Genomic DNA, 114849 nt, shown 5'->3' with positions numbered 1-114849 from the left:
CAGATCTTCGAGGCCTACCGCGACAAGGTCGTGGAAGCCCGCACGCTGGTCGGCAACTGAACCCGGCATGGCTCGCATTGCCCTGAAGGTAGACGTCGACACACTGCGTGGCACGCGTGAAGGCGTGCCCGCGTTGCTGTCGATGCTGACGGCCCAGCAGGCGGAAGCCACGTTCCTGTTCAGCCTCGGCCCGGACCACACGGGCTGGGCGCTGCGCCGTGTGTTCCGGCCCGGTTTCCTGAAAAAGGTATCGCGCACGTCGGTGGTATCGAACTACGGCTTGCGCACGCTGATGTATGGCGTGCTGCTGCCCGGGCCCGATATCGGCCGCAAGGGCGCCGCGGAAATGCGTGCTGCCGCCGCGGCGGGCCATGAATGCGGCATCCATACGTGGGATCACGTGTACTGGCAAGACAACGTCCGCGAGCGCGATGCCGCATGGACGCGCCGCCAGATGCAGCAGTCATTCGAACGCTTCGTCGATATTTTTGGTGCGCCGCCACCGACCCATGGTGCGGCGGGCTGGCAGATGAACAACGAGGCGTTTCGTCAGATCGACGACTGGGGCATGGTCTACGCCTCGGATGGCCGTGGCACGGGACCGTATATTCCAACCGTGGATGGCAAGCCTTGCCGTCACGTGCAGATGCCTACCACGCTACCCACGCTGGACGAACTGATCGGCGTGGACGACCTGACCGAAGACAATGTGCATGAGGCCGTGCTGAAGCTCACTGAAAGCGATGCCGACCACGTCTTCACGCTGCATACCGAACTCGAGGGCGGCAAGCTGGCACCTGTGTTCAAGCGGCTGCTGGCAGGCTGGCGCGCACAGGGACACGACCTTGTGTCGATGGCCACGTACTACCGGCATCTGGACCGCAACGACCTGCCGCAGTTGCCGGTCACCTGGGGCGAAATCCCGGGCCGCAGCGGTGAGTTGATTATCCAGCCGTAGAGTTCCCCGACTGGTTTCGCTCCCCTCTCGCGCCATGCGGGAGAGGGGCTGGGGGAGAGGGCCGGCGCATCGGATACCGCCGCCGTGCCGGAACAAACCGACGGCCTTGCTTGATGTGGTTCCTTGCTGTACCACCCCTCTCCCCCACCCTCTCCCCATGCGGGGCGAGGGAGCCAAGACACTACAGTCTGTTTGCGCTTGGGCGTAGCTTGCGGTGCTGGTGGTCAAACAACCGACAGGCCATCGACGGCTCAAGCAGTCTTACGCGTTAGCCGCAGTCCATTAAACACCACCAGCAAGCTCGCGCCCATATCGGCGAACACGGCCATCCACATGGTGCCCATGCCCATCACGGTCAAGGCCAGGAACACGGCCTTGATGCCTAGGGCCAGCGCGATGTTCTGCTTCAAGATCGATGACGTACGGCGCGACAGCCTCACGAAGGTCGGGATCTTGCGCAGGTCGTCGTCCATCAGCGCCACATCGGCGGTTTCAATCGCAGTATCGGTACCGGCCGCACCCATTGCGAAACCGATATCGGCACGCGCCAATGCCGGCGCATCGTTGATGCCATCACCAACCATGCCAACCTTGCCCGCGTGCGTATGAGCCTGCCCGGTCAGCGCGGCGATGGCGTCTGCCTTGTCCTGCGGCAACTGATTGCCGCGCACTTCATCAATACCCACTGCTGCGCCAATTGCCTGCGCCGTGTGCGGGTTATCGCCCGACAGCATTAGCGTCTTCACGCCCAGCGCATGCAGTTGCTCGATGGCCTGGCGGCTGGTGTCGCGCACCGTATCGGCAACAGCAAACAACGCCAGCGCGCGCGGCGTGTGGCCTGGCTGTTGCGCCATGGCTGCCAGCATCACGATGGTCTTGCCCTGCCGCTCGATGGCCTCCAGCCGCGCTTCGAGCGCCGGCGAGCATGCGCCGAGGTCGTGAATCAGGCGATGGTTACCAAGGCAATAGGTCACCCCATTTATCACGCCGCGCACGCCCTGCCCCGGCAATGCTTCGAAATCCTGCACCTCGGATAGCGTGATGCCTGCGGCCTGGGCGGCCGTAGCCACCGCATGCGAAACCGGATGGTCGGAGCGCGCGGCCAGGCTTGCGGCAATCGCGCGTGCGTCGGGCGCATCGTCAGTCAACAGCGCCATATCGGTCTGCGCGGGCTTGCCGTGCGTCAGCGTGCCGGTCTTGTCCAGAGCCAGCCACGCCAGACGATGGCCCTGCTCCAGATAGACACCGCCCTTGACCAGAATCCCCTTGCGCGCCGCCGCCGCGAGGCCACTGACAATGGTGACCGGTGTCGAGATCACGAGCGCGCACGGGCAGGCGATTACCAGCAGCACCAGCGCCTTGTAGATCCATGCCAGCCACGCACCGCCCATCAGCAGCGGCGGCACCACGGCCACGCCAAGCGCGATCGCAAACACCACCGGTGTATAGATGCGCGCGAACTGGTCCACAAACCGCTGGGTCGGCGCGCGGCTTCCTTGGGCGGCCTCCACGGCGTGGATGATGCGCGACAACGTCGAATCGTTGGCCGGCGTCGTCACCATGTACTCGAGTTCACCCGACTGGTTGATCGATCCTGCGTAAAGCGCGTCGCCCGTGGTCTTGTCGACTGGCACGCTCTCACCGGTAATCGGCGCCTGGTCGAGCGCGGACTGACCGCGCAACACCCGCCCATCAAGCGCAACGCGTTCTCCTGGGCGCAACCGTACCGTGGCACCGACGGCCACACCACGCGCCGCTACCGCCTGCCAGCTTCCGTCCACCTGCAGCACGGTGGCCTGCTCCGGCGCCATCGCCATCAACCCGCGCACCGCATTGCGCGCACGATCCAGCGATGCCGCCTCGATGCGTTCCGCAAGCGCGAACAGCACCATCACCATCGCCGCTTCGGGCCACTGCCCGATCAGCAGTGCGCCGGTGACCGCAATGCTCATCAGCGCATTGATATTCAGGTTGCCGTTGCGCACGGCAATCCAGCCTTTGCGATAGACACCAAGCCCCGCGACCAGTACCGCGGCCAATGCCAGCGCGGCTGGCAGGTAAGGCGTAGCGACCTGGAACCATTCGGCCACTTCCGCGCCGACGGCGGCTACCCCTGCCAATGCCAGCGGCCACCAGGGCTTGGCCGGTTCCGATGCTGCGGCGGTGGCGCCTTCGTCGCTCAGCGGCTCGGCTTTCATGCCGAGCGACGCAATCGCCTTGACCACCGGGTCGAGGGTGTCGAGCGTATGGTGCACGGTCAGCACGCGCTGCATCAGGTTGAAATCGAGCGCCGCGACCCCGGCCATATTGCCGATCCGGTTCCGAATCAAGGTCTCCTCGGTGGGGCAATCCATGGCGTCGATGCGGTAGGCCGCCGCGCGCGTGCCGGCCGGCGCCGCTACCGGCTCGCTGATGGTGACCGTGGACCCGCACACCGAACCGCAGCAACTGGCGGCGTGGTCGTGTGCGTGGTCGTGTGCGTGGTCGTGATGATGGTGGGCATGCTCGTGTTCGTGGCCGTGATCATGCGAATGGTCGTGATCGTGCCCGTGACCGTGCGCCGCCGACGAGGGCGGCATGACGTTCTCTGGGGTGGAGCGAGCCATGACAGATTCCATTTTTGCGTTGTTGCCTGCCATTGAAGACCCTGTAGCCACTTCAGGGTCAAGCGCGGGTGCAATAACCCTGCGCCCATGACAGCAAAGTAATGTCCGACTCGGATGCCCCCGCTATAATCGCTGCCCATGCGCCGCCTGCTGCTCGTCTTCCTGTCGATCTTGCTGCCGCTCCAGTTCGCCTGGGCCGGTGCAGCGGCCTATTGCGCACACGAGACAGCGGACCAGCCGGCCGCCGTGACATCGCACTTCGGTCATCACACGCACGAGCACAAGGCAGAGAGTCATCAAGGCGCCGGCAAGGCGGCCAAACTGCCTGACGCCGACTGCACGGTCTGCCATTTCCCCGGATCGCATGGTGTATTCGCCGAAGTCAGCCTGCCCGGCGACTACCACTACGTGACCTTGCGCTACCAGCCACGCCTGTACGCATTCGGCTCGATACCCTCCCCAGTCCCGGACCGCCCTCAGTGGTCACGTTTCGCCTAGCCGGCGAGACGCAGACCTGCATCCGCATTCGCTGTACCGCTGACCGGTACGGCGGCCGTCTCGCCGATTTTCTCCTGCCTGAACTGGTGAATTTCGATGAGAAGCCTTCTATTGCCGCTGGGGTTCGCGGTCGCATTGCTGAGCCCGATGGCATCCGCCCAGGATGCCGCCTTGCCCACCCAGGAACCGGTCGGTCGCCTGAGCCTTGACGCCGCATTGGCCCTGGCCGCGGCGCAAAACCCCACACTGTCCGCTGCACGGATCGAAGTCGATGCCAGCGAAGGTGGCATCACGCAAGCACGCGTGATACCGAACCCTGAAGTCGCGGTGCTGATGGAAGATACCCGGCAGGCCACGCGCACCACCACGGGCCAGATAAATCTTCCAGTGGAGCTTGGCGGCAAGCGTGGCGCGCGGATTGGCGCGGCGCAGCGCGCCCGCGACGTCGCGCAGGCACAGCTAAGTACCGCGCAGGCCGATTTGCGCGCCAGCGTGATCGGCGCATTCTTCAATGTACTGATCGCCCAGGAGCGCGTGCGGCTGGCGGCCGGGTCGGTCGACATCGCCACCCGCGGAGCGCAAGCCGCGGCACGGCGCGTGGCGGCAGGCAAGATCTCTCCCGTTGAAGAGACCAAGGCCCAGGTCGAACAGGCCAACGCCGAACTGGAACGCGCCGAAGCCAACGCCGCACTGGCGGCCAGCCGCCAGACCCTGGCCACGTTCTGGGGCAACCCGTCGCCGCGCTTTACCGATGCCGACGGCAGCCTCGACGCCCTGCCCGCGCGTCCCGAGGCCGCGCTGTTGCGACAGTCGTTGGACAGTGCACCCGCATTGCAGACCAGTGAGCGCGAACTGGACCGACGCCAGGCCGAAATCAATGTGCAGCGCAGTCGCCAGTACCCGGACGTAACGGTTAGCGTGGGGGCCAAGCGCGACAACGGTGCGCCCGAGCGCGGCACCTTCCCGGTGCTTGGCGTAGCCATTCCTCTGCCGCTGTTCGACCGCAACCAGGGCAATCTCTACACGGCCATTCGCCAGGCAGACAAGGCCGCCGACGAATTGCGCGCCACGCGCCTGCGCCTGGACCACGACCTGCAGCAGGCGTCGAGCCAGCTCACCGTATCGCGCGCCTCCGCATTGACGCTGCGCGAAACCGTACTGCCCGCCGCCGAGCGCGCGTTGCAGGCCGCCACACAGGGCTTCGAGGCCGGCAAGTTCAACTATCTCGACGTGCTGGACGCGCAGCGCACGCTGTTCCAGGCCCGCATCCGCTATCTCGGCGTGGTTGCCGGCAGCTGGCAGGCAGCCACCACGATCGATCGCATTCTTGGCCGCTGAGGCGCCAACGCAAGGAACACCGTCATGACATTGACTCGCAAACAGGGCGTGGCCATTGCCGCCATCGTGATCGCCGGATTGATTGCCGCGCTGGCGCTATTGCTGTCCGGCCGCAGCGACGAGCATGCCCACGAAGGCCACGAGGATGGCGAAGCCAGCCACGCCAGCCCCGCATCATCCGCAGAAGCCGGACACGCCAATGAACCCGCAGGCCTGATTGCGCTGACGCCGGAACAGATCCGCAATGCCAATCTCGTCATCGCCACCGCCGGTCCGGGCAAGATCCGCAGCGCGGTGGAATTTCCCGGCGAGATCAAGTTCAACGAGGATCGCACCGCGCATGTGGTGCCACGGGTGGCGGGTGTTGCCGAAGCGGTGGTCGCCAACCTGGGCCAGCGCGTGAAGAAAGGCGACCTGCTGGCCGTCTTTGCCAGTACACAACTGTCCGACCAACGCAGTGAACTGCTGGCCGCGCAGCGCCGACTGGAACTGGCGCGCACAACCTACGCACGCGAGAAAAAGCTGTGGGAAGACAAGGTATCCGCGGAGCAGGACTTCCTGGCTGCGCGTACCGCGTTGCAGGAAGCCGAAATCTCCGAGCAGAATGCCCGCCAGAAGCTGACCGCGATTGGCGCCACCACGTCGGCACGTGCGATCAACCAGTTCGAGTTGCGCGCGCCGTTTGACGGCATCGTGGTCGAGAAGCACCTGGCCCTGGGTGAAGCGGTGGCGGCGGAGACCGCGGTGTTCACCATCTCGGACCTGACCACGGTGTGGGCCGAGTTCGTGATCGCGCCGAAGGACCTCGGGCATGTCAGGCTTGGTGAGGCCGTGCGTGTGGCCTCCGCCGCGTTCGATGGCAAGGCGGACGGCAAGATTTCCTACGTGGGTGCCCTGCTTGGCCAGCAGACACGTACCGCCACCGCACGCGTGACATTGTCCAATCCCGAGATGGCCTGGCGTCCAGGCCTGTTTGTCACGGTCAGCGTGTCCACGGGCGAAACCGATGCCGCAGTGGTGATCGACAGCGAAGCCCTGCAAACCGATAGCGACCGCCCGCAGGTGTACGTGGAGGTGCCCGGCGGTTTCGCCGCCCGTGCCGTCAAGACCGGCCGCACCGACGGCAAGCGCATCGAGATCGTCGACGGACTGGCGCCCGGTACGCGCTACGTGGCCGGCAACAGCTTCGTGCTGAAGGCCGAACAGGGCAAGGCCAGCGCCGAGCACGCGCATTGATCGGGGGCCACCATGTTTGAACGCATCCTCCGGTTCTCGATTGCCCAGCGCTGGCTGGTCATGCTGGCCGTACTGGCCATGGCCGCACTCGGCCTCTACAACTATCACCGCTTGCCAATCGATGCGGTGCCCGACATCACCAACGTCCAGGTGCAGATCAATACCGCCGCGCCTGGATACTCGCCGCTCGAAGCCGAACAGCGCGTGACCTACCCGCTGGAAACCGCGATGTCGGGATTACCGGGGCTGGAACAGACGCGCTCGCTGTCGCGCTATGGCCTGTCGCAGATCACCGTGATTTTCAAGGACGGCACCGACATCTACTTTGCGCGGCAACTGGTCAACCAGCGCATGCAGGAGGCGCGCGAACACCTGCCGCCCGGTATCGCGCCACAAATGGGGCCGATTTCGACTGGCCTGGGCGAAATCTACCTGTGGACCGTGGAGGCCGAACCCGACGCGCGCAAGCCGGACGGATCGGCCTACACGGCCACCGACCTGCGCGAGATCCAGGACTGGATCATCAAGCCGCAGTTGCGCACGGTGCCCGGCGTTACCGAAATCAACTCGATCGGGGGCTTTGCCAAGGAATACCTGGTAGCGCCGAACTCGGAGAAGCTGGCCTCGTACGGCCTGTCGCTGCAAGACGTGGTGCAGGCGCTGGAACGCAACAACAGCAATGTGGGCGCCGGGTATATCGAACGGCGTGGCGAACAGTATCTGGTGCGCGCACCGGGACAGGTGAAATCGATCGACGATATTCGCGAAGTCATCGTCGGCACCGCGCAAGGCCAGCCGATCCGCATCCGCGATCTTGCGGAAGTGGGACTGGGTCGCGAACTGCGCACCGGCGCCGCCACCGATAATGGCCGCGAGGTCGTGCTCGGCACCGTATTCATGCTGATTGGCGAGAATAGCCGCGCGGTCTCGCGCGCGGTGGATCTCCGCATGGCCTCCATCAACAAATCGCTGCCCGCCGGGGTCAAGGCCGTAACGGTCTACGATCGCACGACGCTGGTGGACAAGGCCATTGCCACGGTCAAGAAGAACCTGCTCGAAGGCGCGGTGCTGGTCATCGCCGTGCTGTTCCTGTTCCTCGGTAACCTGCGCGCCGCGTTGATCACCGCCATGGTGATACCGCTGTCGATGCTGTTTACGTTCTCGGGCATGGTGACCTACCGGATCAGCGCGAACCTGATGAGTCTGGGTGCGCTGGATTTCGGCATCATCGTCGACGGCGCGGTGGTCATTGTTGAAAACTGCGTGCGCCGCCTGGCCCACGCACGCGAGCGGCTCGGACGGCCGCTCACGCGCGAGGAACGGTTCGAGGAAGTGTTCGCCGCTGCCACCGAGGCACGTCGTCCGCTGGTGTTCGGCCAGTTGATCATCATGATCGTCTATGTGCCGATCTTTGCGCTGACCGGCGTCGAAGGCAAGATGTTCCACCCGATGGCAATGACGGTGGTGGTGGCCTTGCTTGGCGCGCTGCTGCTGTCGGTCACGTTCGTACCGGCAGCGGTGGCGTTGTTTATCGGGAACCGCGTGGACGAGAAGGAAAACCGCGTGATGGCCTGGGCCAGGCGCTGGTATGAGCCGGTGTTGAAGCGAGCGCTTGGCAATACCCCGGTGGTCCTGACCGCGGCAACCGTCGCGGTACTGCTCAGCGGTCTCCTGGCGACACGCCTGGGCAGTGAATTCATTCCGAACCTCAATGAAGGCGATTTCTCGGTGCAGGCATTGCGCATACCGGGCACCAGCCTGACGCAGTCCGTGGCCATGCAGCAGCAGATCGAAACGCGGCTCAAGGCGAAGTTTCCCGAGATCGAGCGGGTATTCGCGCGCACCGGTACCGCGGAAATTGCCTCGGACCCGATGCCACCCAATGCGTCGGATGCCTACATCATGCTCAAGCCACGGGATCAGTGGCCCGACCCGTCACGCACGCGCGAATCGTTGCGCGCGGCAATGCAGGCCGAACTGGAGACCATCCCCGGCAACCGCTACGAGTTCTCGCAACCGATCCAGCTACGCTTCAACGAACTGATTTCAGGCGTGCGCAGTGACGTCGCGGTGAAGCTGTTCGGCGATGACAACGCCGTGCTCGATGCCACGGCGCAGAAGATCGCCCAGGTATTGCAATCGGTGTCGGGCGCCACGGAGGTCAAGGTGGAGCAAACCACCGGCCTGCCTGTGCTGACCGTTGATGTCGACCGCTCGCGCGCGGCACGCTACGGCTTGAACATGGTCGACGTGCAGGATACCGTGGCCATTGCCATCGGCGGTCGTGACTCGGGCGTGTTCTACCAGGGTGACCGCCGCTTCAATATCGGCGTGCGCCTGCCTGAGGGGGTGCGTACCGATGTGGAGGCATTGCGCCGCCTGCCGATTCCATTACCGAAGGGCTCCAACTCCGGCTCCGGTGCCATCGGCACCAGTTATATCCCGCTCGGCGAGATTGCCACGCTTGATATCGCCCCCGGCCCGAACCAGATCTCGCGCGAGAACGGCAAGCGCCGCATCGTCATCAGCGCCAATGTGCGCGGCCGCGACGTGGGTAGTTTCGTACCGGACGCGATGGCGGCCATCGACTCGCGCGTAACCATTCCGAGCGGCTACTGGATTGCCTGGGGCGGTACGTTCGAACAGCTGCAATCGGCCACCGAACGGCTGCGGATCGTGGTGCCGGTGGCGCTGCTGCTGGTGTTAGTGTTGTTGTTCGTGATGTTCGGCAATCTGCGCGATGGCCTGCTGGTATTTACCGGAATTCCGTTCGCGTTGACCGGCGGCGTGCTGGCACTCTGGCTGCGCGGCATTCCGCTGTCGATTTCGGCTGCGGTCGGGTTTATCGCGCTGTCGGGTGTTGCGGTGCTCAATGGGCTGGTGATGCTGTCATTCATCCGCAGCCTGCGAGAAGAAGGACGTTCGCTCGACGAAGCGGTATTCGATGGCGCACTGACACGGTTGCGGCCGGTGCTGATGACGGCGCTGGTGGCTTCGCTGGGCTTTGTGCCGATGGCAATTGCCACTGGCACCGGGGCCGAAGTCCAACGTCCGCTGGCCACCGTGGTGATCGGCGGGATACTGTCGTCGACCGCGCTGACGCTGCTGGTGCTGCCGGTGTTGTACCGGTTGGCGCATGGCCGACGTGCTGGCACGGCTTGAAAGGCTTGCCCTCACCCCCAGCCCCTCTCCCGCATCGCGGGAGAGGGGAGCAAACACCCGCTATGCGCCAGCCTTGTCGGCGGAGCTATCAGGAAACTCCAGCTCGAACCGCGTCTGGTCTTCCACGCTGACCACCGACACGCTGCCGCCGTGCAAGCGCATGATGGTGTCGACGATGGCCAGTCCCAGACCCGTGGAGCCAGCCGAATTACGTCGTGACGGATCTGCGCGGTAGAAACGTCCGAACAGGTGCGGCAGGGCTTCGGCGGCGATTGCGGGACCGCCATTGACGATGCTGATGGCGGTATGCGTCGAATGGTTGCGCGATACCGCCATACAGACCGCGCTGCCCGGCGGCGCATGGCGTAGTGCGTTGTCGAGCAGATTGATGATCGCGCGCCGCAGCAAGGTCTGGTCGGCCATCACGGTCGCATGGCCGGTCACCGATACCACGAGGTTGCGGTCCGCCGCCACGGCCTCGAAATACTCGGCCACCTTGTCCAGTTCCGCGCGGGCATCGAGCGGCCGCGCACCAAGTGCCACCTGCGCATTGTCCGCACGCGCCAGGAACAGCATGTTCTCGATCATGCGCGATAACCGCTCGTACTCCTCCAGGTTCGATTCGAGCAGTGCTTCATACTCTGCCGGCGTACGGCGCTGTGCCAGCGTTACCTGGGTCTGCCCAACGAGGTTGCTGATCGGCGTACGGAAATCATGCGCGAGATCGGCGGAAAACTGCGACAAGCGCGTAAAGCTGTCCTGCAGCCGCGCCAGCATGCCATTCAACGCCCCGGCCAGATCGCGCAATTCCTCGGGCGCCCCGCCAACGTCGAGCCGCGTGGCCAGCCGGCTGGTGGTCACCGCCGCCGCGTCGCTGGCCATGCGTCGCAACATGCGCAGGCCGCGCCGCGCCAGCAGGAAGCCCAGCCCGGCCGCCACAATCGCGCCGCACAGCACCGCACCCAGCAGCTCGCTGCGATACTCGCGCATCAGTGCCACGCGGTATCCGGCATCGCTAAGCACAATGATTTCCACCGTGCGGCCCGTATCGCCAATCTGCCCTTGTGCCGCCATGCCGCGCGACGGCACGCCGTTGCGCGGATGCCAGGTTTGCAACTGGGATTTGTCAGGCGCAGTGCCTGCCGGCAGCACGCGCAGCGGCGGCAGCGGTTCGTTGTGCGGGTTCAGTGAAATCAGCGGATCGCCCGAGGGCGTGCGCACCACGAGGATCAGGCCCTCGTGACCCATCGCGATATCGGCAAAGCGGTGCGTATCGGTACGAATCTCGGTTTCGTCGGCCACCTCGCGCAGCAGGTGCCGCACCAGCAGCACCTCGCCGACGAGCTCGCTTTCGTCGCGCGACTGCAACTGGCTGCCGAGTGCGCTCGCCAGATAGGTCGCCACCCCGACCAGGATTGCGGCCGTGGTCAGCCCGTACGCTAGCGCGAGCCGCGTAGTCAACGACGATGGCATCCACGCGTCGAGCGCCCGGCGTGCGCGTAGCAGATGTCTCAGCGCTCGCCGCTCAGGCTTCATCGGATTCGTCGAGCACGTAGCCCATGCCACGCCGGGTGTGGATCAGCTTGTTCGGGAATGGGTCGTCGACCTTGGCACGCAGCCGGCGGATGGATACGTCCACGACATTGGTGTTGCTGTCGAAGTTCATGTCCCACACCTGCGACGCAATCAGCGAGCGCGACAGTACTTCGCCACGCCGCCGCGCCAACAGTTGCAGCAGCGCGAATTCCTTCGAGGTCAGGTCGATCTTCTGGCCGGCACGCGTGACGCGGCGGCGGATCGTGTCGATTTGCAGGTCCGACACTTCCATGAACTCGCTTTCGCGCAACGGCCCGCGGCGCAGGATCGTGCGGATGCGCGCAACCAGCTCGGCGAATGCGAACGGCTTGACCATATAGTCGTCCGCGCCCAGTTCCAGCCCCTTGAGGCGGTCTGACAGTTCGTCGCGCGCGGTCAGGCATAGCACCGGGGTGTCCTTGTCACGCCGCAGGTCTCGCAGCACCTGCCAGCCGTCGATGCCCGGCAGCATCACGTCCAGCACGATCAGGTCGTAGTGCTGTTCCAGCGCGTGGGCCAGCCCGTCCACGCCATCGCGCGCCAGGTCGGCCACGAAGCCGGACTCGGTCAAACCCTTCAGCAGGTAGTCGCCCGCTTTCGGTTCATCTTCGACAATCAGGATGCGCATGGTCATTCACTTCACACGCCTGGCATCGGGCCAGTTCGCGTTTCCGGTTTATTGCAGAACCCAGACACTATCCGAGGTTCGCCGCATTTGGGCGAACATTGCACGAATGTCATCTTGACCTTGCGGTTTGCCACAGGCAAACCCAGTACAATGCCGGCTGCTCCGAATCCGGCAACCTGCCGGTCCAGGTCCACCCGCGGTTCGACTTGAGTTCGACCCAAATCCAACTTAAGTTCGCCCGAGGTCCAGATGAAACGCCTGTTCGCCAGCTTCCTGTTGTGTCTTGCAATGCTTGCGCTGCCTGTGCCGCGCGCGGCAGCGGTCACGATGGCTTGCAGCGTAACGCAGGCAGTCGGATTGTCGATGCCCGAACGCCATGCCGCCATCAAGGCCGAGGCGGAAGCCGAGCTTGGCCGCGTCGACCACACGCGTTGCCAGGGGCGCGCGAATGGCGCGGGCGATGACATGCCAGTGTGGCACGATTTGCAGCCCGGCTGCGATACCCCCAATCATTCCAACGGTCATCAGCGTCGCCCTGCCGGTAGCACGTGCAACGCCTGTGCCGCGTGCGCGGCCAATGCGCTGGTCGCTTATTCGACGCGATAGAAATCGATGGATTGTCCGGCGTTGACAGCACGCTGGAGCCAGTCAGGATACTCGCCGGTACCGTCCCACGTTTGCCCCATGGCATTGCGGTAGATCACGCGCGGCGCGGCGGGAATCGCCGGCGCTGCGGGTGCGACGGAAGCTGCAGGCGCGTGGGCGGCATCGTTCAACGACAGCTCGCCTTGGCCATCTTCATCGTGTTCGGCAAAGCAGCCTGCTTCGACAAGATGGTCGAACGTCAGGCCATGGAGATCCATCTGCTCGCGGATCCATGCCACCGCGGCTTGTTTGGCTGCTACAGACTCGGACATGACTTATCGTGCGCGCCCGCCACCGTGTCGGGCGGGCTGGGGAAAAGGATTCGGGGGATTTGGCCCGGGCAGGAAAACCGGCAGGCCAGACCGGGATTCTACAGGGTGTTGGCCCTTCTATTGCGAAAACCGGCGGAATACATTGTCCAGCGGCGGATGTTCCTGCAGCGCAAAGCGCATGTGGCAAGACGTCCGGATCGTCGGGATCGAATGACAGCAATGTCATTGATGGGTCATGTTGGCGTGGGCGCCGCGTGAATAGACTTCGGTTCAAGGTCGCACGACGACCGGTACTAACGGCCCAACTGCCTCCAACCTCGAACCGCAAGGAGTCCAACATGCTCAAGAAAGCCCTGCTCTACACCGCACTGACCGCAACGCTGGCTGGCGCCGCTGGCCTGGCCAACGCTGCCCCGCGCAATCCTGACCCGTTCACTGACGGCGCACGCGTCACCAGTCGCGATGGCTATGTCGATCGCATCGGCACGCGCGACGTCTACTCGGACGGCGCTCGCGTTGGCACCCGCGATGTCTTCACCGACGGCGCACGCGACGTGCGTAGCGCGCGCGATCCGTTCAGCGACGGCGCCTGATTCGCACACTGACCCCATGCGCGGCGGCGCGCTAGCTTGACGTTGCCGCCAGACTCATGAACTGCGCCGCGGGCACCGGCTTGCCGAGCAGGTAGCCCTGCAGCGCATCACAACCCAGACTTGCCAGGAACGACTGCTGCGCAGCCGTTTCCACCCCTTCCGCCACCACCTGCAGATTCAGCGTGCGACCCAGCGCCACGATGGCGGACACAATCGCGGCATCTTCCGAATCTTCCGCCAGATCGCGCACAAAACCGCGATCGATCTTGAGTTCGCTGGCCGGAATACGCTTCAGGTGCAGCAGGCTCGAATAGCCGGTACCAAAGTCGTCGATCGCAATACGTACGCCCATTGCATCGAGACGCGTCATGATGTCCAGCGTTTCCTCGACATCGCGCATTGCCGTGCTCTCGGTAATTTCGAGTGTCAGGCATGCGGCCGGAACCCCATGCTCGTGCAATGCCGTTTCCACCGATTCAATCATGCCCGTATCGCAGAACTGCAATGCCGACAGGTTGACCGCCATCGACCAGCCGGTGTTTCCGAAGGCATGCCATGTGGCAAGCTGACGGCAGGCTTCGTTCAGGACCCATTTGCCGATCGGCACGATGGCGCCGGTTTTTTCGGCCAGCGTGATGAACTGGTCTGGCATCAGCAGACCTTGCACCGGATGGTTCCAGCGCAGCAGCGCCTCGGCACCGACCAGCCGGTTGTCCGATGCCGCGAACTTTGGCTGGTAATGCAGTTGCAGTTGATCGTTGCGCAACGCGCCGCGCAGGTCCTGGATCAAGGTTTGCTGGGCGCGCGCCTTATGGTTCATCGAGCTTTCGAAGAAGCAGTAGGCGTTGCGGCCGGCGCCCTTGGCATGATACATCGCGGCGTCGGCATTGGTCATCAGCGCGTCCTGGTCGGCACCGTCCGCCGGAAACAGCGCGATGCCGATACTGCCCGAGACATTGAGCACGTGCCCTGCCACGTGCACGGTTTCGCGCAGCGCTTCGATCAGCTTTTCCGCCACCACGCCGGCATCGGCAGGTTCATCGACCCGTACCAGCACCACAAACTCGTCGCCGCCTACCCGCGAGATGGTGTCCTCGGAACGCGTCGACATGCGCAGCCGGCTGGCAATTTCCACCAGCAGGCTGTCGCCGACCTGATGCCCATACGTGTCATTGACGGCCTTGAATCCGTCCAGGTCGACAAACAGCACGGCAAACGTGCCATGTTGTCGCGTTGCGGACCGGATCGCCTGCTGGAAGCGATCTTCCAGCAGCACGCGATTGGGCAGGTGCGTAAGCTTGTCGTGCAGGGCCAGGAATTCGAGCTCCTGGTTGGCCACGCCCAACGCATCGGCCAGCACGGCAGTTCGCATTTCCAGGCGCATGTCGAGCACCGACGTGATCAGCGCCATTGCCAGTACACAGACGGTGATGACCAGGATCGGCAAGGCCAGCGCATGGCTATCCAATCCGTCGCGCACCGCGCCGCAAACACTTCCCAACGGAAATCGCGCCGCGGCCATGCCCGTGTAGTGCATCGCCGCGATGGCTCCGCCCATGACCAGCGCGGCACCGAAACGCAACTGATGCACGCGCGGCATGTTCCGCCGCAGCCTGAAGGCGATCCAGAGCGCCGCACCCGACGCGACCACCGCAATCACGATCGACAGCAGGAACAGCCACGGGTCATAGTCGATGCCCGGCTGCATGCGTAGCGCGGCCATCCCGGTGTAGTGCATGCTGGCCACCGCGGCACCCAGCACCAGCGCCCCCAGCACCAGCCGCCTGCCCGGCAGGTAGTCCTGGCTGACCAGATGCAGGGCAAACGCCGAGGCCAGCACGGCAATCAGCAGCGAGAACCCCGTAATGGGCAGGTCGTAACCAAGCGGAATCGGCAGGCTGAACGCCAGCATGCCGACAAAATGCATCGACCAGATGCCCAGGCCCATGGCGATGGCCCCGCCGGCCAGCCACATCCTTGCGTAGCGGCCGCGTTCGGCAGTGGAGATGCGCCCGGCAAGGTCCAGCGCCGTATAGGACGCCAGCACCGCAACAAGCACGGAAAACAGGACGAGGGACGCGTCGTAACTCGGGGAGATCATGGGAGCGCGTGACGGGGCAGTGGCTTTCTGGACCCGCGATTCTGGTGGCAGTCGGAGGCCGGGCGTGAATTTCCCGCTATCCGTAAGGGTTATCGGCGGTTTCATCCCAGACTAAAGCGGGATTGTGCAACAAGTGCATTGCTGCCGCACGGACATCGTCCGACAAACTCCTACATTGCAATCAGCGCCCGCCCGAGAGGCCACGAGCGCGCTCACACCTATGCTTGAGGCGTGATGAACGAATGACGTTGGAATAAACGACGTTGCACGGAGAACCGCATCATGTGGAAACGACTCGCAGGCGCGCTCGCAGTGGGCGCATGTTGGTGGGCTATCTCGGGTTGCACGGCAACCGGTGCGGTCGCCGGCGGTGTAGTCGGCCACGAGGTCACCAACGGTAGCACGGCCGGCACGGTCGGCGGAGCCGTAGTCGGTGGCGTGATTGGCCACGAGCTAGGCAAGTAATATCGATTTCCGCGGCCTGAACGGCGGGCAGGGTCGTTCAAGTTTGCGCGGCATGGACTCTTTGATGGGAAGGACATGCCGCCGCGCGCCGCGCCATGCGCCTCAGCCATTTATCTGGCTGAAGCACATGGCGCGGTAGCGGGAAACCTGCAATGAGGAAGCCCCGGAGAGTTCCGGGGCTTTTTCTTTTTCTGGTTTTGCTTTTTGGTTTTTGCTTTTTTGCTTTTTGGCTCCCCTCTCCCGCACGGCGGGAGAGGGGTTGGGGGAGAGGGCAACGAGGTTCAAATTGCCGATATCGCATCTTGATATGCTGGCCCTCTCCCCCGCCCCTCTCCCATTGCATGGGAGAGGGGAGCAAACCCTGAGTCATTCAATACGACTTCGGCAACCCCAGTACCCGCTCCGCGATATGGCACATGATCAGTTGCGCGCTGACCGGGGCGATGCGCGGAATGTACGACTCGCGCAGGTAGCGCTCCACGTGATACTCGCGCGCATAGCCCATGCCGCCCAGCGTCAGCACTGCCGTCTGGCACGCCTGGTGCGCGGCCTCGGCGGCGAGGTATTTGGCCGCATTGGCCTCGGCGCCGCAAGGCTTGCCGTTGTCATATAGCCAGGCCGCCTTCCAGACCATCATGTCAGCTGCTTCCAGCGCCATCCACGCTTGTGCCAGTGGATGCTGGATACCCTGGTTTTGTCCAATCGGTCGCCCGAACACGGTGCGCTCGCGCGCGTAGCGCGTGGCGGCCTCCAGCGCGGCGCGTCCCAGGCCCACGGCTTCGGCGGCAATCAGGATCCGCTCCGGATTCAGCCCATGCAGGATATATTCGAACCCCCTGCCCTCCTCGCCGATGCGATCCTCGGCGGGTACCATCAGCCCGTCGATAAACAGCATGTTCGAATCGACCGCGCCGCGACCCATCTTGTCGATCTCGCGCACTTCGATGTGGTTGCGGTCGAGCGTGGTATAGAACAGGCTCAAACCCTGCGTGGGCTTGGCTACGGCATCGAGCGGCGTAGTGCGTGCCAGCAGCAGCATGCGCGTAGCCACTTGTGCGGTGGAGATCCAGATCTTGCGGCCATCCACGCGATAGGCGCTGCCATCGGCGGTGCGCACGGCCTGCGTCTTCAGATGGGTGGTGTCCAGGCCGGCATCGGGCTCGGTTACCGCAAAGCAGGCCTTCTCGTGGCCTGCGATCAACGGCGGCAGCGCCGCGGCCTGCTGGACCGGCGTGCCAAACACCACCACCGGATTCAAGCCGAATACGTTCATGTGGATCGCCGATGCACCGGAGAATCCGGCCCCCGACGCCGACACGGTCTGCATGATCAGCGCGGCCTCGGTGATCCCCAGCCCAGCTCCGCCGAACTGCTCCGGCATGGCAATGCCAAGCCATCCGGCACCGGCCATTGCCTGATGGAACGCTTCGGGAAACCGGTGCTCGCGATCGAGTTCGGCCCAGTAGTCGGGACCAAAGTCCGCGCAAAGCTGCGTGACCGCATCGACTATCGCGTTTTGCTCGGGTGTTCTTTCAAAGTTCATCTGAACAGTCCTTATTCCGGCTGAATCCCGGCATCCTTGACGAGCCTGTTCCACTTGACCAGTTCGGTACCGACAAAGCCCGCAAACTGTTGCGGCGTCTGGCCGAATGCCTCGAAGCCAAGCGCCTCGAATTTTGGTGCCACGTCCTTGCTGGCGGCGATCTTCGACAACTCGCGATTCAGGCGCTCCACAATCGGCTGGGGCGTTCTGGCGGGCGCGAACACGCCGTTCCATGACGTGATGTCGAATCCCTTGAGCTCGGGCGTATCGGCAAGCGGCGGCAGGTCTGGCAACAGGCGGCTACGCTGCGCGGTGGTCACGGCCAGTGCGCGCATCTTGCCGGCCTTGACATTGGCGATGCCGGCGGCCACGTCGACAAACATCATCGGCACCTGCCCCGCGATGACATCGGTCATGGCCGGGGGCGTGCTCTTATACGGCACGTGCAGCAGATCGATATTCGCCATGCGGCCCAGCGTGGCACCCGACACGATGCCTGTACTGTTGCCGCTGGCATAAGACATCCCCGGATGGGCCTTGGCGTAGGCAATCAGCTCGCCCACGCTCTTCACCGGCAGCTTCGGATTGATGACCAGCATGAACGGCAGGTTGCCCATGCGCGCGACCGGCGTGAAATCCTTGATCGGGTCATAGGGCAACTTCTTCATCAGCGACGGATTGGCCGAATGCGTGGTGTTCGTGGTCATGAACAACGTGTAGCCGTCGGGCGCGGCCTGCGCCACGAGTTCGGCGGCGATGGCGCCGTTGGCACCGGGACGATTGTCGACCACCACGTTCTGGCCCAGCGCATCGCCAAGTTCCTTGGCTGTGATGCGCGCCACGGCATCGGTACCGCTACCCGCCGCGAACGGCACGACCAGGCGGATCGGCCGGCTCGGGTAATTGTCGGCCGCCAGCGCGCCGAACGGCAGCGCCGCGGCAGGCAACGCCAGAATGGCGACGGCAAGCGTGCGCCGCACACGAAAATTCGGCATGGTGGTCTCCTCTGCTTTTATATGGACGGCCGCGCGGCCGGAAGCACTGCTCAGGCCGGGCGGATCACGCGATCCGGCGATTCCTCATACGGCGGGGCATAGATCACGAGCAGCTTGACGGGCTCATCGCTGATGACCGTGAAGACATGCATGGCATCGGCCGGAAAAAAGCAGCAGTCGCCCGGGCCGAGCTCCTGCGCATGGCCATTGACTTCGGCCCGCGCCCGGCCTTCCAGCACATAGCAAACCTGTTCGATCCCGGGATGCGCATGCGGGAGCGCGCCCTTGCCGCGCTCGATGGTGCCGTGGATGACTTCGAGCTGTGTGGCGCCAACGTTCTCGCGACCAATGATGCGGCGGTTCAGTGTGCCAACGTGGTTGGCCGGGTGATATCCGGCCACGTCTTCAGTGCGCACGAAATAGGCAGACGCCGCCTTGGCGGCGGCAGAGGATGCTGTCATGGGTGGGCTGTCTCCAACATTCGGCGTCCGCTCGATTCGGCGGCGCGCTGTTTTCATGTTTGTGAAACAGATTTTATGCCCATGAAAAATTGAGTCAACTAGGGGTTGCTACGGATAGAGCATCGGGAGTCTACGGTGGGTGCCGCACGCGTCAATACTGGCCACGCAGGTCGTACCTGCCGCGCACGAAACTGCACACCCGGCCGGACGTTTCGGCAATAACGTCGAGCGCCCTGGAGAAGCTGGCCTGCCGGTACACCGCGGAATACACCAGGGCGGGCGGCATGGGGTCGGTACGCACGATCCGCAGCAAGCCGGCATCGATGTCCGGCGTGAAGTAGTCAACGGCCAATTGGCTGATGCCAAGGCCCTCGATGGTCAGTTCGCGCAGCACGGTCAGGCTGTTGGTCGCGAATACCTTCTTGAACCGAAAGCCATGTTCATGGCGCCACGCGTCATAAAAGGCATTCTTTGCCGAGCCTGCCGACTGTTCGAGCACCGGATAGTCGGCCAGTTCTTCCGGTTTCAGCGGACGGTCCGGCAACTCGAGCTTGGGGCTTGCCATCCAGAAATCGTCGACCCGGCCCACTTCCACGCACTTGTACTCGGCACCCCAGTAGGTGCCAGGCAGGACTGCGAGGTCGATGGTATTGGCCTCCAGCGCACTGAACAGGTTCATGCCCGCATCCACCACGGGTTCGATCTGTAATGCCGGATGGTGTGACTTGAGTTCACGCAGCAGCTTTGTCAGCCACGTCAGCGCGACAAGCTCGGTAACGCCGATGCGGAAGGTGCCCTTGACCTCGTCATTCAAGCCTATTTCGCTGGCGATACGCTGCTTGAGACCCATGGCCTCCTCGGCGATCGGCAGTAATCGTGCACCAGCCTGGGTTGGAATCAGCCCCTTTGGCATGCGATGCACCAATTGCACGCCAAGCGCCTGCTCCAGTTCGATCACGCGCTTCGATACCGCCGACTGCGTCGTACACAACTTTGCCGCCGCAAGCGTGAATGATGCGTGCGATACGCTGAAATAGAAGGCTTCCAGCTGCTTGAAAGTTATGTTCACCAGTTTGTCCCACGAGTACCAGCCATTGGACGGTGGAGCAAAACTCGCACCACCCCGCAGCATGATACGAAAAAAAGGAATGGATGTGCCCGCCGATTACTCGTTTGTGGCATGCGATTTACGGCTCGATACTTGGCACATCGCTTCACCAGCCACAGGGAATCATGCTGACGCTATCCAACCGCCTCAACCGTATCAAACCGTCCCCCAGCTCCATGGCGGGACAGCGCGTGAGGGAGCTTCGCGCTGCCGGGCGCGATGTCATCGGCTTGACGGCGGGAGAACCGGACTTTGCCACGCCCATGCACATCCGCGAGGCCGCATGGCAAGCCATGAACGCGGGCAAGATCGGGTACACCGACGTTGGCGGCACGCCCGAATTGCGCGAGGCAGTGGCCCGCAAGTTTGCCCGCGAGAACCAGTTGCAGTACAAGCCTGGCGAGATCATCGTCAGCACCGGTGCCAAGCAGGTGATCTTCAACGCGATGCTCTGCACGGTGCAGGCCGGCGACGAGGTCATCGTCCCGGCCCCGTACTGGGTTTCGTATCCGGACATCACGTTGCTGGCAGGCGCCACGCCGGTGATGGTGGCTTGCACGCCGGATAACGGATTCAAGCTGAGCCCCGAGGACCTGGAGCGCGCCATCACGCCGCGCACACGCTGGCTTGTCCTGAACTCGCCCAACAACCCCAGCGGCGCCGCGTACTCCCGCGATGAACTGGTGGCACTTGCCGATGTGCTGGAGCGCCACCCGCATGTCTGGATCATGACCGACGACATCTATGAACATCTGATGTATGACGGCACCGAATTCTGCTCGATCGCCCAGGCCGCTCCGCAGCTTGCCGACCGGACCCTGACGATCAATGGCGTATCGAAGGCCTATGCCATGACAGGCTGGCGGATTGGCTACGCGGGTGGTCCGGCCGCGCTGATCAAGGCCATGGTAAAGCTTCAATCGCAGAGCACATCGGGTGCCAATGCCGTGGCACAGGCGGCGGCCCTGGCGGCCCTCGAAGGGCCGCAGGACTTCATTGCCCAGAACCGCCAGATCTACCGCGAGCGCCGCGACTTCATGGTCAATGCGCTGAACCGGATCCACGGCATCGACTGCAGCCCGCCACCCGGTGCGTTCTACCTGTTTGCCTCGTGCAGCGGGCTCTTTGGCGCGCGTACGCCCGATGGGCGCGAGATCCGCAACAGCGATGACTGGACCAGCTGGGCCCTGGAGTCGGCCAACATCGCCCTGCTCCCCGGTTCCGCCTATGGTGTCGACACCCATTTCCGGCTGTCCTTCGCCACCAGCATGGAAGTGCTGGCCGAAGGCGCCCGCCGCATCGCGGCCGCAGCCGATGCACTGAGCAGATAAGCCGCACTTACATCCGAGAGATCACCAAAGATCCCCGCAGCCCACCAGCGCACGCCTCCTCTTTCGCCACTACCACGCTCCCCCAATATCATGCGTAGACTGCCAAAGCGTTCGTTTTCCTCGCGCATTCCCGTGCTTCTGGCCGCAGGACTGTTCCTGGCCACAGGTCAAGCCGCCGTCGCCCAGGATACCTATCCGAACCGGCCCGTCCGGATCCTGGTGGGCTTTTCACCGGGCGGCTCCAATGACATCGTGGCCCGGCTGATTGCTCCCAAGCTGGCCGAGACACTGGGCAAGCAAGTGCTGATCGACAACCGGCCCGGCGCCGGCGGCAATATTGCCGCCGATACCATGCTGAAGGCTCCGGCCGATGGTCATACCTTGATGATCTGCACCACTGGCATGCTGTCCATCCAGCCGTATCTGCAGAAGATGAGCTATGACCCGCAGACGGACATCATCCCGGTCTCGCTGATCGCCAACACCCCTTACGTAGCCTTGGTCAATGCGTCGCTGCCGATCCACGACGTCAAGGAACTGATTGCCTACGCCAAGGCCAATCCGGGCAAGCTCAACTATGCCTCGTCCGGCAATGGCACGGCAGGTCACCTGGCCGGCGAGATGCTCAAGCTGCGCACCGGGATCGACATCGTGCACGTCCCTTACAAGGGCACCGGACAGGCCATGGCCGACCTGCTCGGCGGCCAGGTGTCCCTGATCTTCGACCAGCCAATCAGTTCGATGCAGTACGCCAAGTCCGGCAAGCTGCGCGTACTCGGCGTTGCCGCCACGCGCCGGCTGGACGGACTTCCGGACGTGCCGACCTTTGCCGAAGCGGGCGTTACCGCCTTCGATCCGGTCGCATGGACCGGGCTTTGCGCGGCCAAGGGAACCCCAGCCCCGATCATCGCGCGCCTGCAGAAAGAAGTGCAGCAGGTGCTGCGCCAGCCTGAGATCGCTCAGCGCCTGAAGCAGGACGGCATGGAAGTGGTCGGCAGCACGCCCGAGAAATTCCGCGAATTCCTGGTGACCGACAAGCGCAAATGGTCGGAGGTCATCAAGGCCGCCAACGTGACCATGAACTAAGGGCGACGAGCATGACAGACAAGCATGGCCAGCGCGCCATTCATCACGCCATCGAGCGCGTACCTTCCGAACTGGTTGAGCGGGCGGCACAGTTTCCATCGTCGATCCTGGCCGACGTTGGCGGCCGCCGAGGCGGCATGCATGGGCGCATTGCCGCAATGGACCCTCGCAGCCGTTTCTGTGGCCCGGCAATTACCGTCGAGGTTCGCCCCGGCGACAACCTGATGATCCACGCGGCGATGGCGATCGCGCAGCCCGGCGACGTTATCGTGGTCGATGGCAAGGCGGACCAGTCCTGCGCGCTGATGGGGGCGATCATGGCCAACCAGTGCAAGGCCATCGGCGTTGCCGCGGCCGTGCTGGACGCTGCCGCCCGGGATCTCGACGAAATCCGTGAACTCGGCTTTCCGATGTATTCCGTGGGCACCAATCCGAACGGCCCGACCAAGCTGGTACCGGGACGCGTCAATCATCCGATCCAATGCGGTGGCGTAGCCGTGCAACCGGGCGACCTGATCGTTGGTGATGCCGATGGCGTGGTAGTCATTGAACGCGACAAGGTTGCCGCCGTACTGGACCAGGCAGCCGAGAAAGTTGCAGCGGAACGCGCGCGAATCAGCAATATCCAGTCCGGCACCGCACTCAGGCCCTCGTGGCTGGAATCGGCACTGGTGTCGGCCGGTGTCATTGCCGAGGGAGAGGCGTTGTAACGTTGGTGTTGGTGTTCTCCCCTCTCCCGCATGGCGGGAGAGGGGAGCAGGCTTCTACTTCAGATCGAACCGGTCAAGGTTCATTACCTTGGTCCATGCGGCAACGAAGTCATTGACGAACTTCTCGCCAGCATCGGCGCTGGCATAGACCTCGCTCATCGCTCGCAGTTGGGCATGCGAGCCGAAGATCAGGTCCACGCGGGTGCCGGTCCACTTGCGCTTGCCGCTCTTGCGATCAACGCCCTCGAACGTATCGCGTGCCTCCGATAGCGGCTTCCACTCCGTTGCCATATCGAGCAGATTGGTAAAGAAGTCGTTGCTCAACGTTCCGGGCCGATCGGTGAACACGCCGTGTTTCTCCGATCCGGCATGGACATCGAGCACTCGCAAGCCACCGATCAACACCGTCATTTCAGGCACGCTCAACGTCAGCAGTTGTGCCTTGTCGATCAGCAGATGCTCGGACGCGATCCGGTACTTCCCCTTGAGGAAGTTACGGAATGCATCGGCAACCGGTTCGAGTGCGCCCACCGATTCCACATCGGTCTGTGCCTGCGACGCGTCCATGCGGCCCGGCGAGAATGGCACGGTGACGCGATGCCCTGCCTTCTCGGCGGCCTGTTCGACCGCAGCATTACCGCCAAGCACGATCAGATCGGCCAGCGAGATCTTCTTGCCGCCAGACTGCCCGCCGTTGAACTCGGCCTGGATGCCTTCCAGCGTCTTCAGCACCTTGCCCAGCCGGTCCGGCTCATTGGCGGCCCAGTCCTTCTGCGGCGCCAGGCGAATGCGCGCGCCATTGGCGCCACCTCGCTTGTCGGATCCGCGGAACGTAGAAGCCGACGCCCAGGCCGTGAACACCAGATCCGGCCCAGACAGGCCCGAGGCCAGCACCTTCTGCTTGAGCCCTGCAATGTCCTGATCACCCACCAGCGGATGATCGACAGCCGGAATCGGATCTTGCCAGATCAGTTCCTCGGCCGGGACTTCCGGGCCCAGATAGCGGGCACGCGGACCCATGTCGCGGTGCGTAAGCTTGAACCATGCACGCGCAAACGCATCGGCAAACTGGTCGGGATTCTGCAGGAAGCGCCGCGAGATTTTCTCGAACGCGGGGTCCATCTTCAGCGTCAGGTCGGTGGTCAGCATGGTCGGCCGTTGCTTCTTCGACGGGTCGAACGCATGCGGGATGGTTTCACCAGCGCCCTTGGCCACCCACTGGTTGGCGCCTGCCGGGCTCTTGGTCAGTTCGTACTCAAAACCAAACAGGTTTTCGAAGTATCCCATGCCCCACTTCGTCGGCGTGGAGGTCCAGGTGACTTCCAGCCCGCTGGTAATGGCGTCCGCGCCCTTGCCCGAACCAAACTTGCTGCTCCAGCCCAGGCCCTGAAGCTCCATATCGGCGCCCTCGGGTTCGGCTCCCACATTGTCGGCCGGGCCGGCGCCGTGGGTCTTGCCAAACGTGTGCCCGCCGGCGATCAGTGCGACGGTCTCTTCGTCGTCCATCGCCATGCGTCCGAAGGTGTCGCGAATGTCCTGCGCCGAGGCCAACGGATCAGGGTTGCCGTCAGGACCTTCCGGATTCACATAGATCAGGCCCATCTGCACTGCGGCAAGCGGATTTTCCAGGTTCCGGCCGCCATCGGTGCGGCTGGCTTCGGAGCCGTGGATCTCCTGGTCGGCCACGATAGTGCCTTCATCGTCGTACTGGCCGGCAGCGCCCTTGCCATAGCGGACATCCCCGCCCAGCCAGGTTTTTTCATTACCCCAGTAGACATCGTGGTCCGGTTCCCATGTATCCTCGCGCCCGCCCCCGAATCCGAACGTCTTGAAGCCCATGGTTTCCAGGGCGACGTTGCCGGTCAGGATCATCAGGTCGCCCCACGAGATGCTCTGCCCGTACTTCTGCTTGATCGGCCACAGCAGGCGGCGCGCCTTGTCCAGGCTGACGTTGTCGGGCCAACTGTTGAGCGGTGCAAAGCGCTGCTGGCCGCGCCCACCACCTCCGCGCCCGTCGCCAATCCGATAGGTACCGGCGCTATGCCAGGCCATGCGGATGAACAACCCGCCATAGTGGCCAAAGTCAGCCGGCCACCATTCCTGCGAATCGGTCATCAACGCGGCAAGATCCTTTTTCAATCCCGCATAATCGAGGCGTTTGAAGGCCTCCGCATAGTTGAATTCCTGGTCCAGCGGATTGCTCTTGCTGGAGTGCTGACTGAGCAGGTCCAGCCGTAGCTGCTTGGGCCACCAGTCACGATTCGTTGTGCCACCGCCCGCGACGTGCACGAACGGGCATTTTGCTTCGTTTGACATGCGTGCTCTCCTTTGAGGGGACATACCCAACACTCATGCTGCATGGCGTCAACCTTCGCCATCTCGTCAATGCGCACCGCCGGTCTGCTGCCTGGCTTGTAATGCCTCAATGCGCGCATCGTCGCGTCCAATATAGGCGAGCGCAACCGGCACACGACGCAATTCTTCCAATGCCACCCATAGGCGAACGCTATGAGCGTCAAGGGCGTGATTTCGTGCGACTGCCCTTCGTAGACGGCAACGTTGACCGAGTTCTAAGGCTCCTGCCTTGAACGAATTACGGATGGCGTTCGGCCAGCGTCTCCAGCATGTCGGCCGGGGGCACGAAGAACAGGCAACCGGTTACCGCCGTGCTGTAGTCCAGCAACCTGTCGTAGTTACCCGGCGGCCGCCCGACAAACATGTTTTCCAGCATCTGCTCGATCGGTTCTGGCGAGCGCGCGTAGCCGATGAAAAAGGTGCCGAATTCGCCCATGCCCGGACGCCCGAACGGCATGTTGTGGCGCAAGATCTTGACCTCCTGCCCGTCCTTGACAATCGTCGTCAGCGCGCTATGGGCGGAGGTTGGCTTGACCTCGTCATCGAGCTCGATATCGGACAGCTTCTTGCGCCCGATAATCTTCTCCTGCGTCTCCACTGGCAGTTCATTCCAGGCCGCCAGATCGTGCAGGTACTTCTGCACCAGCACATAGCTGCCCCCTTCGAACTCGGCATCCTCGGCACCAACGATCGTTGCATGAACCGCCTTGCGGCCAGTCGGGTTCTCGGTACCGTCGACAAAGCCCACCATGCTGCGCAGGTCGAAGTAGCGGAAGCCATGTACTTCATCCAACACCGACACCGCATCGCCAAGCCGGCCCATCAGTTGCGCCGCCAGTTCGAAACACAGATCCATCTGTTCCGCGCGGATATGCAATAGCAGATCCCCGGGCGTGGACACCGCAGTACGCGCACCCGACCCAAACTCGCGGAACACATGCAGTGAAGCCGGCCGCGGCGCGCCGAACAACCTGTCCCAGGCTTCGGCACCAAAGCCGCACACGCACGACAGCGTCGCCGACGGAAACCGTTGCCCGACCGAGCGAACCAGCCCGGCGATGTCCGCACACCACGCGCGCACGGTGTCGGCATTGCCATCGCCAGGCTTGATCGTGGCAACGATAAAAATCGCGCTGCGGGTGATGGGGCTGCATACCGCCTGGGGTTCGGGCGGCTCGGTTGGTTGGGTTGCGTCGGCTTGCGTGGCGGATGTGGGATCGGGCTTTGTCATCGTTATTCTCCGAGGGGCGGGGATCAGGGCGTAAGTATGCGCGCTGGTAGACGGCAGGTGGGGATCGTGCCTTAGGAATTGCACAAAGGATTGCAGTGGGGCACGCCACGTCCGTATTGGAGATTTGCTTGTTGCATGCAAAGCCATTTTTTGCGGTGGTCGGACGACCGTGGCACCATTGCGGCTCTGTTCCGCAACCAACCGCATTCGACGCCCCCTCCGATGGACCTTGCCCTGCTGATCCTGCCCATGTTCGCCATCGTCCTGGCTGGCTGGGGACTCGCCGCGACAGGCATCCTGTCTCAACGCGTTGGCGAAGGACTGTCCGAGTATGTGTTTGCGGTAGCCGTGCCCGCGCTGATCATCCAAACGCTGGCGCAGCCCAATGACGGTACGGCAATCCACGTTGGCTACTGGATCGCCTACTTTGGTGGCTGTGCGCTGGTGTGGGGACTGCTGAGCATGCTGATGCAGCGCCGGGCGCGCAGCGATGGCCGCACCGCCGTGATTGGCGGTTTTGCCGCCAGCCAGTCGAATACGGTGTTCTTTGGCGTACCGATCATCCTGGCGGTCTATGGCGACGCCGGCAAGGTGCCGCTGTTCCTGCTGCTGGCCGTGCACCTGCCAATCATGATGACGGCGGCGACCGTGTTGATCGAGCGTGGCGATGGCGGTTCCATCGGCACCCGGTTGCTGGAAGTTGGCAAACGGCTGCTGCGCAATCCGATCATCCTGGCGCTGTTCCTGGGCGGCGTGCTGCGGATATCGCACGTTACGCTCGGCGGCGTGACGGCGACGCTGGTCAAGGCATTTGGCGATACCGCTTCCACCTGCGCGCTGTTCTCGCTGGGCGTATCGATGCACCAGTACAAGCTGCGCGACGGACTGGGTGCCGCGGCAGCCATCACCGTGGGGAAGCTGCTGTTGCATCCGCTGTTCGTATGGCTGATTGCGTTCCACGTGTTCGACATGCCGGCCGCATACGCCGGCGTAGCCACGCTGTTCGCGGCCATGCCAGTCGGCATCAACTCGTATCTGCTGGCGTTGCGCTACCGTTCGGGCGAAGCCGCGGTCTCGTCGGCGGTGGTGCTGTCCACGATTGTTTCGATCGTGACCATCGCGGGATGGATCAAGTGGCTGAGCATGGCCTGATACATTCGGTGCGTTCGGTACGTTCGGTACGTTTGGAACGCCCGGATGTAGAATGCCGGGCTTATTTCCATATACGGGGCCGCAGCATGAGAATGGACGCATTCGCCTTTGGCACGACCGACTGGGCGCAGGTCGAGCGCACCGAGCACCAGGGCGAAACCGGCGTGGCCTACTGGCATACGCAATTCTTTGGTGAAGGCGAGCGCCGCATCAGGGTGCGGATGGTGGAGTACTCGGCGGGCTATCTGGCCGACCACTGGTGCAAGAAGGGCCACGTGCTGTTCTGCCTCGAAGGCGAACTGGAGACCACGCTGGAAGACGGCAGGACGTTCGTGCTGCGGCCCGGCATGAGCTACCAGGTAGGCGACGATGCCGAAGCGCACCAGTCGCGCACCGTATCGGGCGCAAAACTGTTTATCGTCGACTGAAGCCGGAATCCAACATGCAAGACTCGGACATTACCGCCATCGCCAACGCATTCGCGCTGGTCAGTGAATTTGGCGAAGGCCAGAATCCACGCTACAAGGTGGCCAGCGAGGCGGAAGCACTGCAACTGGCCACGCATCGCCACTACAAGGGCGGCTTGTATCGGCGGATTTTTGAATCGAAGCACAGCGAGAGCGGCGAGATCCTGACCGTCTACGTTCATATCTGGCCGCATGACACCTCGCCATGGGCTCGGCCGGCCGAGATGTTCCACGGCCGGCTCGAGGATGAACGCGTTCGCTTCGCCCCGCTGTAGCACGACGACCGGCCGCTAGCCGCCGGTTATACGGCCATCGGCACCTGAAACGACGAGACCGACGCGCGCAGCAGATCGGCCTGTTCCTCCAGCGCCTTGGCGGCGGCAGCGGCCTCTTCCACCAGCGCCGCATTCTGCTGCGTCATCTGGTCCATCTGCGTAACCGCCTTGCCGACCTGGTCGATGCCAGCGCTCTGCTCGCGCGATGCGGTGCTGATCTCGCCCATGATCGACGTTACGCGGCCTACGGCCTGCACGAGGTCCTGCATGGTCGTGCCCGCCTTGTCGACCTGCTGGGTGCCGGCCTCCACCTGACTCACGGTGTCGTTGATCAGCTGCACGATTTCCTTGGCCGCCGCTGCGGACCGCTGCGCCAGTTCACGGACCTCGCCCGCCACCACCGCAAAGCCACGCCCCTGCTCGCCGGCGCGCGCCGCTTCCACTGCGGCGTTGAGCGCCAGGATATTGGTCTGGAACGCAATGCCTTCGATCACCGCAGTGATTTCCCCGATCTTGCGCGAGGCCTGCTGGATGCCGCCCATGGTCGAAATCACGTCGCGCATATCGTCGCCACCGCGCGATGCGGTTTGCGATGCCGCGCTGGCCAGTTGATTGGCCTGGTGTGCATTCTCGGCATTCTGGCGCACGATTGCCGTCAGTTGCTCCATGCTGGCCGCGGTTTGCTCCAGCGCGCTGGCCTGCTGCTCGGTACGCTGCGACAGGTCAAGGTTGCCCGCCGCAATCTGGCGCGTGGCCGTGGCAATTGCGTCACTGCCACCGCGCATGGTCTGGATGGCATCGATCAGGCCGGACTGCATCTGTTGCAGCCCTTGCGTGAGGTCCCCCATCTCGTCCTGGCTCGACACGCGGATGCGCTCGGTCAGGTCGCCTTGCGAAATCTTGCCGAAACTGTCCAGCATGCGCAGCAAGGGTTCGGAAATGGCCCGGCGCAGACCCACCGCGCAGGCCAGCGCGCCGATGATGCCAACCGCAATGGCGCCAATCACCAGCCAGAGAAAACGTTGCGAGCGCGCCGTGGCGTTGTCGTACAGGCCCTGCGCCTGGTCGCTTTGCATATGTTCGAGCGCCGTCACCGCCGCGGTCAGCTCCACGAACAGCGGCGGAATGCGCGTCATCACCTGCTGGTCGATGACGGCGGCGTCATGGGCGCGCAATGCCGTCACCAACGGCTCGACGCCTTCCTTGAAGAATTTGCCGCGCAGCGCTTCGACCTTCTCGGTCAGCTGTTTCTCCTCGGCGGATTTCGGCAGCGCCTGGTAGGCGTTCCATGCCTTCTCGGATTTTTCTCGATAGGCCAGCGCCTTGTCGATCGTGGTCGGCACGTCGGCGGCATCGGGATGGAACACCGCACGGTCCAGCGTGGTGCGCACCACGGCGGCGTTGAGCTGCGACGCCGCCACCATGCGGGTGGACGCGAGCTGGTTGGTGTAGATCTCCTTGATGTCGGCTATGGACGCGCGCATTCCTGCTACGCCGATGACGCCGATTGCGGTCAGCAGTACGGCCAGCACGGTCAAGGCTGCATTGAGGCGAAAACGAATCGAAAGTTTGCTGAGCATGGTGTGTACAGATGGGTCGAAGCTGCGCGCACTAACGGTTTGCGCTGGCTGGCCTTGAGGCTCTTACCCTCATGTAGACATATGTAGACAATTGCGAAGCATCGGAAGCGTCCGAGACGTAACATTGCAAACAATCCGTCCGGATGGTATCTTCCTGCGCCATGAGTGAAGCCCACCGCCGCCCCAAACAACCGCAACTGATTCGCGATCGCCTGATCGCGGCCACCATCGACCTGCTGGTCGAAGAAGGCATCGGTGCCGTCACGCTCAATGCCGTGGCGGCGCGCGCCGGGGTTTCCAAGGGCGGACTGCAGCACCATTTCTCAAGCAAGCAGGAACTGCTCGAAGCACTGTCAAACCAGGTGCTCCAGCATTTCATGAGCCAGGTGGCCACATTGGCTGCGGCCGACAGCGAAGCGCATGGCCGCAATACGCGTGCGTATCTGCGCACGTCGGCCGATGGCTTTGTCGAAGTCGGCGAACGCGAGCTATGGAAGGCCGCGATGATGCTGGTGATGGCCCGCCCGGAATTCCGTACGCCTTACCAGGAATGGGAAGCGGCATCGCTCCATCAGGACACGGCGCAGTGCGACGACGCCACGCGCCTGTTGCTATGCCGGCTGGCCGCCGACGGCCTGTGGCTGGCCGACCTGCTTGGCCATCGCACGATTGACCCCGCACAACGCACGGCACTGGTACATCAGCTCGAAGAGATGACCCACCGTCGCCCAGTACAAGACGCATGACCTCACAAGACTTTACGGCATCGGATCTCGATGCCGCCCTGACCCGCGGACGCGACGCGCTGCTGGATCTGCAGCACCCCGACGGCCACTGGTGTTTCGAACTCGAATCCGACGCCACGATCACGGCCGAATACATCCTGATGATGCATTTCGTCGACGAGATCGACACCGCGTTGCAAGCCCGCATGGCCCGCTATCTACGTGCGCTGCAGCGGCTCGACGGGCACGGCGCATGGGACCTGTACTTCGACGGCGACGTCGATATCTCATGCAGCGTCAAGGCGTACTTTGCGCTGAAGGCTGCCGGCGACTCGCCCGATGCACCGCATATGGTGAGGGCCCGCGAAGTCATCCTGCAACACGGCGGCGCCGCGAAAACCAATGTGTTTACGCGCATCCTGCTGGCCACGTTCGGCGAAGTACCCTGGCGTGCCACGCCGTTCATGCCCGTGGAATTCGTGCTGTTCCCGCGTTGGTTTCCGATCCATATGGACAAGGTTGCCTATTGGGCCCGCACGACCATGGTGCCGCTACTGGTGCTGTGTTCGATGCGCGCGCGCGCCAGGAATCCGCTCGGCATCCATGTGCAGGAACTGTTCGTTACGCCACCGGAACTCGAAACCGGATATTTCCCGCGCAAGCCCGGCTTGCAGGGCCTGTTCCTGAAACTCGATCGCGTGGTTCGCCATGCGGAGCCGCTGATTCCGCGGGCGCTGCGCCGCAAGGCCATCGAGCGCGCGGTGAAGTGGAGCGAGGAACGGATGAACGGCGAGGACGGCTTCGGCGGCATCTTCCCGCCGATGGTCTACAGCTACGAGATGATGGTGCTGCTTGGCTATGCCAAGGACCATCCGCTGCGCCGCGACTGCATGGATGCGCTGAAGAAACTGGTCGTGCATCGCGACGACGGTATCTCGTATTGCCAGCCTTGCCTGTCGCCGGTATGGGATACCGCCTGGAGCCTGATGGCGCTGGAACAGGCACCGGCCGGCGAACGTTCGGCAGACGCCATCGCGCGTGCCTATGACTGGCTGGCCGAACGCCAGGTGCTGGACCAGTCCGGCGACTGGGAACACAACGCGGCACCGCGCACCAAGCCTGGCGGCTGGGCGTTCCAGTACGCCAATCCGTACTACCCCGATATCGACGATACCGCCGTGGTGGCGGCCATGTTGCACGCGCGTGGCAAACGCAATAACGAAGCCGCACGCTTCAAGCCGCACGTCGATCGCGCGCTCGACTGGTCGATCGGCCTGCAATCGAAGAATGGCGGCTTCGGTGCGTTCGATGCCAACTGCGACCGTAGCTATCTCAATGCGATTCCATTCGCCGATCACGGCGCCCTGCTCGACCCACCGACCGAAGATGTCTCGGGCCGTGTGCTGCTGGCGCTGGGCGTCACCAATCGCGCGCAGGACGCCACGATTCGCGAGCGTTGCATTACCTATCTGCGCGACACGCAACAACGCGATGGCAGTTGGTGGGGCCGCTGGGGCACCAACTATATCTATGGCACATGGAGCGTGCTGGCCGGGCTCGCGCTGGCCGGCGTCGACCGCGGCCAGCCAATGGTGCGCAAGGCCATCGGCTGGCTGCGCGGCAAGCAACATGCCGATGGTGGCTGGGGCGAAACCAATGACAGCTACCTGCGGCCGGAACTGGCCGGCACGCACGTCGCGGGCAGTACCGGCGAGCACACCGCCTGGGCACTACTGGGACAAATGGCACTTGGCGAAGCCGGCTCGGCATCGGTGCGGCGTGGCATTGGCTACCTGATCGAGGCGCAGGGCGCGGACGGTTTCTGGACGCATCCGTTCCACAACGCGCCGGGCTTTCCGCGCATCTTCCATTTGAAGTATCACGGCTACACGGCGTATTTTCCGTTGTGGGCGCTGGGTCGCTACCAGCGCCTGACTGGTAACCGTCAGGCCGAAGCGGTCAAGCTGGACCATATGCCCGAGCAGGTGCGCGAACCGGCTTGATAGCGCGCATGGCGGACGGTACCTCATTGGGCGACCGTCCGCGCTTCCCCGATGCCGCGTCAGGCCGGCACCTGCGTCCCCGCCCCTCCCTGCTCCCTGGCAAGCTCCCGCTTCGATGCCGCCACATGGCTGGCGAACACCGGCCGTAGTACCGTGAACGCCAGGAATGCGGCAATCAGGTCCATGGTCGCCACGGTGTAGAGCACGGTGGACCACGTGCCGGTGGCCTCCATCATCAGGTTGCCGATTGGCACGAACAGCGCGCCAATCCCCTTGGCCGTGTAGAGCACGCCGTAGATCTTGCCGATGTGCTTGGTCCCGAATGCATCGCCGGATAGCGCCGAGAACAGTGAATAGACCTCGCCCCAGGCCAGGAACACCACACCTGACAGGATCAGGAACGCGTACGGATTACTGCCGAAGTAACCCAGCGCGATGATGCCGATCCCTTCCAGCGAAAAGGCGATCACCATGGTTTTCTCTCGGCCGATGTGGTCCGAGATCCAGCCGAACAGCGGACGCGAGATACCGTTCATGACGCGGTCGAGCATCAGGGCCAGCGGCAAGGCAGCCATGGTGAAGAAGTACAGGTCGACCTTGAACTCCTTGACGCCGAGGTCCTTGGCGATCACGCCAAGCTGCGCCACCGCCATCATGCCACCAGTGACCACCAGCACGAACATGACCAGCATCAGCCAGAACAGCTTCGTGCTCAGGGCTTCCTTGAGCGTGTAGTCACGCGTCGACTGGTAGATCTTGCTAGATGCCCGAACCTCACTACGTTGCGGCGCGCGCAGGAACCACGCCGCGATAAAGGCCAGCGAGCCCTGCAGGATGCCGAAGAACAGGAACGTGCTCTGGAAGCCCGACGACTCGATCATGGCCGCGATAGGCAGGATCGTGGCCGCCGAACCGGCACCGTAGCCGCCCGCCGTCAGGCCAACCGCAAGGCCACGCCGATCCGGGAACCACTTGATCGCGTTGTTGATGCAGGTAGCGTAGATCGAACCCACACCCAGCCCGCCCACGGCCGCGCCAACGTAGAAACCCATCAGCGTGGTGGCCTGTGAATTGATTACCCAGGCAAAGCCGATAAACAGTGCGCCGAACGCCACCATCAGCCGCGGACCGAATTTGTCGATGAAGTAACCCTCGATGGGAGCCAGCCAGGTCTGCACCAGCACGAAAATCGTAAATGCGATCTGGATATTGGCCCGCGACCAGCCGTAGGTCTCCTCGATTTCCGGCACAAAAAGGGTCCACGCATATTGGATATTCGCGGTGGCGATCATACAGACCACGCCAACCAGCAACTGGATCCAGCGCTTGCTGTCGGAAACCTGCGGATTAGGGCGCAGCGCCCCGGTAGGTGCATGTGTCATTGCGCGCTCCCTGGAAACGAATGATCTGCATTTTTGGCGGATAGGATTCGGAAAACCGGCGCCCCGCATCCGGCCCGGAATAAGGTCATGAGCATTTGCGTGTCTCCTGTGTCTTCGTTGTTATTGGTTTTACTTCGTGGATTTGGGGAAGAAAATCCATGCGCGGGACCGCCATTGCTCACAGGGAGTTGGTACCGAATGCGCGCTTAAATCCTTGTCCAGAAAGACATTCCAGACAATGGATTGGAACCGGTCATGCGCTGTTCATCTGAAACCTCCGCCACATTGAATGCCATAGAATGAATTACAGATTTGTAATGTTCGCTGTAATCTTCGCGTAATCGCAGATGCGAATGGATACAAGGTATGTGATATACCAGCTTAGTCAAGATAAAGCGGTGGCAGGGTTTTCACCATGACCCGGGAGTGACTGATTACCAGTGCGGATAAAAGAAATACGATTAACAAAACACCAGAATCAATGATTAATAAACGGGCAAAAAAAAGCCCGCAGGCTAGCACAGGCGGGCGGAGGCGTGGAGCGTGACACCAGTTCGCAACACGTGGGACTATTTATAGGAGAAAGTTTTGCGTCACAAAGCCGACTTTAGGGTTTTCTCTATGATTTTTAACATTACAATTTTGTCAGAATTAAAATATCGAGGAGATAATGACCAAAAGCCGCCGCCATCGAGAACACAACCCACAGAGAGTCGTATAAGGCACATGTAGCCATAACCTACTTTGTCGTTAATGTCTGTGTTGCCAGCACAACGTACTTTCCGAGGTACAGAGGCCGGGTTGTTTGACAGTCACCTTCAGTTTCTGTTACTAATAATGATTATCATTTAGATGCGACGCATCAGATTACTGCATGGCTAGCCGGGAACCGCTCACGGGACAGCTTGTAGTCAACCGATGACGGGCTAGACCATGAGTACGCCAGGCTCCCTTTTTCCATCGACCATCGAGTCGCTCTACTGCGATCACCATTCGTGGCTCAAGGGCTGGCTGCACCGGCGGCTAGGCAGCGCCGAGCAGGCCGCGGATCTTGCGCACGACACGTTCGTGCGGCTGCTCCATAGCGAACGTGTCCCGGCCCGCCTCGATGAACCGCGCGCCTACCTGACCACGGTTGCCAGAAACCTGATGTCAAACCATTGGCGTCGCGAGCAACTCGAAAAGGCGTACCTCGATGCGCTCGCCCATGCGCCACGCGAGGTCGAACTATCGCCGGAAGACCGCGCGATCATGCTCGAGACACTGCTCGAACTCGATCAGTTGCTCGATGGCCTGCCCGCGCTTGTACGGCGCGCGTTCCTGCTCTCACAGCTTGACGGCCACACGCATGCGCAAGTGGCCGAAGCACTGGGGATCTCGGTCCCGACGGTCAAGCGATACGTCGTCAAGGGCCTGCGGCAGTGCTACTTTGCCGATCTGTCTTTCGTGGGATGAGCGCTGGCGTGCCAACTTCTTCCTGGTACCGCGCCACGGCCGATGCCGCGACCATTCCCACGGCCGTTGCGGAGCGCGCGCTCGAATGGCTGGTGGACCTGCAAGCCGACGAGGTGCCCGCTGAACTCACGCAGGCATGGCAGCGCTGGCGCGCCGAGCATCCCGATCATGAGCGCGCGTGGCAACGGATTGAGTCAGTACAAGGTCGCCTGCTACCGCTGGCCTCTCCCGTTGCCGCCGATATCGCACGCGCCGCACTCACATCGCACGATTCCAGACCGCGCCGTCACGCCATCAAGACCATTGCAACACTGGCCTTTGCCAGCGGGCTGACCTGGGCAGCGCGCGAATACACGCCATGGCGCCAATGGCAGGCGGATTACCGCACAGCCGTTGGTGAGCGGCGCACCGTGATGCTTGCCGACGGCACCCAACTGATGCTGAACACCGACAGCGCCGTCGATATCGCGTTCGGTACCGCCGAAAGACGCGTGAAACTGCTGGCCGGCGAAATCCTCCTGACGACCGCGAAGGATCCGCAACCGGCGCCGCGCCCGTTCCTGGTCGAGACCGCACATGGCACGGCACGGGCGCTGGGCACGAGATATTCGATGCGCCAGCAGGATGGTGATACCGAGGTCTGCGTCTATCAGGGCGCCGTTGAGATCCGGCCGCGCGAGCATCCCGATCGCGCGCGCGTGTTGCCGGCCGGGACCTGCACACGCTACACCGCACGCGACAGCGACATCCCGGGGCCAGCCGAAGCCAGCCGCATCGCCTGGGCGGAAGGCTTTATCGTGGCGCGCAGCATGCGGCTCGACGACTTTATCGGGGAGCTACGCCGCTACAGCCGCGCTACCCTGTCGTACGACCCGGCGATTGCCGGCACCCGGGTATCGGGTTCATTTCCGCTGGACGACCTGGGCAAGGTCCTGCAGACGCTGAGCTCCACGCTGAACCTGCAAAGGGAGACCGTCACCCGGCTCTGGGGCCATGATGAAATCCGGCTACTGCCCGCCCGCCGGCCCTGATCCCCTGCCCCTGTTCAAGAAAATATTTCGAAGGTTGATCCGTTTTTGCAGTTCGCGGGTCAAGGAGGACAAGCACTTCATCTCTCCTCCATTCGAAAGGTCTGTTTCATGGGTCCGGTCCAGGCGCGCAATCGCCAGTCATATCCTGTTCTTCGCCACAAGCTGCTGACATCGTTGATCAGCCGCATCGCTTTTGGCGCTGCGATCGCCGCTCCCGCGCTGGCGGCACCCGCGCTTGCCCACGCCCAGATAGCGACGGCGCGCACCTACGATATTCCCGCTGGCACGCTGGAAGACACATTGAGCCGCTTCGGCCGCGAGGCCGGCATCATGCTGTCGTTCAAGCCCGAAATTGCGACTGGCAAGCAGAGCAAGGGCCTGCACGGCAACTACACGCCGCGCGCCGGGCTCGACACGCTGCTGGCCAGTACCGGGCTGGAAGTGGCACAGCAGTCGAATGGCAGCTACCTGATCAACGGCCCGCTCAGTTCCGGCTCGGCGGATGGCGCAACCATGCTGCCTGCCGTGACCGTGACAGCGGCGGCGGCCAATGACCTGCCCGCACCCTATGCGGGCGGCCAGGTGGCGCGCGGCGGCAGCCTGGGCGTGCTGGGCACGTCCAATGTCATGGACCAGCCGTTCAGCACCACCAACTACACGGCCGAAATGCTCGAGAACACCCAGGCCAGGACACTGGCCGACGTGGTGATCAATGACGCGTCGGTGCGCACGCTAACGTCGCGCGGCGGCTTTGGCGAGGACTTCCAGATCCGCGGCTACACGGTGTCGAGCAGCGACGTGGGTCTCAATGGCCTGTACGGCATGACGTCGTCCAGCCGTATGCCAGCCGCGATCATGGAACGCGTGGAGGTGCTCAAGGGTCCGGGTACGCTGATGTATGGCATCGGCCCCAGCGGCAGCATTGGCGGTGCCATCAACGTGGTCACCAAGCGTGCCGAAGACGAACCGCTGACCCGCCTGACCACCACCTACGAGAGCAAGTCGCTGTTCGGCGTGCAGGCCGACGTTGGCCGTCGCTTTGGCGAAAACAAGGAATGGGGCGTGCGCGTCAACGGCGTGTTCCGCGGCGGCGACACCGCGCTGGACGACGGCAGCCAGAAACAGGGCGTGGGCGCGCTGGCACTGGACTACCGCGGCAAGAAGCTGCGCTGGTCGCTGGACACCTACACGCAGCATGAAGGCACCGACAACTTCCGTCCGCAGATCGGCTTCCAGGCTGGCGTGACATCGATCCCCGATGCACCTTCAGGGCATCGCAACTTCTACCCCGGCACAGAGCTCTGGCTGCATGACACCGCCGTGATGTCGCGTCTCGAATACGACATCCTGCCGAACCTCACGGTCTATGCGGCTGGCGGTTATCGGGAAGGGTCGGCCTACCAGAGCTTCCCTTACGGACCAGCCGACGCACAAGGCAACTTCAGCGTCACGAACTCGTATTACGACTCGTACAGCAAGACCTGGACCGCCGACGTCGGTGCGCGCACGTCATTCAGCACGTTCGGCGTGGGCCATATGGTCACGGCCAGCTTTGCGCGACTGGAGCAGGAAACTGGCAGCGCTTATGTACTGTCGTCCGCCGGCGCGGTTTCATCGAGCATCTACAATCCTGTACCGATCCCACCGGTGATTGGCACCCGCATCGATCCGGCCAAGGCCTCCGATACGGCGCTGACAAGCTTTACGCTGACCGATACGCTGTCCATGTTCAGCGACCGCCTGCTGCTGACCGGCGGCTTCCGTCATCAACGGGTGGCGCTGGACAACTTCAGCACCACCACCGGCGCCATGATGGCAAGCTACGACGAAAGCGCGATTTCGCCGTTGGCCGGCATCGTGGTCAAGCCCATCAAGAACGTCTCGCTGTACGGCAATTTCACATCGGGCCTGTCGCGTGGCGGCGTGGCGCCGACCACCGCCGCCAACGCGGGCCAGGTCTTCGCGCCATACAAGTCCAACCAGTATGAAGCTGGCGTCAAGGTTGACTGGGGCACGATCTCGACCACGGTATCGGCGTTCCAGCTTGAGCGTCCGAGCGCCATCACCGATCCGGCCACCAATGTCTACAGCTTCGACGGCGAACAACGCAACCGCGGCATCGAACTGTCGGCATACGGTGAAGTGGTGCGCGGCCTGCGCCTGATGGCCAGCGCCACCTTCTACGATGCCAAGCTGACCAATACCGCTGGTGGCGTCAACGACGGCAACCGGGCCAACGGCGTGCCCAACAATGCTTTCAACCTGGGCGCGGACTGGGATGTGCCCGGGTTGGCGGGCCTGAGCCTGAACGGCCGCATCATCCATACCTCATCGGTGTATTTCAATGCCGCGAACACGCTGAGCATGCCGAGCTGGACCCGCTATGACATTGGCGCCCGCTATCGCACCAAGGTAATGGGCAAGCCGGTGGTCTTGCGCGCCAATATCGAGAACCTTTTCAACTCGAACTACTGGCTCGTGAGCGGCACCTACGCAACCGTTGCGGCGCCACGCACGCTGTTCCTGTCCGCCCAGTTCGATTTCTGAGCGCCAGGCCTGGCAACGATACAAAGGGCTGCTTTCCTGGCAGCCCTTTTTGCATGGTCAGTGACCAGCCTGCACCGTGTGCACGGCATCGAGGATGACCTTCGCCACATCGGCGGGCCGCGATTGCTGTGGCACGTGACTGGTCGGCAGCGTGGTGACCTTGGCGCCGATTTTCTTTGCCATGGCCCGTTCCAGGTCCGGTGGAATCATCCGGTCGTTCGCGCTGACGATAAACCACGACGGACGGCTGGCCCATGCCGCCACGGTGGTCTTCTCGCCAAATGCCTTGGCCTGGATCGGTCCCTGGGTCGCGGCCATGACGCGCGTCTGCGCCGCAGGCAGGTCCTGTGCAAAATCACTCGCCACCGCCGCCGCCGGCAACGACAGGTAACCTTCGGCATCGGCAACCAGCTTCCCGATGCCCGGTGCCGGCGGAAATTCCTTGCCGGTCTCTTCGGTCGACTTGCCAGCATCAGTCGCGAACGCCGCCACATAGACCAGCGCGGAGACCTTGTCATTCGCGCCAGCTTCGGTGATGACCGTACCGCCCCACGAATGCCCCACCAGCACCACCTTGCCTGGCTGGTTGTTGATGGCGCGGCGCGTGGCGGCCACGTCGTCACCCAGTGAGTTCAGCCCGTTCTGCACCGCCTGCACTTTCACACCCCTGGCCTGCAGCAAGGGAATGACCTTGGCCCAGTCCGAGCCATCCGCAAACGCGCCGTGCACGATTACCACCGACGGCGCTTGCGTGTCCGCGGCAGTTGCCGCCGTGGTGGCCACCAGGCCCATTGCGGCCACGGCGAAAGAGATCAGTGTTCGATTCAACATGTGGATCCTTCAGGAAGATACGCCGAGGCGTCATGGGACGTATTGGACGACAGCGGCGTATCCCTTCCGTATCACCGCATGCAAGCTTGCGTGTACCGATGTATCGGCGCCCGGGCCGGATACAGAGCGGTACAAATCCTGCCCGGGCCGTGCCCCGGCAGGCTCCGTGATACAGTGCCGCGCGATACCATCTCCCACACGATTACCAGTTCCGCACCCGCCAAGCCCATGCCAGAGCGCCCCGAGCCTACCGCCGCCAAGCCCGCCGCGATGAACGTCAAGACCGCCTTGCGCGTGATCGAGATCATCGAGACCTTTGCACGCGAACGCCGCGCGCTGTCGCTATCGGAACTGGCGCGCCTGCTGGCAGTGCCTGCATCGAGCTGCCTGGCACTGATCCGCACGCTGACATCGTTGGGCTATCTGTATGAAACGGCGCGCCGGCAGGGCTATTACCCTACCGGGCGGCTGCTGGCGATGGCGCAGCAAATCGCCCGGCACGACCCGGTGCTCGATCGTGTGCACGACACCATGAGCGAACTGCGCGATGCCACCGGAGAAACCGTGGTGATCGGCAAGCTTTACGAAGGGACCGCGGTGGTGTATCTCGACGTGCTCGAATCCCCGCATGCGATCCGTTATATCGCCACGGCCGGCGAACGTCGCGAGCTTCATGCCAACTCGATCGGCAAGGCGCTGCTGGCGGCAATGGACGACACGGAACGCGCCGCGCTGCTGCCGCAGTTGGCATTCCAGGCCTTTACGCCGCGCACGCTGACCTCGCCGGCCACGCTCGAAGCCGACCTGCGCCAGGCGCGCGAGCGCGGTGCGTATGTCAACCTGAGTGAATCGATGCCTGATGTGGGTGCGCTCGCATGGCCGGTACGGCTGTCGGGCGAGTGCTATGCGATCTCGATTGCAGGACCGGTGTACCGGATCGAACCGCATCTGGAAGGATATGCCGCCATGTTGCGCGCGGCCTGCGCATCGCTGGAAAAGACCTGAGTTCCTAGTCCACGGTCTCGCGTGCATGGAGACGCCACCCCATGGCATCCGGCAGTTCGATTTCGTCGACCGGCACCGATGCGGCCAGCGCCAGCACCGCGCCCTTGCGGCGCCAGGTCAGGCCGTTGGCGCGGTCCAGCGTCGCTGGCACGGCTTCCACGACCTGCCCCATCATGGTCTGGAACAGACTCCCGCCGTGGCATTTGATCCACGCTTCCTTGAGCGTCCAGAGCTGGAAGAACGCCACCATGCGCGCTTCTTCACGTGCTTCTTCGAGTTGGCCGTCGCGTTCATCTTCGCGCCGGTCACTGCCCGGCAGCAACGCCGGCAACGCGGCCCGTTCGGCTTCGGTGGTGGTCGCTTCGATCAGCGTGTCCAGATGCTTGCGCGGTTGCAGTTCCTCGATATCGACGCCGACCGGCATGTCCGATACCGCGCAAGCCAGATGATCGCCCGAGTGGGCAATCGAAACGAATACGGGCAAACCGACCACGCCACTGGTATGCGTAGCCAGTGGCGGTGCATCCTCTGCGGCCGACAGCGCCCATTCGGAGGCATCGCCGCCAAATGTCACGGCCAGCAGGCGGCGTGCGAGCCAGCGGCCCGCCGCGAACTGCTCGGCGCGCTGCTGCGCCCGCATGGTCGACAGGCGCGCCAGTTCATCCGCCGACATCCAGCGACTGACTGGGGGTGCCATGGCCGCGAAGGCCATGACGGATCCGGTACGCAGGGCAAGCGGCATGACAGCGATCCCTTTGCTAGGCCGACCGGTTCAGCGCGCTCGCCGGGCGCGCATCAGTTTGCCACCTTGGCGTAGGTGCCCTTCAGCGCCACGCCCACCACGACGGCGCCGGCGTGGCACTCGTACTCGCTGGCGCTGGCGTTGGTGTCCTTCTTGTAGTAGCTGACCATATCGACCACGGCATTGACGCCCAGCGACTTGGCCTTGTCCTGGAATGCCAGCAGCGCCGACAGCGCGGCCCAGCGGCACGCTTCCTCATCGCTCTTGCCCACGCCGTTGGTCTTCTTGTTCGACACGTCGCTGTCCTTCTTCTCGAGCACCTTGGGGGTGCGCGCGCCGGACAGGTAGAACTTCACGGAGCCGTCGAGCTTTTCCTTGGCCTCGGGCATGTCCAGTACATCCTGGAACGGCAGCATGTACTTGGTATCACGCGCGGCGGCCGGGGCAGACAGGAGCGTGGCGGCGCAAGCAACGGCGAGCAGCGGGAGAGCGGCGAATTTCATTGACCTTCCTTATTTTGGTTGTTGAACAGGCAAGAAACGCTAGAAGCTGGGAAACAGCAACTTCAGTGGGTCCAGCGACGGAATACCAGCGAGGTATTGATGCCGCCGAACGCAAAATTGTTACTCATCACATACTCGGTGTCGAGCCTGCGCCCTTCGCCGATGATGTAGTCAAGCGACGCACAGCGCGGATCCGGGTCCACCAGGTTCACGGTGGGCGCGAACCAGCCATCGCGCATCATCTCGATCGTCATCCAGGCCTCCAGCGCACCGCACGCCCCGAGCGTATGGCCCAGGTAGCTCTTGAGCGAACTGATTGGCACATTGGGCCCCAGCACCGCATGCGTGGCGTGCGACTCTGCAATATCGCCATGATCGGTCGCCGTGCCATGCGCATTGACGTAGCCAATCGCGCTGGCCTCAAGATTGGCATCCTCGAGCGCCAGGCGCATTGCCACGGCCATGGTCTCGGCCTGGGGCTGCGTCACGTGCGCGCCATCGCTGTTGGTACCGTAGCCGACAATCTCGGCCAGGATGCGCGCACCACGCGCCTGCGCATGTTCGAGCTCCTCGAGCACCAGCGTACCTGCGCCCTCGCCCAGCACCAGCCCGTCGCGGTTCGCATCGAACGGCCGCGGCGTGGTTTCCGGTGCGTCATTGCGCGTGCTGGTGGCGAACAGGGTGTCGAACACCGCGGCCTCGGTCGCATCGAGCTCTTCACCGCCGCCCGCCAGCATCGCAACCTGCTTGCCGGCGCGAATCGTCTCGAACGCATAGCCAATGCCGTGGCTGCCCGACGTGCATGCGCTCGACGTCGTCAGGATGCGCCCCGTGATGCCAAAGAACACGCCGATATTCACGGCCGTGGTGTGGGGCATCATGCGGATATACGTGGTGGCGCTGATGTCCTCGGTCGAACGCTCGCTCATCATGCGCCCGAAGTCCTGTATCGCCGACGGCGTGCCCGTGGAAGACCCGTAGGCAATGCCCATGCGCCCACCCGTGACCAGCGGGCTGCCGGCCAGTCCGGCATCGGCCAGCGCGGCTTCGCTGGCCAGCACGGCCATCAGCGACACGCGCCCCATCGACCGCGTCAGCTTGCGCGTGTAGTGTGGCGGCAGCGTGAACGGCGGCACTGGTGCGCCCAGGCGGGTATTGAGCCCCCTGATATCGTCCCATTCCGGCATATGCACGACCGCATTGCGGCCGCTGGCCAGGCGCTCGCGCACTGTAGCCCAGTCATTGCCCAGGGCGCTGACCGCGCCCGCGCCGGTTACGACAACCCGCTTCATCCGAACATCCCCCCGTTCACCGAAATTACCTGCCGTGTAATGTAACCGGCATCCGGCGACAACAGGAAGGCCACTGTGGCAGCTACCTCATCCGGGGTACCCATGCGGCGCGCCGGAATCATCTTCAGCGCCTCTTCACGCACGTGTTCCTCGATCATTTCGGTATCGATCAGGCCGGGCGCCACGCAATTGACCGTGATCTGACGCTTGGCCAGTTCGATCGCCAGCGCCTTGGTGGCCCCGATGATGCCGGCCTTTGCCGCGCTGTAGTTGGTCTGGCCGCGGTTGCCCACCAGCCCCGACACCGATGACAGCGTCACGATGCGCCCCGGCTGGCGCCGTTGCACCATCGGCATGACCAGCGGATTCAGCACGTTGTAGAACGCATCGAGATTGGTATGCACCACCTCGTCCCATTCTTCGCCGCTCATGGCCGGAAACGCCGCGTCTCGTGCCAGGCCAGCGTTGCAGACCACGCCGTAGTAGCAGCCATGCTCCTCGACGTCGGCCAGCAGCACGCGCGATGCCACTTCGCGCTGCGCGATGTCGAATGCCAGCACACGTGCATTGCGGCCAAACGCGCGTACGGCGTCGGCTACCGATTCGGCTTCCTCGCGGCGCGCGCGGCAATGCACCACCACGTCGTAGCCGTCGCGCGCCAGGCGCAATGCAATGGCGCGGCCAATGCCGCGCGAGGACCCCGTGACGAGCACGGTCTTGTTCGTCATGCCTGCTGCCCCTGGAGAAACGCCTGCGCATCGGCAGGCTGGAATACGGAAACATTGGCGCGCGCAACGTCGCGCCCATCCAGTGCCAGCGTGCAGGCAAACATGCCCAGACCGTTGTCACCGGTCAGTTCCACCTGCACGGAAATCGTCAGTTCGCTGCCGGCCGGAAACGCCGCCACGTCACAGCTATAGCGGCGCGAGCCCAGCAGGAAGCCAATGCCCGGCGCGCGCCCCGCGGCGCGTTCGCGCACGCCCGCCCATGCCGCGATGGTCTGGGCCATGTACTCGATACCCACCCACCCCGGCATGCCGGCTTCGTCGACAAACAGTTGCGTGGCCCGCACGGTGGCTCGCGCCACGCACATCGTGTCATCGGCCTGCAGCAGTTCGTCGATCAGCCGCATCGCGCCAGCGTGCGGCACCACCTCGGCCACCGGTGGCAGCGCAGGTCGATGATTCGATAACGGTTCGGACGTATTCATCTTTAGCCCTCGCCCAGCACCAGCACGCTGTTGCTGCCGCCGAATGCAAAGGAATTGCTCATCACATGCCGCACCGGGCGGCCCAGCGACTCGTCGGCGCCCACCACATGCAGCGCAGGCAGCGATGGATCGGCAGCGCCATCCCACCAGTGCGCCGGCAGGCGGCCGTGCGGATTGTCGGTAAGCGTCAGGTACATCAGCGCGGCCTCCACCGCGCCAGCCGCGCCGAGCGTATGGCCGGTCTGGGGCTTGGTGGAACTTACTGGCACATCGACGCCAAGCAGATCGGCTACCGCGCGCGACTCCATCGCATCGTTCTGTTCCGTGGCCGTGCCGTGCAGGTTCAGGTAGTCGATGTCGCCGGCCCGCAGGCCGGCGCGCGTGAGCGCCTGCTGCATCGCGGTACGCGCCCCCGCACCGCCAGGGTCGGGCGCCGACATATGGTGCGCATCCGACGTCTCGCCCCATCCGGCCAGCCGCACCGGCCCGGCTTCGCGCGACATCAGGAACAGTGCCGCACCTTCACCAAGATTGATGCCGTGCCGATGCGCGGACAGCGGATTGCAACGCACCGCGCTGACCGATTCGAGCGAGCGGAATCCGGCGATCGTAAACGCGCACAGCGTGTCGACGCCTCCCGCGATGGCAACATCGACAATTCCCTGCTCGATCAGGCGCGCCGCGGCGGCAAGCGATTTCGCGCTGGACGAGCATGCCGTGGAAATCGTATATGCCGGGCCAGCCACGCCCAGTGCCAGCGCCAGGTATTGCGCCGGCGAACCCAGTTCCTGCTGGCCATAGTGGAAAGCGGCCGGCCATGCGCCGGTGCTGGCGCGCTCGCGCACGGCAACCTCTCCGTCACTGATACCCGAGGTACTGGTGCCAAGCACGATGGCCACGCGCTGCGGACCCACGCGCGCAATCGCGGCCTCCACTGCCGGACGCAGCGCGGCCAGGGTCCGGTCCAGCAGCGCGTTGTTGCGGCTGACTAACCCCGGTGCAACGCCCGCGGGCAGATCGGTGGCGGCAATTGGCTCGCGCACCGTGCCCAGATGCAATGGCATGCCCGGGGTGTAACGGTCGGTGGTTTCGCCACCGCTCGGACCATCGGTACGCCACAGTGCGGCACGCACGGCATCGCCGCCGCTGCCGAGCGCGCAGATCACGTTCATCGCGTTCATGTAGATCGTCATCGCGCCTCCCCTTGCCCCTGCAGTGTGCGAATCGTTAGCCGGTAGCCGTCGCGGCGTTGCACGAATACCGTCGTCCGCGCATCCGGGTAGCGGATCTCCGCCACCACCTCGTCGCCGGCCAGTAGCTGGCGCATGCCGGACGAGGCATCCACGCGCCACCCCGCCGGCAGCGCCGCCTGGATGGCCGCAACCGGCCACAACGACAACTGCAGATCACTGAGGATACGCTCGGGCAGCAGCTCCGGGGGTGCCCACGGCGCACGCGTCACGCGCAGATCCTTGCCGTCCCAGTCCAGACGCGCCAGAACCTGCCCGCCCGCCACCGCGGCCAGCCGCGTGTGCGCGGCATCTGCCTCCAGCAACGCCAGCATGTCGCGCGTCTGCTCGCCTTGGGGCGACGGATATTGCACCGTGATCTGCTGCTGCAGGTTCAGCGTCTTGCCCAGCGATGCCGGCGGCAGCCGCAGCAGTGGCGCGGCAGTTGGCGCGGCAACGGCGGACGGTGTGTTGCCTGCAGGCGGCACAACCGATGCACACCCGCCCAGTACCGTCAGCGATACCAGGCAAGCGGCCAGGGAAGATCGAAAACTCAAACCGTGCAAAGCTGCTCCAGGACACTGAGACGCCGTTTCGATTCGGCCACGAATGGATTCTTGCGATCCCACGCGTAGCCAGCCAGGATTGCCGAGATCATCTGGCGGATTTCGGGTGTCGCGTCGGGATGGAAGATCACCTTCTGGAATCGGCCCTCGTACCAGGCCTCGACGAACGTGCGGAAACAGTCGACGCCAGCCTTGAGCGGTTTGGCGTAGTCGGCGTCCCAGTCCACCGTTTCACCGGCCAGCTGGCGCGCCACGCATGCGGTTGCCAGGCTGGCCGACTTGAACGCAATGGTCACGCCCGACGAGAACACCGGATCGAGGAATTCGCCGGCATTGCCCAGCAGCGCGTAACCACTGCCCCACAGCGAGCTGACATTCGCCGAGTAGCCGACGATCTGGCGCGCCGGGGTGTCCCAGTTCGCGTCCTTGAGCACGCTGGCCAGGTGCGGTTCTTCACTGACCAACTGCTTGAGCTTGGCCATCTCGTCGCCGGGATAGCGGTCCAGGAAGGACTTCTCGGCCACCACACCCTGCGAGCAACGTCCATTGGAAAACGGGATGGTCCAGTACCAGACATCGACATGCTCGGGATGCACGCTGATCAGGATCTTGTTGCGATCGAAGCTGCCGACAGGAATGTGGTCTTCCACGTGCGTGAAGATTGCCGAGCGCACCGGGAAATTCGACGGCGATTCCAGCTTCAGCAGGCGCGGCAGGATACGGCCAAAGCCGGAGGCATCGAGCAGGAACTTCGGCTGCACCGCGTAGGCGTTGCCGTCCGGATCGCGCACGGTTACCACCGGCTGTGCGCCACTGACGTCCACGGCTTCCACCACATGGCGGAAGCGCACTTCGGCGCCCTGCTTCGCGGCCTCGCGAATCAGCACGTCGTCGAAGTGGGCGCGCTGCACCTGATAGGTCGTGCCCCAGCCTGGCGAGAACTTGTCGCGGAAGTCGAACTCGGTATGGCGGCCGCCACGCGAGAACGCCGCGCCATTCTTGTACTGGAAGCCTGCCTCGACCACGGCCTGCAGCATGCCGGCCTCTTCGATGTACTCCATGCTCTGCGGCAGCAGGCTCTCGCCGATCGAGAAACGCGGAAACGTCTCCTTCTCGATCACGAGCACCTCGATGCCGCGCTTGCGCAGCAGGCCTGCCGCCACCGAGCCCGCCGGGCCGGCGCCCACGATCAGTACATCAACCTGTTCCGTCTTCATCTGGATCAACCCTGTTTCATATTGTTATTCGATAGCTGGGGCAGCCGGCCTGAACCATGGCGAAAGCACCCAGACCGCACCCACACCGGAAAGCATGGTCATGCCAAACGCATGCAGCGCCGGCGTCGACGACAGTGCCAGCAGGCCGAACGCCAGCAAGGTGCTGGCCGCGCCGAGCACGATTGCCGTCCATGACACGCCGTCGCCAGGATGCTCGAGCAGGAAGATGCCGTAGTCCACTCCCACCCCCAGCAGCAAGGCCAGCGCCAGCACCGAGAACAGCTGCAACGGTACGTGCAGCCAGCCCAGCACCGCCACGCTGAATGCCGCCGCCAGCAGCGTCGGCACCAGCGCACGCCATCCGGCACGCCCGTAGCGCCAACCCAGCAACAACGCCACGCCCGCCGCGCCGGCCAGCAGCAACCAACTCATCAGCACCCGATAGTGGTGCAGCAACCCGGACAGATCGGCAATGCGATCGACCCATTCCGCGCCTTGTACCTGATTGACGGCCTCGGCAATGCCCGGCATGACGGCCGGCTTGTCGAGCCCGCGCAGCAGCATCACGCTGGCGTAGCCACTGCCTTCGCGGTCGAGCCACAGATGGCGCAGCGTGCCCGACACCGGGTGCGCAAGCCATGCCGACAACGCCAGCACCGCACTGCCATCGGAAGCATCCGGCGCGGCAATGGTGCCGCCCAGCGCCTTGGCCACCCGTTGGCGCACGGCAACTTCCTGGCGGTCGGCCAGCGCCGCATCGGCACGCTGACGCGCGGCCGATGGCACCCAATCGGAGACGGCCACGAAGCCTTGCAGATCGCCGCGTTGCATCGCGTCGGCCAACCGGGCCTTGACGGCTTCCTCGTTGGCCAGCACCGCGTCAGGCGTAGCGCCGCGCACCAGTACGAACTGCGCGGGGCTCGGCGTGCCCAGCAGGCGTCCGGCCGTGCGTTGGGCCTCGATCAATGCCGGCGGTGAACTCTGCAATTGCCGCACATCATCGACGATATTCACCTGCCAGACACCGGGCACGATGAACAGCGCGAGCGCGGCCAATGCCAGCCAGGTGTTTCGGTCATTGCGCACACGCGGCCAACGCGACAGGCTATCGGCGAGCCAGGTCGACAACCGGGTCTGGCGCAGCGTGCCGCGATCAAGCAGCGGGAACCAGAACACCACGGTCAGGAACGCCGCCACCAGTCCCACCGCAGAGAACAATGCCATCTGACGCAGCCCCGGGAACGGCGCGATGCCAAGCGCCAGGTACGCCACCACACTGGTCAGCAGCGCCAGCGCCATGCCCGGCAGCAGGAAGCGCATCACCGAAGGCGGTGTCGCACGTGCCATCGCCTGGCGCGTGACAAAGTAATGAATGCCGAAATCTTCGGCCACGCCCACCAGGCTGGCGCCGAACACCAGCGTGATCAGATGGACCTTGTCAAACACGATGGCCGTGGCGGAGATCGCCGCGGCCGTGCCTACCAGCAGTGACAGTCCTACCAGCACGATGGGCCGCAACGAGCGGAACGCCAGCCACACCAGCAGCAATACTGCCGCCAGCGAGCCCCAGCCAATCACGTTCATCTCCCAGTTGGCCTGTGCGGCCGCGGCTTCGGCATGCAGTGGAATGCCGGCGGCGATCACCCGCACGCTGGCATCACCTTGCTTTGCCGCCGCCTCGGCTGCCTTGAGCAGGTCACCATATTCGGTATTGCCGCTGACCGAGAAGGCGGGCCTGGTGATCTGGTATGACAACAGCACCCATTCCTTGCCATCGCCCGACAGCGTGGCCAGTCCGTCGCGCTCATGCACACGCGTGACCGCTGCACGCGACAGCCACCAGTCTTGCCACAAGCCGAGCGGATCGGCGGCCCAATCCGTCAGGCGCGGGCCGGTCGACAGCTGGTAGAGACGCGTCAGCGCCTGCTGCGCGAGTGCATCGGGATTGGCGTCCTGCAACTGCCGGCGCTGGGCATCCGTCAGCAAGCGGTCGCGCCATGGCCGGTAGAACGCCAGCGCGGCGTCGAAGTCGAATGCATCGATCTTGTCGACCGGCTTGAGCAGATCGGCCTGACGCGCCGTGGTCGCACCAAAGCGTTGCGCCGCCGCGCGCGTGCGCGCCCAGTCGTCGCTGCCCACCAGCACCACCACCTCTTTTGCCACCCCATCGGCCAGGCGCCGCAGCACACGGTCGGCGGTAGCGGTACGCTCGCTGGTCGGCAACAGCGCCATGACATCGGTGTCAAGCCGCGATGCGCGCCAGAACTGGAACTGGTGCACTACCAGCGCCAGCACCAGCACCAGCCAGCCAATGGCCAGCCAGCGTTCCAGCCGTGAGAGTCCGCTGCGCATCGCAACGCCGCCTGCCATATCACTCAAAGCGCTGCTCCTCGGCCGCGCTGAGCTTGTCTGCCGCTGACGGGTCGATCATGCGCACCACGGTGCTGTCGCCACTGCCCTCTTCCAGCCGTACGTTACGCACGAAGCGGTCGCCGGCCAGTTCGATTCGGGTGAAGACGCGCCGCATACCCGCGTCGAGCGGCGTCAGCACAAGCGTCCAGCCAGCCTTGCCGACCAGCTTGCCCTTTACATCGAAACGCGCCTGCAGACTGCGCAGATCGCCACGCAGCACGGCAATCATCGACTCGCCCACCACACGCATCGCTGGCTGGCTGTCTGCCTGCATCTGCTGCTGCACCTTGCCATCCGCACCGCGCATCACCAGTTTCTCGGGCGTCACCAGCAGGCTCGACGGAAACGGGTCACGCGTGTTCCATACCACGCCACGTCCGCGCGCCAGTACGAAATCGCCGCGCGACACCAGCGGATTGCTGAAGCCCGCCAGCTTGCGGGTCTGTTCGAACTGCCCGTGAATCACCGGTGCATCGACCAGCCGCGCCGCCACGCCACCAAGCAGGTCTTCCGCATGTACCGGCACGGTCCCAAGCAATGCCAGCGCCATGCCACCAGCGGCCAGGTGCCGCAGCATGTGCCGGCGCTTCAAGGTTGTACTCCCAGTTTCTCGAACAGGATCGGCGGGCTCACGTAGAGCATTTCCTGCGTCTTCATGTCCACGGCCACCTGGATCGAATAGCCCTTGGTCAGACGCTGGCCCGACGCCGCATCGCGGATCTCGTACTCGATCTTGAGCCGGTTCTCCCATTCGGTAATGCTGGCGTGGACCTCGACCGCCTGCCCGTAGACCAGCGGCCGCACGTACTTCACGCGCAGGTCCACGACGGGCCATGCAAAGCCCGAGTCGCGCATCTGCGGGTAGTCGTAGTCGATCTTCTGCAGCAACGCACAGCGCGCCACCTCGAAATAGCGAATGTAGTTGCCGTGCCAGACCACGTTCATGGGATCGAGGTCGTGAAAGGCCGGCGTCAGTGTGATGGCGTGATGAATGACTTGGGACATGGCGGTTCAATGGGGCCGGGGAACGCCGCCACTACGGCTGGCGTGCGTCCTGGCGGCCGGTACGTACCGGCTCGTCGGCCCAGAATTCATAGAAGTTGAACCAGTCGAACGGCGACTGCACGACCAGCGCCTGCAGCCATGCGGCATACGAGGTGGCCAGCGCGGTCAGCGCCGCTTCGCGGTTAGCCCGTGGGAGCGATACTTCGCGCGCAAGTTCCGTAAAACGAAGCAGATGGCCGTTGCCATGCCGCACACAACCCATCGCATACAGCGGACAGCGCATCAATGACGCCAGCACATAGGGCCCCACCGGGAAGCGCGCCGGCGCGCCCATGAATGGCACCCGCACCGCGCGTCCGCCATGCGCGGGCGCGCGGTCGCCGGCAATCGCCACGAACTCGCCAGCCTGTACCTTGCTGGTCAGTTCGAGCGCCGTGGCGGGGGAAATATCGTCAACCTGGTACAGCTGCACCCCCGATTTCGGGTCGATACGCGACAGGATCCGGTTGAAGCGCTCCGCGTGCGCGGTGTGCACCAGCACGGTCAGGCGCATGCCGTTGCGCTGGTTGGCCAGCACGCGGCACAGTTCCAGGCAACCCATATGCGCGGTCATGATGATGCCGCCCTGCCCGCGCGCGATCTGTTCCAGCAATACCTCGTTGCCTTCGCGGATGACATTGCCAAAGCGGTAGCGGCCGCCGATGGCCAGCAGCTTGTCCAGCAGCGTATCTGCGAACGAAAACAGGTGCCGCAGCGAGTGGCGCCACGTGGGGCGTGTGCCTATGGTGCCGGCGGTCTGCTCGACGCGGGTCAGGAAGTCCAGCGACGAGCGCCGTGCCAGCGGATGGGTCAGCCAGTACCAGGTCACCACCGGATACACGACCAGGCGGAACAGCGCGCGGCCAAACAGGCGATACAGGAAGTACAGGCACCATACGCCCCAGACGCAGGTGACCTCGCCGATGGCGCTCCAGTGGCGCGATGGCACCGGGCGCGCGGCGCTGGCCGGATTCGGGCTGGCCGGATTCATGCTGCCACCTTGCGCCACAACAGGCGCGGCATGCGTATCACCATGCCAAAGAACAGCCGGGTATGCATGCGCGAGATCAGCACGTTGTCGCGCCAGGCCTGGAAGTGCGACACCCCGTCGGACGGATACGTAACACGCGTAGGCACGTTGACGATGCGCACGCCGCGCCAGACCAGATGCACCAGCACCTCGGTATCGAACTCCATGCGCCGGCCCAGGCGTTGCTCGCGCATCAGCCGGGTGACCGCCGCGAGCGGATAGACGCGCAGCCCGCACATCGAATCGCGGATCTGGAACGAGAGCGTGTTGATCCATACCCACACATGCGTCAGGTAGCGCGCATAGAGCCGATGGCGCGGCACCGATTCATCGTAGACCGGATGGCCGCAGATCATCGCCGCGGGATCGGCCTGTGCCAGCTTCACAAATTGCGGAATGCAATCGGCATCGTGCTGGCCATCGGCATCGATCTGCAAGGCGTGCGTATATCCAAGTTCAGCCGCCGCGGAAAACCCGGCCATGATCGCGCCGCCCTTGCCCTGGTTCTGCGGCAAGCGCACCAGCTGGATTCGCTCGGGATGGGCGCTGGCGATGTCGCGCAGCACCTGCTCGCAGGCGGGGCTGCTGCCATCGTCGACCAGCAGGCACGGCAACGGATGCTTGAGGATGGCCTCGACCATGGCGCCAATCGCGCCTTCGTGGTCGTAGACCGGCACCAGTACGACGGGTCGGAACGCGGCACTCATGGGGTTGGAGATTCGGGATGAAAAACGATCTTGCCGCTGGCGTGCGGACCCGCCTCGGACGTAAGGCGGAAGCCCAGCACACATGCGTCGGGCTGCCAGGTCAGCGCCATCCGCACCTTGGTGCCAGGGCGGATCACCGACTGGAACTTGAGCGTATCGAGTCGCGCGAAGCGGTCGCGCGGCGGTACGCCGAGCTTTTGCGGCGCCAGCGCCATGACCCAGTCCACCTGCGCCACGCCGGGTACGATCGGCGTACCCGGAAAATGCCCGTCGAATACCGCGAGGTCGTCGGCCACATCGAGTTCGGCCGTGGCCGAGGCGTGGTCGCCTTCGAGCCACTGCACGGGCGGTAGCGTACGGCGGAACACGTCGCGCAGCATGCTTTCGGTAGTCTTGCCCTGCGCGTTGCAAGGCAGTGCCTGCAGACAGGCCCAGCGGCGCGGCAGCGCCACCGCATCGACAGCCTCGGCCAGATGCCTGCGCAACGCGCTGGTTACCGCACCACGGCCACTGGCATCGAACAACGCCTGCCCGGCTTCGCTCAACACGACTGCCGCAGCCACGCGCATGCCCACATCGAGCTCGATCAACACCACGCGTGCCTCGCGCACCAGGCCGGACGTGCCAAGGCGCTGCTCGATCTGCGTCAGCGAAATGCGCTTTTCCTCGATCTTGACGATGCGGTCGGCACGTCCGGCCAGCACAAAGCTGTCTGCCCCGGCGGGCAGCGCACGGTCGGCGCAAACGTACCAGTCATCGTCAGCCAGGTGCGGCGAGCGCACCGCGAGGTAACCGTCCTGCAGACGCCACGCGATACCGGGCATTGCGGTCCAGCGATCGGCCTGCACCGCGCGCTGGCGCCAGGCGATGCCACCGGTCTCGGAACTGCCGAATACCTCGATTGGCGAGCGGCCCATGCAACGCAGCGCGTCGGCCGCTGCCTCGGGCGGCAACGGGCCGCCGGATGAGAACACGGCCTGCAGCACCTGCTGCGAAGCGGACCAGTCCAGCGCACCAGGAATGCGCTTCAGGTGCGCCGGGCTGCTGACCAGCACTGCCGGGCGGCCATCGGACTGGCATGCGGCCACCAGTTCCTCATGAAACGCGAGCCGCGTGGCCGGCATCGGCCGCGACGCGGCCAGCGGCCAGAGTACGGTGAACAGCAGGCCGTAGATATGCTGGTGCGACACGGTGCACAGCACGCGCACATCGGAGGGAAAACGGTGGCCGAAAGCCTGCTGCAGCGTATGCACCTCGGCATCGAGCTGCGCCAGACGCTTGTCGATGGCGGTCGGCTCCCCGGTCGAGCCCGAGGTAAACAACGTGACCCATGTATCGTGCGTCGCCAGTGCGGGCCATGCCGACGCATCGGCGACACCCTCACGGTCGTCGACCGGCATCAATCCGTCAGGAAACTCGCCGGCCATGCCATCGCTCTGCGCGCGCAGCGCAGCCAACGTTTCGGCACGGATATCGCCGGGCAGCAACACTTGCTTGCCCGCATACCACGCGCCAAACAGCGCGGCAGCGAATTCGGCGGGATCGTCGAGATAGAGCGCCCAGCGCCGGCCCGATGCCGCCGACAGCGCGCGGCGCCAGGCCGCGGCGCGTGCCACGAAATGTTTCGCATCGATGGTCGACTGGCCACCGCCTGATACCACGGGGCGCACATCACCGCTTGCAGCGCGCACCGCCAGCGCCGCCATCACTCCACCCACGCCGGTCCACACCGGCATTTGTTCAGCCATGACCATTCTCCGCGCGCCGCGCCATCACGCGCTGACGCACCAGCCATTCCCCGGCAAACATTGCACCAATCAGGCCATAAGCAATGGCCCCGTTATAGATTGCCCAGATCCGGTCGCTCGCCACGAAAGCGGTGACCGCCGCAATCGTGCCGTTGCAAACAAAGAAGACGCACCACGCCTGCGTGACGCGACGCGTGTAGGCCACCCCACTCGGCGGCAGATCCGGCTCACGCAGCCTGGCGAGCCGCTCCACCAGCGTGGGCGGATGGCGCAGGGTCCAGCCAAACACGCCGAGCATGGCCAGGTTGACCAGCACCGGGTACAGCTTCAACGGCAGCGCATGGCCCGAAGCCATCACCACGATGGCCAGGCCCGCGGCCAGCAGCGCCATCGCGCGCCAACCCGCCTGCCGGCTGGTGCCCGCGCGCAGCAGCGCGAGCGCCACCAGCGCCAGCGCCATCACGCGCGGCGAGAAATGCTGCAACCCGAGGTAGATCACTACCGGGTAGGACAGTGTCAGCAGTCCCAGCCCCCATTTGCGCCAGGCCATGCGCGCGTCAGGCGGTCGCTGGCGAATCGATCAGCAATGCCAGCGCCTGCACCACGTCCTGCACGGTGCGCACGGACTTGAACTGCTCGGGCTTGAGCGGTTTGTTCAGCATCGGCTTGAGCTTGACCAGCAGGTCCACCGCATCGATGCTGTCGATGTCGAGGTCGTCGTAAAGTCGTGCCTCGGGTGTAATGCGCGCAGGGTCGATCTCGAAGGTTTCCTCGAGAACCGCGGCCACGCGCGCGAAAATTTCGTCGTGAGTCATGTTCTGGCTCCGTGTCTTGCGATTCGTACGATCAGCCCTATCAGGCCGGGGCCTGGCCACGTTGCGATTCCACGAACGCCGCCAGCGCCGAGACGCTGGCAAAACGTGAGCGGATCGCTTCCTTGTCGCCGTTCATGGTGATGCCATAGCGCTTCTGCAGCGCGAGGCCCAGTTCCAGCGCATCGATCGAATCGAGGCCAAGACCTTCGATGAACAGCGGCGCAGTCGGGTCGATATCATCGGCGGCCACGTCCTCAAGGGACAGCGACGAGATGATCAGTTCCTTGATTTCTTGCTCAAGCGCCTTCACGGCGGATCTCCCTGGAGAAAAACTCGGATAGTGAATGGGTCAGCTGACGCACGGCCATCGCATCCTCGGTGCCCTGTGGCACCCATTGCGCCACGGCAACGTCGGGATGGACGTCGATCACGAAGCGCGGCCGGCGCACCGGCACGTGGTACCACTTCTCGCCCTTGGTCAGCGTGGACGGCTCGCACCGGATGACAACCGGCGTCAGCGCAAAGCCACCGCGCACGGCCACGTTGGCGGCACCGCGCTGCAACTGCAGCGGCATGCCCGGGCGTGTGCGGGTGCCTTCCGGAAAAATGATCAGGTTGTTGCCGGCGCGCAGCGACGCGATGCAATCGTCGACCATCGCCGCGCCGCTGTCGTTGCGTACCCAGCCGGTAGCCAGCACCGGGCCGCGTGTGAACGGATTGCGCGTCAGCGCCGACTTGACCACGCAGTCCGCCCGCCGTGCCAGCGACATCAGGAACACCACGTCGATCAGCGACGGATGATTGGCCACGATCAGCAGGCCATCACGACGCAGCCGTTCCGGATGGCGTACCTCGTAGCGGATCACGCCCACCGCATGCATCAGCCACACAAACAGTCGGAACGCGTGATGGATGACACCGCGACACACGCGCTGGCGCGTATCGGTCGACCACGGCAGCAGCGATAGTAGTGGAAAAACAAGCACACGCAGCAACAGTCCGCCAATACCGAAACTGGAGAAACAGAAGCCGGTAGCGCAGACACGCCACGCGCGGTCGATTCGTTCAACCATGGCGCTGCCACCTCCAGATGGCACGCTCGCCGCGATGGATCAACTCGGCCTCGTCGGTCAGCATGAAGCGCAGCACGTCCAGGCCATGCGGCAGTATCGGGTGTGCGGTGCCGGGGTCGGATGCGGAACGTGGCGCGGAGATGTCGAGTTGCCAGACCGGCTCGCCCGCTCGCGGGCGGCCCATGCGCCAGGCCCAGCCGAACAGGCAGCCAGGTTCGTCGGCAAACTCCGCATAGGCTTCTGGCAGCGGCGCGTCGTAGCACACCAGCAGCACTTCCTCGGCGCCATCGCCAAGCAGCGCACAGGCTTCGATTACGGCGGTTTCCACGGTGTCGGGACCGGCCGCAACCGCCTGCAGGTTCGACGCATCGCCGCGGTCGATCGTAAACATGGCGCCGATGGCGTTGTGCACGGACAGGCCAAACGCGGTCGGCGACAGCGGTTCGCCGGCGGCCAGTTCACTCAGCATTTCAAACGCGCGGCGGGTATCACCGTGGCGCGACGCAAATACCGCCGGTGATTGGATCGTGGTGTCCGCCGGTTTCACGTCATAGGCCGGATGCAGCGCTGCCCGTCCGATCGCATTGACGCGTCGGCGCAACATTGGAGCCATGGCGGTCAGCGCGGGCAAGTCAGTGCCGTCAGGCAACCAGGGGGCCCGACTCCAGGCCTGCCATGCCGCAGGCGTATGCAATGCCGGCGCCGAGGCCGCCCATGCGCGAATTCCGAATTCAATTGCCATGCCGTGCGCGTAGGGTCGATTGTGAGCCCGGAACCCGCGTCAACCCCCGGCCGCAGCCGACAGCCATGGTGCACGCCAAGCGCGCACCGCCCGCGTGACCCCGGGGATATTTCCGCATTTTTCCCTGAAATTAATATCGAAATCAGCGGATTTCGACGACCTTATTGTTAATGCCCGCCGGCTCGCCGTGCCGCATTCTCGATTGTGCTGGCATCGACGGGCGGTGGATTTACGGGCATCGCCGTATGCTGGCGCTTGCCCCGTAACAGGTTTCGGTTTGGCCAACACCATCGAATACCCCACCAAAGATGGGCATACGACGGCACAGCGAACTTCGACCCCGCATTTTTGTCAGGGGCGAATTCTCGCATAAAGGGCACCCGGCAGGCTATGCGCAACAGTAACGGACCTACGCAAATGTAACGGGGCGGGAGCGGCCATTCCGCCACACCCGCCCCTTCGGTCCAACTTGCCGGAATGCGTCCAGCTTAGCGCGCCGGCAGGATCGTCCCCGTCACGTCACCAAAGCCAACGCGGTAACCATCGCCCTGGCACCAGCCCGACATGGTCACGGTATCGCCATCCTCCAGGAAGCCACGTTTGACGCCATCCGCCAACGCCACAGGCTCCGCGCCGTTGCGGGTGGTTTCCAGCAGGCTTCCGCACGAATCTGCGGTGGTGCCGCTGATCGTGCCAGAACCCATCAGGTCGCCGATCCGTACATTGCAACCGGATACCGTGTGGTGCGCCAGCTGTTGCGCCATGGTCCAGTACATCGCCTTGAAGTTGGTGCGACAAACCGTGGTGGGCGCCGCCGCACCTTTGGGCTGCAGCGCGATCTCGAGCGCGATGTCATACGCGTTGCGACCCTGCTGCTGCAGATACGACAATGGCTCGGGCGACTGCGCCGGGTTGTCGCGGCGGAACGGTTCCAGCGCGTCCATGGTAACCACCCACGGCGAGATCGACGTACCGAACGACTTGCTGTTGAACGGCCCCAGCGGCACATATTCCCATTGCTGGATATCGCGCGCGCTCCAGTCATTGAGAATCACCAGCCCAAACATGTGCGCCTGCGCATCGGCAGTGCTGACCGGCTCGCCCAGGTTCGACGGCTTGCCGACGATAAAGCCCATCTCGAGTTCATAGTCCAGCTTGCGGCAGGCCGTAAAGGTCGGGCGCGCCTCGTTCGGCAGCTTGATCTGGCCATTCGGACGATGCAGCGCCGTGCCGCTGACCACCACGGAACTGGCGCGGCCGTTATAACCGATCGGGATTTCCAGCCAGTTCGGCAGCAACGCATTTTCCGGGTCACGGAACATGCGGCCCACGTTGGTGGCATGCTCGCGCGACGAATAGAAGTCCGTATACCCGGGGATCTCCACCGGCAGGTGCAGCGTTGCGGCGGACATCGGCACCAAGGCTTTGGCTCGAAGCGCCGCGTTACCCGACAGCGTCTGGTCTTCGGCAGACAGCAGCGTGCCGAGCCGCGCACGAGTTTCCGTCCACACGGGCTTGCCCAGTGCGATGAAACGGTTGAGGCTTGCGGCCGCAAACGTTCCCCTGGCCGCAGCCGGGAGCAAGCCGGCGTCATCCAGCACGGACAGGTCGAGCACCTGGTCGCCAATTGCGACACCGACGCGCGGCGCATCGTTGCCAGTCGAAAAAATGCCGTACGGCAGGTTCTGCAGCGGGAAATGGGTCTGGCCGTCATTGGCCGAGGTCACCCAGCTGGTCTTGGGGGCAGTCATTCTGGAACTCCGGGGTTCAACGCTCGTTCGGATTGAAATGCTTCTTCAGGCCCTGCCAGCACGTGTAGTAGTCGTGCTGCAGCAGCGCCGATTCGGCGGCGTAGCGGGTGGGACGGATCACGCCCGGGGTTTCGAACATGAACGCCATGGTGTCCGTGATGTGGTGCGGCGCGCTGGTGTCGCCAGCCGTGGCACGTTCGAAGGTTTCGGCATCGGGTCCGTGGCCGCTCATGCAGTTGTGCAGGCTCGCGCCACCGGGCGTGAAACCTTCTGCCTTGGCATCGTAGGCGCCCGTGATCAGCCCCATGAATTCGCTGGCGATATTGCGGTGGAACCAGGGCGGACGGAAGGTGTCCTGCGCCGCCAGCCAACGCGGACCGAAGATGACGAAGTCGATGGTGTCCACGCCAGGCGTATCCGACGGCGACTGGAGTACCAGGAAGATCGACGGATCCGGGTGGTCGAAACTGATCGAGCCAATGGTGTTGAAGTGACGCAGATCATATTTGTAGGGCGCGAAATTGCCGTGCCACGCCACCACATCCAGCGGGGAATGATCGATCTCGGCGCGCCACAGATTGCCCTGGAAGCGGGCCACGAGTTCGAACTTGCCTTCGCGGTCCTCGTAACTGGCAACCGGGGTCAGGAAATCGCGCGGATTGGCCAGCCCATTGGAACCGATCACGCCCAGGTCCGGCAGCTTGAACAGCGCGCCGTAGTTTTCGCAGATATAGCCACGCGCCTCGCCATCGGGCAGTTCCACGCGGAAACGCACGCCACGCGGGATCACAACGATCTCTTGCGGCTCCACCGCCAGTTGGCCCATTTCAGTCGCGATCAGCAGGCGGCCCTGCTGCGGCACGATCAGCATCTCGCCATCGGCGTTGTAGAAGAAGCGGTCGTGCATCGACTGGTTGGCCAGGTACAGATGGATGCCGCAGCCGATTTGCGCTTCCGGACCGCCATTGCCGGCCATCGTAACGATCCCGTCCACGAAGTCGGTCGGTGCCGCGGGCATGGGTGGCGGGCTCCAGCGCAACTGGTTCGGCGATGGCGGAACCTCGTCGAAACGGCTCATCCACCGATCCTGCTCGATGCGCGTGAACGGCTTGTGCATGGCGGCCGGGCGGATCCGGTACAGCCACGAGCGCCGGTTATGGGCTCGCGGTGCCGTGAATGCAGTGCCCGAGATCTGCTCGGCGTACAAGCCATAGGCCACGCGCTGCGGCGAATTCCGGCCCAGCGGCAATGCCCCTGGCAAGGCCTCGGTGGCGAATTCGTTGGCGAAGCCGGACATGTATTGGCCTGCGTGGGCTGCCGAGCCGTGCAGGTGTCCGTGTCTTTCTGTTTGCGTCATGAAGTCTTCCTCTCACACCCCGCCGCCCCGAAACAGGCCGGCTTCTCCTCGATCTCACCCTCGCTCAGAAATTGAGAATTACGAATAGTGAAATTGATTTACCAAATCGTAATCACGCAACCTGACAATGTCAAACCACAATTACGATAGGCGAGCACAGGGCCGCAGGCGAGCGAACGCATGCCGCGCCGAGGGAGGTCGGTGCAAGCGCCGTGAAAAGCACGTGGAAATAGCGGAGGGAACGGCTAAAAGAAGCCGAAAGAAGTCGAGATTGAAGCGAGGATCAAGCGGGGTAAGACGTGGAAGCACTCACGTGACGGTGCACACGAGCGCACGCTACGCGTGCAGCAGCAAGCGGCACGTACCGGAGACGGCGACCACAAAGCGGCACCAACATGCGCGAAGCATGTTTGCAGTGTCGCCATGGGAAATTCGCGGCAGGACAGGACGATGGCCCTGCCCTGCCGCGAATCCTGACCAGGGTCAAACGGGCTTGTGGCCCTCCCCCGATGTGGGGCCCGAACCGAAGCCACCCTGCGCTGGCGCGGAAGACGCCTGCGCCGGTGCGGCAGGCGCCTGGCCGGCCATCGAGGCGGCAGTCACACCACCATTGCGGCTGGCGATAAACGCATTGACGTCTGCAGCAAGATGCTGCGGCGCAAGTACGACCTCAAGGCCCAGCGCCTCGCAAGCCGCCAGGAAGGTAGACATGCGCGGATCGGCCTGACCCGATTCGGCACGCAGATAGGCCTCCCGGGAAATCCCGGCCTTACGGGCGACGTCCTCCTGCTTGAGCTTGCGCGCACGGCGCAACGCCCGCAGTTGCCGGAACGGTTCGCTAGCGCCTCTTGGCACGGCTGTACTGTTCATGTCGGTCTCCAGTCACCAGTGAAAAAAAAGTGCGCGGACGTGCATTCGAGTATAGAGCACGTAAAGCGTTCCGTAAGGTCTGTTGTGGAACACTTTTACAGATTTCTTATGATGGCTTGATCTCGTCTGCCAGACTCTCATCCAAACGACGGATGCAGCACAACATCCTCCTCCCGCCCCCACATAACGACAGTGCCCGCTTTGCGTTGACGTCACATCAGTATCGTCCATGTGTGGCACAAGGCAAGTTGACAAACCGACCGGTCGTGCTATTCTCCAGCGCATGCAGAAAGGACAGCTCACGCGCACCGCGATCATCGAACAGGCACTGCACTCGGCCACCAAGGTAGGCTTCGAGCAGTTGTCGCTGGCCACGCTGGCCGCCGACACCAATATGTCGAAGAGCGGACTCTATGCCCACTTCAAGTCGAAGGAAGCCTTGCAGGAGGCGGTGCTTGCGCGTGCGATGGAGCGTTTTGCGGAGATCGTGGTGCAGCCGGCCATGCGCGAAGTTCGCGGGCTCGTGCGCCTGAACAGGCTGTTCGACGGGTATATGACCTGGATCGCCGGCTCGCTGAACGAAGGCGGCTGCGTATTCATGGCGCTGTCGCAGGAATACCGCGATCGCCCAGGCGTCATACGGGACAGGCTCGTGCAGGCGTTCAAGGACTGGCACAGCACCATCGTGCGCGTGATTGACGATGCCGTTGATGAAGGCGCATTGCGCGCGGGCACCGACCCGCGTCAGTTTGCCTTCGAGATGGTTGGCATCGGCATGTCGTTTCAGTCCTCATTCAAGCTGATGGGCCGCATCGATGCGGAGACAATGGCCAGGCGCGCGTTTGCCAGGCTCGTCAATGACGTGAAAGAGAATCGCACCGGGGCGACCGCGGCACCAGACTGAAGCCACAGTAGTGCCCGCAGCAATACCGTTTGCCGACCAGATTGTGCAGCCTCGGCGCAATAAAGCGAGATGTATCACACGGCATTATTTCAGCCGTTTCTTGCCCTGAAAATAGCACGACTGGTCGGTCGCTACTGAGAAAAAAGATAAGGTTGCCGAGTCTGGTTATCGACTCCAGGGCAAATCCACAGCAAAAAACCAGTTGGAGGTGTTCGTCGTGCCGCAAGTGCTGTCATCCGCATCCCAACCCGCTGCAAGCGCCAGCGCCCCTGTGAAAGCCACCGAACGGCGCTCGCTGACCAACACCCTGCAATCCGGCATGTTGGCGTGGCGCCGACTACGCTGGCAAACCGGTAGCCTGTTTTTCCCCAATGCGACCTCACGCGCGCTCGAGCGCCTGTGGTTCAGTCCGCCCACCGGCAAGAACAGTCCTGAGGGATTACGGTTGCTCGACACGGCGCGCACCGAATGGGCGCTGGTCACGGGCCAGGGCGCGAGCCGCCGTGTGCGTGTTTATCGCTGGGGTAGCAAGGGACCTGTGGTGCTGCTGGCTCACGGCTGGGGTGGCAATGCGGGGCAATGGCACGCAGTGGTGAATGGCCTGCTGTCGGCCGGCATGCGTGTGGTGGCCTTCGACGCGCTGTCGCACGGCGCATCGGATGCAGGCGTGCGCGGACAGCAACAGACTTCCGTGATGGAGATGACGCGGTCGCTACTGGCGGTAGCGTGGCATGTTGGCCCCGTGCACGCCGTCGTGGCACATTCGCTGGGCGGCGCGGCGGCGGCGCAGGCGATTCGCGAAGGCCTGCCCGCTCGCGGCGTGGTCATGATCGGGTCTCCCGCCGACATGTACCAGGCATGCTCGGCGCTGGCCTGGCAGCTTGGTATTGCCCCGCACGTGCTGGCGCGCATGCAGCGCAACAGCGAGCAATGGCTGGGCGCCAGCTGGTCCACGTTCAACGTGCCCGAAATCGGCCGCACAAGGCCCGTACCGCCCACGCTGATCATCCATGACCGCGAGGACAAGGAAGTTCGATGGGAAGACGGCGCGGCCATCGCTGGCGCATGGCCCGATGCGCAACTGGTCACGACCAATGGCCTTGGTCATCGTCGCATCTTGCGCGACAAGGCAGTGATTGGCCGTATTGCTGCGTTTATCGCCAGTCCTCCCGAGGCAAAACCAGGATCAAGGCACGCACCTGCACTACACACCCGTTGACATCGTCTGATGCCGGTTGAAGAGGGGCTGGTCTGCTCAGGCAGACCAGCCCCTCTTAATTTTGTCGCACCAGAATTCCTGGCCGTTAATTGCGCAACATCAAAAAGGTCAGAAACCTTGCAGTACCAGCTTGCCGATCGTCTGCCCGCTTTCCAGCAAGGCATGGGCGCGCCGCAGGTTGGCCGCATTGATCACGCCAAGGTTGTCGCCTACGGTGCCCTGCAGCTTGCCAGCGTCCACCAGCCGTGCCACCTCGTTGAGCAAGCGGTGCTGCGCGATCATGTCGGGCGTCTGGAACATGGCGCGCGTGAACATGAACTCCCAGACGAACGTGGCGCTCTTGCTCTTGAGCGCGCCAATTGCCAGCGGTCCGGCGTTTTCCACGATCGAGCAGATCTTGCCTTGCGGAGCAATGGCCTCGGCCATGGCGGCGAAGTGATGATCGGTATCGTTGAAGCACAGGATGTAGTCGACGTGCGCAAAGCCTAGTGCGCGCAGTTGCGCCGGCATGTCCTTGCGGTGATCGATGGTGTGGTCCGCCCCAAGGCGACGGCACCAGGCTTCCGATTCCGGCCGAGAAGCGGTGGCAATCACGGTCAGTCCGGCCAGCACCTTCGCAAGCTGGATACCGATCGACCCTACCCCGCCTGCCCCGCCGATGATCAGGACTGACTTGCCGGCATCGTCACCCTTGGGCGAGATGCCGAGCCGATCGAACATCGCTTCCCAGGCCGTGATCGCCGTCAGCGGCAAGGCCGCGGCCTGCGGGAAATCCAGCGATGCGGGCTTGTGTCCGGCAATGCGTTCGTCAACCAGATGAAATTCGCTATTGGCTCCAGCACGGGTGATGCTGCCGGCGTAGAACACAGGATCGCCCACCTTGAACAACGTGACATCGGACCCTGCTGCCACCACCGTACCGGCTGCATCCCAGCCCAGCACGCGCGGCGCGTCTTCTACCTTGTCTTTCGGTGCACGTACCTTGGTATCGACCGGGTTTACCGAAATGGCTTCCACCTTGACCAGCAGGTCATGGCCGGTGGCTTCAGGCCTGGCAATTTCCACGTCGACCAGCGACTGTGGATCGGAAATGGGCAGGTAGCGGGTCAGGCCAATGGCTTTCATGTCAGGCGTCCTTGGGATTTTCATGAATGAACACCCGAATCGTAGCCGCTCGGCACTCGAATAATTAGCCGGACGATGCCGCAATCACTTTCCCGGTTTTCAGGAAAATAACGCAATGAGCCCGCACGTGGCGGGCTCATCGGCAAAGGACAATGAAAACGGAATCAGGTCAGGTCATCGGGCACCGCGCGATATCCCATCGGGGCCGTCGCGCCGTCCTGCACATACTTTTTTGCGTGCGCCTCGCGCATCGGCTTCAGTACGAAGATCGCCATCAGCGCCGAGATCGCGGCCATGCCCGAGGCCAGCATGAATACGGCGTGCCAGTCACCGGTGGCTGCCGTGATGACGCTCGAGAACGGCACCAGCAGCGCGGCCGTACCCTTGGCGGTGTAGAGCAAGCCGGCATTGGTCGCCGCGAACTTCGGACCGAACGTATCGCCGCAGGTGGCCGGGAACAGGCTGTAGATCTCACCCCAGGCGAAGAACACGATACCTGTCAGGATCACGAACATGACCGGATTGTGACCGTAACTGGCCAGCAGCAGGATACCCACCGCTTCCACCGCAAAGGCCAGGAACATGGTGTTTTCGCGGCCGATATTGTCGGATACCCAACCGAAGAACGGTCGCGTCAGCCCATTGAGCACCCGGTCGATGGTCAGCGCGAAGGTCAACGCGTCAGGCCCATGATGGATACGGGCGAGTCGTGCAGCCCGAAATCCTTGGCAATCGGCCCCAGCTGCGCGGTTGCCATCAGCCCACCGGCTGCCATCATCACGAACATCGCGTACATGACCCAGAAGATCGGTGATGACAGTACTTGCCGCGGCGACGCGTTATATGTGGCCGCAGCCTTCAGCGCGGATTTGACATTCGACAGGATCTTGGCCGAAGGCGGCAGCAGCATCATGCCAAGCAGCACGACAATGATGCCTTGGCCGAGCCCGAAGTACAGGAACGTAGCCTCGTACCCGCTGCTCTTGATCATGTTGGCAATCGGCACCACGGTCATGGCGGAGCCTGCGCCAAAACCGGCGGCCGTCAGTCCTGCTGCCAGTCCCCGGCGATTCGGGAACCACTTGAGCGCATTGCCCACGCAGGTGCCATAGACCGCACCGGCGCCTACCCCACCGACTGCCGCTGCGAAGTACAGCATCGGCAGTGAAGAGGCCATCGAATTGAGCACCCAGGCAATCGCGCACAACAGGCCGCCGCCCACCACCACCGGGCGCGGACCGTACTTGTCGACCAGATAGCCTTCAATCGGCACCAGCCAGGTTTCCGTGACCACAAAGATGGTGAAGGCCACCTGAATGGCGGTACGGCCCCAATTGTATTTCTCGTCGATCGGATTTACGAACAGCGTCCAGCCGTACTGCATGTTGGCGATCATTGCCATACAGATCACGCCAAATACAAGCTGCGTCCACGGCGATGAATACCAGGACGCGTGCGCGCTTGCGCTTTGCTGACTTTCCATGGTGGTGTCTCCTTCTGGCGGGTTGGGCCCGCCGTTGTGGAATGGGCATCTGCTTCGGATGCCTGTGCTCTGTTTTTCACTGCCTTTGGTACTTGCTGATCCCGAACAGCTGAGCCGTTCTAGTGCTATACAGTATGTGATATATCAACCAAGTCAAGCCGATTTGGATGCCTGCCTGACCTATCTGGCAGACATTCGAAAGCATGTGATGAAGGGCCGCGGAAGACTGGTGCGATGGCCGCATGAAACGACCGCACGACCGTGCAAGTACCTCTTTCCGGATCAAACACTTAGGCATTGATCAGGCATCAATGGAGCGGCCGGAATCGGCGCTTGAAAATGCTGCGGCGCATGTCACGGATAACCCGGCCTAGGGAAAATCCCGAGCCGATTGGTACCGGCGAGCCAGTTGCCCACGCGCTAAATCGCGGCGGGTTCAGCAATGCGCGGAATGAGTACAACGAGGGAGGAAGGCTGACACGCCGGGCTGCGTCGGGACCTGAGATCCTCAGGCGCAGGGGCATGATCGGAACTGCGGAAAGACGGCCGTGGAGAACTACTGGAATTGCCGATCCAGGGCTTGCCGGCCGCTACAAGGCCCCTGGTGCTTCAAACGTACTTCTGGACTGCTGGACTGCTGGAACTGCGGAACTACGGGACAGCTTTGCTACGACGTTCAGGCGTGCAGGAAACGCGGTTGCAGCACGATGTCCGACGCCGAGGTGCCGATGCTGCCAATGCCTGCCGTACCGTCTTCGGACGAACTCAGGCCGGCGAATCGACCATGTTCCTGGGCGGTGGTCAGCAGACCCATCGGCAGGAAGTTGGCCAGTACATAAGTCACGGTAACACCCAGCGAAAGAAGACCGAGGGCAGCGATGGTAAGCAGCGTGGCGTTCATGAAAACTCCTAAGTAATGAAGATCAAGGTGGATTCATTATATGCTGCACTGCGAGGTCTGTAAATATTTGGTATGTGATATATCAACAGAGGGATTGCTCTAAAAACAACAACGCACCCCTTGGGGTGCGTTGTTGTTCACAAATTTCGCGAAGCTTGCCGCGAATCAACTGATCTCAGGAGTAAAAGATGCGGAATGCGCCCCTGGAATCTCTATCGCACTGCGGCACGTGAATTCCATTCATCGCCCTACCCTACTTTCTTCAGCAGGCTCTGGTCGTACTCCTGGGCGCGCAGGTTGTCCCATACGGCGGCGGCATTGGGTTTCAGCGAACGTGCCTTGCGTCTTACCAGCATGACATTGGACGTGACCTGAGGCCGCAACGGTCGCAGGACAGCGGCGGGAGCCATGCCGCTGGCCTGCGCACGCGACGGCACCACGCCGATGCCCAGCCCCATCGCCACCATGCCGAAGATGGCCGCGAAGTGGCCAAGCAACTGCAACGAGCCCGGCCTGACGTGATAGGTCGACAAGGCTCGCTCCACTGCTGGTTGAACACCGGAACTCTGGTCGAGCGTCATGACCGATGCATCGGCCAGTTCGCCCCACCCCAGCGATTCCCTCGCGGCCAGCGGGTGGTCGGCGGGTAGAACCGCCTGCAACGGATCCACGCAGAGCGGTTCGCAATACAAGTCATCGCAGGGCGCCGGATTGCTGGCAATGCCGAAATCCACCTCGCCGCTGCGCACGCTCTGCAGCACGCTCTCATGCGAGCGGTCACGCAACGTAATACCAATGCCGGGCCAGGCCTTGCGGCACCCCGCTACCCAGATCGGCACCGTCATCGACGACAGCACCGGATCGGTTGCGATCTGCACCGTGCCTTGCGAGGGCTTGCCCGTGCCATGGCTCTCACGCAGCGTTTGCTCGACTTCCTCGATCAGATGGCAGATGCGCTGCGACAGCGTCTCGCCTGCGTCGGTCAGTTCCACCTGGCGCGTGGTGCGGTCAAACAGCCGCTGGTCGATTTCTTCTTCAAGCTCGCGCACGCTGCGGCTGATGGCCGATTGCGTCAGACCCAGCTCCGCTGCGGCGCGCGTAAAACTTTTCTGCCGCGCCACCGCCGCGAAGGCCTTCAGTTGAGGAAGCGAAACATTCATGGTGCCGCTCCTTGCTTGCAAACATCGTTGTTGTTATTCGCCCTTGCCCGTCGAAAACCCGGCCATATACGTGCCGGTGTCACTGACCGGCTTCGCTGCGGCATGTCCCGTGATAAAGCTCCGGCGCATCGGCTGCAACACGAACTTGGCCGACAGCCCCGCCGCCACGGTCATCACCGCGGCCACGGCGAACACGAGGTTCCACCCGCCGCTATGCGACAGCACCGATGCCAGCGGCACCAGCAGCGCGGCCGTACCCTTTGCCGTATAGAGCGTGCCGGCGTTGGCGGCGGCGAACTTGCTGCCAAACGTATCGGCGCACAGTGCCGGGAAGATCGAGAAGATCTCGCCCCAGAACAGGAACGTCAGTGCCGCGAAGAACATGAACCAGTACGGGTTGTGGCCCATCTGAAGCAGACCGATCAGCGACAGGCCTTCACCGATGAAGATCACGAACATCGTGTTCTCCCGGCCGATGCGGTCGGAGATGAAGCCACACAATGGCCGCGTCAGTCCGTTGCAAAGATTGTCGATCGACAGCGTCATCGTCAGCAGCGGCAAGGTCATGCCCAACATCGTGACCGGCATGTTGGCGAAGCCAAAGTCCTTGGCAATCGGCCCGAGTTGCGCAGTGGCCATGATCCCGCCGGCCGCCACGGCCACGAACGAGGCATAGATCACCCAGAACACCGGCGTACGCACCATCTGGCCTGGAGTGAATTCCACCGGATTGGTCAGGATGGCCTTGTTGGCCGTCACACCCTTGGGCGGCTGCGGCTTCACCAGCAGCATGGCCATCACGAAGATCAACGCACCCTGCAGGATCCCGAAGAAAAAGAAGGCGTGTTCATAGCCCGACTTCTGGATCATGCTGGCGATCGGGATCACGGTCAGCGCCGAACCGGCGCCAAAGCCCGCGGCCGTCAGGCCGGCAGCCAGACCGCGCTTGTCCGGGAACCACTTCAGCGCATTACCGACACATGTGCCATAGACGCCGCCGGCACCGATGCCCGCGATCACCGCCGCGGCATAGAGCATCGGCAATGTCGTGGCATAGGAATTCATCACCCACGCCAGGCCCGCGCACAGCGCACCACCCGCCACCACGGGACGCGGTCCGATCTTGTCGACGAGCCAGCCCTCCAGCGGCACGAGCCAGGTTTCAGTAACGATAAAAATGGAAAAGGCGACCTGGATTGCAGAGTCGCCCCAATGGTGCTTGGCATTCATCGGTGTAACGAACAGCGTCCAGCCATACTGGAGGTTCGCCACCAGCCCCATGCAGAGTACGCCTATGAACAGCTGGAACCAGCGGTTGCGGAGCAGGCCACCATTGAAATTGCCCGCAGCGGGGCCAGTCGCATCGATGTGCGCCATGTCGTGTCTCCTTGCATTAGTGTCATTCGCGCTCTGTGGCGCGCGTTGTGGGCTGGCCTGGGGGGACGCCCGACTTTCACTACTGAATGAGCGCGCCTGACATTGCGGCACGTGTATTCGTGGATTGATGCTACTTCAAACTTAGATCAGCACAGCATAAAGTTTTTTATTATGATCATTGACGATCCTTTATAGATTGCAGGAAATCGTGCAATGAAGAATGCCACGCTGCGCCAGCTTAAAGTGTTCGAAACGGTGGCCCGCCACCTGAGCTTTTCACGTGCGGCGGAAGAGCTACATCTCACGCAACCCGCTGTTTCTACACAGGTTCGGCAGCTTGAACTGCATGTGGGACTGCCCCTGTTCGAGCAGCTTGGCAAGCGTATCTACCTGACGCCGGCCGGTACCGAAATGCTTCATTACAGCCGCAGCATCATTCAGCAATTTCGTGAAGCCGAAGATGCGATGGCGCAGCTTAAGGGTATATCCGGGGGTCGACTCAATGTCGCGGTAATCAGTGCCGGCGACTATTTTTTCCCGCGCCTGTTGGCCGAATTCATGAATCGACATGAGTCGGTGACTTTAAATCTTGCGGTGCACAATCGCGAGGAATTACTGCATCAATTGGCTGGTAATTTGACGGATCTGGCTGTCATGGTAAGGCCGCCCGAAGGCATTGATACGATTGCCGAATCGTTCGCGCCACATCCGTATGTGATCGTGGCCGCGCCCAATCACAAGCTGGTTGGGCAGCGCAACATTCCACTGGCCGGCCTGGCTGAGGAAGCCTTCGTTTCACGGGAAAAAGGCTCGGACACCTGGAACTCCATGCAGGAAGGCTTTGCAGGTCGCTTGTCGAACATGCGCATCGCGATGGAGATCAAGAGCACCGAGACCATCAAGCAGGCCGTGATCGCCAACATGGGCATCGCCTTCCTTTCCGCGCACACGGTCGGCCTGGAATTGCAGACCGGCCAGCTTGCCGTCCTTGATATCGAAGGCTTTCCGGTGATGCTCAACTGGTATGTGGTGCACCGCAAGAACAAGCGCCTGCCGCCCGTGGCGCTGGCATTCAAGCAGTTCCTGATGGAGGAAGGGCATACCCTGATCCAGCGTATCACTGGCGTCGAAGGACTGATCCGGCCACGCAAACGCGCATGAATCGCGCAGGAATCGCGCATGAGTCGCCACCAAGTCGCGCATGCACCTCAAAACATCGATCCATAAACGATAGCTTATGATTATTCGATGAAACTTTAATTATCGTGAATCATTCGTCCGGCCTAAGCTGCACTCATCACGCTTCACACCGTGCAACTTCAGGAGACGATCATGAACCACCTCCAGTCCGACGCGCCCTCCGCTTCCGCAACCACGTCGGCCATCAGCGAGATGCGCCACGTTGATCGTGAGGTCCAACTGGCTGCTTATAACGCCGCATTCACCGAGCTGGGACTGCGCTTCCGCTGGGATGCACCAATGTTCGACTGGCTCTGCGGCATCGAATGCGAGAAGTCTCGCGTCACGCGCTATATCGAGGACTACCACGCCCATCTGCTCAATGCATACGACGCGCCGTTCCTGAGCCAGTTGATCTTCGACAAGAAGAACGAGTACCTGCGGGCCATGGCAGGCGCTGGCATCAACTGACTTGTCGTAGTGGGCAAATGACTCAGGTCTTGCCTGCCCCCCTTGCCCACTTGCCCACTTGTACCTGGCGCCGGGTCAGACTGCCCCGGCCGCCTTGAGCGCGGCGATCTGCGCGGGAGAACGGCCCAGCCACTCGAGCACTTCTTCGGTGTGCTCTCCCAGCAGTGGCGAGCGTTCAACCTCCACGGGCGAATCGGACAGCATGATCGGGCAGCCCAACTGCACGTACTTGCCGCGCTCGGGGTGATCGAGTTCGACCAGGTAGCCACGCTCGTAGAGCGAGCCGTCCTCCATCAGGTCCTTCATCGACAGGATTGGGCCACACGGCACGTCCACGTCGTTCAGCGCCGCCATCACCTCGAACTTGGTCTTCGACCTGGTCCACTTCTCGACGATGCCGAAGCATTCACCCAGGTTTTTCAGGCGCGCTTCCGGCGTGGCGAACCGCGGATGCGTGATCAGGTCCTCGCGGCCGCACAGGCGCATCAGTGGTTCCCAGCCCTGCGGCTGGATGATGACGTACACGTAGTCATTGGCGCCGCCGGGCGAGCAGCGCAGCGCCGCACCGGGCTGGCCACCGCCGGACGCATTGCCGGCACGCGGCACGTAGTCGCCGAAGTCACCGTTCGGGTACTCCTTGAGCGGACCCGCCGACAGGCGCTGCTGGTCGCGCAGCTTCACGCGGCACAGGTTTAGCACCGAATCCTGCATGGCGACTTCCACGCGCTGGCCCCGGCCGCTATGTTCGCGCTGCAGCAGCGCGGCCAGGATGCCCACCACGCAATGCACGCCCGTGCCGGAATCGCCGATCTGGGCCCCCGTCACCGACGGCACCCCGTCCTCGTCGCCCGTGGTGCTGGCCGAACCACCCATGCACTGCGCCACGTTCTCGTATGCCTTGCAGTCGACGTACGGCCCCGGGCCAAAGCCCTTGATCGATGCGTAGATCATGCGTGGGTTCAGTTCCTGGATGCGATGCCATTCAAACCCGGCGCGGTCCAGCACGCCGGGACCGAAGTTCTCCACCAGCACGTCGCACTGCCGGATCAGGTCTTCCAGCAGCGCCTTGCCTTCCGGCGTCTTCATATTGAGCGTCAGGCTGCGCTTGTTCGAGTTCAGCATCGTGAAGTAGAGGCTGTCCGCGTTCGGTACATCGCGCAATTGGCTGCGCGTAATGTCGCCACGGCCGGGCAATTCCACCTTGATCACATCCGCGCCTAGCCAGGCCATCAGCTGGGTGGCCGACGGACCGGCCTGCACGTGGGTCATGTCCAGAATGCGGACCCCATTCAGTGCCTTGTTTTCCATGGCGTTGTCTCCTTGAGGATTCTCTTGAGGCAATGACGGCGATGGGCAAGACGCGACCGGCCTCGCGTATCTGTGCCGTGACCAATCGCACCAACCTGACGAATACCGTATGTGATATATCAATAAACAACAAGGAGAAATTGATGCGATCTACTTATAAGCCGCGGGCATGACCCTCCTGGTACTCGACTTTCATGATTCCGCTCCACTTTCTTTATTGATATATTACATACAATATTTATTGATGCGTAGAACCGGACAGGCGAACTCCGACCTGCGGCACGCGGTGCACACAAGCGAGGAGACACGTGAACATTCACGAACATCAGGCCAAGGAGTTGCTCAGGCGCTATGACGTGCCAGTACCGCTCGGCTGCGTGGCCTTTACACCAGACGAGGCCGTCCATGCCGCCCGCAAGCTGGGCGGCCCGGCCTGGGTGTTGAAAGCGCAGATCCACGCGCGCGGCCGCGGTGCCGGCCATTTCACCGGCCATAGCGCCGGCCATAGCGCGAACCACGGCGGCGTACGCGTCGTGACGTCGATCGATGATGTGCACGCCAACGCCGCGCAAATGCTGGGCAACACGCTGGTCACCAGCCAGACCGCCCCGGCTGGTCGCGTGGTGCGGCGCCTCTATGTCGAGAAAGCCTGCGATATCGCACGCGAGCTCTACCTGGGTATCCTGATCGACCACGCCACGTCGCGCGTCACGATCATGGCGTCCACCGAAGGCGGCATGGAGATCGAGGAGATTGCCGCACGCACGCCCGAGAGCATCCTGAAGGTGGTGATCGACCCGGCCAGCGGAATCCAGCTGTTTCATGCACGCCAACTGGCGTTCGGACTCGGGCTATCCGGCAAGCAGATGGGCGCGGCCACACGGTTGATCCTCTCGGTCTACCGCGCTTTCACTGAACTCGACGCTTCGATCGTCGAGATCAATCCGCTAGTGGTCACCGGCAACGGCGACCTGATGGCGCTCGACGCCAAATTCAGTTTCGACGACAACGCCCTCTTCCGCCACCCCGACATCGAGGCGATGCGCGACGAGAGCGAGGAAGACCCGGCCGAGACCGAGGCAGCAAGGCACGCACTGAACTACGTGCGGCTGGACGGCAATATCGGCTGCATTGTGAATGGCGCGGGCCTGGCAATGGCCACCATGGACATCATCAAGCTCCATGGTGCCGAGCCAGCCAACTTCCTGGACATAGGCGGTGGCGCCAGCGAACGCGTGACAGCGGCCTTCCGGCTGATCGTGGCCGATCCGAAGGTCGAAGGCATTCTGGTGAACATCTTCGGCGGCATGGCGCGCTGCGACGTGATCGCCGAAAGCTTGGTCGCCGCCGCCCGCGAAGTGGACCTGACCGTGCCGCTGGTGGTACGGCTGGAAGGCACCCACGTCAAGCAGGGCAAGCAGATCCTGCGCGATTCGGGCCTGCCGATCGTGTCCGCCAGCCATCTTGCCGATGCGGCCGAAAAAGTGGTGGCTGCCGTGCGCGCCACGCAGAAAAAGGGAGGCAAGTGAAATGGCTGTCCTGATCGACCAGAACACACGCGTGATCTGCCAGGGCTTTACCGGTGAGCAAGGGACCTTCCATTCGGAACAGGCGCTGGCCTACGGCACGAAGATGGTAGGCGGCGTCACACCCGGCAAGGGCGGCGAATCGCACCTCGGCCTGCCCGTTTTCGACACCGTGGCGGCGGCTGCCGAAGCCACCGGCGCCGATGCATCGGTCATCTACGTGCCGCCGCCGTTCGCCGTCGATGCCATCCTGGAAGCGGTCGATGCCGGCATTGCGCTGATCGTCTGCATTACCGAGGGCATCCCAGTGATGGACATGGTGCGCGTCAAGCGTGCGCTGTCAGGGTCCGGCAGCCGCCTGGTCGGGCCGAACTGCCCGGGCGTGATCACACCGGGCCAATGCAAGATCGGCATCATGCCGGAACACATCCACAAGCCGGGCAAGATCGGCGTGGTGTCACGCTCGGGCACGCTGACCTATGAGGCCGTGGCGCAGACCACGGCGGCCGGGCTGGGGCAGTCGACCTGCATTGGCATTGGCGGCGATCCGGTCAACGGCACCAGCTTCATCGACTGTCTGGAGATGTTCCTGGCCGACGACCAGACCGAAGGCATCATCATGATCGGAGAGATCGGTGGCTCTGCGGAAGAAGACGCGGCCCGGTTCCTGCGCGATACCCGCGCGCGCAAACCCGTGGTGGGCTATATCGCCGGCACCACGGCGCCGCCGGGACGCCGCATGGGTCATGCCGGCGCCATCATCTCGGGTGGCACGGGAACGGCGGAAGCGAAGATCGATGCGATGCGGGAAGCCGGCATCCATGTGGCCGCTTCGCCAGCGGAGCTGGGTGCGACCACGACAGCAGCGATGAAGTAGGCATCAAGGGCGCCCCGGCATCGGCGCGCCCTTGATGAGTCAGACAGTCAGCCGGCTCAGGCCGCAGCGCTCGCCTTGGCTTCCAGTTCCGCGATGCGCTTGCGCAGCGCCCGCTCTTCCTGAAAGCGCACGGTCTCGTCGCGGATCACCGCCACGATGCCGGTGACTTCCCCACCCTCCCCGCGCAGCAACGCCACGGTAAAGGCAATCGACATCGCATCGCCTTTCTTGTTGATCGCCGGGACCTTCAGCAAGTCATGGCCGTAGCGGGTCTGGCCCGTTGCCATGGTCTTGTCGTAGCCTTCCCAGTGGCGCGCACGCAGGCGCTCGGGAATGATCAGATCCAGCGACTTGCCCAGGGCCTCCTCCTGGGTAAAGCCGAACATGTATTCCGCGGCAGGATTCCACAACGTGATGGCGCCGTCGGCGCCGGAGATGATGACGGCGTCGCCGATGGCCGACACCAGTTGTTCGTAGTCGATTGCAGTCTGCATGGTCATTCCTGAGGAATGGGGAGTGGCATGGTTCACCGCCCCGGGGTCCAGGCTTGGGCGTCCAGTGAAAAGCAGCCGGGGAATGCGCGGTACATCAGGTCCACGCATTCCCCGGAGCGCCAGCCTGGCCCACCGTCACCATCGGGGCGCAGGCAGGGCTGGCGCTTTCGCTCAGATCACCTGCGACTCGCGCAGGCTGGCGATTTCCTCGGCGCCGTAGCCGAGGCCGGCCAGCACTTCATCGCTGTGCTCGCCCAGCAGCGGCGAACCGGTGATTTCCGGCTTCATGTCCGAGAACTTGATCGGGCTGCCCACGGTCAGGTAGGTACCACGCACCTTGTGCGGGACTTCCACGATCGATCCGCTCTTGCGCAGCGATTCATCCGCCGCGATTTCCTTCATCGACAGCACCGGCGAGCAGGGAATATCGAACTTGCGCAGGATATCCACCGCTTCGTACTTGGTCTTGTCGGCAAGCCAGGTTTCGATGGTCTGGAAGATGTCGAAGATATGCGGCTGACGCGCCTTCGGCGTGTTGTAGTTCGGATCGGTGATCCACTCTTCCTTGCCCAGCGCCTTGCAGATCGGCTCCCAGGCGTGGCCCTGGATGGTGAAGTAGATATAAGCGTTGGGATCGGTCTCCCAGCCCTTGCATTTCAGCACCCAGCCCGGCTGGCCGCCACCGCCGGCGTTGCCACCGCGGGGCACCACGTCGCTGAAGGTGCCGTGCGGATACTGCGGATACTCTTCCAGAAAGCCCAGGCTGTCCAGGCGCTGCTGGTCGCGCAGCTTCACGCGGCACAGGTTCAGCACGGCATCCTGCATCGACACGGCGACCTTCTGGCCCTTGCCGGTCTGCTGGCGGCCGATGATTGCCGTCAGGATGCCGATGGCCAGGTGCATGCCGGTGTTCGAATCACCGAGGGCGGCTGCCGACACGGTCGGCGGGCCGTCCCAGAAGCCGGTGGTCGACGCGGCACCACCCGCGCATTGCGCCACGTTCTCGTAGACCTTCAGGTCTTCATAGTGGTGGCCGTCGCTAAAGCCCTTGACCGAGGCCACGATCATCATCGGGTTCAGTTCGTTGATGCGCTCCCAGGAGAAACCCATGCGGTCCAGTGCGCCCGGACCGAAGTTCTCGACCAGCACGTCCGATTCGCGGATCAGTTGTTCGAGAATCTTCTTGCCTTCCGGCTTCTTGGTGTCCAGTGTCAGCGAGCGCTTGTTGCTGTTCAGCATCGTGAAGTACAGCGCGTCGGCGTCGGGAACGTCGCGCAATTGCGAGCGGGTGACGTCGCCGGAGCCCGGGCGCTCTACCTTGATCACGTCTGCGCCGAACCACGCGAGAAGCTGGGTGCAGGCGGGGCCGGCCTGGACGTGCGTGAAGTCAATGATCTTGATGCCGTTCAGTGGAAGGTTCACTTTCGCTCTCCTTTTGGATCCTGTTGGAATAGAGGGGTGAAATTCGAGTGGATTACTTGCTGGCCGAGCTTTGCGGATTCAGATTGGTCAGGCGGCCGCTTTCGGTACCGGCAGCCGGGTCGATGACGGCGTTGATCAGGGTGGGCTTGCCCGAGCGCAGTGCTTCATTCACTGCCGCCTCGAGTTCCGTCGGCGTGGTGACGTTGTGGCCGACGCCGCCGAACGCTTCCATCATCTTGTCGTAGCGGGCGCCCGGGACGAACATCGTGACGGCCGGGTCCTTGCCGCCGGTCGGATTCTTGTCGATACCCTTGTAGACGCCGTTGTTGTTGAAAACGACGATGCAGATCGGCAGGTTGTAGCGGCAAATCGTCTCGACTTCCATGCCCGAGAAACCGAATGCGCTGTCACCGCAGACCGCCAGCACTGGTTTGTCGGTTTCCACCGCTGCGGCTACCGCATAGCCCATGCCCACGCCCATCACGCCCCAGGTACCTACGTCGAGGCGCTTGCGCGGCTCGTACATGTCGATCACGGCGCGGGCATAGTCCAGCGTGTTGGCGCCTTCGTTGACAAACGAGATGCTCGGGTTGGCCTTGACGACGTCCTTCAGCACGCGCAGTGCGCTGTGGAAGTTCATCGGCGACGTGTCCTTGGCCAGGGTCTCGGCCATCTTCGCCAGGTTCTTGTCCTTGCGTTCGTCTACCGCGTTGAGCCACTCGGCACCCGGCTTGGCAAAGTCGTTGCCGATCTTGCCGAGCAGTGCCGATACGCACGATCCGATGTCCCCTACTACTGGCGCGGCGATGGCGACGTTGCTGTCCATCTCGGTCGGCGAGATGTCGACCTGAATGAACTGCTTCGGCTTGCCCCAGGTCTTGCCCTTGCCGTGCGACAGCAGCCAGTTCAGGCGGGCACCGACCAGCAACACCACGTCGGCTTCAGCCAGCACATACGAACGCGCGGCCGAGGCCGATTGCGGATGCGTATCGGGCAGCAGGCCCTTGGCCATCGACATCGGCAGGTACGGGATGCCGGTCTTCTCGACCAGCGCGCGGATATCCGCATCGGCGCGTGCGTATGCGGCACCCTTGCCCAGCAGGATCAGCGGACGCTTGGCGCTCTTCAGCAGCTCGACGGCGCGCTCGACCGAGTCCGGTGCCGGGAGCTGGCGCGGAGCCGGGTCCACCACCTTGATCAGGGAGTTGCGACCCTTCTCAGCTTCCATCGACTGGCCCAGCAGCTTGGCCGGCAGGTCCAGGTACACACCGCCCGGACGGCCCGACACGGCAGCACGAATGGCACGCGCAACACCGACACCAATGTCTTCGGCGTGCAGCACGCGGAAGGCGGCCTTGGCGTGCGGGCGGGCGATAGCCAGCTGGTCCATCTCTTCGTAGTCACCTTGCTGCAGATCGACGATCTCGCGCTCGCTGGAGCCGCTGATCAGAATCATCGGGAAGCAGTTGGTGGTCGCATTCGCCAGCGCCGTCAGCCCGTTCAGGAACCCGGGTGCGGACACGGTCAGGCAAACCCCTGGCTTTTGCGTGAGAAAGCCGGCAATCGCGGCGGCGTTGCCTGCGTTCTGCTCATGACGGAAGCTGATGACGCGCATGCCATTGGCCTGTGCCAGGCGGGCCAGATCGGTGACCGGAATGCCGGGCAGGCCGTAGATGTTTTCGATGCCATTCAGCTTCAGTGCGTCGATGACCAGATGAAAACCATCGGTTTGTGCCTGATGTTCTTCCACAGCGTGACGCTGCAGTTCGTTTCCGACTTCTGCCATGGTTGCTTCCTTCTATGCAAATTGACGGGATTGAAATTTCTCTGCCTCAGGGTGTCTTCAGCGGTCGCCCTCGCGTCCCACCTGCCCGATTCGGGCATGACGGAACGCGTTGTCTCCTCCTGACGATTCGCTGCACCCTACGACGCAAAAATACGGTATGTGATATATCAACTATCAGCAAGAAAATTCCCACTATTTCGACGAACTTTCGTCGACGCACTGCAGCATTTCGTGAGAATTAGACGCAAATAAGGGAAATTACCAACTCCCCTTCGACCTCAGCCGCGCATCTGGTTGACCAGCGAGCCAATCCCGCGGATCGACACCTCCACCACCGAACCTTCCTTCATCGACCCGACCCCGATCGAGGTGCCGACGGCGATCACGTCGCCCGGCATTAGCGTCATGTCCTGCGACAGGCGGCTGACCTGCTCCTCGGGAGAAAAAACAATGTCGGACAGGGGGTAGTTCTGGCGCTCGACGCCATCCAGACGCGTCACCACGCTGGCGCTGCGCCAATCAAAGCCGGTGACGATGGCCGGACCGATGCAACCAAAGGTGTCGGAACCCTTGGCGCGGGTCCACTGCGGGAAGTTTGGATCGGCATTGAGCAACTCGCCCGCCGTGACGTCATTGACGATGGTGTAGCCGAAGATGTGCGAGGCGGCTTCGCCCAACGGCACATTGCGGCATTGACGGCCGATCACGATGCCGAGTTCGCCTTCATAGGCGATCTTGCCGGTGTATCCGCCCGGGCGCAGGATATCGTCGCCTGGGCCGGCCAGCGAACTGGCCGGCTTCAGCAGGAACAGCGGATGCACCGGCACCGACTTCTCCAGCCGGGCCGCAAGGGCGTGAAAGTTGTTCCATAGCGCCACGATCTTGCCGGGCTGGCACGGGGCCAGCAGTTCCAGCGAAGCGTAGCTGAAGGCCTTGCCCGTAGGACGGGCATCGCCATAGCCAGGACCATCGTATTCGATGACCCGGTCGGCATCAGCGTCGTCAAGCCGGCCATAAGCGGTGTCGCCGTCAGGGCGGCGGAAGCGAATCCAGGTTTGCACGGCAGAGCTCCTCAGGCAGACGCGTTCGTGTGTGCCGCGCCTGCGCTCTTGGCAGAGATTGAGGCCCCCTGTCAGGGGCCGCGGTGACGGGCGCCGGCCAGTGGCCGCGCGCCTCGGGTCAGACTGCTCCCGCTTCGCGCAGCGCCGCGATCTGTGCTGGCGAACGTCCAAGCCATTCGAGGATCTCTTCGGTGTGCTCGCCCAGCAGCGGCGAGCGCTCGACATTCACCGGCGAGTCGGACAATGTGATTGGCGAGCCGAGCTGCACGTATTTGCCACGCGTCGGATGATCCAACTCCACGAGGTAGCCGCGCTCGTAGAGCGAGCCATCTTCGATCAGGTCCTTCATCGACAGGATCGGGCCGCACGGCACATCGACATCGTTCAGCGCCGCCATCACCTCGAATTTGGTCTTCGACTTGGTCCACTTCTCGACGATGCCGAAGCACTCGCCCAGGCATTTCAGGCGCGCTTCCGGCGTGGCGAACTGCGGGTGCACGATCAGGTCCTCGCGGCCGCACAGGCGCATCAGAGGCTCCCAGCCCTGCGGCTGGATGATGACGTACACGTAGTCATTGGCGCCGCCGGGCGAGCAGCGCAGCGCCGCACCGGGCTGGCCACCGCCGGACGCATTGCCGGCACGCGGCACGTAGTCGCCGAAGTCACCGTTCGGGTACTCCTTGAGCGGACCCGCCGACAGGCGCTGCTGGTCGCGCAGCTTCACGCGGCACAGGTTCAGCACCGAGTCCTGCATGGCCACCTCTACGCGCTGGCCCCGGCCGCTATGTTCGCGCTGCAGCAGCGCGGCCAGGATGCCAACCACGCAATGCACACCGGTACCGGAGTCACCGATCTGCGCACCGGTCACGGTCGGCACGCCGTCATCGCTGCCCGTGGTGCTGGCCGAACCGCCCATGCACTGGGCCACGTTTTCATACGCCTTGCAGTCCTGGTAGGGACCGGGACCAAAGCCCTTGATCGACGCATAGATCATGCGCGGATTCAGGTCCTGGATAGTGTCCCAGTCGAATCCGGCGCGGGCCAGCACGCCCGGGCCGAAATTTTCGATCAGCACGTCGCTTTGCTGGATCAGGTCCTCCAGCAGTGCCTTGCCTTCCGGCGTTTTCATATTGAGCGTCAGGCTACGCTTGTTGCTGTTCAGCATGGTGAAGTACAGGCTGTCAGCGTTCGGCACGTCGCGCAGCTGGCTGCGCGTAATGTCACCGCGCCCCGGCATTTCAACCTTGATCACGTCGGCCCCCATCCAGGCCATCAACTGCGTGGCCGACGGACCGGCCTGCACGTGCGTCATGTCCAGGATGCGAATACCGTCGAGGGCTTTTCTTTCGGTGTGGGTGTCGGCCATGCTGCGTCTCCTGATAAGTGTTCTGTGCTGTTGACATACAGTATGTGGTATATCACCAAGATGCAAGGGGGTTTAAACCCGAATCCAGGAGGTTTCGATGCTGCGCCACAGCAAATACAACGCGACCGATTTGCGAGGCGGATGTACCAACGAAAAAACCCCAACGAGCCGGGCGGCTGTTGGGGTCAGGATGATGCGGTCACGTCACGGGACATCAGGACAATCCGGACGATAACCGTGCGCGCGTGGCGCAGCGTCAGAACGGCCTTGCCCTCGCCGACCGGTCATGGACCAGACGACGGCGAGCGCTAGACGAGGGCCAGACGTCAGTCCAGGAAGTCGCAGTTCTTCTCGACGTACTCGGCCAGGTCCAGCGAATGCTGCCGGACCAGTCGTTCGGCCAGTTCCGTATCGCGTTTTTCCAGCGCTTCAATGATCCGCAGGTGATCGACGATCGAACGCGCCGCACGGTCGCTCTGCGAGATCGTCATTTTCCGGATCGCTCGCACATGGACGAAGATGTTCTTGATCTGGTCCATGATGATCTGCGACTTCGACAACTGCACGATCGCCTGGTGAAAGACGATGTTGGCGTCGGAGTATTCCTCGATATGCTCGGCCGGCGTGGAGTCGCGGAAGCTGTCGAACATATGGCGCAGCTTACCGATCTCCTCGTCGGTGGCATTCTGCGTGGCCAGGCGCGCGGCCATGCTTTCCAGCGCGGCCCAGACCTGGATCATCTCGACGATTTCGCGCTTGGTCTTGCGCGTGATGTAGATGCCGCGGCGCGGCACCGTGCGCAGGAACCCCTCTTGCTCGAGCAGCGTCATCGCCTCGCGGATTGGCGTGCGGCTGACACCGAGCGCCTCGGATAACACGCGCTCGTCGAGCCTGACCTCCTCACGCGACTGATAGATGTCGGCATCGGAAATCGCCTGGCGCAGCATGGCGTACGCCTGGTCGCGCAGGCTTGCGCCCGCATTGATCGGTTGTAGCGAAAGGGACAGTCCGCTGTGCGGCTGGACCTCGGGTTGGCTTTGGGCAGACATGAATGCACTCGTCAATGGCCGGTGCCCCGAACGCCGATCTGACATCCGGTGGCACGCGTCCCTTCGTGAACGTCATCGAAAACAGTTTGGCATGGCGCCATGCGTTCTGCTCATCAATCTGGCGCATTTTCCAAACATGACGTGGACGAAGGGACGAGTCCGGCCTTTCGTATATGGTATATCACATTGACCGCAGTACCGAAGGCCGATTTCCCGGCGATTCAGTCAATCTCAGCCCAAGGTCAGGCCGCCTTGGCCACTGGCGCACTCACTGTCAGTGCCGCCTGGGCCATGCGATCGCGCTGTTTGATCAGGCCCAGCACCGCATCGATCATGGGCGTGGGCTGGCCGAGCATCCGGCCCATCTCCTGCACCACCGTCAGCAGCGGATCGATTTCCATCGCCCTGCCCGCCTCCAGGTCCTGCAGCATCGATGTCTTGTGGGCACCCACCGCGCCAGCGCCATCGATCCGCCGCTCGACGTCGACACGGAAGTGCACGCCAAACCGTTCCGCGATGTCCTTGGCCTCAAGCATCATCTGCCGCGACAACGCGCGGGTGGCCGGATCCGACGTGATGATGTCCAGCGTGCCATGGGTCAGTGCGCTGATCGGGTTGAAGCAGAGGTTGCCCCACAGCTTGAGCCAGATTTCATCACGGATGTTGTCGCGCACCGGGGCATCGAGGTCAGCCTTGACCATCATCTCAGACAGCCGCGTCACACGCGCCGAGCGCGTGCCATCGGGCTCGCCAATCGGAAATTTCTTCCCATAGACATGTTTGATCACGCCCGGCGCGACGATTTCAGCTGCAGGGTAGAGCACGCATCCGATGGCGCGCTCCGGCCCGAGCCCCTGCCATTGCTTGCCGCCCGGATCCACGCTTTCCAGCGTCCTGCCCGCGAAATCGCCACCATGCTGATGGAAATACCAGTAGGGAATGCCGTTGACGCCGGTAACAACCGCCGTTTCGGGGCCCAGCAACGGCTGCATCAGATCCACCACACCAGGCACCTGGTGGGCTTTCAGCGTGATGAACACATAGTCCTGTGGCCCCAGTTCACGCGGATCGCTGGCGCAGCGTACCTTGGCCACGCGCTCCTCGCCATCGATCTGCAGCCGCACGCCGTGGGCCTGCATCGCGGCCAGGTGTGGCCCGCGTGCAATGAAACTGACATCCGCCCCGGCCAGCGCCAACTGCGCGCCCATATAGCCCCCGATCGCTCCGGCTCCGTAGATGCAAATCTTCATGGGTTGTCTCCTGGTTTGTAGTGAATAGTGCGATATCGATGCATTGGTATATCACATACTATATTTCACAATTGCAGTTCGACAACCTCGTTCTTCACCCTACCCGCCCCTAAACCGTCAAATCGGTGCTGTACCGGCTTCGCCAGGGTCGGGCTGTGCGCTACCATGTCTACTGTTGTCCGCTTGCGGGCCGCCACCCCGGCCTACCCTGAACGCCCAACGTCCTGAACGTCCTGAACGTCTTGAACGCCGAGATCTGGAGTCCGCATGGAAACGCTGCTCATATTGGCGCGCGACCCTTCTGCCTGGGCCGCCCTGGCCACGCTGGTGGCCATGGAGATCGTGCTCGGTATCGACAACCTGATCTTCATCTCGATCCTGACCAACAAGCTGCCCGAGGAAAACCGTGAGAAAGCACGGCGGGTGGGCATCGGTCTGGCGCTGATCCTGCGTTTGGGGCTGCTGGCCACCATCGCCGTGATCGTGGCGCTGACCGAACCGGTGTTCACGATCTTCGGCAAAGGCATTTCCTGGCGCGACATCATCCTGATAGCGGGTGGCGCCTTCCTGGTCTGGAAAGCCACACGGGAAATCCATCAGCACGTGGCCCCCGAACCGGAACACGAGGACGAAGCTGCCGTTGCCCGCGCGGTGCCGGGATTCGCGGCGGCCATTGGCCAGATCCTGGTGCTCGACCTGGTGTTCTCGATCGACAGCATCATTACCGCGGTCGGCATGACGGATCACATCCCAATCATGTTTATCGCCGTGATCGCCGCCGTGACCGTGATGCTGGTGGCCGCCGCGCCGCTGGCCAACTTCATCAACCGCAATCCGACCATCGTCATGCTGGCACTGGCCTTCCTGATCATGATCGGCATGACGCTGATTGCCGACGGGCTGGGCCACCATGTGCCCAAAGGCTATATCTACACAGCGATGGCATTTTCCACGGCGGTGGAAGGGCTCAACATGCTGGCACGTCGCCGGCGTGCGAAAGCCCGGGGGCAAACCCCCGCCGCGCATTGACGATTGCTATGGCCCGACACCAGTCGGGCCCGCGCCGTCCCTCCCGGACTCGAATCGTGCAACGGCAAGGTCCAGCGTAAAAAACATGCGCTCGTGGGTCATGGTCTGGCCAAGCGGCGACCGCTGGACCATGTTCAGCACGTCCGGATTCATGCCGACCAGCCATAGCAGAACGCCCTCTTCCTCGCGAAATCTTTTCTCGGCATCGGTCAGCATATGCAGGGCCGTGTATTCGAGATCGGACACGCCCGCCAGGTCCAGCACCAACACCCGTGGCCTGGCCGTCGCCACCAGCGGTCGGAGCTTGTGGCCGACACGCCGGGCATTGGCAAAATAGATGCGCCCCTCCGGCCGGAGCATCAGCAGGCCGGCAATCGTTTCATCGTCCGGATGCTGGGCGGATACCGGACGGAAAACATTGGTATTGGGCTTGCGTGCCAACACGTAGACGGGCGGGTCCGACGTCTGGTAGGCCAGCGCCAGCATCGACACAAGGATGGCCACCACAATGCCCTGCAGCGTGCCGAGCGCCACCACGCCAGCCACCGCCACCACCGCCCAGATGAACTCGGTGCGCCGGACATGAAGCACGGTACGAAATTCCGACGGTTTGATCAGGACAATCGAGTACACGATCACCACGGCTGCCAGCGTTGCATCAGGCATCAGGCCAACCAGCGGCGCCAGTACCAGCATGGTGCCGAGCGCCGCCAGCGACGTCACCAGCCCCGCCAACTGCGAGCGGGCGCCCGACAGGCGATTGACCGCGGTCTGCGTGGTACCGCCGCCGGCCGCCATGGCTCCCAGGAACGCCCCGCCGACATTCGCGAACCCGGTCGCCAATAATTCGCGATCCGCCGAAGGCGGCACGTCTCCCGGTTGGGTGAACGCCCTGCCTGCCGCCACGCTTTCGGTGAAGCTCATTAGCGCAATGCCCAGCGCTGGTGGCCAAAGCTTGCGCACCATCTCCATATCGGGCAGCGTCAACGGCGGCAACCCGGTGGGAACCTTGCCGACAATCGCCACGCCATGGGCCGGCCAATTCAGCAGCACCACACCACAAATGCCCACGGCAACCGCCATCAGCGGCGCGGGAGCGCGCGGATACCAATGCTCCAGCGCCACGAGAATGGCGATCACGCCAAGACCCACCGCTACCGTCGCCAGAGAGGCCTGCGGCAGATGCTGCACGATGGCTACGATATTGTGGAAGAACGAACCCTTCGCGAAATGAATCCCAAGCAGCTTCGGGATCTGGTCGACGACAATGACCAGCCCGACGCCCGCCTTGAAGCCAATCAGCACCGGTTCGGAAATGAAGTCCGCGACAAATCCAAGGCGAAGAAGCCGTGCCGCCAACAACATTGCGCCGACCAGCAGCGTCAGCGTGGCGGATGCCGTGATGAGCGTAGCCTCGGACAGATGGGGTCCAAGGTTGGAGAACGCCGACGCCACCAGTATGGCCAGCGTGGTGGTGGTGCTGACGCTAAGCGTTTGTGAACTACCCAGCACGGCGTAGATCAGCATGGGCACGAACACGGTGTACAGCCCCGTTTGCACTGGCAGCCCAGCGATCGTCGCATAGGCCAGGGCCTTGGGGATGACTACCGCAGCCGCCGTCAATCCGGCCAGAAGGTCCGGCGATATCCATTCCTTGCGATAGTCGCGCACCCAGCGCGGCGCGGGCAGTCTCAGCATGCCGGCAGCGATTTTGTGGTGAGAATGCCCGAACCGGGAAGACTCGGCGGGCTGTGTAATTGTTGCAAAAAGAGTCTAGGTCCCGGCTGATCCGTTTTCAAAAGTATTTGGCGCGTCGCGGTAGTCACCCAAACAAGCCGCGGACGCGGCGAGGGCTGCCCTTGTTCAGTGCGATGAATTTGAAGGTTGATCCAGCCCATATCTGACGACTAACATGGCCGCACGCCGCCAATTCACGGAGCACCGCATGAGTCACTTCCACGCAACTACCGAAGCGGCTTCGACTGATCAGGCAGCGACGGTTCAAGACAACCCTGTGGCGACAAAAAACAGGCCGAGCGCCGGGGAAGACGCAATAGAGCGGATAGCATCTGCGCTAGGCTTACCAGTGGATCAAGTGCGGTGGCAGTTCTGGAATGCGTGGGACAGGCTGCTTGTCGACGCAAAGTTTCCCGATTACCTGTTGGTTTTGTCCGAGAGGAAAACCCGCGATGCGCTGCGCCGGCAGAAGCAGGTTCACCACTAGATCGCAGTCACCCAGCATCACGCCCCCGCATCACCAAATCATCAAATCACCACAACTCGACATACGGCGATGACTAAGACGGATAAGAAAAAATATCTCAAAGCACTGAACCGGAGCCTCAAGAAGGAGGCAGGCGAAGATTTCGGGACGTCATTCGTCTTCTATCCCGTTGGGGCGAAGCCGAAAGCGGCCACCGGCGTGACGATGAGCGACGCTGCCGATTCCCGTGTGCTGGACGTCATGACCGCGGTCCAGGCGCGCGTGTTTGCCGAGTTCAGCCAGTGACCTGAGAAACGCAACCTGCCTGTCATCAAGAAGACTTTCTGGCATTCTCAGGTAGACTGTTGGCCGCGTCAGCGGTGACCGCCTTTGGCTAGCGGGCCCCGTCTGGCTGAGAATTAGTTGAAATCAATGGCTTCGTTTGCCGGATCGGCGAACGCGCTGTCATCCCCAGAATTCGTCTTCATGCTTCCTACGGACCTCGCCGGCGCCGACGGTGACCAAAGTGCTTCGCTGCCTCGTTCCGAGCGCGCATATCAACAGCTGCGTTCCGCGATCCAGGCAGGCCAACTGCCGCCGGGCACGCGCCTGCGCGAAGTAGAACTGGCCGAGTCGCTAGGACTGTCGCGTACCCCGGTGCGCGAAGCCCTGTCTCGGCTGGAATCCGAAGGTCTGGTGGTCAACGAGCCGAACCGCGGCATGATGGTGACCCGGCTCGACGCCAGCATGGTCAGCGAACTGTATGTGATGCGTGAGGTGCTGGAATCCACCGCAGCTGCTCTGGCCGCGCGCCATGCCACGGACGTCGAGATTTCGCTGCTGCGCGATATCGTGGAGCGCGACCTGTCGTTCGCCGAAGATCCGGACAAGCTGGCGATGAATAACCGCCTGTTCCACGAAACCCTGCACCGGTGCGCGCATAACCGTTACCTGCTCAAGACACTGCGTTCGCTGCATGAATCGATGGCGCTGCTGGGCCGTTCCACGCTGGCGGTGCCGGGCCGGGCACGCGGATCGTACGAGGAACACCTGGCACTGGTCGAAGCGCTTGAAGCACGCAACCCCGAACAGGCCGAGAAGATTACCCGGCGCCATATCCAGCAGGCCTACAAGGTGCGCCTGTCGCTCTGGATTGAAGAGCAATCAGGAACCTGATCAAGCTATCAGCTGCGTCATTCGTCGCGCTATCAGTAGCACCCCATCAATAGCCCCGCTCGATACGCGGGGCTATTGTTTTGGAGATGCGAAAAGTGTGTTCCGCTGTTGCGCTTTTTTGCAACGATGCGGCGCGCTATTGTTTGCCTGAGGCCGCTGGCTCTTCTCTCCCTCTCCGGCCTCACGTCACCTCCGTGGCGGTTTTTTCATGATTGGCGCCGGCGCGTACGGGTTGTGGTTCGTCCGTACGCCGAGGTCGGCGCGGGCGCGGCAGTGTTGCCGCGCCTTACTTTTTTTGCCGCATCCATATCCCCAGGCAAGGACCTTTCATGACCAACAAACCCGTCAAGATCCCCGGCCCCGAGCATCCCATCACGATCACGCAGCAAGGCGGGCGGGTCGTCGTCACTGCCGGGGGCCAGGTCATCGCAGATTCCAGGCATGCACTAACGCTCCAGGAAGCCGCCTACCCGGCGGTGCAGTACATACCGCGCGACGATGTCGACATGTCGAAACTCGCCCGGACGACCCATTCCAGCTACTGCCCGTACAAGGGCGACGCGTCGTACTTCAGCATCCCGGCTAGCGGCCAACGTGCGGAAAATGCGGTCTGGACCTACGAGCATCCACATCCGGCCATGGCTCAGATCGCCGGCTACGTCGCGTTCTATCCGGATCGGGTCGACAGCATCGAAGTGGCGCGCTGATCCGCCCGACAAACAAAAACCGGCCTGCCACACACTTGTCCAGTGTGCGGCAGGCCGGTTTTTTGTCTTTGCGGCGCCCGATGCGCCGCCCTTCAATTGCTCAGCTTTGTGCCGCTCAGCCGTTCGCGTAGACCACCTTGGCCTTGCGCGCTTCCGCCTGCAGGCGGGTGAAAATGTTCTGGACGGCGGCGATCACACGCTTCACGTCGTTGGCAAAGCCCAGGCTTTGCGTACCGAGCTCACGCTCGATGAGGTCACGTTCCAGTTGATCGGTCAGCTTGATGTCGGATTGGGTGTTCATGGCGTCCTTCCTTGAGGGATTACCCTTATGGGGTTTTCCCGAATTGTAGCAGACGCTTTGTCGCATTGCAGCATTAGGTAATAGTGCGTATGCGGAATGGCAACACCGATGAATCCCTCCCGCGTACGCGTGAATCAGTCTTCGCGAAGCATCGGCAAACACCGCAGGCCGCCAGTCCCAGTCAGCCACTGCCATCTCATGAATCCTGTTCATAAAGGCATCAAGTATTGAGGCGCTAGTCGCACGTATCCTTTCTCGCGAAGATACGGCCAATGGAAAAACCCGCTCTACATCCAGCAGCGGCGGCTTGCCCGCCCTACTCCGCCTCGACCGCGCCTGGCACCTCCGCACCATCCCCCACGTCACATCAGCCCGCCCACGCACCGGCATACTGGAGCGGCGTTTTTGCGATGACGCTCTGCGTCTTTGCATTGATCGCATCGGAGTTCATGCCGGTAAGTTTGCTGACCCCGATGGCCGCGGACCTGCATGTCACGGAAGGGATGGCTGGCCAAGGCATCGCCATCTCCGGCGCCTTTGCCGTCGTCACGAGCCTGTTCATTTCGGCACTGGCAGGCAGCATGAACCGCAAATCCCTGCTTCTCGGCCTTACGGGTGTGATGGCGTTGTCCGGCGCCATCATCGCAGTGGCCCCTACCTACGTCGCCTACATGACGGGACGAGGATTGATCGGCGTGGTCGTCGGCGGATTCTGGTCCATGTCGGCGGCCACCGCGATGCGTCTGGTCCCGGCGCACCATGTGCCGCGGGCGTTGGCCGTCTTCAACGGCGGCAACGCACTGGCCACGGTCGTCGCGGCGCCGCTCGGCAGCTATCTTGGCGCGGTCGTTGGCTGGCGTGGAGCCTTCTACTGCCTCGTACCCGTAGCGCTGTTCGCGCTCGCCTGGCAATGGGTCAGCCTGCCTGCCATGCCGGTGGCGTCTCGTACCAACGGCCCTGGTCATGTGTTCGCACACCTTAAGCGACCCGTCGTCGCATTCGGAATGCTGGCTGCCGGCGTGTTCTTCTCTGGACAGTTCGCCTTGTTCACCTACGTTCGGCCTTTCCTCGAAACCGTGACGCGAGTGGATGCATCTGGGCTGTCGCTGATTCTGCTGGTGATCGGCCTCGCAGGATTTATCGGGACCATGCTGATTGGCGCTGTACTGAAGCGGGCGTTCTACCCGACGCTCATCGCTATCCCGTCGCTAATGGCCGCAATTGCCCTCGCACTCATTGCGTTCGGCCACCAGACCGCCGCTGTCGTGGCGCTGCTCGCGTTGTGGGGATTGGTTGCAACCGCAGCACCAGTCGGTTGGTGGAACTGGATCACGCGTACGTTCCCACGACACGCCGAGGCAGGTGGCGGCCTGATGGTGGCCGTTGTCCAACTTTCAATTGCGATGGGTTCCACGGTTGGCGGAGTTCTGTTCGACACGTTCGGCTATCGCAGCACGCTGGAGGCTAGCGCCTTGCTGCTACTACTAGGGGCTGGACTGGCCTATCTGACTTCACGTGCCGAATCGGCGCACACCGTCTGAGTCATTCCAAGGAGAAGATTCCATGACCATCAACGCATATGGCGCGCATGCCGCCGACCAAACGCTCGAACCCATCGATATCGTACGGCGCGCACCGCGCGCGCATGACGTCCAGATCGATATCGCCTTCTGCGGCGTATGCCATTCAGACATCCATCAGGTCCGCTCCGAATGGTCTGGCACGCTCTATCCCTGTGTCCCCGGTCATGAGATTGTCGGCCGCGTTTCGGCAGTTGGTGCCCATGTAGCTGCGTTCAAGGTTGGTGATCTCGTCGGCGTCGGCTGCATGGTCGACAGTTGCAAGCACTGCGCCGATTGCGACGCGGGCTTGGAGAACTACTGCGACAACATGGTCGGAACCTACAATGGACCGACCGAAGATGCCCCAGGCCACACCCTGGGAGGTTATTCGCAACAGATTGTGGTGCACGAGCGCTACGTGCTGCGCGTTCGCCATCCTGAGGCCGACCTTGCAGCCGTTGCGCCGCTGCTATGCGCTGGAATCACGACCTATTCGCCGCTTCGACATTGGAATGTCGGGCCCGGACACCGGGTCGGCGTCGTCGGCATTGGCGGACTAGGCCACATGGGCGTCAAACTGGCACACGCAATGGGTGCTCATGTCGTGGCGCTCACCACCTCAGAATCGAAGCGCCAGGATGCCCTGGCCCTGGGTGCACACGAGGTGGTACTGACACGCAGCGAAGAAGAAATGTCATCTCTTGCCGGAAGTCTGGATTTCATCCTCAATACCGTGGCCGCACCGCACGACCTGGACGCATTCTTCGCGCTGCTGAAGCGGGACGGAACCATGGCGCTGGTCGGCGCCCCGGCCACTCCGCACCCATCTCCCCAGGTCTTCAATCTGATCATGAAACGTCGCAGCCTGGCCGGCTCCATGATTGGAGGGATCCCGGAAACGCAAGAGATGCTGGACTTCTGCGCCGAGCACGGCATCGTGGCTGACATCGAAGAGATTCGCGCCGAGGAGATCAACACGGCGTATGAACGCATGCTCAAAGGCGACGTCAAGTACAGGTTCGTGATTGACTGCGCAACGCTCGGGCGTTGACCAGCAGCCGTCCATTGCTGAATCTCGCTCACAAGAGCATGCGGGCAGAGCCCCTTACCAAAGCGCAGCCATGTAATTACATTCTCAAGATCCTGCGTCAACTCCAGCCGCGTCCATTGCACATCAAATCTGGCAATCTTTAGAGAGCTTATGAGCAACGTAACGTACAACTTCTCCGGAAAAGTGGCACTTGTCACCGGTGCAGCGTCAGGAATGGGATTGGCGACAGCCCAGGCATTTGCCAAGGCCGGCGCGGCGGTCACTCTCGCCGATACAAACGCCGAAGCACTCGCCGCGGCCGTGGAAGCTTTATTAGCCTCTGGCCACCGCGTTCTGCCGGTTGTCTGTGACGTCTCGGATGAAGAGCAGGTTTCGGCAATGGTGCAACAGACCGTCTCGACGTTTGGTCGCCTGGACGCGGCATTCAACAATGCCGGAATTCAGGTCCCACCCTGCAATGCAGCGGATGAGCCCGCAGCAAACTTCGACAAAGTCAACGCCGTCAATTTGCGCGGTGTGTGGGCGTGCATGAAGCACGAACTGAAGCAGATGAGAGTGCAAGGTAGCGGTGCGATCGTCAACTGCTCATCGCTAGGCGGCCTGGTCGGGCTTCCTGGTCGTGCCGCGTACCATGCATCGAAGCACGGGGTCATCGGCATGACTCGAAGCGCGGCACTTGAGTATGCACCGCTCGGCGTTCGAATCAATGCGATTTGTCCGGGTACCTTCGACACACCGATGGTCTCGTCAATGCTGGCTGAGCAGGCAGAAGCGATGAATGAGATCCTGCGGGAGCAACCCATCGGTCGACTTGGCCGTGTCGAGGAGATTGCTGATGCCGTTCTGTGGCTTTGCAGTTCTGGGGCGACCTTTGTCATAGGTCACGCGCTGGCCATCGACGGTGGCTTCACGGCGCACTAATGCCGCCGCATTGCGAAAGGATTGGTCATGATCTTCATCTCGAAACCCTTTGCATGTGCAGTTGCGCTTCTCACCGTGTTTGCTGTTGCAGACCACGCACGTGCAAACGAGCAAGCTGAGGCACAACAGATCACGCCTGCAGGGTCTCAACGCGCAAGCGTCGGATCACCCGACTTTCTTACTGGAAGTGTGCGCGTTGAACCCGTGTGGCCAGCCGACAAGAATATCAACGCCTCGGGCGGTCTTGTCACCTTCCAGCCTGCCGCCCGATCGGCCTGGCACACCCATCCCGCAGGCCAGCGACTCCTGGTCATGTCTGGTGTCGGCCTGACCCAGGAATGGGGCAAGCCTGTCCGGGAGATTCGACCGGGCGACGTGGTCTGGTGCCCGCCTGGTGTCAAGCATTGGCATGGCGCGTCTGCCGGAGCGGCCATGACGCATCTGGCGATCACGGGCAGTGTTGAAGGGAACAACGTCACCTGGATGGAGAAGGTCGCCGATGAGCAATATAACGCTCGCTAAGAATTCCTTCCCGCACCGTAAGCTGATGACACTCGCTGTTGTGCTGTGCTCATCCTGGGGTGCCGGATTTACCGAACGAAACGCGCATGCGCAGGAACCTCTGAGTATGAATCAAGCACAGTCCACCACTACCAACTCCGCCATCTCCGAAACCCTTACGGTGCGCCAGCAGGCCATCGTTCCGATCGCAGCCTTTGCGGCCGTCGGGGACATCGGCAGCCTCAATACCGCCCTGAACCAAGGGCTGGATGGAGGACTGACGATCAACGATGCCAAGGAGATTCTTGTGCAGCTGTATGCGTATGCTGGATTTCCTCGTAGCCTGAACGCTCTCGGCGAGCTGATGAAAGTCGTGGAAGCACGTAAGCAGCGCGGGGTCCACGACACCATGGGAAGCGGCCCGAGCGCTCCCATCCCCAAAGGCGACGCGTTGCTGGCAGCGGGGACAGCGAATCAGACGAAATTGTCGGGTGCGCCGGTCAAAGGACCACTCTTCGACTTCGCTCCAGCCATTGACGAATACCTCAAGTCACACTTGTTCGGCAACATCTTCGAACGCAATAACCTCGATTGGCAGAGCCGGGAGCTCGCCACCGTCGGCATGTTGTCGTCTCTCCCGGGAGCCGAGTCGCAATTGCAGGCTCATATGCGCATCAGCATGAATGTGGGTCTGACCGCGGGACAACTGCGTCAAGTCACCGAAGTTCTGGCTGAGCGCGTAAGCACGGATAACGCTCGGCGGGCTCGGGAGGCACTGGATCGACAACTTGCTACCACAGCCAGCGCCAAGTGACCACGCAAACCGCTTCACGAGGACGATGGTCAACCTTGATAGTGGCATCGTCGCTTTGCAACTTCGAAGGCCGCGTATGAAACTCCGTCACTTGCTTTCCTGCATACCTCTGCTGTCGGTAGTCGCGGCGGACAGTTCCGCCGCACAAGGCGATGCTTCCACGACGGTGGTACGTGTTGCCCAGTTGGAGATTGATCCTGCTCAGTTGGAGCAGTACACAAGGATCGTCAAGGAGGAGATGGAGATTTCGGCGCGCGATGAGCCGGGCGTCATCGCAATCTATTCTGTGGCCGAAAAGGAGCATCCCCATCGGCTTCACTTCTTCGAGATCTACGCGAGTGAGAAAGCCTACCTGTCGCACATCGGCTCCCCTCACTTCAAGAAGTACGTCGAGCAGACCCAGTCGATGATTCGCTCACGCCGACTGATCGAAACAACGCCGGTCCAACTCAGCACGAAGTAGGACTTACAGCCGCCGCGCATCACCAGGGATGAATACTCAATGAGAGCGAGCCGAATCCGCTTTTTCTGTGCGGTTGGACTGACACTCCAGACTGCATTGCCCATGGCTGTCGTTCATGCGCAGACAGCCGCCCAATCCCAGCCGATGGCGTACTACATTGCGGAGTTCGAACCAACTGTTCCGGGGGCGATTCAACCCTATAGTGCTCGTGTCGAATCCACCTTCAGGCCGTTCGGTGGAAGATTCTTAGTGCGTGGCGGCGAAACAGAATCACTTGAGGGGACGCCTCCCCATGGTCGACTGGTTATCATTGCATTCGATAACATGGACCAGGCACGGGCTTGGTACAACTCTCCTGCGTACGAAGCGATCAAACCAATCCGTCACCAGGCGGGCACGTCAAACGTCTACATCGTTCCAGGGGTGTCGCAGATTGATGCCAGCCCGGGACGAACTGGTGGGAAATGATCTGGATTGACGCTGTCCCTGACGTTCGCCTACAGCCCCAAGGGTGCCAACTCTTTCACCAGATCGATGAGCAAGCGCAGTCCCGTCGGCATCTGGCGCCGACTTGAGTAGTAGATATGAAATCCCGGTTCCGTGGGCGCCCAGTCGGTAAGGACGAGCGTCAACCGCCCGTCTTCGACGTGCTTCCTTATAAGCGGTTCAGGCAGATACATCAGGCCCATTCCACCGAGAACCCCGACAAGCCCGGTCTCGGCATGGTCGACGATTACCGTGCGCGGCACCGTGATGGCCAACTTCTCATCGCCTTTCTCGAACTCCCAGCGGTATATTCGATCATCCCCAAGCCGGATGCTCACGCAGCGATGTTCGACCAGGTCTGTGGGGTGACTTGGGGTGCCAAATCGCTTCAGGTAGCCGGGCGTTCCCGCGACAACCCAACGTATGTTGGCAGAGAGTCGTTGCGCAACCATGTCCTCCGGAACAGTTCCGCCATAGCGAACGCCCGCGTCGAACCCGCCCTGGGTGACGTCAACCATGCGGTTACTCGCCACGATATCAAGCTCGACTTCGGGATACCGATCCACGAAAGTCGGCAACACCGGCCCGAGAAGCAAAGTCGCAGCCTCCACTGCCGCATTGATTCGAATGCGCCCCGTAGGTGCATCCCGGAACCTGTTCAGGGTTTCCAGCGCCCCGTCAATCGCCTCGATGGGCGTGCTCGTCGACGCCGCCAAGGCGTCTCCCGCGGCCGTAAGCGTCACGCTTTTTGTCGTGCGATTCAGTAGCCGAACGCCGAGGCGGGATTCGAAACCTTTCAACGCATGGCTCAATGCCGACGCACTAACGCCGAGTTCAATCGCTGCTCGGCTGAAGCTCCGATGTTTTGCGATCGCGAGAAAGTAGATGAGGTCCGCTACGTCTGCCCGGCTGGTATGCATGCTTGAAGTTTCTCCAGCCACCCCTACGAGGCGCGGCATTTCACTTCAGCAATCATAACGGATCACAGTGCCAGGAACTCATCGTAAGCTTCGTCCGTCCACGTCAGGGCCCGTGCTGCATCACACATGATGACCGTAAGACCAAGTCCTGCAAGCACCACGGCCTGCACATACTCCTTGGACAAACCCAGGGCGAACAGCCGGATCGCGTGAATCTTGAATTGCACTTCCTTGCCTAACATCGCAAACTGGACCGCGATGACTGTCTCGTAGGTCTTTTGATCAAGTGCGTCAGCATTGCCCAAAGCCTCGCGCATATGCTTGTAGTGCTCGTGGGCCTGTGGATTTCCGACCGCCAGGATCCCGCTGCTGCTTTTGGCGTCCGTAGTCTTCATATGTTAGTGAAAGTGGGTCATGGATAAACGTGGTGCGTATTCTTCCGGGCTACGGCTGCCCTTCAAATTCCACCACATCGTCAATGCAGGGCATCCAGTCAAAGCGGCGCTTTGTCCAGATCTGCCTGCGAGGACGACCGAGCTCATAGCGCTGCTTCAGGGCACCCACGCGTAGTGAATAGCTTTGCGGGCTATCTTCGGCCGACGCATACACCGGCCCACCGCAGTTGTCACAGAACGCATGAATCCGTCTGGCACCACTGTCAGCGATCTTGAGATACTTTTTGGGGACACCTTTCGTAATACGAAAGCCGTCTGCCGGAGCGGCGATGTTGGCACGGAAGGCGGAGCCAGACTGCATCTGGCAGTCAGCGCAGTTGCAGATTGAGATGGTGCCGGGCTCAACCTCCGCCTCGTACTGGATGGCACCGCAGTGGCACTGTCCTTCGACTTTCATGGCGACTCCAGAGAAAACTAGGCGATTAACAGTTGGGTCAGCATACGAATCGACGGCAGCGTCTCCAGCCGGCACACGCTGTCGACCACCTCCTGCGCGGAAATCTGCAGCCCCGAAAGGCGAACCATACGCTTGAACTTCGCGATCCTCTCCGCTTCATCGCATGGATCGCCCGGGGTCCCATGCGCATCGCGCGTCGCAGCGGCGTGTACTTCACCATTCTTCAAGTGCACTTCCACACGGCAGGCAAACTGCCGTGGATAGACTTGTTCCGCGACCGGGTCGACTACAAGTTCAACGCGATTGGCGATACTCGCCCTCAGCGGGTCACGAATAGCCTCCGGTCCAAATGCCATTGGGTCGCCCGGGTCCCCAGTCAGCGCCAGGGCCGCACAGTATGGGATGCTGTACTGGGCATCCATGGTGTCGCTGACGTCGGCATTGGCGTTGTTCTGGACCGCAAACGCGCTCGTCGCAACCATAATCTTCTCCACGTGGTGAGGATCAATGCCAGCCGCTTCGCGCATTGCGAGCAGAAGCTGCACAACGCCTTGAATCCATCCGCAAATTGGATAGACCTTTACCCACACATCTTCGATTGCCCATCCGCTCCCAAGCTCCGCATCCAGCAACTCAGGCCGGGCTTTGCCGCCACCGAACGCGTCGAGCAAACCAAACCTCCCGTCAATCGCAGTGGCAGGCGCGGTAAAGCCGCGGCTTGCAAGCATCGCCATACGGACGCCCGCTTCAGCTGCCCTGCCGGCATGCATCCGCTTCACCATTCCGGCCGAGCCCATGGCGAAATTCTTGACACCCGATGCGCAAGAACATGCAAGCCCGGTCGCGTTCAGCACTTGATCGAGTGATAGTCGCATTGCCACGCTGGCGGCAAGCGCACCGGCAACCGGACCCACCACACTGGTCTTATGGAAGCCGCGCTGCGACGGCTCGGTACCCAGTGCCATGCTGATACGACCAGTCGCCTCGTATCCCGCCACGATAGCTCGAAGTATCTGTGCACCGGCCGCGTCGACAGCTTCGCCGGCAGCGAGAACCGCTGGAACGATGACCGCACCCGGATGAATCAGCGCTGCCGACAGCAGATCGTCGAGTTCAAAGCCGTGCATTGCCGTGCCGTTGCAGAGCGCGGCCTGGCTCGGGGCGACCTCGCCCGCGCCGCCCAGGATGGTAGAGAAGCCGCGAGATGCATCTGCGAGAACCTCCGCTGCCATGATCTTCCCCCAAGGCTGCCGTACGCCAAGCAGAGCACAACCGATAGCGTCCAGAAGACACCACCGGGCCTTCTCGATTGTGTCGCCCGGGGTTCCCTCACCCAAGGCATGAAGATACTCAATGAGGTGCCGCGCGTGGCCCGGGGCTGCTTCCTGTAGTGTCTTGCTGATGGGAATTGCCATGACGAATAGCCGGTTAGCCTTAAGTACGTAGAAAGTTGTCTGATCCTTCGGCGTGCACTATTGCAGAGCAATGTGCGCCGCTTTCACAACCGAACTCCATCGATCGGTGTCACGTCCGAGGAAAGCGCCCATTTCCGAACCATTTGAGCCGACTGGCTCGGCACCTTCGGCAATAAAACGCTCCTTGACGTCCGGCAACCGCATAATCCTGGAAAGCTCGTTGCTCAGCGTCTGCGCGATCTCTTTGGGCATTCCAGCTGGACCTACTACCCCATACCAGCCGCCCGTGTCGTAGCCAGGCACGCCCGCCTCTGCGATGGTCGGCACATCAGGCATAAGAGGCGATCTCTTTGCGCTGGTGATGGCGATTCCTTTCAGCTTCCCTGCCCGGATTAGCGGCAACGCCGTTGGAATGGTGGGGAACGAGATGTCTACATGCCCCCCGACCAGGTCGTTGATGGCGGGTCCGGAGCCTTTGTAGGGAACATGGTCCAGCCTGATATCCGCCATCACCTGCAGCAGGGCTCCGGAAAGGTGACCAGGAGAACCACTCCCGGCGGACGCCTGCGTAAGCGGAGCCGAGCGCGTCCGAGCCAGCTTGAGCAGCTCTGTCAGGTTATTCGCCTGTATGCCCGGATACGCAACCAGGACGTTGGGTACCATCGCGAGGAGCGAGATTGGCGTAAAGGCCTTGACCGGGTCATAGTGAACACCTTTCATCAGCAACGGATTGGTGGTGAGGCCGATCGAGGCGAGCATCAGCGTGTAGCCGTCTGCGCCCGCATGTGCGGTGGCGTCACTGGCAATCAGTCCGTTTGCGCCGGGCCGGTTCTCCACCACAACAGGCTGGCCTAGTGAGGCGGACAACTTTTGCGCAATGATGCGCGCAGCCACATCGGTAAAGCCTCCAGGCGCAAAGCCGACGAGAAGCTTCACGGGTCGACTGGGGTAACGGTCTTGAGCGAATGCGGCACCTGATTGAATTGCCGCCGTTAGTGCCAGCATCGTGACCAGCAGTTTTCTGCGTTTGACCAGTTTGGTCATGTCTCTCTCCGTACGGATGGAAAATCTCACTTCAACTGCTGAAGACGCTCCACTACAGTCTTGTTCACCAGAATGCCTTGCTGACGCCGGATCTCTCGCTCCCGGAACCCTCGCTCCGACGGGATCCGAATCTCCGAAGAATCCGCTCGGCGGGGCAGTCCCCTAACCATCGCCAACAACTCCTCCATTTGGTCCTTGAACTGTTCCGGCGGAATCAGCAGCTCTGGATTGAAGGCGACAAAGAGATAGCCGAAGTCGCTAACGTCACCGTTTCGAAACCTTGAGCCAGCCATCAAACCAAGTGTCTGGATAGCGAGGGAGAGGCCGTAGCCCTTGTGACCACCGAACGGAAAGACACCACCTTCCAGAAGATCGCGGGCAACGCGTGTAGGCTCGCCATCTTTGTCTATACCCACGACATCGTGGAATTCCTCTCCAAGAAAGGCCTTCATCAGGACCTCCCCCGACATGGCCGAAGCGGTTCCCATATCGAAGACGAAAGGATCCACGCTACCCGGGAGCGCAATGGCCATCGGGTTGGTTCCCAACGCCTTGCGCAGCGCGCCCGGTGGAACAACGGTGGGGCTGCTGCTGCCGAAGTAGATAGCGGCAAACCCCGCCCGGGCGATCTTCTCCAGGTAATATGCGTTGCGCCCGGCAAACCAGCTGTTTCTCAATCCGACAATGGCCACGCCGGCACTGCGAACCTTCTCGATGACAACATCCACCGCGTGGTTCAGGGAGATGTAGCCAACGTTATTCCCGCCGTCCAACAGCGCGGAAACCGGGGACTCCCTTACGATCGACACAGGGACGCGTGGTCTCTTCAATTCTGGCCTTTCTGCGATGACCAGAATTCGCGGTAGACCGGCGAACTCATAGCCCCACATCGATGCGTCAATCAGGTGGCTGGCGATGACGCCAGCCTCTTCAGGCGTGTATCCAATCCTGACCAGTGCGTCAACGCCGAGTTCGTAAGCGTCGCTCACGGTAAGTCGGATTGAGTTGTCGTTATCCGGGTCCAGCAGCTTCTCGTTCATGGCCTCAAATCCAGGATGTTGAATGGTATGCAGCGGTACTTCCCTACTCCACATGGAGATCGATTCTCTTTACGATAGGTTTCCATTTCTCAAGCTCATTCGTGATGAACTGCGAGAATGCAGCGGGTTCTCCGCCGACCGTCTCGTAGCCAGCGTCGATCAGTTGCTCTCGAACTTTCGGATCTCGCAGCGTCTTGTTGAAGGCCAGGTTCAGGGCGGCAACTACATCCGCGGGCGTTCCAGCAGGAACCAGCACGCCGTTCCAGGAACTCACGTTGAAATTTGGCACCCCTGATTCGGCGATGGTTGGCACGTCAGGCAAGACGCTGGTCCGCTTGGCGACGGTAACGCCCAGCGCCCTGAGCTTCCCAGCGGTGATGTGCGGCTTGAGTACAACAGGAACGCCAATGAGCGCGTCAATCTCCCCGGACAGAACCGCCGACAAAGCCGGGCCGCCGCCGCGATAGGGAACGTGAAGCATGTTTGCGCCTGTCCTTGACGCGAACAGCTCGCCGCCGAGATGTCCAAGGGACCCTGGCGCTGCCGATCCGTATGTAATTTGCCGCGTCTTCGATAGCTCGATGAATTCCCGGATGTTGCGCACCGGCAAGTTCGCGTTGACGACCAGTACCTGCGGCACCATCGTCAGGAAGATCACGGGCACAAATTCGCTTTGTGCGAATGGCATCTTCCTGAATACAAGCGGATTGATCGAATGTGTCGCCGAGTAAGCGAATGTCATCGTGTAGCCATCCGGATTGGCTCGCGCTCCGGCCGATGCTCCGATGTTCCCGGCCGCACCGCTGCGATTTTCGATGACCACAGGTTGTCCCATGAGCTGACCCAGCCGCGCTTGAAGCATGCGGGCGAGAAGATCTGCGCCGCCGCCCGGAGGCCATGGCACGATCCATCGTAAGGGTCGATCTGGATAGACCTGCGCATCGGCTTCTTTCGAAGCGAGGCCTCCCAGGAGACCCGCCAGCATTCCGGCCAGCACCATCGACCGACGTTTTTCTAGCGAGACACCTGAAGACGCAGGTACTTGCGATACGACATCTTTCATCTGAGTTCACCCCGCCAACTTACCTATCAGCACTACCAGGCCTCACGCGAACTTCCACGCGCATGCGCGTAGCTCACTTTGGAAGCATTGCATCCGCCACGAGCCTGACGAGGTCAACGTAACTGCGCATGATCAGGTACCCAAAGGCACCGCCGATGACACCGCCGGCAATCGGAGCTGGGGATCGACCAATGGCCCAGAACCAGATCCCGATGATCGGCATACTTAGCGCCAGCAAGAGCGCTATCGTGTTGCCATGCCTGACCAGGAAATGGAGGGCCGGGAACGTTGGTTCAGCATGCTTGATATGTGTACTCATGGCCTTACTCCAGCGATTTGGAAAAGTGGCGTTGGAACTGACTTGAATTCAGGGAGCTGTCAGGCTCGCCGCAATTGTGTTTGCGGCGCGCAGAGCGAAGACCGCCGACCGGCTGAGGCCACCGATGTATGCAACCTTTGGAAGATCTCCGCCGCCCTCGATTCCGCCTGTCGTGCAGCCAGCCGCGTAAAGGTTCGAAATCGGACAATTAGCGCTGCCAAGAACGCGACCCGCAGCGTCGGTCGCAATTCCGCCCATCGTGTACGTGATTCCGGCACATAGCTTCACCGCATGGAAAGGAGCGGTGTGGATGGGCCACGCCTGGTAGACGTCTGTACTACGCCGCGGCCAAAGATCGCCCACTGACCCAGCGTCAATGGCAGCGTTGTACTGCGCCACGGTTTCCGCCAATCCGCCTGCGGGCAAACCGGCCTTTTGCGCCAGATCCGTTAAGTCTGACGACGTATAAACTGTGCCTCCACCAGAAACCAGCGTGGGGTTGGCGGAGATCAAGTACTCCCGCCCCGGGCCGTTCCAGATGTCTGCGTCGAAGATGACCGTCGCATCCAGAGGATCAGGCTGTGTCGCGATGGTGTTTGCCATCGTTACACCGCCCAGGCCTTCATCCATGAAACGTCGCCCTGACCGGTCGACCACAATACCGGCGGCGCAAACGAAATCGAGCGTGGGGAATGGCGAGAGATCATCGTTGCACATCGCGTCCTGTGCCAGCACATGCCCATAGAAGCGATCCAGTCCAACGAGTTGGGCGCCAACTTCCTGCGCCATACGCAACCCGTCGCCACAGCCGGTCTGAGCGTTTCGTTGCTTAAGCTTCTCCGGTGCGGGCGTAATATGCTCGCGCAGCAGTTCGTGATTGGCGTGGAAACCTCCGTCGCAAATCACAACCGCCCTGGCATTGACGCTGACAGGCACGGAAGATCGCTGCGCCAGGAAGCCAACACATTGCTCTCCCACCATCGTCAAGCGCTCTGCGCGAGTTCCGTAGAGGGCAGTTCCACCGCTCGCCTCAAAGCTGGCCGTCAGGGTTCGTAGCAGCACATCACCGCCCCGCCCTTTCCAGTAAGTGCGCCCCCGCGTCGCGATTGGCGGTGCCAGCGTATGTTTGCGGTATGGCTCGGCCCCAACCTTGATGAACCGCACGCCGTGCCGCTGAAGCCATCGCGTTGCGTCTCCCACGTCGTGCGCGAGAGCCTTGGCAAGACCCGTTTCCACTGAATTGCCCGCTCTACCAACAATGGCGTCGAGAAGCACCTCGGGATCCTCGTCCACGTCCCGGTGTGCCACATGGAACGCTCCGCCGGCCATCCGGGTATTGCACGGGTAACTACCGTGCTCACCTTTCTCAACTACCATTGTTGCGAACCCTTGCTCCGCGAGCCGTAGAGCGACCGTCAGTCCGGCGATTCCTGCACCGATGACCGCAACCTCCGTATTGATGACCTCCATGTCCACTCCAGTACCTGACTAAACTTCTGATGGCACTTCTGGCGCTGGCCCCTTTCCTGGGCTTGGGGGCCAGCGAACTGATGAATGGATTCTATGGAGGTGGCAACCGCATGATCACGCCCAACCTTTAAGTACTTTCAAGTACGATTTGAAGATCAACCAGCAATCCCGGGCTTGGCCCGCTACCGCTGCTGAAGGTCCGGGTGTTGGCTAAGAACGTCGTACAGAAAGTCGGCCGTGGCCCGAATCTTCCGAGGCACCTGATGGCGTTGCTGCATATAGATGGAGTAGCTCAGTTCCCCCTCAACCTGTCCGTCCATCACCGTCTCCAGCCTGCCCGAGCGCAGATATGGCATCACACGATAGAGCGTAAGGAATCCGATTCCGACGCCGCACAGCATGGCCTCGATCAGGCTGTCACCATCGTTTGTGACAAGCGACGGCTGCCCTTCACTCACCAGGATTTCGTCGCCGAAGCGAAGGCGCCATGGCCGAATGGCATTCGTCACCCAGCTCCGCAAATCGATCCGCCGGTGGCGCTTCAGATCGTCGATGGTCGTAGGTCTGCCATGTCGTTGCAGGTAGGCTGGCGAGGCACAAAGAACGAACGGCGACGTGACTACACGTCGTGCTATGAGTCTCGTGTCTGGCAGGGGGTGAGGAAGGATGCCGACGTCAATGCCCTCAGCAACGACATCCGGAATCCGGTTCTGGGCCACCAGATCGATCGACAGGCGCGGAAATTTCTCCAGAAACGATCCGAGAGCCGGTGCGATAAAGCGGGCTGCCATACCGACAGGCGCAGCAACCTTGACGGTGCCAAACACCTCCGCGGACGCGTCACGCATGCGCTCGACCTCGCTGTCGATTGCTTCAAGCGCGTCAACGCAAGTCCGGTAGAAACTGGATCCCTCTTCGGTCAGGCTAACTCGACGCGTGCTGCGATTAAGAAGTCGAACGCCAACCCATTCCTCGACTTGCTTGATATGCAAGCTCGCGGCTTGGGGAGTGATCTCCAACTCCCGAGCAGCCCGGCTCAGGTTTCCGGTCTGTACGACACGAATGAAGGTGTTGATACCCCTGACGCTCTCCATGCTGCACCTCCGACACGAGCAAACCTGGGCGGGACGGTCAGGGGTTCGGCTGCGGGTATCCACCCCGACGCCGAGACGTCAGTCACTTGCGCGACAGCCCATATGCCCGACCGAGCTCATCGATGTTCGAGTCCGGGCCGATCTCCTTGATCAGCGCCTCGACCCGGCTTCTGACTGCGTTCGCAATAAACATGGGAGCGCCGAATGATGCCGCCAGCTCCGAGACCAGGCGGAGGTCCTTATGGAACAGCCTTGAGCTGATGATGGCGGTGGGAACCCCCGTGCGCTCGGCATCCGCAATGCGTTGGATCGCCGCCGTCCACGCATCGGTGCCCTTCGTCTGTTCCAGGAGGTCTGGCAGGCTGATGCCCAAGCGCCGGGCCAGCGCAATGGTCTCGTAGCAGATAAATCTGTTGCAGGCGCCGGTTGCGTTCTTCACAAGCTTCGCTGTTTGCCCACTACCGGCCGGGCCGAAGTAGATGCTGCGGCCCATTGTTTGCAGAAGCCCATGCACCTTTGCATAGTCCTCCTCGGAGCCGCCACAGAGCGCAAGAAGGGTTCCGTTGTCAGCACTGCCTGGCCCTCCGGCGACAGGCGCATCGACGAAACCAACGCCCATCCGGTTGAGCGTCTGAGACAATGAACGCGCATCGGATGGGCTTCCGGTCGTTTGGTCGATCACTACTTTCCCTGGCGAAAGACCCTTTAGCATCCCGCTCTCGCCAAGCAGGATCTGCTTTACGTGCTCCGACGTTGGGACACAGAGCATGATGACGTCGCTATCACGCGCGAGCGATGCCATGTCGGCCGCAGCTACTGCCCCTTCCTGCACTTGCTCATCCATCCGCTCTCGGACTACATCGAAGACAAAGAGCCGATCTGCGGCTGTGCGGGCTCGCCGAGCCAACGCGGAACCCATTGCGCCGAGGCCAACATAGCCAATCCTGGGCTTTCGCGTGCGCACGTTGTCTTCGGGAAGCACTGCGTGCGGCGCACGCTCATATGCATCCTTGCCGAGGTTCGCCATTGACGCGATGAGCGCCAACAGACTGTCCAGGCGCGCATCTACTCCAAACGTCTTGATACCAGTCGTAAGTAGTCCACTGGCAATGGCTGCGAGCGGGAGAGAAACGTGGTGTCGTTCCGACAGTTGGATCGCACTTCGAACGCCATTGGACAGCTCCGATAGTAGCGGCCCCTCGAATCCGGGTCTTTTACCGGCAAGTCCTGCCAGCCGTTGCTCCGTGAATCGACTTCTTCCGCTGCTCCCATTGATCGCGTCGAGCATCGGGGACAGTGCGAGCCCGGCCTTGAGGCCCATCGCTATGACTTCGAGCGTCATCAGGCTGCACAACGAGAACATCGTTGCCGCAATCGCCTTGCTTGCCTCGGCGTCAGCAGAACCTGTTCCTTGACTTGATCCCTGCAACACGTCACAACTCCTTTCCGTCCGACGCCATCCTCGGCTCACTGCTTTTGAATGTTCAGCTTTTCAATCAAAGCCGTCGTGTCCGCCACATCTTTACGAACGAAAGACGTAAACTCGGCAGGATTCTTGAAGTACGGCTCAGTCCCATCTGCCTGAAGCCTCTCGGTCACCTGTGGATCCTTCATCGTCTTTGCCAGGGCCACCGAGATCTTCTCGACCACATCTCGCGGCGTACCGGCGGGCGCGAAAAGCCCCAGCCAGTAGTAGTAGCTGAACCCTGGCAAGCCTTGCTCCGCGACGGTTGGCACGTTCGGAAGAAGCTTCAGACGTTCCTGCGATGTGACCGCCAGCGCCTTTAGCTTTCCGCCAAGGAGATTGGACGAGCTGCTGCCATACGCATCCACCATGAAGCTCACGCGCCCCGCAATCACGTCCGGCATCGCGGCTCCATTTCCCTTGTACGGGATATGGAGCATCTGCACGCCCGCCTGCTTCAGCATCATTTCCGCCGCGATATGCGTCGTCGTTCCGACGCCCGCCGATGCATAGCTGATTGCGCCGCGGCTGGCCTTTGCATTCTTGAATACATCGGCCATGGTTTTGTACTCGGTCGCCGCACCAGTAACCACCACGGCCGGCGAACGGACCATCGAGCCCACGGACACAAAGTCCTTCATCGCGTCAATGCCAGTCTCCCGGGAGAGCGCGTGCTGGATCGACAGCGTTCCTCCGGTAGACATCAAGGTGTACCCATCAGGAGCCTCCGCCTTGGTATAGCGGATACCGACCAACCCACCACCGCCCGGCCTGTTCTCGACCACCACGGGCTGACCGAGCTCCTGACCAAGCCGCTGGGCAACGATCCGGGTTGTGATATCGCCCCATCCACCCGCTGAGACGGGAACAACCACCTTGATGGGGCGCGAAGGATATGGGTCAGTCGCGTGCGCGAGAGGAAGCGTACACAGCGCTACGGTGAACAGCGCAGCCTGCCGCAGTTTGTTAATGTTTGTCATTTTGTCTCCTGTAATGTTGTCTGGCCGTACGCGTGCCCGCTACGCCCTGCCCGGCCAAAGGGTATCGATGAGTCTCCGCACATCCGGGAGCTTCTCCAATGCGCGGATGACTTCGAAAGACTCCGATATCTGCTGTTTAGCCACGCCGCCGTGCGGCATCAGGGCTTGGTACTTGCTCTCGATTTCAAGCCAGGTAATCCCGCGCAAAGCGGCGCCCTTCGGGTATCGGACGTGCTCTTCGATAATCTGCCCGGCGACAGCTTCGATACGAACAATCGCGCCGCTCTTGTATTTGGCTTTGTCCGCAACGTCTGCGTCTTCACGGAAGACTTTGTCGAAGAGCGAGCGGATTCTGGGATCCTGAATCTTTTCGGGGAATGCATGCTCCCAGCTATAGTCGCGATCCGCAGCGCCTGCGGCCGCGAAGTAGAACGGGCTGTGTGCGATGCCGATAAGGTCTGTCGGATGCTTTGGCCCAGGGAACGGATAGTCCGGAAGCGTAAACTCGATCTTCCGAATATCCGCCACATCCAGATTGCCTCGGCGCGCGGCATTCGCAGCGGCTTCCGCGACGGCGTGGAAGGGAGAGCCGCCTGGCACCAGTTTGATACCGAGCTCGGTCAGGATGCACCATTTATCAGCGAGTTCACTGATTACTTCCGCGGCTTGTGGGTTCACGCCAAGGGTTTCGAAGAAGCCCCGCTTCATCTCGAACGTGGCAAGTTCGGCGGTGTACCCCAGCTGAGCGGCCAGCGCGCTGTTGACACCCATCATTGCGGCGTTCCCCGCGTGATACTCCCTGGCCAGGCTGGTTGCTGCCGCGGCATGCAGGCCCCCCATCGAGGTCGCAGCCAATGCAAGCGCGTGCGCTGCGGCTTCCGCATCGAGTTTCAGGAGTCGAGCCGCGGCGGCGGCTGCAGCAAAGGTGGCGACCACGCAGCCATGGAAGCCCTTTCGCTGCAACCCACCAATCATGGCGGTGTTGATGTTCCCGGCAACTTCATAGCCGAGGACGACCGCGGCAACGACTTCCGCGCCCGTCGCACCCACCTGCTCGCCGATTGCAAGCGCCGCTGCGCAGGCTTGCGTTCCGCTGTGAACGATATTCCTGAGATCGCTGTCATCGGATGCCGCGGCATCGCTCATGAGGGCGTTGATGCGCGCTGCGGCAACCGCTGGAATGGGTTCCCAGCTTCCAAACCAGGCCGTCGACTCCGGATTACCTCCCCGAGCAACTTCCAACGTGCGAATGATCTTGCTCGACTCCAGTGTGGATCCGAGAGCGGCACTTGCCAGGGTACTGGCAATCAGCATCTTGCCGTACTCGACGGCTTCGGCCGGGATTCTCTCGTACTGGGTCGCCGCGATGAATTCACCGTAGCGGAGGGAAAGCGTAGCGTTCTTCATCATCAATCCATTGTGATGTTGCTTTGTTTGGCGACATCGCCCCATCGACGCGTCTCTTTCACGAGGAACTGCTGGAATGCGTCCGGGGTCGTCACCTGAGGTGTGAGTGCGATCTTGTCGAGAGCGCTGATGACTTCGGGCTGCGCCATCACGTTCGCCACCTGCTTGCTTAGGTCAGCGGCCTCTTGCGCCGAAAGACCGGCAGGCGCAACCAGTCCTTGCCAACTCGTCATGACGAAGTCACCGCCGATCTTCTCTTCAATGGTCGGAACGTCGGAAAGTTGCTCCACACGCTTCTGGCTGGTTACCGCCAGCAAACGGAGCTTTCCTGCCTTCACACCCATGAATGCACCGGGCAGAGTGAGCATGGCCACATCCACTTGCTTCCCCATCAAGGCAGTAACGAGGGCGTTTGCAGAGGTAAAGGGAACGTGGGTCATCTTCATACCGAGACGGTTCTTCAACAGTTCCATGCCCAGATGATTCCCCTGTCCGATGCCGGACGAGCCATAGTTAAGCGATCCAGGTAGAGCCTTGGCCGTCTTCTCCAGGTCGGCGAGACTTGTCATGCTGGAGTCGGCCGGCACCGCCACCACAAACGCCGATTCGGCCAGTTTTGCGATCGGCGTGAAGTCTTTTAGCGGGTCGTAACCCACTTTCTTGTAGACGTGAACGTTGCTGGTGTGGCTAGTGGAGACGACGAGCAAGGTGTGCCCGTCCGGCTTTGCCTGGGCAACCTGAACTGTTGCGATGTTTCCGCCAGCGCCCGGACGGTTTTCAACGATGTAGGTCCGCTTCTGCTTGACGCCCAGCTTCTCAGCCAGGATGCGAGCCAGCACGTCGAGGTTTCCCCCGGGTGCGGATGCGACAACGATGCGTGTGGGTGCGCTCCCAGAGTCCGCCATTGCTCCGAGTGCGGAAAAGCAGATTCCAGCAAGAATCAGCTGTCGCCAAATTTTGTTCGCCACCTTTGTCTCCTACATTGCTAGTGGATCGCACCACGTAAGCCTGGTGGTTCGATCCCTGCCCGTTTCGTTGGGGCGCCGGAGTAATCTGAGTGCGGGGTTGTCCGACTCGGTTCTTTGAAAAAGGCGCGCAAGAGCGGCCAGGAAAGGACCGACTTCTTGCGCAAAGGAGACCACCACCTCGAATCGGTTGGGTGCCTAGTTGCCCGGGACAAAGCCCAGAAGAGCCTTGGTTTCCAGGTACTCCTCCAGACCAAAGACACCCATCTCCCGGCCGTTGCCTGACTGACCGTATCCGCCCATCGGCGCAACATAGTTGGATGCCGCGCCGTTATAGAAGATGCGGCCGGCGCGCATCCGCGCCGCAAGCTTGCGAGCACGTCCACTATCCGCGGAAAAGATGTAGCCGCCCAAGCCGTACTTCGTACCATTTGCGATGGCCACGGCATCGTCCTCAGTGCGGTAGGTAATCACCGACAGCACCGGGCCGAAGATCTCTTCCTGTGCGATAGTCATGTCCGGCCGCACATCTGCGAAGATCGTTGGCTGGATGAAGTAGCCTCGATCGAGGCCTTCCGGTCGGCCGACTCCACCGCATACCAATCGCGCTCCCTCTTCGATTCCACGTTCGATGTAGCTTTGCACCCGTTCGAACTGCGGCCGGTTCACGACGGGACCGACCGTTGTATCGGGGCTCTGCGGATCGCCCACCCGCACCTTTTTCGCCTCGCCTTGAAGCAACTTGATGAACTGTTCGGCCTGACTCTCGTGCACCAGGATTCGGGTCGGCGAATGGCAAGATTGACCGGTGTTCGAGAACCCTCGGCTAACGTTGTAACGGGCCGCGGCTTCAAGGTCGGCATCCTCAAGCACGATGTTTGCCGACTTGCCGCCAAGTTCCTGACATACGCGCTTGACGGTGTCCGCGGCCGACTGGGCTACCAAGATGCCAGCGCGTGTTGAGCCAGTGAAGGAAACCATGTCGACGTCGGGATGACGCGTCAACGCTTCGCCTACGGTCGGACCGTCGCCGTTGATGATGTTGACGACGCCAGCCGGCACCCCTGCGGCGTGCAATACCTCAGCAAGCAAGAGCGCGTCGACTGGCGTGTACTCGCTTGGCTTTACCACCACGGTGCAACCAGCAGCGATCGCGGAGGCGAGCTTCCCGCACAGTAGTTGCAGCGGCCAGTTCCAGGCCGTAATCAAGGCGCAAACACCAATTGGCTCGCGCAAAATCACGTTGTCCCCCATACGACTCTCGAAGTCGTACTCACGCAGCGTAATGATGGCTTGCTTGAAAGCCTGGAGCGCGGTGCTCGTTTGGCCGGTAAGAGAAAGCGGCGCGCCCATCTCTTCGGAAATGGCGCTCATGAGGTCAGACTGCCGTGACGCGAAGACTTCAACGATCCGCTCGAGCAGCGCTATACGTTCTGCCTTGGTTGTCACGCTGAAGGATTCGAATGCTTTTCGCGCAGCTGCCACTGCGCGATCGACGTCTTCGACCTCGCCTAACCGTACCGTCGCGAACGGCGCTTCAGTGGCCGGATTGACCAGCTCAAAGCTGCGGGTGCCTACAGGCTCAACCCACTCTCCCCCAATGTAGAACCTATCAAACGTCTTCATACCTTCCTCTAGCTGAATAGAAACTCTTCGAATCTTTCAAACGCGGCTTGCCGACTACCTTAACCATACTCTACATTGGTTCCGTTGTACAATTCGCGTTCCGGTGCTTGAAACCGGAAAATCAAACTTTCAGATCCGGCTGGCGACAGTGCGTGGTGTCGGTCACAGGCGGTTCCCTACATCAGGAGACGTTATGCTTTGCATCGTGTTTTGCAGCGACCGTGAAGGATCAGCGGAGCTTCGCAAAGAACTTCAAGCGGTTCATCGGAGCTACTTGAGCGATTGGAACGACTGCATTTGCTTCTCGGGACCACAACAGCACGAATTCGGGGATGCCTTCGTAGGAAGCGTGTTCTTGCTTAATGTGGACACCTACCAACGCGCCGTGGACTTCATTCAAAACGAGCCATACAACGCTGCGGGAGTGTTCGCGAACGTGACGGTGCGTCGCCTGAGCAAGGGCAGGTTCAACCCCGCCCTATTCGACACGCTCAAGTAGCTTCCTGCTTTGTCAGGCGTGGCCTCATATGTCCAGTGGAGGCTCGTACGATCCGCCCAGCGGTACGAGCCCACTACTTCCTGGTGTTAGAACTTATGCCGAATGCCAAGCACCGCGCCGAACTGGTTGGCGCTGCCGGCCACCGTGCCGAAGCTTCCCAAGCCTAGCGTTGAGCCGTTCTTGTTCTTCGTGTACCCCACATTCAGGTATGCGTCGGTGCGCTTCGACAGTGAATAGTCACCGGAAAGGACGAAGAACCAGGGATCAGCATTCGTGTTCGCAAAGTCCTGGTAGTACGCGGCGGCTACAAGCATGAGGGGCGGCGTAACCTGGTACCGAACACCAGTCCAGTATTGATTGGAGCGCTGATTCGACGCGGCCGGAGCGCCCGGCAGCAGCGCACCGTCGTAAGCCTTGGCCCAACGATATCCGGCAAAGAACGTTGCATTGCCGACGGCGAAGTTCCCGCCGACTACCGCGCGGCGGGTCGTAGCATCCGGCGTCGCCGTCGTTGTTCCCGTGTTGATCTCGTCATACGCGGCCGTGACTTCCCAGTTGTTGCCCGTGTATGTCAGGCTGCCACCCATCTCCCGGCCAATTTTTGGGCTACCTGGCACTTCGCTGCCGTTGGTGCGCGTGCTATCGGCCCCAAAGCTGTACATGGCTTTGGTAGTCAGACCACCGAATGTCCCCACGTACTTCACCGTATTGTCGGCGCGAGCGGAAAATTGAGCGTCTTGCACAAGGATCGAGTACTTCGATGCGATCCACATCGGGTCCACAGTCCCGAAGATGTCATAGAGGCTGTTGGTTTGACGGCCAAGCGTCAGCACACCCCAGGCGCCCTGCAAGCCGACGTATGCGGAGCGGCCAAACAGTCGATTGTTCTGCGCTGAGCGACCAGTGTCGGATTCGAAACCACTTTCCAGTACGAACAGTGATTTCAGTCCACCACCCAGATCTTCGGTGCCGCGCAAGCCCCAGCGGGACCCCGCCATATTGCCTGCGGTCATCCGGACTACGCTGTTGTTGCCACCGGGTTGATGATTTTGGTACTCGATCCCGGTGTCCACCACACCATACAGCGTGACATTGGATTGCCCGTAGGCGCTTCCCGCACAAACCGATGCCACGCCGGCGAACCAAACAAGTGCCTTGCTTCTCATGTCTCCTCCTTTAGGGGTTCTTTTACTTAAATCGTCATCGCAGTACTTCGTCGTTCTGCCGGTTCCAAGTTCCACTTATCAGAACGCATTTCATTTTTGTTTTGGCCAAAAAAAATGTGGGTTCGTCCCGAGGAGCGTGACGGCTCCTCACGGCGGTGTTATCGCTCGTTCGGGATGATCCGGGGCCAGGCCTAGATGCGGTTCAGGATTCTTCCGCCGTCGACAAGAAGCGACACGCCTGTAATGAAGTTGGCTTCGTCGGAGGCCAGGAATAGCGCGGCATTCGCAACGTCCCAGCCGGTACCTTGCCGCCCAAGCGGTACCTTCGCATTGCGTTCCGCAGTCACCTGCTCGCGCGACTGCCCCCATTCCTTTACGCGTGTATCGACTGCCATTGGCGTGGCAATAAGGCCAGGCAGCACGCAGTTGGCTCGAATCCCGAACGGTGCATTCTGAAGCGCCAACTGTTCTGTAAACGCAACCACTCCAGCTTTGGACGCCTTGTAAGCTACGTAGGGATACTTCCCGACTGCCGCCGACGATGACACGTTGATGATCGCGCCGCCTCCTTGTTGGCGCATGATTGCCACCGCGTGCTTACATGCAAACACGGTGCCCCGGAGGTTGATCCGGCAGATATTGTCGAACCCTTCTTCGGTGATCTCCATCAGATCCCTGTCTCCGCCAGCAATGCTGACGCCAACGTTGTTATGAAGCACGTCAAGGGAACCCCAACGTTGCACTGCTTCCTTCATGACCCGCGCGAGATCTTCCTCGCGCGTCACGTCTGCGGAAGCGGCGACACACTCAAAGCCTTCCGCAAGAATCAGCGATGCGGTCTCTTCGGCCGACTCGAGGTTCCGATCAACCGCTACGACTCTTGCGCCTTCTCGTGCAAACCGGATCGCCGCTGCGCGCCCGTTTCCCACACCTTCTCCCGGACTCTGGCCAGCCCCGATCACGACGGCTACCTTGCCTTTCAATCGCTCACCCGCGATGTTGGCGTTGGCAGTTGACATTTGCGCTTCCATTTCCTCTCCTGACTTTTAGCTCGCACCACTCACCAACTTGCCGAATTGACGCCACCGCGTGATGTCATCCTGGACCTGTTTGCGAAACGCCTGAGGGGTGCTGGTTCCTGGTTCCGCATACAGCTTGTCTCGCACTTGTGCAGCGACGTCGGGCGAAGAGGAAACACGATTGATTGCCTGGTTCAACTTCGCCACGGCACCATCTGGCATGCCAACGGGTCCGACGATCCCGTAGTATGTGTACGGGTCCAGGCCTTCGAATCCCTTCAGTCCGGCTTCAGACACGCTTGCCACATCCGGGATAGCCTTGACTCGACGTGTTCCCGTTACCGCCAACGCCCGAACCTTCCCGCCGGATAGCGCCGTAACTGCGCCCTGGACCGGCGCAATGCCGACTTGCACAGACCCGGTGTACATCGCTTGCACAATGTCGGCGTCTGCCTTGTACGGCACGTGCGTCATGGTCATGCCGGACACCTTGCTCATGTACTCGCCCGCCAGATGACTTGCCGAACCAATACCCGAAGAACCGAAGTTCAGCTGCCCTGGATGCTTCGACGCGTAGGTAACCAGGTCTCGCAACGACGTGGCTTGAACGTCCTTGTTTACGATGATGACGCCCTGCGCGGTTCCCACCAGTCCTACAAACGTGAAGTCTTTGACCGGGTCGTAGGGCAAGTCATTGCGCACGCCTGGACTCTGGGATAGCGCGCTTCCAGTCCCCATGTACAACGTGTACCCGTCAGGCGTGGCCGCCTTGAGCGACCGAATTGCCACGATCTGCCCCGCGCCAGGCTTGTTCTCCACCACTACAGGGGTCTTGAGTTCAATCGAAAGCTTCTGCGCATAGAACCGGGCAATGGCGTCCGTTGTGCCACCGGCGGCGAATCCGACCAATAGCCGGATTGGCCTTGATGGATATGAGTCAGCAAGCGCCGGCATGCTGATGGCAGCCAACGCCGACAGCAGCAGCGCCCTGCGCATGGCGGACGCAATGCCGGTTGAATGTTGCATGGATTTCATTTTCGTTCCTCAGAAAAGTTCCGTTCCCACAAGTCTCGGCAGATGCTCGGCTTCGACGCTAACCGACGGCTTGCGAAAAGATGGAATGCCTACTGCTTTGGCAGCTTGAGGTCGGTCACGAGCTTGCGTGTCTGGCTAACCTCCCTGGCGAGAAATTCGTTGAACTCGGCGGTGGTCATATGAGGAGTTTCAATCCCCTCGCTGTTGAGGCGCTCAGCCAGCGCCTTGTCGCTCATGGCGCTTTTCAGGGCCTCGGAAAGTCGTTGAACGACCTCCTTCGGCGTACCAGCGGGAGCAACCAGGCCCATCCAGGTGTAGTAGCTGTAGCCCGGCACGCCTTCCTCCGCAAGCGTCGGCACATTTGGCAACGCCGCGATTCTCGCTGAAGAGGTAACAGCCAGGGGCTTGAGCTTTCCAGCGGTGATGTACCCGCGGCTACTGGGATACGCTTCGAAAATCATGTTAACCCGGCCGCTCATGACATCCGGGATCGCCGGCCCATTCCCTTTGTACGGCACGTGAAGGAGGTGAAGACCAGCCTTCTGATTGAATATCGCGGCGGCGAAGTGAGTTGCGGTTCCCACGCCTGCAGAAGCATACGAAAGAGCGTTTGGACTGCTCTTCGCACGAGAGACGAAGT

The 114849-nt window shown here is 62.3% G+C and carries 109 protein-coding genes and 1 pseudogene (1 of these 110 cut by a window edge); 39 read left to right on the top strand and 71 right to left on the bottom strand.

Annotated features, from left to right (window positions below; genetic code table 11):
* Positions 1–67: 67 nt before the first annotated feature.
* Positions 68–958 carry a polysaccharide deacetylase family protein gene (locus tag ACO550_RS16440; protein WP_315592902.1) on the top strand — a complete coding sequence of 297 codons (891 nt, stop codon included), beginning with the start codon at positions 68–70 and terminating at the stop codon, positions 956–958.
* Positions 959–1209: 251 nt separating this feature from the next.
* Here the strand turns inward: ACO550_RS16440 and ACO550_RS16435 are convergent, their stop codons facing one another.
* A complete protein-coding gene (locus ACO550_RS16435) occupies positions 1210–3564 on the bottom strand; it encodes a heavy metal translocating P-type ATPase (RefSeq protein ID WP_315592891.1) in 2355 nt (784 codons plus the stop codon).
* A 138-nt stretch (positions 3565–3702) separates the two neighbouring features.
* On the opposite strand from ACO550_RS16435, the gene czcI reads away from it, so the two are divergent.
* From czcI to ACO550_RS16415, 4 genes are all read left to right on the top strand, one after another.
* The gene (czcI, locus tag ACO550_RS16430) at positions 3703–4062 is read left to right on the top strand and encodes a cation efflux protein, CzcI family (protein WP_315592890.1); all 360 of its coding nucleotides are present in this window, start codon (positions 3703–3705) and stop codon (positions 4060–4062) included.
* Positions 4063–4158: 96 nt separating this feature from the next.
* Positions 4159–5400, top strand: a complete 1242-nt coding sequence (locus tag ACO550_RS16425; protein ID WP_315592889.1) for a TolC family protein — start codon at positions 4159–4161, stop codon at positions 5398–5400.
* Between the two features lie 24 nt (positions 5401–5424).
* Complete coding sequence (locus tag ACO550_RS16420) at positions 5425–6636, top strand: efflux RND transporter periplasmic adaptor subunit (protein ID WP_315592888.1); 1212 nt, start codon at positions 5425–5427, stop codon at positions 6634–6636.
* A gap of 12 nt (positions 6637–6648) precedes the next feature.
* Complete coding sequence (locus ACO550_RS16415; protein WP_315592887.1) at positions 6649–9798, top strand: CusA/CzcA family heavy metal efflux RND transporter; 3150 nt, start codon at positions 6649–6651, stop codon at positions 9796–9798.
* 60 nt (positions 9799–9858) lie between these two features.
* On the opposite strand, the gene ACO550_RS16410 is transcribed toward ACO550_RS16415, so the two are convergent.
* Both ACO550_RS16410 and ACO550_RS16405 read right to left on the bottom strand, forming a co-directional pair.
* A complete protein-coding gene (locus ACO550_RS16410) occupies positions 9859–11271 on the bottom strand; it encodes a heavy metal sensor histidine kinase (protein WP_315592886.1) in 1413 nt (470 codons plus the stop codon).
* A gap of 52 nt (positions 11272–11323) precedes the next feature.
* A complete protein-coding gene (locus tag ACO550_RS16405; protein ID WP_315592901.1) occupies positions 11324–12001 on the bottom strand; it encodes a heavy metal response regulator transcription factor in 678 nt (225 codons plus the stop codon).
* A 249-nt stretch (positions 12002–12250) separates the two neighbouring features.
* Between ACO550_RS16405 and ACO550_RS16400 the strand changes: the two genes are divergently transcribed.
* Positions 12251–12607 carry a hypothetical protein gene (locus ACO550_RS16400; RefSeq protein ID WP_315592885.1) on the top strand — a complete coding sequence of 119 codons (357 nt, stop codon included), beginning with the start codon at positions 12251–12253 and terminating at the stop codon, positions 12605–12607.
* Here ACO550_RS16400 and ACO550_RS16395 read toward each other — a convergent pair.
* A complete protein-coding gene (locus ACO550_RS16395) occupies positions 12592–12918 on the bottom strand; it encodes an H-NS family nucleoid-associated regulatory protein (protein WP_315592884.1) in 327 nt (108 codons plus the stop codon). The two genes, ACO550_RS16400 and ACO550_RS16395, sit on opposite strands and share 16 nt — an antisense overlap.
* 338 nt (positions 12919–13256) lie before the next feature.
* Here ACO550_RS16395 and ACO550_RS16390 point away from each other — a divergent pair, with 338 nt between their 5' ends.
* Complete coding sequence (locus tag ACO550_RS16390; protein WP_315592883.1) at positions 13257–13511, top strand: copper resistance protein CopQ; 255 nt, start codon at positions 13257–13259, stop codon at positions 13509–13511.
* Between the two features lie 31 nt (positions 13512–13542).
* On the opposite strand, the gene ACO550_RS16385 is transcribed toward ACO550_RS16390, so the two are convergent.
* Positions 13543–15612, bottom strand: a complete 2070-nt coding sequence (locus tag ACO550_RS16385; RefSeq protein ID WP_315592882.1) for a putative bifunctional diguanylate cyclase/phosphodiesterase — start codon at positions 15610–15612, stop codon at positions 13543–13545.
* A 282-nt stretch (positions 15613–15894) separates the two neighbouring features.
* Between ACO550_RS16385 and ACO550_RS16380 the strand changes: the two genes are divergently transcribed.
* On the top strand, positions 15895–16077 hold the full coding sequence (locus ACO550_RS16380; RefSeq protein WP_315592881.1) for a glycine zipper 2TM domain-containing protein: 183 nt from the start codon (positions 15895–15897) through the stop codon (positions 16075–16077).
* A gap of 102 nt (positions 16078–16179) precedes the next feature.
* On the opposite strand, the gene ACO550_RS16375 is transcribed toward ACO550_RS16380, so the two are convergent.
* The 5 genes from ACO550_RS16375 to ACO550_RS16355 all read right to left on the bottom strand — a co-directional run bounded on the left by ACO550_RS16375 (position 16180) and on the right by ACO550_RS16355 (position 20145).
* On the bottom strand, positions 16180–16362 hold the full coding sequence (locus tag ACO550_RS16375; RefSeq protein WP_315592880.1) for a hypothetical protein: 183 nt from the start codon (positions 16360–16362) through the stop codon (positions 16180–16182).
* 85 nt (positions 16363–16447) lie between these two features.
* The gene (locus ACO550_RS16370; RefSeq protein ID WP_315592879.1) at positions 16448–17620 is read right to left on the bottom strand and encodes an acyl-CoA dehydrogenase family protein; all 1173 of its coding nucleotides are present in this window, start codon (positions 17618–17620) and stop codon (positions 16448–16450) included.
* Between the two features lie 11 nt (positions 17621–17631).
* Positions 17632–18615, bottom strand: a complete 984-nt coding sequence (locus tag ACO550_RS16365) for a tripartite tricarboxylate transporter substrate-binding protein (RefSeq protein WP_315592878.1) — start codon at positions 18613–18615, stop codon at positions 17632–17634.
* Between the two features lie 50 nt (positions 18616–18665).
* Positions 18666–19076: a cupin domain-containing protein gene (locus ACO550_RS16360; RefSeq protein ID WP_315592877.1), complete on the bottom strand. Its 411-nt coding sequence runs from the start codon at positions 19074–19076 to the stop codon at positions 18666–18668.
* Between the two features lie 151 nt (positions 19077–19227).
* Complete coding sequence (locus tag ACO550_RS16355) at positions 19228–20145, bottom strand: LysR substrate-binding domain-containing protein (protein WP_315592876.1); 918 nt, start codon at positions 20143–20145, stop codon at positions 19228–19230.
* Positions 20146–20309: 164 nt separating this feature from the next.
* Here ACO550_RS16355 and ACO550_RS16350 point away from each other — a divergent pair, with 164 nt between their 5' ends.
* The 3 genes from ACO550_RS16350 to ACO550_RS16340 all read left to right on the top strand — a co-directional run bounded on the left by ACO550_RS16350 (position 20310) and on the right by ACO550_RS16340 (position 23311).
* Positions 20310–21515, top strand: a complete 1206-nt coding sequence (locus tag ACO550_RS16350) for an aminotransferase class I/II-fold pyridoxal phosphate-dependent enzyme (protein ID WP_315592875.1) — start codon at positions 20310–20312, stop codon at positions 21513–21515.
* Positions 21516–21605: 90 nt separating this feature from the next.
* The gene (locus tag ACO550_RS16345; protein ID WP_315592874.1) at positions 21606–22601 is read left to right on the top strand and encodes a tripartite tricarboxylate transporter substrate-binding protein; all 996 of its coding nucleotides are present in this window, start codon (positions 21606–21608) and stop codon (positions 22599–22601) included.
* An 11-nt stretch (positions 22602–22612) separates the two neighbouring features.
* Positions 22613–23311 (top strand): RraA family protein, encoded by a 699-nt coding sequence (locus ACO550_RS16340; protein ID WP_315592873.1) that lies wholly within the window; start codon positions 22613–22615, stop codon positions 23309–23311.
* Between the two features lie 54 nt (positions 23312–23365).
* Here the strand turns inward: ACO550_RS16340 and katG are convergent, their stop codons facing one another.
* The gene (gene katG / locus ACO550_RS16335) at positions 23366–25627 is read right to left on the bottom strand and encodes a catalase/peroxidase HPI (protein WP_315592872.1); all 2262 of its coding nucleotides are present in this window, start codon (positions 25625–25627) and stop codon (positions 23366–23368) included.
* Between the two features lie 277 nt (positions 25628–25904).
* Positions 25905–26897, bottom strand: coding sequence for a Dyp-type peroxidase (locus ACO550_RS16330; RefSeq protein WP_315592871.1), 993 nt, complete (start codon positions 26895–26897; stop codon positions 25905–25907).
* A gap of 135 nt (positions 26898–27032) precedes the next feature.
* On the opposite strand from ACO550_RS16330, the gene ACO550_RS16325 reads away from it, so the two are divergent.
* The 3 genes from ACO550_RS16325 (at position 27033) to ACO550_RS16315 (ending at position 28791) form a co-directional block, all read left to right on the top strand.
* Positions 27033–28049, top strand: a complete 1017-nt coding sequence (locus ACO550_RS16325; RefSeq protein ID WP_315592870.1) for an AEC family transporter — start codon at positions 27033–27035, stop codon at positions 28047–28049.
* An 86-nt stretch (positions 28050–28135) separates the two neighbouring features.
* Entirely contained in the window at positions 28136–28477 is a 342-nt protein-coding gene (locus tag ACO550_RS16320) for a DHCW motif cupin fold protein (protein ID WP_315592869.1), read from the top strand.
* A gap of 98 nt (positions 28478–28575) precedes the next feature.
* On the top strand, positions 28576–28791 hold the full coding sequence (locus ACO550_RS16315) for a DUF1653 domain-containing protein (protein ID WP_315592900.1): 216 nt from the start codon (positions 28576–28578) through the stop codon (positions 28789–28791).
* A 26-nt stretch (positions 28792–28817) separates the two neighbouring features.
* Here the strand turns inward: ACO550_RS16315 and ACO550_RS16310 are convergent, their stop codons facing one another.
* The gene (locus ACO550_RS16310) at positions 28818–30371 is read right to left on the bottom strand and encodes a methyl-accepting chemotaxis protein (RefSeq protein ID WP_315592868.1); all 1554 of its coding nucleotides are present in this window, start codon (positions 30369–30371) and stop codon (positions 28818–28820) included.
* Between the two features lie 161 nt (positions 30372–30532).
* Here ACO550_RS16310 and ACO550_RS16305 point away from each other — a divergent pair, with 161 nt between their 5' ends.
* Both ACO550_RS16305 and shc read left to right on the top strand, forming a co-directional pair.
* Positions 30533–31117 (top strand): TetR family transcriptional regulator, encoded by a 585-nt coding sequence (locus ACO550_RS16305; RefSeq protein WP_315592867.1) that lies wholly within the window; start codon positions 30533–30535, stop codon positions 31115–31117.
* Positions 31114–33099 (top strand): squalene--hopene cyclase, encoded by a 1986-nt coding sequence (gene shc / locus ACO550_RS16300; RefSeq protein WP_315592866.1) that lies wholly within the window; start codon positions 31114–31116, stop codon positions 33097–33099. Before ACO550_RS16305 ends, shc begins: the two co-directional genes overlap by 4 nt.
* A gap of 59 nt (positions 33100–33158) precedes the next feature.
* Here shc and oxlT (ACO550_RS16295) read toward each other — a convergent pair whose 3' ends face one another.
* Positions 33159–34481: an oxalate/formate MFS antiporter gene (gene oxlT / locus ACO550_RS16295; RefSeq protein ID WP_315592865.1), complete on the bottom strand. Its 1323-nt coding sequence runs from the start codon at positions 34479–34481 to the stop codon at positions 33159–33161.
* Positions 34482–35414: 933 nt separating this feature from the next.
* Here oxlT (ACO550_RS16295) and ACO550_RS16290 point away from each other — a divergent pair.
* The 3 genes from ACO550_RS16290 to ACO550_RS16280 all read left to right on the top strand — a co-directional run bounded on the left by ACO550_RS16290 (position 35415) and on the right by ACO550_RS16280 (position 39514).
* Positions 35415–35936, top strand: a complete 522-nt coding sequence (locus ACO550_RS16290) for a sigma-70 family RNA polymerase sigma factor (RefSeq protein ID WP_315592864.1) — start codon at positions 35415–35417, stop codon at positions 35934–35936.
* An 8-nt stretch (positions 35937–35944) separates the two neighbouring features.
* Positions 35945–36967 (top strand): FecR domain-containing protein, encoded by a 1023-nt coding sequence (locus ACO550_RS16285; protein WP_315592863.1) that lies wholly within the window; start codon positions 35945–35947, stop codon positions 36965–36967.
* 108 nt (positions 36968–37075) lie between these two features.
* Positions 37076–39514 carry a TonB-dependent siderophore receptor gene (locus tag ACO550_RS16280; RefSeq protein ID WP_315592862.1) on the top strand — a complete coding sequence of 813 codons (2439 nt, stop codon included), beginning with the start codon at positions 37076–37078 and terminating at the stop codon, positions 39512–39514.
* Positions 39515–39571: 57 nt separating this feature from the next.
* On the opposite strand, the gene ACO550_RS16275 is transcribed toward ACO550_RS16280, so the two are convergent.
* The gene (locus ACO550_RS16275) at positions 39572–40345 is read right to left on the bottom strand and encodes an alpha/beta fold hydrolase (RefSeq protein ID WP_485994904.1); all 774 of its coding nucleotides are present in this window, start codon (positions 40343–40345) and stop codon (positions 39572–39574) included.
* Positions 40346–40615: 270 nt separating this feature from the next.
* Between ACO550_RS16275 and ACO550_RS16270 the strand changes: the two genes are divergently transcribed.
* The gene (locus tag ACO550_RS16270) at positions 40616–41350 is read left to right on the top strand and encodes an IclR family transcriptional regulator domain-containing protein (RefSeq protein ID WP_315592898.1); all 735 of its coding nucleotides are present in this window, start codon (positions 40616–40618) and stop codon (positions 41348–41350) included.
* Positions 41351–41354: 4 nt separating this feature from the next.
* Here the strand turns inward: ACO550_RS16270 and ACO550_RS16265 are convergent, their stop codons facing one another.
* The 22 genes from ACO550_RS16265 to ACO550_RS16160 all read right to left on the bottom strand — a co-directional run bounded on the left by ACO550_RS16265 (position 41355) and on the right by ACO550_RS16160 (position 61658).
* A complete protein-coding gene (locus tag ACO550_RS16265) occupies positions 41355–42092 on the bottom strand; it encodes a 4'-phosphopantetheinyl transferase family protein (protein WP_315592861.1) in 738 nt (245 codons plus the stop codon).
* 53 nt (positions 42093–42145) lie between these two features.
* A complete protein-coding gene (locus tag ACO550_RS16260; RefSeq protein WP_315592860.1) occupies positions 42146–42595 on the bottom strand; it encodes an excinuclease ATPase subunit in 450 nt (149 codons plus the stop codon).
* Positions 42596–42657: 62 nt separating this feature from the next.
* Positions 42658–43887 (bottom strand): beta-ketoacyl-ACP synthase, encoded by a 1230-nt coding sequence (locus ACO550_RS16255; RefSeq protein WP_315592859.1) that lies wholly within the window; start codon positions 43885–43887, stop codon positions 42658–42660.
* Positions 43884–44615: a 3-oxoacyl-ACP reductase FabG gene (gene fabG, locus ACO550_RS16250; RefSeq protein ID WP_315592858.1), complete on the bottom strand. Its 732-nt coding sequence runs from the start codon at positions 44613–44615 to the stop codon at positions 43884–43886. The genes ACO550_RS16255 and fabG overlap by 4 nt, the downstream gene beginning before the upstream one ends.
* Positions 44612–45097 (bottom strand): ApeP family dehydratase, encoded by a 486-nt coding sequence (locus ACO550_RS16245; RefSeq protein ID WP_315592857.1) that lies wholly within the window; start codon positions 45095–45097, stop codon positions 44612–44614. The genes fabG and ACO550_RS16245 overlap by 4 nt, the downstream gene beginning before the upstream one ends.
* A 2-nt stretch (positions 45098–45099) precedes the next feature.
* Positions 45100–46290, bottom strand: coding sequence for a beta-ketoacyl-ACP synthase (locus ACO550_RS16240; protein ID WP_315592856.1), 1191 nt, complete (start codon positions 46288–46290; stop codon positions 45100–45102).
* Positions 46287–46883, bottom strand: coding sequence for a DUF3261 domain-containing protein (locus tag ACO550_RS16235; protein WP_315592855.1), 597 nt, complete (start codon positions 46881–46883; stop codon positions 46287–46289). Before ACO550_RS16235 ends, ACO550_RS16240 begins: the two co-directional genes overlap by 4 nt.
* The gene (locus ACO550_RS16230) at positions 46880–48109 is read right to left on the bottom strand and encodes a tryptophan 7-halogenase (RefSeq protein WP_315592854.1); all 1230 of its coding nucleotides are present in this window, start codon (positions 48107–48109) and stop codon (positions 46880–46882) included. The genes ACO550_RS16235 and ACO550_RS16230 overlap by 4 nt, the downstream gene beginning before the upstream one ends.
* Positions 48110–48133: 24 nt before the next feature.
* Entirely contained in the window at positions 48134–50479 is a 2346-nt protein-coding gene (locus ACO550_RS16225; protein ID WP_315592897.1) for an MMPL family transporter, read from the bottom strand.
* 1 nt (position 50480) lies between these two features.
* Positions 50481–51113: an outer-membrane lipoprotein carrier protein LolA gene (locus tag ACO550_RS16220; RefSeq protein WP_315592853.1), complete on the bottom strand. Its 633-nt coding sequence runs from the start codon at positions 51111–51113 to the stop codon at positions 50481–50483.
* Complete coding sequence (locus ACO550_RS16215) at positions 51110–51526, bottom strand: YbgC/FadM family acyl-CoA thioesterase (protein ID WP_315592852.1); 417 nt, start codon at positions 51524–51526, stop codon at positions 51110–51112. The genes ACO550_RS16220 and ACO550_RS16215 overlap by 4 nt, the downstream gene beginning before the upstream one ends.
* Before the next feature lie 31 nt (positions 51527–51557).
* A complete protein-coding gene (locus tag ACO550_RS16210) occupies positions 51558–52556 on the bottom strand; it encodes an LpxL/LpxP family acyltransferase (protein ID WP_315592851.1) in 999 nt (332 codons plus the stop codon).
* Complete coding sequence (locus tag ACO550_RS16205) at positions 52553–53302, bottom strand: glycosyltransferase (protein ID WP_315592850.1); 750 nt, start codon at positions 53300–53302, stop codon at positions 52553–52555. Before ACO550_RS16205 ends, ACO550_RS16210 begins: the two co-directional genes overlap by 4 nt.
* Entirely contained in the window at positions 53299–55050 is a 1752-nt protein-coding gene (locus ACO550_RS16200; protein WP_315592849.1) for an ApeI family dehydratase, read from the bottom strand. The genes ACO550_RS16205 and ACO550_RS16200 overlap by 4 nt, the downstream gene beginning before the upstream one ends.
* The gene (locus ACO550_RS16195; RefSeq protein ID WP_315592848.1) at positions 55043–55600 is read right to left on the bottom strand and encodes a hypothetical protein; all 558 of its coding nucleotides are present in this window, start codon (positions 55598–55600) and stop codon (positions 55043–55045) included. The genes ACO550_RS16200 and ACO550_RS16195 overlap by 8 nt, the downstream gene beginning before the upstream one ends.
* Before the next feature lie 7 nt (positions 55601–55607).
* Positions 55608–55865, bottom strand: coding sequence for an acyl carrier protein (locus ACO550_RS16190; protein WP_029050926.1), 258 nt, complete (start codon positions 55863–55865; stop codon positions 55608–55610).
* Between the two features lie 40 nt (positions 55866–55905).
* The gene (locus tag ACO550_RS16185; protein ID WP_315592847.1) at positions 55906–56175 is read right to left on the bottom strand and encodes a phosphopantetheine-binding protein; all 270 of its coding nucleotides are present in this window, start codon (positions 56173–56175) and stop codon (positions 55906–55908) included.
* Positions 56162–56938: a 1-acyl-sn-glycerol-3-phosphate acyltransferase gene (locus ACO550_RS16180; RefSeq protein WP_315592846.1), complete on the bottom strand. Its 777-nt coding sequence runs from the start codon at positions 56936–56938 to the stop codon at positions 56162–56164. Before ACO550_RS16180 ends, ACO550_RS16185 begins: the two co-directional genes overlap by 14 nt.
* Positions 56931–57680, bottom strand: a complete 750-nt coding sequence (locus tag ACO550_RS16175; protein WP_315592845.1) for a beta-ketoacyl synthase chain length factor — start codon at positions 57678–57680, stop codon at positions 56931–56933. The genes ACO550_RS16180 and ACO550_RS16175 overlap by 8 nt, the downstream gene beginning before the upstream one ends.
* A gap of 488 nt (positions 57681–58168) precedes the next feature.
* Positions 58169–59431, bottom strand: a complete 1263-nt coding sequence (gene fahA / locus ACO550_RS16170; protein ID WP_315592844.1) for a fumarylacetoacetase — start codon at positions 59429–59431, stop codon at positions 58169–58171.
* 16 nt (positions 59432–59447) lie between these two features.
* Entirely contained in the window at positions 59448–60788 is a 1341-nt protein-coding gene (gene hmgA, locus ACO550_RS16165) for a homogentisate 1,2-dioxygenase (protein ID WP_485994903.1), read from the bottom strand.
* Between the two features lie 483 nt (positions 60789–61271).
* Positions 61272–61658: a helix-turn-helix domain-containing protein gene (locus ACO550_RS16160; RefSeq protein WP_315592843.1), complete on the bottom strand. Its 387-nt coding sequence runs from the start codon at positions 61656–61658 to the stop codon at positions 61272–61274.
* A gap of 283 nt (positions 61659–61941) precedes the next feature.
* Between ACO550_RS16160 and ACO550_RS16155 the strand changes: the two genes are divergently transcribed.
* Positions 61942–62562, top strand: coding sequence for a TetR family transcriptional regulator C-terminal domain-containing protein (locus ACO550_RS16155; RefSeq protein ID WP_315592842.1), 621 nt, complete (start codon positions 61942–61944; stop codon positions 62560–62562).
* A gap of 319 nt (positions 62563–62881) precedes the next feature.
* Positions 62882–63781 carry an alpha/beta fold hydrolase gene (locus tag ACO550_RS16150; protein ID WP_485994905.1) on the top strand — a complete coding sequence of 300 codons (900 nt, stop codon included), beginning with the start codon at positions 62882–62884 and terminating at the stop codon, positions 63779–63781.
* 108 nt (positions 63782–63889) lie between these two features.
* On the opposite strand, the gene ACO550_RS16145 is transcribed toward ACO550_RS16150, so the two are convergent.
* The 5 genes and pseudogenes from ACO550_RS16145 to oxlT (ACO550_RS16125) form a co-directional block, all read right to left on the bottom strand.
* The gene (locus ACO550_RS16145) at positions 63890–64906 is read right to left on the bottom strand and encodes a zinc-binding alcohol dehydrogenase family protein (RefSeq protein WP_315592840.1); all 1017 of its coding nucleotides are present in this window, start codon (positions 64904–64906) and stop codon (positions 63890–63892) included.
* Between the two features lie 164 nt (positions 64907–65070).
* Positions 65071–66389: pseudogene (gene oxlT / locus ACO550_RS16140) on the bottom strand (oxalate/formate MFS antiporter).
* A gap of 676 nt (positions 66390–67065) precedes the next feature.
* The gene (locus tag ACO550_RS16135; RefSeq protein ID WP_315592838.1) at positions 67066–67290 is read right to left on the bottom strand and encodes a hypothetical protein; all 225 of its coding nucleotides are present in this window, start codon (positions 67288–67290) and stop codon (positions 67066–67068) included.
* A gap of 248 nt (positions 67291–67538) precedes the next feature.
* Positions 67539–68450 (bottom strand): LysR substrate-binding domain-containing protein, encoded by a 912-nt coding sequence (locus ACO550_RS16130; RefSeq protein ID WP_315592837.1) that lies wholly within the window; start codon positions 68448–68450, stop codon positions 67539–67541.
* A 33-nt stretch (positions 68451–68483) separates the two neighbouring features.
* A complete protein-coding gene (oxlT, locus tag ACO550_RS16125; protein WP_315592836.1) occupies positions 68484–69827 on the bottom strand; it encodes an oxalate/formate MFS antiporter in 1344 nt (447 codons plus the stop codon).
* 213 nt (positions 69828–70040) lie between these two features.
* On the opposite strand from oxlT (ACO550_RS16125), the gene ACO550_RS16120 reads away from it, so the two are divergent.
* Together ACO550_RS16120 and ACO550_RS16115 are read left to right on the top strand one after the other, a co-directional pair.
* Positions 70041–70988, top strand: coding sequence for a LysR family transcriptional regulator (locus ACO550_RS16120; RefSeq protein ID WP_315592835.1), 948 nt, complete (start codon positions 70041–70043; stop codon positions 70986–70988).
* Between the two features lie 171 nt (positions 70989–71159).
* Positions 71160–71477, top strand: a complete 318-nt coding sequence (locus tag ACO550_RS16115; protein ID WP_315592834.1) for a LysR family transcriptional regulator — start codon at positions 71160–71162, stop codon at positions 71475–71477.
* A gap of 75 nt (positions 71478–71552) precedes the next feature.
* Here ACO550_RS16115 and frc (ACO550_RS16110) read toward each other — a convergent pair whose 3' ends face one another.
* Positions 71553–72785, bottom strand: coding sequence for a formyl-CoA transferase (frc, locus tag ACO550_RS16110; protein ID WP_485994902.1), 1233 nt, complete (start codon positions 72783–72785; stop codon positions 71553–71555).
* 308 nt (positions 72786–73093) lie between these two features.
* Here frc (ACO550_RS16110) and sucC point away from each other — a divergent pair, with 308 nt between their 5' ends.
* A complete protein-coding gene (sucC, locus tag ACO550_RS16105) occupies positions 73094–74314 on the top strand; it encodes an ADP-forming succinate--CoA ligase subunit beta (protein WP_315592832.1) in 1221 nt (406 codons plus the stop codon).
* A 1-nt stretch (position 74315) separates the two neighbouring features.
* On the top strand, positions 74316–75188 hold the full coding sequence (sucD, locus tag ACO550_RS16100; RefSeq protein WP_315592831.1) for a succinate--CoA ligase subunit alpha: 873 nt from the start codon (positions 74316–74318) through the stop codon (positions 75186–75188).
* Between the two features lie 56 nt (positions 75189–75244).
* Here sucD and ACO550_RS16095 read toward each other — a convergent pair whose 3' ends face one another.
* The 7 genes from ACO550_RS16095 to ACO550_RS16065 form a co-directional block, all read right to left on the bottom strand.
* Positions 75245–75682 (bottom strand): PAS domain-containing protein, encoded by a 438-nt coding sequence (locus ACO550_RS16095; RefSeq protein WP_315592830.1) that lies wholly within the window; start codon positions 75680–75682, stop codon positions 75245–75247.
* A 171-nt stretch (positions 75683–75853) separates the two neighbouring features.
* Positions 75854–77104: a formyl-CoA transferase gene (frc, locus tag ACO550_RS16090; RefSeq protein ID WP_315592829.1), complete on the bottom strand. Its 1251-nt coding sequence runs from the start codon at positions 77102–77104 to the stop codon at positions 75854–75856.
* A 52-nt stretch (positions 77105–77156) separates the two neighbouring features.
* The gene (gene oxc / locus ACO550_RS16085) at positions 77157–78890 is read right to left on the bottom strand and encodes an oxalyl-CoA decarboxylase (RefSeq protein WP_315592828.1); all 1734 of its coding nucleotides are present in this window, start codon (positions 78888–78890) and stop codon (positions 77157–77159) included.
* A 278-nt stretch (positions 78891–79168) separates the two neighbouring features.
* Positions 79169–79951, bottom strand: a complete 783-nt coding sequence (locus ACO550_RS16080) for a fumarylacetoacetate hydrolase family protein (protein WP_315592827.1) — start codon at positions 79949–79951, stop codon at positions 79169–79171.
* A gap of 118 nt (positions 79952–80069) precedes the next feature.
* The gene (gene frc, locus ACO550_RS16075) at positions 80070–81317 is read right to left on the bottom strand and encodes a formyl-CoA transferase (RefSeq protein ID WP_485994901.1); all 1248 of its coding nucleotides are present in this window, start codon (positions 81315–81317) and stop codon (positions 80070–80072) included.
* 326 nt (positions 81318–81643) lie between these two features.
* Positions 81644–82366 carry an FCD domain-containing protein gene (locus ACO550_RS16070; protein WP_315592825.1) on the bottom strand — a complete coding sequence of 241 codons (723 nt, stop codon included), beginning with the start codon at positions 82364–82366 and terminating at the stop codon, positions 81644–81646.
* A 242-nt stretch (positions 82367–82608) separates the two neighbouring features.
* Positions 82609–83616, bottom strand: a complete 1008-nt coding sequence (locus ACO550_RS16065) for a 2-dehydropantoate 2-reductase (protein WP_315592824.1) — start codon at positions 83614–83616, stop codon at positions 82609–82611.
* Positions 83617–83883: 267 nt separating this feature from the next.
* Here ACO550_RS16065 and ACO550_RS16060 point away from each other — a divergent pair, with 267 nt between their 5' ends.
* Entirely contained in the window at positions 83884–84645 is a 762-nt protein-coding gene (locus tag ACO550_RS16060; RefSeq protein WP_315592823.1) for a TerC family protein, read from the top strand.
* Positions 84646–84651: 6 nt separating this feature from the next.
* On the opposite strand, the gene ACO550_RS16055 is transcribed toward ACO550_RS16060, so the two are convergent.
* Complete coding sequence (locus tag ACO550_RS16055; RefSeq protein WP_315592822.1) at positions 84652–86343, bottom strand: SulP family inorganic anion transporter; 1692 nt, start codon at positions 86341–86343, stop codon at positions 84652–84654.
* 247 nt (positions 86344–86590) lie between these two features.
* Here ACO550_RS16055 and ACO550_RS16050 point away from each other — a divergent pair, with 247 nt between their 5' ends.
* The 4 genes from ACO550_RS16050 (at position 86591) to ACO550_RS16035 (ending at position 88731) form a co-directional block, all read left to right on the top strand.
* Positions 86591–86869 (top strand): DUF3562 domain-containing protein, encoded by a 279-nt coding sequence (locus tag ACO550_RS16050; RefSeq protein ID WP_315592821.1) that lies wholly within the window; start codon positions 86591–86593, stop codon positions 86867–86869.
* Between the two features lie 69 nt (positions 86870–86938).
* Complete coding sequence (locus ACO550_RS16045) at positions 86939–87154, top strand: hypothetical protein (protein WP_315592820.1); 216 nt, start codon at positions 86939–86941, stop codon at positions 87152–87154.
* A 180-nt stretch (positions 87155–87334) separates the two neighbouring features.
* Positions 87335–88024 carry an FCD domain-containing protein gene (locus ACO550_RS16040; RefSeq protein ID WP_315592819.1) on the top strand — a complete coding sequence of 230 codons (690 nt, stop codon included), beginning with the start codon at positions 87335–87337 and terminating at the stop codon, positions 88022–88024.
* Between the two features lie 329 nt (positions 88025–88353).
* On the top strand, positions 88354–88731 hold the full coding sequence (locus tag ACO550_RS16035) for a DUF427 domain-containing protein (protein WP_315592818.1): 378 nt from the start codon (positions 88354–88356) through the stop codon (positions 88729–88731).
* 115 nt (positions 88732–88846) lie between these two features.
* On the opposite strand, the gene ACO550_RS16030 is transcribed toward ACO550_RS16035, so the two are convergent.
* Complete coding sequence (locus ACO550_RS16030) at positions 88847–89032, bottom strand: hypothetical protein (protein ID WP_315592752.1); 186 nt, start codon at positions 89030–89032, stop codon at positions 88847–88849.
* A gap of 410 nt (positions 89033–89442) precedes the next feature.
* Here ACO550_RS16030 and ACO550_RS16025 point away from each other — a divergent pair, with 410 nt between their 5' ends.
* From ACO550_RS16025 to ACO550_RS15995, 7 genes are all read left to right on the top strand, one after another.
* Positions 89443–90573: an MFS transporter gene (locus ACO550_RS16025; protein WP_315592817.1), complete on the top strand. Its 1131-nt coding sequence runs from the start codon at positions 89443–89445 to the stop codon at positions 90571–90573.
* 22 nt (positions 90574–90595) lie between these two features.
* Entirely contained in the window at positions 90596–91645 is a 1050-nt protein-coding gene (locus tag ACO550_RS16020; protein ID WP_315592816.1) for a zinc-binding dehydrogenase, read from the top strand.
* 150 nt (positions 91646–91795) lie between these two features.
* Entirely contained in the window at positions 91796–92566 is a 771-nt protein-coding gene (locus ACO550_RS16015) for a glucose 1-dehydrogenase (protein WP_315592815.1), read from the top strand.
* 27 nt (positions 92567–92593) lie between these two features.
* A complete protein-coding gene (locus tag ACO550_RS16010; protein ID WP_315592814.1) occupies positions 92594–93088 on the top strand; it encodes a (R)-mandelonitrile lyase in 495 nt (164 codons plus the stop codon).
* Positions 93066–93881 (top strand): carboxymuconolactone decarboxylase family protein, encoded by an 816-nt coding sequence (locus tag ACO550_RS16005; RefSeq protein WP_485994900.1) that lies wholly within the window; start codon positions 93066–93068, stop codon positions 93879–93881. Before ACO550_RS16010 ends, ACO550_RS16005 begins: the two co-directional genes overlap by 23 nt.
* Positions 93882–93957: 76 nt before the next feature.
* Positions 93958–94344, top strand: a complete 387-nt coding sequence (locus ACO550_RS16000; RefSeq protein WP_315592813.1) for a putative quinol monooxygenase — start codon at positions 93958–93960, stop codon at positions 94342–94344.
* A 102-nt stretch (positions 94345–94446) separates the two neighbouring features.
* Complete coding sequence (locus ACO550_RS15995) at positions 94447–94812, top strand: DUF1330 domain-containing protein (protein WP_315592812.1); 366 nt, start codon at positions 94447–94449, stop codon at positions 94810–94812.
* Between the two features lie 29 nt (positions 94813–94841).
* Here ACO550_RS15995 and ACO550_RS15990 read toward each other — a convergent pair whose 3' ends face one another.
* The 15 genes from ACO550_RS15990 to ACO550_RS15920 all read right to left on the bottom strand — a co-directional run bounded on the left by ACO550_RS15990 (position 94842) and on the right by ACO550_RS15920 (position 110490).
* Complete coding sequence (locus ACO550_RS15990) at positions 94842–95750, bottom strand: LysR substrate-binding domain-containing protein (protein WP_315592811.1); 909 nt, start codon at positions 95748–95750, stop codon at positions 94842–94844.
* Between the two features lie 62 nt (positions 95751–95812).
* On the bottom strand, positions 95813–96145 hold the full coding sequence (locus tag ACO550_RS15985) for a hypothetical protein (protein ID WP_315592810.1): 333 nt from the start codon (positions 96143–96145) through the stop codon (positions 95813–95815).
* A 49-nt stretch (positions 96146–96194) separates the two neighbouring features.
* Entirely contained in the window at positions 96195–96602 is a 408-nt protein-coding gene (locus ACO550_RS15980; protein ID WP_315592809.1) for a GFA family protein, read from the bottom strand.
* A 17-nt stretch (positions 96603–96619) separates the two neighbouring features.
* Complete coding sequence (locus ACO550_RS15975) at positions 96620–98017, bottom strand: MmgE/PrpD family protein (RefSeq protein ID WP_315592808.1); 1398 nt, start codon at positions 98015–98017, stop codon at positions 96620–96622.
* 57 nt (positions 98018–98074) lie between these two features.
* Entirely contained in the window at positions 98075–99061 is a 987-nt protein-coding gene (locus ACO550_RS15970; RefSeq protein ID WP_315592807.1) for a tripartite tricarboxylate transporter substrate-binding protein, read from the bottom strand.
* A 26-nt stretch (positions 99062–99087) separates the two neighbouring features.
* A complete protein-coding gene (locus ACO550_RS15965) occupies positions 99088–100101 on the bottom strand; it encodes an Ldh family oxidoreductase (protein WP_315592806.1) in 1014 nt (337 codons plus the stop codon).
* A gap of 43 nt (positions 100102–100144) precedes the next feature.
* Complete coding sequence (locus ACO550_RS15960; protein ID WP_315592805.1) at positions 100145–101164, bottom strand: tripartite tricarboxylate transporter substrate-binding protein; 1020 nt, start codon at positions 101162–101164, stop codon at positions 100145–100147.
* Positions 101165–101237: 73 nt separating this feature from the next.
* Complete coding sequence (locus tag ACO550_RS15955) at positions 101238–101483, bottom strand: hypothetical protein (protein WP_315592804.1); 246 nt, start codon at positions 101481–101483, stop codon at positions 101238–101240.
* Between the two features lie 48 nt (positions 101484–101531).
* Positions 101532–102953: an FAD-dependent oxidoreductase gene (locus ACO550_RS15950; protein ID WP_315592803.1), complete on the bottom strand. Its 1422-nt coding sequence runs from the start codon at positions 102951–102953 to the stop codon at positions 101532–101534.
* Between the two features lie 182 nt (positions 102954–103135).
* The gene (locus ACO550_RS15945) at positions 103136–104047 is read right to left on the bottom strand and encodes a LysR substrate-binding domain-containing protein (protein ID WP_315592802.1); all 912 of its coding nucleotides are present in this window, start codon (positions 104045–104047) and stop codon (positions 103136–103138) included.
* A gap of 82 nt (positions 104048–104129) precedes the next feature.
* Positions 104130–105479 carry an NAD(P)-binding domain-containing protein gene (locus ACO550_RS15940; protein WP_315592801.1) on the bottom strand — a complete coding sequence of 450 codons (1350 nt, stop codon included), beginning with the start codon at positions 105477–105479 and terminating at the stop codon, positions 104130–104132.
* 35 nt (positions 105480–105514) lie between these two features.
* On the bottom strand, positions 105515–106492 hold the full coding sequence (locus ACO550_RS15935) for a tripartite tricarboxylate transporter substrate-binding protein (RefSeq protein ID WP_315592800.1): 978 nt from the start codon (positions 106490–106492) through the stop codon (positions 105515–105517).
* Positions 106493–106531: 39 nt separating this feature from the next.
* Positions 106532–107902, bottom strand: a complete 1371-nt coding sequence (locus ACO550_RS15930) for an MmgE/PrpD family protein (RefSeq protein ID WP_315592799.1) — start codon at positions 107900–107902, stop codon at positions 106532–106534.
* Entirely contained in the window at positions 107902–108867 is a 966-nt protein-coding gene (locus ACO550_RS15925; protein WP_315592798.1) for a tripartite tricarboxylate transporter substrate-binding protein, read from the bottom strand. Before ACO550_RS15925 ends, ACO550_RS15930 begins: the two co-directional genes overlap by 1 nt.
* Before the next feature lie 195 nt (positions 108868–109062).
* Positions 109063–110490, bottom strand: coding sequence for an aldehyde dehydrogenase family protein (locus tag ACO550_RS15920; protein ID WP_315592797.1), 1428 nt, complete (start codon positions 110488–110490; stop codon positions 109063–109065).
* A 193-nt stretch (positions 110491–110683) separates the two neighbouring features.
* On the opposite strand from ACO550_RS15920, the gene ACO550_RS15915 reads away from it, so the two are divergent.
* Positions 110684–110989 (top strand): YciI family protein, encoded by a 306-nt coding sequence (locus ACO550_RS15915; RefSeq protein WP_315592796.1) that lies wholly within the window; start codon positions 110684–110686, stop codon positions 110987–110989.
* 86 nt (positions 110990–111075) lie between these two features.
* Here ACO550_RS15915 and ACO550_RS15910 read toward each other — a convergent pair whose 3' ends face one another.
* The 4 genes from ACO550_RS15910 to ACO550_RS15895 all read right to left on the bottom strand — a co-directional run.
* Positions 111076–112155 (bottom strand): porin, encoded by a 1080-nt coding sequence (locus ACO550_RS15910; RefSeq protein ID WP_315592894.1) that lies wholly within the window; start codon positions 112153–112155, stop codon positions 111076–111078.
* Positions 112156–112346: 191 nt separating this feature from the next.
* On the bottom strand, positions 112347–113174 hold the full coding sequence (locus tag ACO550_RS15905; protein WP_315592795.1) for a glucose 1-dehydrogenase: 828 nt from the start codon (positions 113172–113174) through the stop codon (positions 112347–112349).
* Positions 113175–113201: 27 nt separating this feature from the next.
* Positions 113202–114200: a Bug family tripartite tricarboxylate transporter substrate binding protein gene (locus ACO550_RS15900; protein ID WP_315592794.1), complete on the bottom strand. Its 999-nt coding sequence runs from the start codon at positions 114198–114200 to the stop codon at positions 113202–113204.
* 98 nt (positions 114201–114298) lie between these two features.
* Positions 114299–114849, bottom strand: the 3' portion of a protein-coding gene (locus ACO550_RS15895) for a tripartite tricarboxylate transporter substrate-binding protein (RefSeq protein ID WP_315592793.1). Its footprint extends 424 nt past the window's final position; the window shows 551 of its 975 coding nt (coding positions 425–975); its start codon lies off the right edge, out of view — the gene reads right to left on this strand; the stop codon is at positions 114299–114301.

This window comes from Cupriavidus sp., assembly GCF_057315035.1.
Note: the sequence above shows the minus strand (reverse complement) of the source record. Positions and strands in the feature narration are given on the sequence as shown.

Bases quoted from the DNA above. Each gene is read 5' to 3' on its own strand.
- ACO550_RS16400 (WP_315592885.1), top strand. From the start codon at position 12,251: ATGAAACGCCTGTTCGCCAGCTTCCTGTTGTGTCTTGCAATGCTTGCG.
- ACO550_RS16380 (WP_315592881.1), top strand. From the start codon at position 15,895: ATGTGGAAACGACTCGCAGGCGCGCTCGCAGTGGGCGCATGTTGGTGG.
- ACO550_RS16115 (WP_315592834.1), top strand. From the start codon at position 71,160: ATGAACCACCTCCAGTCCGACGCGCCCTCCGCTTCCGCAACCACGTCG.
- ACO550_RS16210 (WP_315592851.1), bottom strand. From the start codon at position 52,556: ATGAATCCGGCCAGCCCGAATCCGGCCAGCGCCGCGCGCCCGGTGCCA.
- ACO550_RS16230 (WP_315592854.1), bottom strand. From the start codon at position 48,109: ATGAAGACGGAACAGGTTGATGTACTGATCGTGGGCGCCGGCCCGGCG.
- ACO550_RS16260 (WP_315592860.1), bottom strand. From the start codon at position 42,595: ATGAAATTCGCCGCTCTCCCGCTGCTCGCCGTTGCTTGCGCCGCCACG.
- ACO550_RS15980 (WP_315592809.1), bottom strand. From the start codon at position 96,602: ATGAAAGTCGAAGGACAGTGCCACTGCGGTGCCATCCAGTACGAGGCG.
- ACO550_RS15900 (WP_315592794.1), bottom strand. From the start codon at position 114,200: ATGCAACATTCAACCGGCATTGCGTCCGCCATGCGCAGGGCGCTGCTG.
- ACO550_RS15930 (WP_315592799.1), bottom strand. From the start codon at position 107,902: ATGATGAAGAACGCTACGCTTTCCCTCCGCTACGGTGAATTCATCGCG.
- ACO550_RS15905 (WP_315592795.1), bottom strand. From the start codon at position 113,174: ATGTCAACTGCCAACGCCAACATCGCGGGTGAGCGATTGAAAGGCAAG.
- ACO550_RS15955 (WP_315592804.1), bottom strand. From the start codon at position 101,483: ATGAGTACACATATCAAGCATGCTGAACCAACGTTCCCGGCCCTCCAT.
- ACO550_RS16365 (WP_315592878.1), bottom strand. From the start codon at position 18,615: ATGCCGAATTTTCGTGTGCGGCGCACGCTTGCCGTCGCCATTCTGGCG.
- ACO550_RS16360 (WP_315592877.1), bottom strand. From the start codon at position 19,076: ATGACAGCATCCTCTGCCGCCGCCAAGGCGGCGTCTGCCTATTTCGTG.
- ACO550_RS15965 (WP_315592806.1), bottom strand. From the start codon at position 100,101: ATGAACGAGAAGCTGCTGGACCCGGATAACGACAACTCAATCCGACTT.
- ACO550_RS15970 (WP_315592807.1), bottom strand. From the start codon at position 99,061: ATGACCAAACTGGTCAAACGCAGAAAACTGCTGGTCACGATGCTGGCA.
- ACO550_RS16160 (WP_315592843.1), bottom strand. From the start codon at position 61,658: ATGAACAGTACAGCCGTGCCAAGAGGCGCTAGCGAACCGTTCCGGCAA.
- ACO550_RS15915 (WP_315592796.1), top strand. From the start codon at position 110,684: ATGCTTTGCATCGTGTTTTGCAGCGACCGTGAAGGATCAGCGGAGCTT.
- ACO550_RS16290 (WP_315592864.1), top strand. From the start codon at position 35,415: ATGAGTACGCCAGGCTCCCTTTTTCCATCGACCATCGAGTCGCTCTAC.
- ACO550_RS16390 (WP_315592883.1), top strand. From the start codon at position 13,257: ATGCTCAAGAAAGCCCTGCTCTACACCGCACTGACCGCAACGCTGGCT.
- ACO550_RS16425 (WP_315592889.1), top strand. From the start codon at position 4,159: ATGAGAAGCCTTCTATTGCCGCTGGGGTTCGCGGTCGCATTGCTGAGC.
- ACO550_RS16065 (WP_315592824.1), bottom strand. From the start codon at position 83,616: ATGAAGATTTGCATCTACGGAGCCGGAGCGATCGGGGGCTATATGGGC.
- czcI (WP_315592890.1), top strand. From the start codon at position 3,703: ATGCGCCGCCTGCTGCTCGTCTTCCTGTCGATCTTGCTGCCGCTCCAG.
- ACO550_RS16225 (WP_315592897.1), bottom strand. From the start codon at position 50,479: ATGGCAGGCGGCGTTGCGATGCGCAGCGGACTCTCACGGCTGGAACGC.
- ACO550_RS16060 (WP_315592823.1), top strand. From the start codon at position 83,884: ATGGAAACGCTGCTCATATTGGCGCGCGACCCTTCTGCCTGGGCCGCC.
- ACO550_RS16150 (WP_485994905.1), top strand. From the start codon at position 62,882: ATGTTGGCGTGGCGCCGACTACGCTGGCAAACCGGTAGCCTGTTTTTC.
- ACO550_RS16195 (WP_315592848.1), bottom strand. From the start codon at position 55,600: ATGGCCTGGCGCAAATGGGGGCTGGGACTGCTGACACTGTCCTACCCG.
- ACO550_RS15920 (WP_315592797.1), bottom strand. From the start codon at position 110,490: ATGAAGACGTTTGATAGGTTCTACATTGGGGGAGAGTGGGTTGAGCCT.
- ACO550_RS16385 (WP_315592882.1), bottom strand. From the start codon at position 15,612: ATGATCTCCCCGAGTTACGACGCGTCCCTCGTCCTGTTTTCCGTGCTT.
- ACO550_RS16305 (WP_315592867.1), top strand. From the start codon at position 30,533: ATGAGTGAAGCCCACCGCCGCCCCAAACAACCGCAACTGATTCGCGAT.
- ACO550_RS16330 (WP_315592871.1), bottom strand. From the start codon at position 26,897: ATGACAAAGCCCGATCCCACATCCGCCACGCAAGCCGACGCAACCCAA.
- ACO550_RS16370 (WP_315592879.1), bottom strand. From the start codon at position 17,620: ATGAACTTTGAAAGAACACCCGAGCAAAACGCGATAGTCGATGCGGTC.
- fahA (WP_315592844.1), bottom strand. From the start codon at position 59,431: ATGACTGCCCCCAAGACCAGCTGGGTGACCTCGGCCAATGACGGCCAG.
- ACO550_RS16050 (WP_315592821.1), top strand. From the start codon at position 86,591: ATGAGTCACTTCCACGCAACTACCGAAGCGGCTTCGACTGATCAGGCA.
- ACO550_RS16145 (WP_315592840.1), bottom strand. From the start codon at position 64,906: ATGAAAGCCATTGGCCTGACCCGCTACCTGCCCATTTCCGATCCACAG.
- ACO550_RS16025 (WP_315592817.1), top strand. From the start codon at position 89,443: ATGACGCTCTGCGTCTTTGCATTGATCGCATCGGAGTTCATGCCGGTA.
- ACO550_RS16310 (WP_315592868.1), bottom strand. From the start codon at position 30,371: ATGCTCAGCAAACTTTCGATTCGTTTTCGCCTCAATGCAGCCTTGACC.
- ACO550_RS15945 (WP_315592802.1), bottom strand. From the start codon at position 104,047: ATGGAGAGCGTCAGGGGTATCAACACCTTCATTCGTGTCGTACAGACC.
- ACO550_RS16010 (WP_315592814.1), top strand. From the start codon at position 92,594: ATGATCTTCATCTCGAAACCCTTTGCATGTGCAGTTGCGCTTCTCACC.
- ACO550_RS16270 (WP_315592898.1), top strand. From the start codon at position 40,616: ATGAACGTCAAGACCGCCTTGCGCGTGATCGAGATCATCGAGACCTTT.
- ACO550_RS16175 (WP_315592845.1), bottom strand. From the start codon at position 57,680: ATGGCAATTGAATTCGGAATTCGCGCATGGGCGGCCTCGGCGCCGGCA.
- ACO550_RS15975 (WP_315592808.1), bottom strand. From the start codon at position 98,017: ATGGCAATTCCCATCAGCAAGACACTACAGGAAGCAGCCCCGGGCCAC.
- ACO550_RS16095 (WP_315592830.1), bottom strand. From the start codon at position 75,682: ATGCAGACTGCAATCGACTACGAACAACTGGTGTCGGCCATCGGCGAC.
- ACO550_RS16030 (WP_315592752.1), bottom strand. From the start codon at position 89,032: ATGAACACCCAATCCGACATCAAGCTGACCGATCAACTGGAACGTGAC.
- ACO550_RS16015 (WP_315592815.1), top strand. From the start codon at position 91,796: ATGAGCAACGTAACGTACAACTTCTCCGGAAAAGTGGCACTTGTCACC.
- ACO550_RS16240 (WP_315592856.1), bottom strand. From the start codon at position 46,290: ATGACGATCTACATGAACGCGATGAACGTGATCTGCGCGCTCGGCAGC.
- ACO550_RS16200 (WP_315592849.1), bottom strand. From the start codon at position 55,050: ATGGCTGAACAAATGCCGGTGTGGACCGGCGTGGGTGGAGTGATGGCG.
- ACO550_RS16350 (WP_315592875.1), top strand. From the start codon at position 20,310: ATGCTGACGCTATCCAACCGCCTCAACCGTATCAAACCGTCCCCCAGC.
- fabG (WP_315592858.1), bottom strand. From the start codon at position 44,615: ATGACGAACAAGACCGTGCTCGTCACGGGGTCCTCGCGCGGCATTGGC.
- ACO550_RS15910 (WP_315592894.1), bottom strand. From the start codon at position 112,155: ATGAGAAGCAAGGCACTTGTTTGGTTCGCCGGCGTGGCATCGGTTTGT.
- ACO550_RS16155 (WP_315592842.1), top strand. From the start codon at position 61,942: ATGCAGAAAGGACAGCTCACGCGCACCGCGATCATCGAACAGGCACTG.
- ACO550_RS15935 (WP_315592800.1), bottom strand. From the start codon at position 106,492: ATGACAAACATTAACAAACTGCGGCAGGCTGCGCTGTTCACCGTAGCG.
- sucD (WP_315592831.1), top strand. From the start codon at position 74,316: ATGGCTGTCCTGATCGACCAGAACACACGCGTGATCTGCCAGGGCTTT.
- ACO550_RS15960 (WP_315592805.1), bottom strand. From the start codon at position 101,164: ATGAAAGATGTCGTATCGCAAGTACCTGCGTCTTCAGGTGTCTCGCTA.
- oxc (WP_315592828.1), bottom strand. From the start codon at position 78,890: ATGGCAGAAGTCGGAAACGAACTGCAGCGTCACGCTGTGGAAGAACAT.
- ACO550_RS16420 (WP_315592888.1), top strand. From the start codon at position 5,425: ATGACATTGACTCGCAAACAGGGCGTGGCCATTGCCGCCATCGTGATC.
- ACO550_RS16205 (WP_315592850.1), bottom strand. From the start codon at position 53,302: ATGAGTGCCGCGTTCCGACCCGTCGTACTGGTGCCGGTCTACGACCAC.
- frc (WP_485994901.1), bottom strand. From the start codon at position 81,317: ATGGCCGACACCCACACCGAAAGAAAAGCCCTCGACGGTATTCGCATC.
- oxlT (WP_315592836.1), bottom strand. From the start codon at position 69,827: ATGGCGCACATCGATGCGACTGGCCCCGCTGCGGGCAATTTCAATGGT.
- ACO550_RS16045 (WP_315592820.1), top strand. From the start codon at position 86,939: ATGACTAAGACGGATAAGAAAAAATATCTCAAAGCACTGAACCGGAGC.
- ACO550_RS16415 (WP_315592887.1), top strand. From the start codon at position 6,649: ATGTTTGAACGCATCCTCCGGTTCTCGATTGCCCAGCGCTGGCTGGTC.
- ACO550_RS16070 (WP_315592825.1), bottom strand. From the start codon at position 82,366: ATGTCTGCCCAAAGCCAACCCGAGGTCCAGCCGCACAGCGGACTGTCC.
- ACO550_RS16265 (WP_315592861.1), bottom strand. From the start codon at position 42,092: ATGCCGCTTGCCCTGCGTACCGGATCCGTCATGGCCTTCGCGGCCATG.
- ACO550_RS16345 (WP_315592874.1), top strand. From the start codon at position 21,606: ATGCGTAGACTGCCAAAGCGTTCGTTTTCCTCGCGCATTCCCGTGCTT.
- oxlT (WP_315592865.1), bottom strand. From the start codon at position 34,481: ATGACACATGCACCTACCGGGGCGCTGCGCCCTAATCCGCAGGTTTCC.
- ACO550_RS16275 (WP_485994904.1), bottom strand. From the start codon at position 40,345: ATGTTGAATCGAACACTGATCTCTTTCGCCGTGGCCGCAATGGGCCTG.
- ACO550_RS16035 (WP_315592818.1), top strand. From the start codon at position 88,354: ATGACCAACAAACCCGTCAAGATCCCCGGCCCCGAGCATCCCATCACG.
- ACO550_RS16255 (WP_315592859.1), bottom strand. From the start codon at position 43,887: ATGAAGCGGGTTGTCGTAACCGGCGCGGGCGCGGTCAGCGCCCTGGGC.
- katG (WP_315592872.1), bottom strand. From the start codon at position 25,627: ATGTCAAACGAAGCAAAATGCCCGTTCGTGCACGTCGCGGGCGGTGGC.
- ACO550_RS16040 (WP_315592819.1), top strand. From the start codon at position 87,335: ATGCTTCCTACGGACCTCGCCGGCGCCGACGGTGACCAAAGTGCTTCG.
- ACO550_RS16005 (WP_485994900.1), top strand. From the start codon at position 93,066: ATGAGCAATATAACGCTCGCTAAGAATTCCTTCCCGCACCGTAAGCTG.
- ACO550_RS16215 (WP_315592852.1), bottom strand. From the start codon at position 51,526: ATGTCCCAAGTCATTCATCACGCCATCACACTGACGCCGGCCTTTCAC.
- ACO550_RS16180 (WP_315592846.1), bottom strand. From the start codon at position 56,938: ATGGTTGAACGAATCGACCGCGCGTGGCGTGTCTGCGCTACCGGCTTC.
- ACO550_RS16410 (WP_315592886.1), bottom strand. From the start codon at position 11,271: ATGCCATCGTCGTTGACTACGCGGCTCGCGCTAGCGTACGGGCTGACC.
- shc (WP_315592866.1), top strand. From the start codon at position 31,114: ATGACCTCACAAGACTTTACGGCATCGGATCTCGATGCCGCCCTGACC.
- ACO550_RS16120 (WP_315592835.1), top strand. From the start codon at position 70,041: ATGAAGAATGCCACGCTGCGCCAGCTTAAAGTGTTCGAAACGGTGGCC.
- ACO550_RS16435 (WP_315592891.1), bottom strand. From the start codon at position 3,564: ATGGCTCGCTCCACCCCAGAGAACGTCATGCCGCCCTCGTCGGCGGCG.
- ACO550_RS16000 (WP_315592813.1), top strand. From the start codon at position 93,958: ATGAAACTCCGTCACTTGCTTTCCTGCATACCTCTGCTGTCGGTAGTC.
- ACO550_RS16320 (WP_315592869.1), top strand. From the start codon at position 28,136: ATGAGAATGGACGCATTCGCCTTTGGCACGACCGACTGGGCGCAGGTC.
- ACO550_RS16280 (WP_315592862.1), top strand. From the start codon at position 37,076: ATGGGTCCGGTCCAGGCGCGCAATCGCCAGTCATATCCTGTTCTTCGC.
- ACO550_RS16020 (WP_315592816.1), top strand. From the start codon at position 90,596: ATGACCATCAACGCATATGGCGCGCATGCCGCCGACCAAACGCTCGAA.
- ACO550_RS16340 (WP_315592873.1), top strand. From the start codon at position 22,613: ATGACAGACAAGCATGGCCAGCGCGCCATTCATCACGCCATCGAGCGC.
- ACO550_RS15995 (WP_315592812.1), top strand. From the start codon at position 94,447: ATGGCTGTCGTTCATGCGCAGACAGCCGCCCAATCCCAGCCGATGGCG.
- ACO550_RS16245 (WP_315592857.1), bottom strand. From the start codon at position 45,097: ATGAATACGTCCGAACCGTTATCGAATCATCGACCTGCGCTGCCACCG.
- ACO550_RS16325 (WP_315592870.1), top strand. From the start codon at position 27,033: ATGCAAAGCCATTTTTTGCGGTGGTCGGACGACCGTGGCACCATTGCG.
- ACO550_RS15985 (WP_315592810.1), bottom strand. From the start codon at position 96,145: ATGAAGACTACGGACGCCAAAAGCAGCAGCGGGATCCTGGCGGTCGGA.
- ACO550_RS16405 (WP_315592901.1), bottom strand. From the start codon at position 12,001: ATGCGCATCCTGATTGTCGAAGATGAACCGAAAGCGGGCGACTACCTG.
- frc (WP_485994902.1), bottom strand. From the start codon at position 72,785: ATGGAAAACAAGGCACTGAATGGGGTCCGCATTCTGGACATGACCCAC.
- hmgA (WP_485994903.1), bottom strand. From the start codon at position 60,788: ATGACGCAAACAGAAAGACACGGACACCTGCACGGCTCGGCAGCCCAC.
- ACO550_RS16055 (WP_315592822.1), bottom strand. From the start codon at position 86,343: ATGCTGAGACTGCCCGCGCCGCGCTGGGTGCGCGACTATCGCAAGGAA.
- ACO550_RS16135 (WP_315592838.1), bottom strand. From the start codon at position 67,290: ATGAACGCCACGCTGCTTACCATCGCTGCCCTCGGTCTTCTTTCGCTG.
- ACO550_RS16440 (WP_315592902.1), top strand. From the start codon at position 68: ATGGCTCGCATTGCCCTGAAGGTAGACGTCGACACACTGCGTGGCACG.
- ACO550_RS15950 (WP_315592803.1), bottom strand. From the start codon at position 102,953: ATGGAGGTCATCAATACGGAGGTTGCGGTCATCGGTGCAGGAATCGCC.
- ACO550_RS16395 (WP_315592884.1), bottom strand. From the start codon at position 12,918: ATGTCCGAGTCTGTAGCAGCCAAACAAGCCGCGGTGGCATGGATCCGC.
- ACO550_RS16190 (WP_029050926.1), bottom strand. From the start codon at position 55,865: ATGACTCACGACGAAATTTTCGCGCGCGTGGCCGCGGTTCTCGAGGAA.
- ACO550_RS15990 (WP_315592811.1), bottom strand. From the start codon at position 95,750: ATGCATACCAGCCGGGCAGACGTAGCGGACCTCATCTACTTTCTCGCG.
- ACO550_RS16130 (WP_315592837.1), bottom strand. From the start codon at position 68,450: ATGAATGTTTCGCTTCCTCAACTGAAGGCCTTCGCGGCGGTGGCGCGG.